Here is a 102,333-nt window from a genome sequence, read left to right as displayed (position 1 = left end):
GAGAATATCCTTCCGATAAATCTTGTCGTAGAGTGCATGAAACCTTCGCTTAGGATTTTCCTTGGCGGCAAGATATAGCTTGTCTTGAAGTTCTTGAGCTTTTACTTTGGTGTCGTTAGCAGGTTTCTCCTTACGAAAAAAAACTCGTGCGAGAGAGGATATCCCTAGTTCCAGAAACAACTTTCCCAGCATGCCGATCCCCTTACGCCGGAGAGTTCTTCTGCGCTGCACTTCCAAGAGCTTCACGCATTCCATGCTCTTCGCCCAAAAACACGAGGCTCGACACTCTCTTGTCCTTTTCAGGTCTTCACTTCATGTTACGGCCTGCTGTTTTGCTCGCTCCCCTTGCAGGGATACTTTGTCACAGGGCTTCAGCCTTAGGATCTCTCCACCGGTCGCCTGTCTGCTACGAGGCGACTTGGCTCTTACCCCGGTTGAACTTTCATCAATTAGTTGTGCCTAGCTTGGCTAGGCGCGCTATAGAAAAAAAGCCAAGCGCCTGTCGGCACTTGACCTGTATAATCCTGTATAACATTTACTTGGCAATCTCATCCGTAGCTTTAATATTGCGCAGAATGCTTACTTCAACGCGGCGATTCTTGGCTCTGCCGTCTGTCGTATCATTCGGTGCAATCGGGCGATATTCTCCAAAACCGACTGACGAATAGGATGAAGGATCAATTTTTCCGTTGTTCAAAAGTATTTTCATGAAATTGACGGCACGCTTGGCGCTCAAATCCCAGTTCGTTTCAAAGTCGGCGCGATGAATGGGAATGTTATCCGTATGCCCGCCTACTTCAACTTGATAGCCGGGATAGCTGGCCAACAGGTTGGACATCGTAAGCGCCAGATTCTGTGAATCCTGTTTGATCGTTGCTGATCCGGAGTCAAACAAGGCACGGTCACTGATTGTAATCGTCAATTTTTCATTATCCAGCTTGGTCGTCAACTGCTCGCTCATGCTGTTGTCTTTGATGAAAGCATCCATGCTTTTCTTCAACTCTTCGAGATCTTTCTCTTCTTTTTGCAGCTTAGCAGCTAGTTGGCTCTCTTCTTTACTTTGTTCTTTGGTCGGCGGATTCTGGTTTTTATTATTATTTTTCGTTGAATTCGCCGCATCATCAATCGGGATTAAATTCGACATCGCGAAGGGGGCTTCGCCACCCGAGAAGGCATTGTTCAAAGATCTCATAATTGAATCGTATTTCTTCGAATCCAACTGGCTGGATGCAAATAGAATGATAAAAAGGGCTAGAAGCAAAGTAAGCAAATCCGCATAGGGAATGAGCCAGGATTCATCAACGTGTTCTTCATGGTCCTCATGCTTCTTTTTTTTACTCACTGTGGAGCAGCCTCCCTTGGTGATGCTTCTTCATAAGCCGCTCGATCGCTGTTGGCTACGAAGATCATCATTTTTTGCTTCACAGAATTGGCAGAAACGCCGGATTGAATGGATAGCAAGCCTTCAACTACCATCAACTTGATCTCAACTTCTTTTTTGGACTTCTGTTTCAACTTATTAGCGAACGGATGGAACACAACGTAACCAAGGAAAATCCCGAACATCGTAGCAACGAAGGCTGCTGAAATCAGATGTCCCAGCTTTTCTACTTCACTCAGGTTGCCTAGTGCGGCAATTAGTCCTACTACGGCGCCTAGCACTCCCAATGTTGGTGCATATGTACCTGCTTGCGTAAAAATGCCCGCATATTTTTTATGTCTTGTTTCCATTTCAGCGATATCTTCAAGCAATACGTCACGCACGAAATCAGCGTCATTCCCATCAATGATCAAGCGCATACCGCTTTTCATAAAAGGATCGGAAAGCTCTTCCGCTTGTTTTTCCAAAGAAAGCAATCCTTCACGGCGGGTAATAGATACCCATTCGATGAAGGTTTCGATCAATTCTTTTTTAGGCATTAACTTTTGTTCGGTAAAAATAATTTTCATTAATGTCGGTATCTTCTTCATTTCTTCCAGTGAGAAAGCGATAAAAAGCGCTGAGGCTGTACCGCCGAAAATGATTAAGGCCGCTGCCGGATTCAGCAAAGCTGCTAAACTCGCGCCTTTCAACACCATCCCTACACCGATGGATATAAATGCTAAAACAATGCCAATAACTGATGATTTCTCCATGTGCAAGACACCTCTCCTATGGTCATTTTCATGTTAATTGTTATCTTGAGTTGTTTCATTTCCCAAAGCACGCATCAAGTTTACTAATGTTTCCTGTTCTTCCCCCAACCTAGCAAAAAAGATATTCTCGGCTTCCATGACAATCTCCAGTGCTTGGGCAGTTATCCGTTCCCCTTCCAGCGTTAAGGAGATCGCTTTCGCCCTTGTGTCTGTCGGGTGTTCCTTGCGGATAATAAACCCTTTCTTTTCCAAGTGACGGAGCACTTGCGACGCCATCATCGGATCAACATGCGCATAACTCGCAATTTGTACCTGTGTGATGTCCTCGAGCTGTGACTGTGTGTTTAATCCTTGCGTAGCTGCCAGCAAAATAAATTGAACATGCGTTAGATCCAAGTCATGCAGGGCATGGCGAAGATTTTTTTGCCATTGATTCGTGACCTGCCAGAGATGAAATCCTGGGCTGTCATAAGGCTTTCCATGTTCCGATGTCATTGACCCTCCATGATTTCGACAGAAAGTTGTATATGTACATATAATAAGTTTATTTACTATAAATTACAATCACTTTTTGTCGAATATATAGGACAATAGTCATGAACATTTGTTGAATAAACAAACCTTCTGACGAATGCTGGCATCCTGCTCTTACCTATTTTATACTTAGAGAGGGCAAATTCCTGCTTAATGCGATCTCTAGCTTAAAGTAAGCGATTTCAATTGTGAATGGTGTATGATCTCTTCACCTTTTTGGCAAAGATGAGGATATAAAGGAGTGGATGAAGTGGAGAAACGGCTTTTCGGTTCAACTGGGCAGCAATTTCCAATCCTGAGCTTTGGCGCTCAGCGCATTGTAGATGAACACAACTGCACGGAAGAGGAAGCGATTCATATTGTGAATCGGGCGATTGACGAGGGCATTACCTATTTCGATACAGCACCAAGCTATTCGGACGGGCAATCGGAAGAGCGCTTAGGCAAAGCCTTGGCGCTCCAGAATCGCAGGGATGAAGTCTGGATTGCAACCAAGACACACGATCGCACGCGTGACGGCTCACTGAAGCTGCTGGAAGCAAGTTTGAAGCGCCTGCAGACGGATCATGTGGATGAATGGCGATTACATAACATTATGACAATGGATGAGCTCGACAAGTGCTTCGCCAAAGGCGGCGCGCTGGAGGCGCTCCTCGAAGCGAAGGAACAAGGCTTGATCAAGCATATCTCGATCAGCGGACACACGAATCCACTAGTCCAACTGGAAGCGATCGAACGCTATGCCTTCGACAGCGCTCTGGTTGCCCTATCGGCAGCGGACCATCTCGTGTACAGCTTTGCTCAAGAATTTCTGCCCAAGGCGATTGAGAAGGGTGTGGCCATCATCGGGATGAAAGTCATGGCCCTTGGCAAGCTTGCACCTTGGTATGAGAAGGCGCTGCAATATACGTTCTCGCTCCCTATTTCGACAGCGATTGTCGGGATGGAGTCGATGGCGCAGCTCGAACAAAACCTGGCCATCGCCAAAAGCTTTACACCGATGACCGAACTCGAGCAGCTTGCTTTTCTCAAAGAAATCATGCATTTGGCTACCCCCGATGTCCTGCGTTGGAAATCCACCGATTGGGTTTCCGGCGAGTGGTACGTTCGTTAATACAAACAGGAACAGAGGCTGCTCTCAAGGTATTCAACCTTTCGAGTCAGCCTCTGTTTATTATGAGATACAGCTATTCTTCGAAAATATGAGTAAGCAGCGCCCCAAGTTCTTGCAGCGCCTGCTCCTCTTGCTCGCCGTCCACTTCCAACGTTACTTCATCATTGTGCTGAATGCCCAGTGTAAGCATGCTTAGCGAGCTTTTACCGTTAACCTTCTTCCCGCCTTTGCTTACACTTACTTTGCAGGGAAAGGTGCCGACTTTCTGAACGAACACTTTGGTAGGACGGGCATGAAAACCCGATGGATTTAGAATCGTAAACATTTGCGATCTCATTGCAAGTCACTCCTTGTCTTCTGCTTGACGAATTGTTGGATTTGCTCTTGGCTGCTCATGGCTAGAATCTGCTGCGTATAACCTGCCCACTCTGTTCTCGACACCTCTTTAATCAATGCTCTTGCGGGCAAAATCGAGCTGGCACTCATGCTGAATTCATGAAGGCCCATACCGAGTAGAATTGGAATTGCTGTTACGTCGCCTGCCATCTCCCCGCACATGCCAACCCATTTCCCTTCCCGCTCCGCTGCCCGGATGACCATATGGATCAAACGCAAAACAGCTGGATGGCAAGGCTGATACAAATAGGAGACCGTTTCATTCATGCGATCTGCCGCCATTGTATATTGAATCAAATCATTCGTTCCGATACTGAAGAAGTCGACCTCTTGGGCGAGGAAATCCGCTCCCAGGGCAGCAGCCGGAACTTCGATCATAATGCCTACCTCGATGTTCTCCGATACAGGGACTCCTTCTTGTACCAGCTTCCCTTTTTCCTCTTTGAGCAATTGCTTCGCTTCCCTCAGCTCTTCCATAACAGCAATCATGGGGAACATAATTTTCAATTGCCCATAGGCGCTTGCCCGCAGTAAAGCTCGTAGCTGAGTCCGGAATATCTCCTGTTTGCTTAAACATAGGCGGATCGCACGCAGCCCCAAGAATGGATTGCTCTCTTCCGGAAGCTTCATATAAGGCAATTCTTTATCGCCACCGATATCCAGCGTACGAATGACGACAGGCTTAGGATTCATTCGCTCTAAGACATGCTTATATACTTGAAATTGTTCCTCTTCACTAGGCATCGCGCTGCGTCCCATATACAGGAATTCCGTGCGGAACAGCCCGATCCCTTCCGCTCCGTTCGCGAGCACCTTCTGCAGATCTTCCACACTGCCGATATTGGCAGCAAGCTCAACATGCTGCCCGTCAGCTGAAATCGTTGGCTGATCCAGCAGCTTGCGAAGTTCCTCTCTGCGTTGATCATAGGCAAGCTTGCGTGACTGGTACTCCGCTACTTCTTCTTCGGTCGGGGCGATAAGAACCGTCCCCAGCGACGCATCCATGACAACCATCGTCCCTGTCTGGATTTCTCCAGCCGCCGCGCCGGCCCCAACGATAGCCGGCACTTCAAGCGAGCGAGCCATAATCGCAGAATGCGAAGTACGGCTGCCGATTTCCGTTACAAAGCCGAGCACATAATCCAGATTTAACTGCGCTGTATCCGAAGGGGTTAAGTCTTCCGCGATTAGAATACAAGGTTCATTAATGGCCGCAATCGCTGCGTAGGAGACGCCACGAAGCCTGCTCATGATGCGGCCGGTAACGTCCTTCACATCCGCCGCACGTTCCCTAAGCAGCTCGTTATCCATCGCGCTGAGCACTTCAATGAAGCAGTTCGCTATTTCATGCAGCTTGAATTCGGCGTTCATGCCTTCCTCTTCAATGCCATCGATCACCGCATCTACGTAATCAGGATCTTCCAGCAGCATGAGATGGGCTTCGAAAATCTCCGCCTTGGCAGCTCCCATGCGCTGCTCCGTTAATAATCTGATCTCTTCAAGCTCCTGCCTGGCTTCATCAACAGCCTTGCGAAATCGGTTTACTTCTATTTGAGTATCCGCTGCTTTGTCGGCAACTGGCACGTAATCAGCATTGTTCAGTCGGAAAGCTTTGGCTATGGCAATTCCGGGGGAAGCAGCTATACCAGTCAAGCGTTTGGTCATCATTTTAGCCATCTTGGGAACTCCCCTTTCTTAGGAAACTTCTACCTGTTGAAATTGTTCATACTGCGTCTTAATCATAGCATGGATCGGGTGATCTTCAGGGATCGTTGTATATTCGGTTATCGCTTGCGTGATTCCGCTTGCCGCCAAATCCGCTTGAATCTGAATAGCCTCAGGATCTTCCTTATCCTTAAAAGAGAAGGCTGCCGCCATCGCCATAGCCAAATAAGCCGGCTTCATCCCAAGATCATAAGCCTGTAAAGCAGGCCGAACGAGTCGATCATTGACGGATAACTTGCGAATTGGCGATCTGCCAACTCTGGCAACTTCATCGATCAAATATGGGTTTAAGAATCTGTTCAAAATTTTATCGATATAACTATCATGTTGAGCCTGATCAAAACCATGCTTCTTAATCAGCAAGGAACCTGTCTCCTCCATCACATGGCGCACCAAGGCGGCAATTTGCGGGTTTGCCATTGCTGCTTGAATGGTATCGAAGCCATGCAGATAGCCAAGATAAGCCGCGCTGCAGTGCCCTGTATTCACAGTAAACAGCTTGCGCTCGATGTAGGGCTCGAGTTGTTTCACATAATGAACGCCCTCAATTCGGTGAAAACCCTCCAGCATTTGAGACTCATCAATCACCCACTCATAGAATGGCTCCACCGTCACTTGCAGAGGATCTTCATGATGCTGCAAAGGAACGATCCGATCGACCGCTGCATCGGGGAACGCGATGATGGCATCTGCCTTTTCGCGCATATCCGCGCTCAAATGACTGTACACATGTCCCTTGAGCTGCGTGCTTCCGCCAATCGCATTCTCGCAGGCGATAATATGAAGCGGCGCGGCGCCGCGATTCAAGCGCAGCTCAATCCCTTTGGCGATGCCAGCCGCAATGTGTTTGAGGATATTCACACCAACGGCCGTTGTGACGAGATCAGCCTGTGCAACCGCCTCTGCGACATCGTCTGCCTGTTTCCCATTGATCGCGGACACATTAGAAACGTGGAACGCCTCCTGCGCCTCATTGGCTAAGCGAACCGTGTACGATTTTCTTTCCTTGAGCTGCTCCACCAAGCTGTCGTTCACATCAGAGAACAAGACCTCATAGCCTGCCTGCGACAAAAGGAGACCGATGAATCCGCGTCCGATATTCCCTGCTCCGAAATGAACGGCCTTCATGATTCCATCCCGCTTTCAAAAATGCTGACCATCTCTTCCGGCGTCGTCGCTTTCATAATCATCTCGACATTCTCATCCTCGGAACAAATCATCGCCACATTCGTCAAAATGTCCAAATGTTCATTCCCTGCGGCTGCAATCCCGATCACCAAAGTGGCTAATTCCCCTTCTCCAAAATCAACGCCATCAGGGATTTGTACGATCGACAGCCCTGTCGAAATGATCAGTGATTTGGAATCCTGCGTGCCATGCGGAATGGCAAGGCCATTGCCCATATAGGTGGAGAGGGTTTGCTCTCTTTCCAACATTTTGTCGATATAAGCGGTTGATGCATGACCCGCGTCTACTAACAGTTGACCAGCCATCCGAATCGCCTCGAATTTATCCTTGGGCTTCGCATTCAGCCTAATTTTGTTCGTTGATAAGATACTCATGATTGATCTCTCCATATATCCGATTTATTTTTTATTTTCTAAGAAAGCAGCTAGTTCTTGGGATATAAATTGCTTAATTTCAGTTTGGTTTCCCGATTTAAGCAGTTCAATCATCTCCGGAATTAATAGCAAAGAGCTTATTTCGCTTAGAACTTCCAGACTTTCTTTGGAAAGCTTCTGGGGACCAAGCATCAACAGCAATTGCTTGACTTCGGACGGTATCCCACTTTCCAGAGGCAAATCTTCTTTTAATCGAAATAGTGTAAATGAAGGCCTCAAAACTTGTTCGCTTCGAATGTGAAAAAGGGCAAGCCCCGTATCCGGAATGACTTGACTGCTCAGTCGCTCCCTTTCCAACAAAAGATTGACAATAGGCCCTACTTCCTCAATAACGCCTGCTCGGCTGCTGTAGCCGCAGATAACCTCTAATGCTTGCTGCAGACTATGAAAGCTTTGCTCAATGGCATGCACCTTGAATTGATCAATGATGCTGACGATTTCATTTATATAAAGCTGGATGCGATGCAATCGACCTGTTGAATCTTCCTCTTGATGCGTTTCTATGCGTTCTTCCGGCTGTTTTTGCAAGGTGACATTTTGGATGAAAAGCCTCAGACGTTCTGCTTCTTCCTTCGTAAGCAGCGGACTTAACTTCATGTATTGATTAGGCTCCAAGGGCAAATCAACGGTAGAAATAATCAGATCGTAGTCCTTCTCAGGAATACGCGCTGCCTCAAACCACGAGGCATGCCCAATAATATTGATTTGCGGAAGCTCCTTCGTTAGACGCACAGCAAGCATTTTGGAAGTACCGATACCGCTCGTGCAGACTAATATAGCTCTTACATTTCTCTTAAACTGCTTCTGTCTTTCCATCGAGGCTCCGAAATGCATAACCAGGAACCCAATCTCTTCATCAGGGATCGCCATTTCTTCGATCGTCTGATTGACGGCATGTCGTATCGCATCGAATAAGGACTCATAATCTTTCTTGATTTGCGCCAGCAATGGATTGCGAATGTTCGCTCCTGCCTGAAGCCGCTTGATCGCAGATTCCAGATGTGGCAGAAGGCCATCGCGCAAGGAGCGATCCTCACTGAACGGAATATCCAGACTTTTTTCCATGCAGCGTATCAACTTCCAGACCATCTCCATATAACTCAGTTCATCAATAGGAAGCAGATGATTGGGATGGTTCAAAGACTTTGGCTCCAGTAATTCAGCAATATAGGCGATTTCGGCGGATGATAGTTCCACGGAAAGGACTTTCGTTAAATGCTCAACCGTATGCGTTAGCAGCTTGCTTGCCACAGGTGGACTTGTTTCCAATTGACCTTCCATCGAGCGGCCCTGCTGAATTCTAGCTATGGTGATGGATATATGAATAAGCAGATTCGTATAGCTCTCTTCCGAAAGCTCGCTCAAGCCTTCATCTTCAGCTAGCCACAAGGCAGCTTCAACATGCGTGAAGTTCTCTTTGCCGATAAGCTCGAGCAATTTCTGGACAACCGGAGATTGAGATTGGGGCGTTTCATTCTTGCCAAACAGATCCGATTCATCCAACCCGTTCTTGGCCAATCTGGCAATCATCCTGCGCTTATTGGCTTCTGTGCCGACTAAGCCGACCCCATAGCCTCTTTTGCGCACTAGCGTGAGGTTAGATCGCTTCACCCATCCTTCCAGCTCATCCAGATCATGAGTAATCGTAGGAACCGTTACGCCCAAATCGTGCGATAGCGCGAATAGCTTCACAGGTTCCTCTTCTTCCAGCAAAGTACATAGGATCATCATCCTGCGATCCTCGGCGGAGTACTCCACAGCCATCCTGCCATAGAGCATCTGTCTGAATGCTTCCAGCTGTTCAGGCTCAGCTTGAAGCTGAATGCCCTTGCCTGATTTCTTCTGCAACCCGATGCCATAATCAGCCAAAATCGTCTCGAGTTCAGACAACTCTCGATGAACGGTACGTGTGCTTACATTGATTTCGGCAGCGATTTCTCCTGCTGTAATGTCATCCGCCCGATACATTAACAGCTCTAGGATTTGGCGATGCCTGTTAGACAGGCCCATGTCGATTCTCCTCACGAACAAAATGGAGATAACGCCGGCATTCAGCCAGCGTTAAGTTATTCCGTTTAACTCAATCGCTCCACAAGCTCATCGTAAGCCGGACTTTTCATGAAATTCTCAATAGAAATATGTTCGGCTTGCGGAGCTTTGTTCCGCGCTCGATCCGTTAATGATTTATGCGTAATAACGATATCTGCGTCCATTGGAATCTCACTAATTGCTGTATTAATGACTGTGATGTCAATAGCTGCCTCTTTCATTTTCTTTCTCAAAATCGAGGCGCCCATGGCACTTGAGCCCATGCCAGCATCGCATGAGAAAACAATTTTCTGCACGTTGGTTGTTGGTTTTGCGACCGGAGCAGCTACTTGTTCCGCTGCCGCAGCAGCCGGAGCTTGTTTCATTTCTTTCATTCGTGCAGTAGCTTGATCCAGATCTTCGCTCTCGCTTTGCTTGCTTGTTTTGAGCAGCAGAGAACCTACGGCAAAGGAGACAATCGTTGATGTAATCACACCTGAGAAAATCGGCAGCATGTTACCCTTGGGCGCCATAGCGATATAAGCGAAAATGCTTCCCGGTGAAGGAGGAGCAACCAGCCCTGCGCCGAACAAGGAGAACGTGAACGTCCCTGTCACCCCACCGGCTATAACAGCCAAGATCAGTCGTGGATTCATCAAAATGTAAGGGAAATAAATTTCATGAATACCGCCAAAGAAGTGAATGATGGCAGAACCCGGTGCCGAAAGCTTCGCCGCGCCGCGGCCAACAAACCAATACGCAAGCAGAATGCCAAGACCTGGGCCTGGATTAGACTCCAGCATGAACAAGATGGACTTGCCTGTTTTGGACGCTTGATCCAGAGCGATCGGACTTAACACGCCATGATTAATGGCATTGTTCAGGAACAGCACTTTCCCTGGTTCGATCAGTACGTTAGCCAGAGGCAGCAGGCCGGCATTGACGAGCGCTTGCACGCCTGACGCGAGAGCCTTGCTCACCACTTGAACCGCAGGACCAACTACCGTGTAGGCTAGAACGGCTAAAATAGCTCCGATGATGCCTGACGAGAAGTTGTTCACGAGCATTTCGAAGCCGGATTTAATTTTGCCTTCAATCGACCTATCGAACTGCTTCAGCACCCATGCGGCGAATGGCCCAACAATCATGGCTCCCATGAACATCGGGATATCCGTACCGATCACGACACCCATCGTCGTGACAGCGCCGATGACGCCACCGCGCGTACCGTGTATCATCGTTCCTCCCGTATAGCCAATCAGCAGGGGAAGAAGATAAGTTATCGTTGGGCCGACTAGTTTAGCCAAATACTCATTTGGAATCCAGCCTGTCGGAATAAATAAAGCCGTAATGAGTCCCCAAGCAATAAATGCGCCAATGTTCGGCATCACCATACCACTCAAAAAACGACCGAAATTTTGTACCTTCACCCGGAATCCTCCGGAATTTGCTTGCTTCTGCACAGCAATTGTACTCACTAGGATAACCTCCCTTTGTTTGTTTCATGTTCTTATCGTAAAGCAAAAGCGCTTTCATGTTCAATCAAATCAAAATCCCTTTTCGTCATGAATGATGTTGACATGATTTTAAGCAATTCGATCCTATGGTAATTCCATTGGAGTAAATCCAATCCCATCTGTGCGAGTCATGGAAAGTCGCAGCTAATTGAGAAATGCGAAATCGGTCGAATTGCCACAAATCAGGTATCGTCGTCCCATAACAAAAAAAAGAACCGTAAGAGAAATCATTCTCTTACAGCTCTTGGATTATTCAATAATTAGGGCATACACAATACCAGGGCCATGCACGCCGATCGTCAAATCATTCTCGATATCAGCCGACCGGCTCGGTCCCGAGATGAAGTGAATGCCCGCCGGCCTGTCTTTACGCGCAAGGCCGTCAAACGGGCGAAGCACTTCGCCGAGCTTCGTTCGAATGCGATCCACAGGAATGATCGCAATGAAGGTCGTCGGCAGCAAGCTGACGCTTCGGCCTCGCGTGGCATCGGAGGTGACTACGAGCGACCCTGTGTAGGCCACAGCGTGCTCGACAGCCACGATGCCGATGTCTGCGCCAGCTGCCTTCGCGACCAGCTCATCCTTGGCTGCGGCATCGATACCGCCGGCATTCCAGACGGTGATGTCCGTCTCTGTTTCCGCGGCAAGTCCAGCGCGCAGCTCTGCCAGTTCCGTCTGATCTTGGATGATCAGATGCTTCGCCTGCGTCTTGCCGATGAAATCGGCAATGAACGCTTGCGCCTCTGCCATCCCTTGGAGGCGCTGCGTATGGCCGCCCGCCTTCTGCCAGTTCGACATGAACAGCTGAATCCGCTGCTCCAGCGGAAGATCCACCTGCTCCCAGAATGCAGGAGCCCCTTTCATGCTGTGCGTGGGAGCGCTCTGCATAGGCTTGGATCTCCCCAGCCTTGTAGCAATATTGGCAAAGAAGGCCTCTTGATCCTTAAGGGCTTCCTGATGAAGATTTTGGAGAAAAGCTGGATCTGATTTAGCCATGATGATGTCCTCCTCCGCCTTCTTTGCGATCTGCGACCAGCTTCTCCATACGGGATTTCATCGCGGCATCCAGTTCAGGGAAAGTTCCCTCGAGCCCTTGCTCGATGTCCTTCCACGATTCACGGAACGTTTTCTTCGCTAAGCTTGGCGCAAAACGATGTGAGTTCCATCCCTTGAGCGGTCCTACTTTCGCTTTAATATGACCGTCGCGAACGAGCAGCTTCTGCCCAATGCGGCCAACTTTGATCAAAGCCTTCACACGCTTGGCATCGGACATCAAGAAATTAAACCCTTTCATGCCCAGCTTCTCGCCTAAATCCGTCGAACCTCGTTCGACCTTGCGTTGACGCAAATAGACAAGCATATCATGCAGCGGAATTTTCACCGGACAAGCCTCATAGCAAGCCCCGCACAAACTCGATGCGCTGGCTATATCGTCCCACTGGTCCACATTTTTGTTCAAAGCTGGCGTCAACACAGCGCCTATCGGCCCACTATATACGCCGCCATAAGCGTGGCCGCCAATGTGACGATACACCGGGCATGCGTTCAGACACGCACCGCAGCGAATACAGTTCAGAAGTTCCTGGAACTGCGGATCTCCGAGCTGCAAGGAACGACCATTATCCAAGATAATGATATGCATTTCCTCCGCGCCATCGCCATCCAGCTCCCGCTGCGGTCCGGAGATCACGGACATGTAGACGGTCAGCTTCTGACCTGTAGCAGAACGAGGGAGCAGAGTTGCCATCACTTCGAGATCGTCTAGGGTTGGAATAATGCGTTCCATCCCCATGAACGTAATTTGTGTCTTGGGAATCGTGCTGACCATCCGGGCGTTTCCTTCATTTTCAAATAGAACAATGGAACCTGTCTCCGCAATGGCAAAATTGCAGCCCGTCATGCCAATATCGGCTTCCAGGAATTTCTCGCGTAATTTCCTGCGCACATACCCAGCTAGAATACCGGTATCCGGTTCAAGCTTCTCACCAGCATCTTCGGAAAGCAAATCGGCAATCTGATACCGATTCTTATGAATCGCCGGAATAATGATGTGCGAAGGCGTTTCTCCAGCAAGCTGAATAATATATTCGCCCAGATCCGTTTCGATCGCTTCAACCCCGATGGATTCCAGCGCATGGTTGATATGCAGTTCCTCCGAAACCATGGACTTGGACTTCACGACGCTCTTAGCTTTCTTATGCTCCGCAATTTGCATCGTTAAGCGAACTGCATCCGCTGCATCTGCCGCAAAGTGGACATGCACGCCTTGCGCTCTGGCATTTTCCACAAATTTGCCCAAATAGTAGTCTAAGTGTGCGATGGTATGAAGACGAATTTCGCGTCCTCGTTCACGCCACTCTTCCCAGTTTCCAATCTCTTCTGCCGCAGCAAGCTTGCCGTTCTTCAAGCGTTCCGTCGTGAACTTAACCGCATTTCGTAGAAAATCATTGTTCAAGGCTACCTTCGATCTTTCCTTGACGGTACCGCTTGCTTTATGCTCGCTCATGGGCCAACTTCACTCCCTCAGCCAATAATTCCGCCAGATGCATGACCTTCACAGGTGTCCCGCGGTAGGATAAATTACCGGCAATATTCATCAAGCAGCCCATGTCGAGTCCGACTAGCACTTCGGCATCGGTTTCAAGCACATGGTCGGATTTCTCAGCGACCATCGCCCCGGAAATATCGCACATTTTTATCGCAAAAGTACCCCCGAATCCGCAGCAATCCTCGGCATGAGGGAGTGGAACTAGTTCCATTCCACGGATGTTTTGCATCAACTGCATCGGTTCCGCTTTGACCCCGAGCAGTCTGCTGCCATGGCAGGAAGGATGATACGTCACTTTGTGCGGGAACACAGCGCCCAAATCCGTAACACCCATGACTTGCACAAGAAACTGTGTAAACTCATACGTTTTCTCTACAAGTCGGTTAGCTTTTGCTAGATGGATAGGATCATTTTCAAAAAGCTTAGGATAATAATGATGGATCATACTTGTACAGGAACCCGAAGGAGATATGACAAAATCACTATCATCAAACGCTTCAAGCAGCGTCAAAGCCGCCCCCCTGGCCTCATCCCAGTATCCGCTATTGAAGGCTGGTTGACCGCAGCAAGTTTGCTTGGCAGGGAAGTCCAGCTTAACGCCATATTTGGCTAGTAACTGAACGATAGACTCGCCAACCTTTGGATACACAAGATCGCTCAAGCACGTTATGAACATAGATACTTTCATGATTGCAGCTAACTCCCTTCCTTAATTGTCCCCACCAAAGATGTGTTTGGCTATACAAAAAACCATCCTCAGTACGCAAGAAACATACTGGAGATGGAAGGAACAATAATTTTAACCTTTATCTAATTGAAGCACGTTCACACCAATCTCGCGGATCCGATTCACGTCTTCCATATTGGTTTGTCCATCTGTGATGACATGCTTGATCTCAGGCCAACCTGCAACCTGGGTCAAAGATTGCATCCCGAATTTACTATGATCCGCCAGCAGATAGGTTTCGTCAGCTATGCTGATCATTTTGCGCTTGATAAGCGCCTGCAATTCATTGGATTCACTGATCCCGCGCTGGATGTGCACCCCTTTGCAGGACAGAAAACATTTATGAACATGGTACATATCCAGTGATCTTTCCGCTAGTGGTCCTACGTAAGACAACGATTTGGGCGAGAGGAGTCCGCCTGTGGAAATGACCTGAATCTTCTCCTTGGCGCTTACTTCCAAAGCCACTTTCATCGAATTCGTAATGATTGTCAGCGGCATATCCGGAATCAATCTAGCCATGTACCAAGCCGTTGTACTAGCATCCAGAATGATGCGGTCATGCTCGCGAATATAAGATACCGCTTCCCTCGCAATGCTGATCTTGAAGTCGGCATAAGCCGTTTCCCTCTCCATAAAAGGGACCTCGGTCTGCGCTTCCTTCACACTGACAGCACCGCCGTGGCTGCGCATTAGCTTGCCTTCGCTTTCAAGCCGATCCAGATCACGTCGTATCGTTTCTTCCGTTACTTGGCAGAGTTCGCTGAGCTCCGTAACACGAATACTGCCTCTTTCATTCACTGCCTGAACGATTCTCTGCCATCTTTCCGCTACCAGCATCGTTTTCCCTCATTTCACCGTCGATCGGGACGCCACCTGTTCAAATCTTGCATACGCTTCCTGCCAACCCGCGCTACCCTGTGGGGTATACGTTTTGACCGGGAACGAATTCCGAATCAGCTTCCTGGCTTCGCGCAAATCCGCGATATACCCTAGTGCTATCCATTGTACTACAAGGTTTCCCAAGGCACTACCCTCAACAGGACCAGCCCAAACCTCACGCTGAATCGCACTCGCTGTGAATTGACAGAGCAGTTCATTCTGGATGCCGCCGCCTACAATGTGCAGTCCTTGATACGATTTGCCTGTAAGCTGCTCTGTACGTTCAAAAATATAGCGGTATTTCATCGCCAGACTTTCCAGAATACAGCGAACAATTTCACCCTCTGTTTCGGGGAAAATCTGATTCGTATCGCGGCAATATTGTTGAATTTGCTTGGGCATGTGCGCAGGATTCAAGAACATATCATCGTCCGGATCAATGAAGAATTGGAAAGGCTTCACAGGCTCAGCCAACTTGACCAGCTCAGCAAAACTGATATTTTTGCCCTCTTTGTCCCACGTTCGCTTGCATTCTTGAATCAACCACAGTCCCATGATGTTCTTGAGCAATCGATTCGTGCCATACACGCCGCCTTCATTCGTGAAATTCCAAGCTTGCGCTTGTTCACTAAGAACTGGAGCGTCAGTTTCTGTTCCCAAGAGGGACCACGTGCCGCAGCTAAGGAAAGCAAAATCTTCATCCAACGCTGGAACAGCAACAACGGCGGAAGCGGTATCATGCTCACCAACAGCGATAACAGGAATTGAAGCCACATCAAGCTCTTCGCAAATGTCTGGAGTCAAAGCACCAACTCGCGTTCCTGAAGCAACAGGCTGCAGCAAAATTTCACCTGGCAAGCCTAATTGCTCCAAAAGTTCTGTGTCCCATGCTTTAGTCGTTGCATTCAACAGCTGAGTTGTCGACGCATTAGTAAATTCGCTATGTTTCTCACCGGTCAGGAAATATCGGAGCAGGTCGGGTATCATCAAAAAGGTTTCAGCCCGCTTCAGAAGCTCAGGATTTCTTTGTTGGATAGCGACTAATTGAAAGATAGAATTGAATTGCAGAAATTGCAGACCGGTTGTGGCATACAATTTCTCACGACCAATCGAAGTGATTACCTTGTCCATGACGTTATCTGTCTGATGGTCCCGGTAGTGGTACGGATTGCCGAGAAGCTCGCCACTCGCTGCAAGCAGCCCGAAATCAACCGCCCAAGAATCAATCGCCAAACTCTCAATATCCGTATATCCCAGATGCTTCGTTTGTAAAATACCTTGTTTCAATTCATGAAACAATCTCAGAATATCCCAATGAAGGCGGTCGCCCACCTTCACTGGATCATTGGAGAAGCGATGAACTTCCTCGATCGTAATCCAGCCCGCTTCAGAATCAAGGCGTCCGACGATCGCTCTGCCGCTGCTTGCTCCCAAATCAAAAGCCAGAACGCTCGAAAAGTTACTCACCAGCTGGCACCGCCCTTGCCTCTTGCGTTAATGCTCTCATCGTAGCCGCTTTCCAAATAAGCTTTCATCGGATCAACCGGCACGCCGATTTCTTCACGAACCGCATGCAGCAGTGGGGTTACGTCGAATTCGAATGCTTTGCGAACCGCATCTTCAGCGCCAAGAACGTCTTGACGCTCTTGAGCGTCTCTCACTTCATCCAGGTTGATCAGCAATGCTTTGGCATATTGCGTTTGAACGTTAAGAACGGAACGCAGCATCGCTGGAATTTTACGCTCGATGTTGTGGCTTTGGTCGATCATATAGGCAATATTGTCAGATGCCTGACGAATTTGCGGGTTTTTATCGTTCGCTGCATCGATGATTTGGTAGAAAATCAAGAACAATTCATACGGATTTACAGAACCAACGATCAAATCATCGTCTCCATATTTACGGGAGTTGAAGTGGAAGCCACCGAGTTTATTTTCGTCCAACAAGTACGTCACGATGTGCTCGATGTTCGTTCCTTGCGGGTGATGTCCAGTATCTACAAGCACTTCAGCTTGCGGACCCAATTTGTTCGCCAAATTGAACGCCATTCCCCAGTCAGCCAAATCTGTATGGTAGAAAGCAGGCTCATAAAATTTATATTCGATCAGCATTCTCATGCTTGGCGTCATTGCCTCGTACATTTCCTTAAGCGCTTCGTACATCCAAGTTTTGCGCGCGCGAATGTCCACTTGACCTGGATAGTTCGAGCCATCTGCGAACCAGAGGCTGAATACATCAGAGCCAACGGTTTTCGCGATGTCTACACATTCCAGCAAATGATCCGTCGCTTTGCGGCGAATCGCTGCGTTCGAGTTCGTCACACTGCCGAAGATGTAATCATCTTCTTGGAACAGGTTCGGGTTCACCGCACCGATGGATACGCCCAGATCAGTCGCGTGCTGCTTGAGCTTCGCATAGTCATCCACCTTGTCCCAAGGGATGTGGATCGCAACCGACGGGCAAGCCCCCGTCAATTTGTGAACTTGCGCAGCATCCTCGAATTTCTCGAAAGGAGTGCGTGGCACGCCGTTTTGCTTGTACACCTTGAAGCGTGTGCCTGAATCGCCGTAACCCCATGAAGGAGTTTCGACTTTCAGTGCTTTGATTTTAGCTTTAACGGCAGCCAAATCAATACCTCTATTTGCTTGCTGCTCCTCAAACCATGCATATGCTTTATCGCTCATTGGATTCGTATCCTCCTATTAGGTAAATTAACGTGTGAAGGCTGCTGGAACGCCGCCGTCAACTGTGATCATGCAGCCAGTCGTTTTCTCTGCTTTGGAAGAGGAGAAATACACGATGGCTTCTGCAACGTCTTTTGGGAAAATATTAACAAGCAGCGTCGTTCTTTTGCGGTAGTGCTCTTCCAACTGATCCGGTTCAATCCCGTAAGCTGCTGCACGCTCGTTGCGCCAGCCGGAATTCCAGATCGCTGATCCTTGGAGAATCGCATCCGGCAATACGGAGTTGACGCGAATACCGAATTCGCCGCCTTCAGCTGCAATACAGCGCGCCAAGTGAATCTCAGCTGCTTTAGCCGTCGAATAAGCAGAAGCATTTTTACCGGCAAATACGGAGTTCTTGGAACCGACGAATACCATGCTGCCGCCAATGCTTTGTTTTTTCATAATTTTAAATGCTTCTCTAGCTACGAGGAAGTACCCCGTGGAAAGCACGTTCATATTCAAGTTCCACTCTTTAAGCGATGTTTCATCAAAAGGACTCGAAGTCGCGAGACCCGCATTATTCACGATAATGTCGATTCCGCCATAGCTCAAGATCACTTCGCGGTAAGCTGCTTCTACTTCTTCTTCTTTCGTTACGTCCATTTTAACGGCAATGGCTCTGTTTGCGCCATATTGTTCGTTCAGTTCAGCTGCAAGTTTCTGTGCGCCTTCTAGGTTAAGGTCGGCCAGGACAACATGCGCGCCGTCTCTGAGGAATTGACGAGCTGTTACGCTTCCGATTCCGCCTGCTCCGCCTGTGATGAAAGCAACTTTGCGGGAGAATTCCGCTTCCGCAGGAGCGAGTGTCAATTTGTAAAGTTCAAGAGGCCAGTACTCCACATTGTAAGACTCATTTTCGCTTAGAGAAACGAAAGTTCCGAGCGCTGTAGCGCCTCTCATAACGGAAATCGCACGGTGGTAAAGCGCGCCGCTTACTTGCGCCATCGCCCAGCTCTTGCCTGTGTTGATCATTCCGATACCCGGAATCAAAATAACGCGCGGAGCCGTTTCGAAAATCACGTCGCCTTCATTTTTGTTGCGATCGAAGTAAGCTTGGTATTCTTCTTTATATGCTGCAATCCCTGCATTCAAAGCTTCAATCAAGGAAGCTGCATCGCGGGAATTTGGATTCCAATCAATGTATAATGGCTTCATTTTGGTATGAACCAAGTGATCCGGGCAAGCCGCGCCAACTTGGGAAAGAACGCCTGCATCTTTGCTGTTTACGAATTTCAAAACATCATCTGCACTGTCCGTTGTCAGAATCATTTTCTTTTCTTTGCTTACTGCGCCGCGAACGATTGGCAGCACCTGCGCCAAAATATCGTTTCGATCGGATTCGGGAAGAGACTCGTATTTGGAGCCGCCATACAAGTTGTCTTCATTAATGCGCGCTTCGATGAAGCTTTCTGCTTCTTGAATGATAGCCAGCGTCTTGAGGTAGCTCTCTTCAGACGTTTCGCCCCAAGTTACAAGTCCATGTTTCTCCATCAAAACAAGTTCAGCTTTCGGATTGCTTCTAACGCCTTCGGCGATCATTTTGGAAAGTGTAAAACCAGGACGTACATAAGGAACCCATACGAAACGGTCGCCGTAAATTTCTTTGGCAAGCTCACGGCCATTGTGGGCGCAGCAAAGACCGATAATCGCATCCGGATGCGTGTGATCCACGTGTTTGAATGGCAGAAAGGCATGTAAAAGCGTCTCAATAGAAGCACGCGGGTGTTTGCTGTCGATCATACAGTTCACAAGGTAAGCAACCATTTCGGCATCTGGCATTTCGTCTTTTTCGAACAAAGGACGGATGTCTTCCATACGAAGACCTGTGAAATTCTTTGCTTTCATTGTCGCAAGGTCGGAACCGCTTCCTTTTACCCACATCACTTCTACATCGCGACCACGGAAATCCTTCTCAATCGTTTTGTAGGAAGTGTTGCCGCCGCCCCAGTTAGCTACTGCGCGGTCTGTTCCCAATAAATTGGAACGGTACACCAGTTCCTCTACCCCTTTTGATACAGCATTCGCTTTTGACGCTTCCCACAAATTCGCAACCATAAGTATCCTCCTAATGTTTACTTCCCATGAGTATGTGTTTGTTTTTGATGGATTCATCATATCATATCTTTGTTTATTTTTGAATATTTATTTTAGTCTTTGTTATTGTTTGATTTTGTAAAGAAAAACGGATTTTCTTCAATAAAAATGAACCACAGTCAAAATTGGCCATGATCAGCTCGGTTCTCATCCTCTAACAGCTTTCTTAAGGAAATAAGAGTCTTTGGAGGCTTCTATCCTAGAAAAAAGGGGGAGATTTCTGTTTAATAGAAGTCTTTGGGGACTTCTATCGGGCACATAAAGAGGGATACACCTACTTTTTCATTAAATAAGAGTCTTTGGAGGCTTCTATCTGTGTAAAAAGTGGCATTTGAAGTAAAATAGAAGTCCCAAAAGACTTCTATTCGGTGCAAAACCGTCACCGCCCCTTCATATTCACAACAAAAAAACGACAAGGACTGAATAAACAGTACTTGCCGTTGTGAAAATGCTATCCTACATTCCTGATGGATGGTTTGCCAAATTCGCAGCCGCATGCGACTTCCCCTCCCAATTGACCAAAAAGATACCCAGACAGATAAAAGCCCCGCCCACCGAAACATACCAAGCGATTTGCTCGCCAAGCAGCAGCCAACTGGAAAGGACGCCAAACAACGGAACAAGAAATAAAAAGGCGCTCGTTTTAGCCGGATCCCCGTTCCTAAGCAAGTAAAACCACAGGGAAAATTGCACGATGGACCCCATAATGACCAGCCATAGCACGACTAACACAGAGGTACCCGTAAACGTAAAGTAGGCATGTTCTGTAAAAGCGCTTAATAGAAGTAAAACCATTCCCCCAGCCAGCATTTGATAAGCTGCCAGGACCGTCATGTCAAACTCAGCGCCCCATCGTTTGATAAGAAGAGTAGCTGCAGCGAAACAAACCGCTCCTGCGAAGCCGATGAATGTGCCGATTTGGAATTTCATGTGCAGCCCAAAGGTCATCGCGACACCAACAAAACCAACCGCTACGCCTAGCCATTGACGGCCGCGGTACTTGGCTCCGGTCAAGAAAGTTCCGAGAACAATGACGATCAGCGGGTTCGTACAAGTAATAATCGAAGATTCACTTGAGGTGATCCAATGCATGCTGTAGTAGGCACACCCCATGACACCAGCAGATTGAAAGAGGCCAATTACGGCTGATTTCAGCCACTGTCTGCCGCCTCGCGGGCGCGGTTTTTTGGCAACCAACAGAGCCAACAAGCCTCCTGCGAGCACGAAGCGGATTCCCATCAGAAAGAACGGCGTCGCGTACAACATGCCGATTTTCCCTACCGGAAATGCAACTCCCATTACAAAGGTGGTAACCAGGATAAGGCAGATATATTTGAATTTATTCATCGAGAAAACCCTCCATTTACTAGCGGTACGCTAATTGTAAGGGAGGGCTTCTATTATGTATAATGATTGTTAATGATATTACATATCACAATGAATGATAGCAAGGAATATGCCTACAAGGGGGTTGCGAGATGGAAAGCTCAGATTTGCGTGTTTTTCAAATGGTCGCCCGTGAAGGCTCCGTCACCAAGGCCGCTCAACGGCTCGGTTATGTGCAATCCAACATTACAGCTCGAATCAGACAGCTTGAATCGGAACTGCAAACCGTGCTTTTTTACCGACATAACCGCGGCATGTCATTAACTTCAAGTGGCAAAACATTGCTTACCTATGCGGACAAAATCGTCGGCTTACTGGATGAAGCGTTCATCGCGCTTTCATCTTCTGGAGAACCTAGCGGCCCGCTCCTGATTGGATCTACACAGACAGCCGCAGCCGTTCGACTGCCTAAACTGCTCGCTTGCTACTACGAGCAGCATTCGAATGTTCAGCTCTCTCTAACAACAGGCCACTCGCAATTTTTAATTGAAAAAGTACTCCATTACGAGTTGGATGGCGCATTCATTGGCTGCTCTTGCACGCATCCCGAGCTGGTATCCATTCCTGCCTTCGAAGAGGAATTAGTCATTGCAGCCGGCCCTAATGTGGCCGATCTTGCAGAAGCTTTGGCGAAGCCCATCCTTGTTTTCAGCTCAGGCTGTTCCTATCGGGATGTGCTGGAAGAGTGGCTTCAATCCATCGGCAAGATGCAACCCACCATGATGGAGTTCGGGATGCTAGAAGCCATTATTGGCGGCATATCTGCGGGACTCGGCATCTCCCTAATGCCCAAAGCTGTCGTTAGTAAGCATGAGGCCGATGGTTCAATCCGTACTTTTGAAATGCCCCATCGCTATCGTCATATCCATACGGAATTCATCACCCGCAAAGATGCCTTCGTGAGCAGCTCGCTCAGCACCTTCATGGCCATGCTGCCTGAATCAAGCGGAGCCATCAACTAGCTGGCTACCGCTCAGCCAACTCCCCATCATCACCCGCTGTACGCCGCTTGATTGCTCATACACAAGATTCCCATTGCTCCATGTGGCTGCGACTTTGCAGGAAAAGGTCTTCCCTACATATGGGCTTTGCTTATGCCGATCAAGCAGCTGCTCCTCCGTCAATTCATAAGCCTTATTCAGTTGAATCATGACGAGATCGGCATCAGCCCCGATACGGATTTCGCCTTTGCGCGGATGCAGCCCAAAGCGTTTGGCCGGTGCGTAGGACAACATCGCGGTCAGTTGTGTTAGCGGGATTTTGCGCTTAAGATGACCTTCATCCAGCATCAGTTCCAGTGAGCTTTGCGCCCCAGCTATGCCTCCCCATGCTTCAAAATAATTGTCTGACAATTTCAAATCTCCCGGACAGGGGGAATGATCCGACGATATCATATCAATATAGCCTAGCCGAAGCACATGCCAGAGCATATCCCGCTCTTCCTTGCTCCGCAGCGGAGGCGCGCATTTGGCTTTGGGACCAATCCGTTCCAAATCATCCTCAGTTAACGTCAAATAGTGCGGACACGTTTCCACAGTTACATTAACGCCTCTTTCCTTGGCTTTTGCAATGACCATGACCGCTGCCGGACTGCTAATATGAACGAAATGCAAAGGGCACCCCGTCTGCTCGGCATAAAACAAAGCGCGATTCACAACCTCTAACTCCGCCAGGATCGGTCTTGAAGAGGAGTTATCCTTAGCAGAAACAGCTCCTTCTACTTGGCGAATTCTTCCTAATTGCGAGACGAGCGATTCGCTTTCGGCATGGATAGCAAGCACACGATTCAGGCGGGCAATCCGCTTCATCCCTTCCCACAAGGTGAGATCATCCACCTCACGGAAAGCGTCTTCCCCTGGGTCGCCAGGTGATGACATGAACGCTTTGAACCCGACAACCCCTGCTTCATTCAGGGCTTCCAGATCATCCAAATGGCCTGGAACGAGGCCGCCCCATAGCGCATAGTCCACGTGAGACTGCACCTCCGCCGTTGCCAGCTTTTGCTGCATGGCTGCAAGCGTAACGGTTGGTGGAACGCCATTTAGAGGCATATCCAAATAGGTTGTACAACCTCCCGCCGCCAAAGCTGCCGAACCGGAAGCGAAGCCTTCCCAATCCCCGAGTCCAGGTTCATTCAAATGGACGTGAACATCAATCATACCTGCCATGATCGTCATGCCTCTTGCATCTACAATCGTCTCGGCATCCTCTCCAATTTGTTCACCCAATGCTACGATCTTGCCGCTCTTAACACCTATATCCAGCACACGAACTTCATCTCTGAGAACGATGGAGCCGCCGCGAATGATCAAGTCCAAGTGGTTAGCCATTCCGTTCCCCCCTGTTGTCTTCCATTATATAAAGGCAATTCTTCCACATTCAAGTGAAGCTCCTGCGCCAGATTTCCGATTGCTTCATCGCAATTTGTATGAATTTACTCCGTCGATTTCTTCGGGCCGCTCAAAATCGCTTTACTCGCGTTCGTGCTCCATCGCCTGTTATTCGTATCCTGATCGTAATCTCCATGCGTCATTAGCGTCAATATTTCTGACATACACAGCGCATTATTTGTTTATCGAACCAAATTTTCACGATTAATTTGGATCAAGGAACAAAAAAATCTACACAATATTGAAATTTCTTATTTAAACGTCATTTTATATGACATTAATATTGGCGTACATACTTCTTGCACAGTCTTATGGAATTTTCCGAATTGTATGGAACGGAGAAATGCCCAGATGGCGTGTCCTGCCCCGCAGGAATAAAGAAAACGGGCTTTGCTGCCCGTGGAGATCAACCTTTTCAAAGTGACAAACTCTATTAAGGGAACTGTCGGTTCCTATGTGTCATCGTATAGCTCAAAGGGAACTAGGATCCGCTATAATGCTGAATCCCGCCAAATTCCACTCCAAAAGGAACTACAATCCGCTATTTCACCATTCCCCGGTCGGAATGAGCATGTTCCGCTTAAATAGCATACCTCAGTTCCCTTTCATGCTGCTTTTACTCCAGTTCCCACCAATTAGCGGATCGTAGTTCCTTTTCATACTACGTTCCGTGTCATTACATAGCCCAAAGGGAACTGCGATACGCTGATATGAACAAATAGCAGGGATGTTAGGGCAATAGCGGAACTATAGAATCTTATCCCTAATAAACCTGCGACGTATTTTAATGGAATAAATCCATTCATACATAATAGGGACAACGACAAGCGTGAGCAGTGTTGAAGTACTTAATCCCCCAATAACAACGACGGCCAAACCTTTCGAGACGATCGTCCCCTTGGATAGACTTAGAGCTAATGGCATCAAAGCCATAACGGTCGCCCCTGCGGTCATAATGATCGGCCTCAAGCGTGTCATCCCCGCTTCAATCAACGATTGACGTAATGGATGCCCCTGAAGAACCAGTTGCTGGACCCTGTCGATGAGAACTATGGCATTGGTGACGACGATACCGATTAGCATAAGAAATCCGATCAAGGAAGTGACGTTGAGTGATTCCCCGGTAACGAAGAGGCCCAATAACCCCCCGATTGCAGCAAGCGGCAAGCAGAACAGAATTGCGAATGGTGCACTCGCATTCCCAAATGCGAGCACCATGACCAGATACACGATAAAAATCGACGCTATCATGGCCATGAACATTTCCATGAAACTTTTATTAATATCACCCGATACCCCCTTCACTTCGCGGCTTACGCCCAAAGGGAGCTCAATCTTGGCTAACTCCGCCGATATTTTCTTACTAATTCCGCCTTTATCGGCACTGTCGATTTGAGCCGTCACTGTAAGTACCTGCGACTGCATCTCGCGACTAATGGAAACCGGAGCGTCAACTTGCTTAATTTTGGCGATCTCATTAATCTGAACACGCTTGCCATTGGCTGACTTAAGCATATAGCTGCCTAGCTTATCCATCGAATCTTTGTATTTGTTATCAAGCATCACCTTGGTCGCATAAGTGATGTGATTAAATGTGAGATCACCTAGCTTTTCTTCTTTGATCCAACTGTTCACGTTCTCCAGAACTTGGGCCGCTGTGAAGCCGTACAACATTGCCTTACTTTCATCAACGGTAATTTCGACTTCTGTCTTCGTTTCACTTAGGCTGTTTTTAATCTCAGTAAGCTCGGGGAACTCTCTCAGTTTATTTTCAATCTGCCGAGCAGCCTGCTGCAAATACAGCTGATCATCTCCTGTTAATAAATAAGAGAAGTCTACGCCGCTTCCCGTGCCAGGTCCAAAACTGAATACTTTACCGTTCACTTTGGCATCTTCGGGAAGCCGTTCAGCAATTTTTTCCTTATATTGTTTAAAAGCCATTTTAGCATCTTCATACACACTCGATTCTGTGTAAATATCTGCCCAATCAGCCCCCATGATCGATTCGTTGTAGCTAAAGATGGATTGGCCTGAGGCATTCTTGGCATCTTTCAACAACGTTTCGATGTCTTTGGACTGGGCATTCATCATTTCGAGCGATGTGCCGCGAGGCATCTGAATCGTAAAAACCATTTGCCTCTCCGACGCGTTCGCGGGCATAAACGACGTTGCCAGATGCGGCACCGTAACTACAATGGAAAGCACAAATAACAACGCTGCGAACAACAACGTCTTTATGCGGTTAGTTAAAGACCACTCTAACATTTTTTGATAGCGAAGCATGAACAAAGTCGCTTGCTTCTCATTCTGATGCGGAATGCTATTTCCTTTAAGCACCATCAGCTTCGCCAGCATCGGAATGACGGTTAGGGCAACGAGCAAGGAAGACAGAAGCGCACAAATCAAAGTCAGTGCAAACGGACGGAATACTTCGCCGACAATGCCACTTACGAATCCAATCGGTGCGAAAACACCAACCGTTGTAAGGGTTGAGGAAGTAATCGCCGAGGCTACTTGCTGCGTAGCCAGCTTGATAACCGATTCACTGCGTTCCTGCGCTTTCTCCATCTGGCTGTAAATATTTTCAATAACGACAATGCTGTCATCGACAACCCGTCCAATGGCAATCGCCATCCCTCCGAGCGTCATAATGTTCAATGAAATACCGAGCGGGTTCATAAATAGCAGCGTAATCAGAATTGAAAGCGGGATTGAGACCAGTACAATGAAGGTCATTCTCACATTCCGCAAAAAGATCAAGATCATCAGCGAAGCGAGCAGCGCCCCTAGCCCGCCTTCTTGTACCATCCCGTGAATAGATTCCTTCACAGACGTCGCTCCATTCAGTACAAGATGAAACTTCACTCCGTTCAATGTTTTTTGCCAGGAAGCTATTTGTTTATCCACTTCTCCAGCGAATTCTACGGTATTCGCATCCTTCGTCTTGTATAGCAGCACAGTGATTGCCGGTTTGTCATCCAGTCTGGCTGTATTGGCGGACTCGCTGATCGCTTCAACTTTGGCGATTTGCTTAAGCAGAAGCATCTCACCTTCTGGTGTTCCTATTTTCATATGATCCAGACTATAAATAGAATCCAGCTGTCCTTTTACCCTAAGCATCTGATGATTGCCGTTAAAATCAACCGTACCCGCCGGACTGGAGACGAGAGCTCCTTGAATAAAGCGGGATACCTCCGGCGGCGTAAGGCCGTATCGGTTCATTGCAGCACCGTCCAGCTTAATTGTAAGCACCGCTTCCCGATTGCCAAATGAATCTACATGGTCAATACCTTTAATACCCTCTAGTCCAGGTAAAATCATATCCTTAAAAGCCTGATCCAGCTCCGTTTGATTCGTTCCTTCTTCTGCATAAAGCGCCAAATGATAGATAGGTTCAGAAGCGAACCCTGCCGTTAATACCCTAGGCTTCTCAGAGCCCTGCGGAAGCCGCACATTTGCAATCAAGCTTTCCACATCTTTTTTAACATTCTCAGGTTTCTTGCCTTGTTCTAGTCGGATAACAATTTGCGAGTAGTTATCCTGCGAACTGGAGCTTATATTCAAAAGCCCTTGCATTCCTGCCACTGCTTTCTCCAACGGTTTGGTAACCAACTCCATGACATCTTTTGGCGGAGCTGTATAATCAGTCGAAATAATAACAATCGGATAGGCAATATCCGGCATACTCTCTACCTTCAAGTTCGCAGCAGCGTAGCATCCCCCAGCAATCAACAGCCAAATCACGATACATACAGCCGCGACATTCTTCATCGAAAACTCCGTTAACTTCGTCAATTTTTCTACTCCTCCCCTCACTGAACGCCTAAAAAATCGCATGACAAGAAAGCCGATTCTACCTTAGGGGCAATAATCGGCTGTGTGTGCATATGCGGGTTGCTAACCTTTTTTTACTACAGGTACCGTGTCCTCCTTACCATTCCATTTGATTTGAAGTTTAAAGCTATCTTCCTCAACATAAGGCGTTTCTTTGATAGACTTTCCGGTTATCTTCAAATTTTTCGAGTTCGATTCGCTATTGCCGCTTTGATTAAAATTTCCACTATCCATAAAAGAGTAACTGACATTTTTAACAGACTGACTATCTTTTCCAATATACGTGATCGCATATTCTTTGGCATTAGCGGATGGATTTACCGTACATTCCACCCGCCAATCTTCCGTTTTTCCGGTAAATTCAATAGGCTTTGAGCACCCTATCATTCCTAGTAAGCTTACAAGCATCAGGCATACCATCCATCGTCTCATGGCAGAGCCCCTTTCATCGCCATTTTCCTAATTCTATTAAATAAGCTTTAATTTTACGAAAAAATGAATCTGTCCGCCGCTTTGCTCGGCCCAAATGGCGCCTTCGTGCGACTCCACAATACTTTTGGCGATGGCGAGCCCCAGGCCCGACCCTCCCGTATTGGAAGAACGCGAAGCGTCGACCCGATAGAACCGATCAAATAATTGATGCAAGGCGTCATCGCTAAGCAATTCCGCTTGATTGCTAACTTGCAGGGTGACATACCGATAATCATGGCGCAGGCTGACAGTAATGGCTCCCGGCTTCAAGCTGTACTTCAGTGAATTTCCCAGCAGATTCTCGAAGACACGAATCATTTTATCCACGTCGATGCGAACCAATAGCTTCTCCTTCGGGATCGTGCGAATGATCGTAAGCTGCTGTTCCTCAGCCGGTGTGACAAACTCCTCCAGCAATTGGTCTAACAGCTCGTTGATCGCAATACCTTCTCGGTAAAGAGGCTCATCGCGATTGGATAACTTCGTGTACTCGAACAAGTCATCAATGAGCAGCTTCAGCTTTTCGGACTTATGATAAGCAATACTAATATAACCGGACGCCTGCTCAGGTGTCTCGTAACCCTTATCATGCAGCAGCCGCAAGTAACCCATGATAAGCGTCAGCGGTGTGCGTAAATCATGAGAAACATTAGTAATCAGCTCGCGCTTCAAGCGCTCGTTCCTTCTTTCCTCCTCAATCCTTTTCTGCAAATCTTCTACCATGAAGTTCAGATCCCGGGCCAGAGAACCAAGCTCATCTTGACTGCGTTCAATGACACGATAATCCAAATTCCCCGTTGCAATGATGCGCAGACCACCAGCCAGTTCCTCAATGTGGCGCATTTTCTTCTGTGTCATGAAGTAGAACAAAAGGATAAAAACAGCAACAGCGCTAAGCAAGGACAGCGGGCTCTCACCCTTCTGATACGTAATGTGCGGTTCTGGGATACCGGAGACAATCAGGTATGATTTTTGGCCCAGATAGTTGACTGGGTAAAAACTGGAAAACTCTTTTCGGCCATAATCCTGGTCCGTTCGGGCATTCATCGCGTTGCCTATCACATTGTGAATTTCGACATTCGTTTCCGCAGCGTTTTGGCTTCGAAAGACGACTCTACCTTCCAGATCCGTTACTAGAACCTTGAACTTCTGATCATTCATGCGGTTTACATGATTTTCAAAAAACTCCGGCCTCCCGCCCGAACTTCCGCCACCGGACAAATCTCGTTGGTTTTGGAGGGAGGTTAGTTCATTAACCAGGCTGCGGGCTTCGCTATCTATTCGTTCAATCCCGTACTTATAGTCAATAACAGCCGCCCGCCGCATTTCTCCGAATAGATTAGAACAAATGCCATAAGTCATTGATCCTGCCAACAAACAGATAATGAAGGTTAGCATCAGCTGCATCCGTATGCTTCGCTCAACTTGCCCCATCGTAATCTTATACAGCGTCTGAATCAAAATAATCAGCTTACGAAGCAGGTTAAAAGGAAAAAAGGTAAATGGAAATCGGTTCAGTCTCGAGTAAGGATTGATATCATATCGTTTATTCAACTTTGTAGCCAACCCCCCAAACTGTTTTTATAAATCTCGGGCTTCTTGGATTTGGTTCAATTTTTTCACGAATTTTGCGGATATGCACCATGACCGTATTGTCGGAGTCATAATAGGCTTCCTTCCAAATGGTTTCGTACATTTTTTCCGAACTCCACACCATCCCTCGGTTACGGACAAGCAGCTCAAGAATAGCGAATTCCCTTGGGGTTAGCTTAATTTCTTTGCCTTCCAGCTTGACTTCATGTGTCTGTGTATTAATCGTCAGATCATCCACTTCGAGCTCGTGGTCCTTGTTCACATGCGGCACATTAAGCCTAGTGTAACGGCGCAGCTGCGATTTAATTCGAGCGATTAGCTCCAACGGATTAAATGGTTTGCTCATGTAGTCGTCAGCGCCTGAGCTTAAGCCCCAGATTTTATCCATATCCTGACTCTTGGCAGAGAGCATAATGATCGGCATATTTTTTTGCTCGCGGATTTTAAAGCAAGCCTCGATCCCATCCATTTTCGGCATCATGATGTCGAGAACGATCAGATCTACCTCTTCCTTCTGAAGAACCTGCAGGGCTTCCATGCCATCGGACGCTCGAAGCAACTGATAACCTTCATTTTTCAAATAAATGGCCAGCATATCGATGATTTCTTTCTCGTCGTCAACAAGGAGTATTGTCGTTTGTGCCATGCCGGGTACCCTCCTTTACATGTGTAAGTATGAAATAGTTTTAAGCCTATGTACGGTGCTTTGCGGATATCCATTAACGTATCAAGTTGATCTGATAAATACAATCAAAATGTTGATAGCTATCATGAGACTTAGTATAGACGCTGAATCTTAACAGATTGTGGGGACAATTCTTAAGATTATCTTAACGCACCAGTCATGAAAAAAAGCCAAGTCCGCATCGGACCTGGCTTTCCCTATTTAGATTTCTTCGAAATCTTTATTATCCTTATACGTATCTAGATCTCCCCATTGATCTCCGCTCAAGTCTTCTTCGCCGTGCTGCTCCCCTTGTTCATCTTCCGCTATATTTTGCAAATCATAGGCATTGATAGTCAAGATCGGATAAGCGTGATTGGCCGCCAATTGCGCAGCTTGCTGTTTCATAAATCTTGGGGAACCTTCTGTATCTTCATCATAGACAAGCAAGATGCCATCCGAGTTGCGCAGCAGAAACTTATCGCGTTCCTTAAACTGCCAAGGACCTTCATATTTGGTCTTCGTTATGCTATTCACATAATTAGCACGCTCAATCACACTCGTATAGCAATTCTTCTTATCGTCGCTCCATTTCTCTTCCTGCTCCAGAAAAGGCGTAATAATCGCTAATTTCAGCTCCGGGCATGTACCCGCTCTAAGTTCAAGCACAGCCTCGGCAGCCCATAACTCAACACCCCAACCCCCACTGACGACGACCCATTCCAAACCATCCTCGACAAGAGCAATGAGCTTCTTCTGGATCGCTTTTTTTATAATCGGAATTCCCGGATGCTTTAATGAAAAAATACCCAATTCAGATGCTTTGTACCCTGTAATCAAAATTCGTTTCAAAAAATGACCACCGCCTTGTCGACACTTCTTACAGATTAACATAGTTAGCTCCCTATAGAAAGGAAGGAAACAAGCTGAAAACTGCTTGATTAGCTCATTCGGTGTAATGTTAATGTTCGATAACATGACATATTTCATTCTAATTGATCAAAATAACCAAAATAATGATTGAATTTATTTATATTTTAGGATAATCTGAATTCAACAATAATTATATGTCAGATAATATAACACATTAGAAGGGGTGGAGAGTAAATGAATATCGCATTGGTCGCGCATGACATTCACAAAAACTTAATCGTAGACTTCGTTATTGCTTACAAACATATCTTCCAAAAGCATACGCTTTTTGCAACAGGAACGACAGGGAAAAGAATAAGTGAGGCTGCCAAACTAGAGGTGACCCGTTTGCGTTCAGGTCCGCTTGGTGGAGATCAACAAATCGGGGCTATGATTGCGATGGATGATATTGATTTATTGATCTTTTTTCGCGATCCGCTGTCTGCGCTTGGACACGAACCGGATATTTCCGCCTTGCTTCGCCTATGTGATGTTCAGCGGATTCCTCTGGCTACGAATGTTGCGACGGCAGAAATGCTGATCCGCGCAATGGAGAACGGATTCCTTTCCTGGCGTGAAGAAATCCGCAAATACGACACCTTGAAACTAAACGGAACTGACAACAGCATTTAACTTCGTAACTGTACAAGTGCCTCAACCAGCCAAGGATAAGCCCGGCTCCCATCCACTTCATGAACCCCATCATAGAGATGAACGTGTAATCGGTCTTCCGCACCACTTTGTTTATACAATTTTCTTACATACGCAACAGCAACTTCTACCGTTTCTACAGGAAAAATAGGATCCTGTTTGCCGGATGCGATAAACAAGGGACGGGGAGCTATCAAACCAATTAATTCAGGCAGCTCCGCGTATGTCAGCACGCCCGGCAAATAGTTGTCGATGCAATGGCGAATAGGCATGATGCTGCCTTTGAATGTATTGGCAAAAGCGCACAGAACCGTCGCTTTCACCCGCTCATCGAGAGCTGCTGTATAAGCGGCGATAAGCCCGCCTCCCGAGAAACCGAAACAACCAACGTTGCCGCTGTCCACATCTTCCCGAGACAACACGTAGTCGAGCGCTCGCCTCGCTTCCTGAACGCGCAATGCCGCTAACGATATCCCGTATAAGAGCAAATGTGATGCTAGGGTTTGGCAGGAGGAGTTCCCTACTTTTCCATCTTTCAGATCCTCAGCAAGCCTTCGATCCCCGAAGCCGATAATCTCAGGAGCAATCACGATGAAGCCGCGCCTAACTAGTTCCAGCGCATAATTGCCATGAATGTCCGGCTCACCTGAATGCTCAGTGCCATCCGCATTCAATCCTACGATCTGCCTGCTCCCGAACCCATGACCATGCAAGGCCAGCACAGCAGCTCTCTTTCCCTTCAAACCTAGTGGAATCAATACATAAGCAGGCACTCGAAAGCCCATGTATGTTCCAAATTCAATTCGCTCACGAATATGATCACTGAGCTCTATACGTTCAAGAAGGACAGGATGTAGATTATCCTGCCCTTCTCGAAGCGTCAGCGAGCCAGTCAATTGCTCCTTTAACCGCAGCTTATACGAAGCAGCCGTTTCATGTTCTTGCTTTTGAAGCCGCTTGCCAGCATAAGTGTTATAAAGGTTCTCCATGATTGCATCCGGATTCCACATGCCGCTCGCCTCCAACCTTTATTAGAAAGTGACCAATTTATCTACCGCAACAGGCTGTCCCGTACGTAATGAAATGTTCCCTGCTATGCCGGTCAGAATGGACAACGCTCCATCCACATGGGAGGCTGCTCTGGCAAAGCGGTCGTCGGACGCCTTATCAAAGATATCACGCAGCAAAATCGGATCACCGCCGCCATGTCCCCCAGCAAGCTCTTCAATTTCCACTTCATATGGAGCCGCGAACATCGGGAAAACCTTGATTGATTTGGCTTTCAATGCGCCTTCGTCCGCTTTGTCCCCACCGGAATTGACATACGATTTCTCAACTACCCGCAATTCAATACGGCCCTTGCTGCCATTAATCATGACATTGAAGCCTTCCCATGGCATGTAGGCATTCAGTGAATAAGTGAGAATGGCTTTGTTTTTGTAGCGAACCATAACTCCCATCGTGTCTTCAATGCTAATCCCGTCGCCGAAAACGCTTTGATCGCGCTGGTAGCCATCTTCATGTTCCGCATCCAAATACATTCCTTTTAGATGCTTATTCGTATCCAAAAGCAGCGCAAACGGATCATCCTTGGCATTCTCATTCCCCGTAGCTCGTTGATAGAACTTCGTTTCACCGCGTTTTTCTGCATTTTCTCGGCCATAGAACATGAGGCCGCCCATCGCAAATACCGTGTCAGGACGCGTGCCGAGCCAGAAGTTAACGAGATCGAAATGATGCGTTGACTTGTGCACCAGCAACCCGCCGCCATTGCGCTTATCGCGGTGCCATCTGCGGAAATAATCAGCGCCATGCTCGGTGTTCAGCAGCCACTCGAAATGTACCGAATGAACATCCCCAATGGATCCATCCATAATCAGCTCACGAACTTTCGTATTGTGCGGAGCATAACGGTAATTGAACGTCACGCGAAGCTGGCGTCCGGTACGTTTAATGGCATCGAGAATTTCCTGACATTTCTCTTCATCCACCGTCATCGGTTTTTCTGAGATTACATCACAACCAAGCTCCATCGCTTTGATAATGTAAGTATGATGTGTCCGGTCCACCGATGTCACAATGACATAATCAGGTTTTTCGTTGCGAATCATTTCCTCGAATTGATCTGCTTTATAGGTTGGCACCGCATTGTACTCATATTTATCAACCAATAGTTGGTTGGTATAATTCATTCTCGTTTGATTAATATCACAAATCGCAACCAATTCGGACGTTTCTTGAAAATCCTTCACAATCGCTCCATAGAAAAATTCTGCTCTACCACCTGTGCCGACTACTGCGTAACGTTTTTTCATTGCGTTTGTACCCCTCTCGAATGTGGATATGTCCTACTTCAAGATTAATACAATATTTGCTGTGTTTCTATTCAAATATTACCTTTATAGTTTCATTCCTTGCATATCTTGCTATAATAAAAAGATCCTATTTGATGAAGACAAGAGGTGGTTAACCTTGCAACAATTCGCGATTGAACGACTGCGCAGAGATCATGCTTTCTCTATGAACGTGAATCATTTCCATGATACCTATGAAATTTATTATTTACTCAGCGGGAAACGCCATTATTTTATACAAGATCGCTCTTATTATATTCAAGAGGGCGGCCTCGTCTGCATCGATAAAAATGTGCTCCACAAAACTCGAAATGTTGATGAGGCGCCGCACGAACGTATTCTGCTTAGCTTTGATGATCGCTTCATTCGATCCATTGGGGAAGATGCCGCTGAACAACTGCTCGTGCTCTTTCAGCAAAACCATCATGTCTTCTCCCTTACGGGCATGAATCGCACCGCTATAGAGAATTTGCTCTTTCATATTTTGCGAGAGCAGCAGCAGGAACAAAGCGGTTGGCAGCTTAACAGCAAAGCCTTATTTACGCAATTGCTGATTATCTGCTCGCGGCTCACAGACAAACCAAATCTTGCGGACGAACAGCCCCAACCGCACAATCCCAAAATGTACGAAATTGTCTCCTACATCAATGAGCAGTTTCGCAATCGGCTGACGCTCGCCTCGATTTCCGAAACCTTTTATATCAGCCCAAGCTACTTCTGCCGCTCGTTCAAGGAAACAACGGGCTTCTCGTTCGTTGAATACTTGAACAACGTGCGCATCCGCGAAGCCCAGCGTCTGCTGCGTGAGACCAAGCACAAAGTCATCCACATCGCCGAGCAATCCGGCTTCGACAGCGTCGCCCACTTCGGCCGCGTGTTCAAGCAAGTCACCTCGCAGACGCCGCTGGAGTGTCGGAAGCTGATGAGGCACGTGTTTTGAGGTGATGGGGAGGAGGGGAAAGCGGCGAATACAGAAAGCTGATGCGTCATGTGACGACGGAAGACTACGCGATGGAATGCTGCCGCCCTTCCGCCACCCCTTCTCCCAATTAGCGGATCGTAGTTCCTTTTCATACTACGTTCTGTGCCATCGCCCAGCCCAAAAGGAACTATGATCCGCTATAATGCTGAAAACCGCCTAATCCTACTCCAATAGGAACTACGATCCGCTATATCACCATTTCCCCGTCGGAATCAGCATATTCCGCTCATTAGCGTACCTCAGTTCCCTTTCAGGCTACTTTTACCCCGGTTCCAGCCAATTAGCGGATCGTAGTTCCTTTTCATTTAAAACTCACCACTCACAACTCCTCATCCCCCCTCCATTCTGCCTAGATGTTCAACAAATTAGTCACTTTTAGACATCCTCCCCCTCTTCTACTTCTACTTCTACTTCTACTTCTACTCTTACTCTTACTCCACCTCCCCCTTTCAGCCCACCAAAAAAGCTCCACCCTACGCCCTTTTCACACTACGTTCTGTGCCATCACCCAGCCCAAAGGGAACTAGGATCCTCTATTATGCTGAAAACCGCCTAATTCCGCTACAAAAGGAACTACGATCCGCTATTTCACCATTTCCCCGTCGGAATCAGCATTTTCCGCTCATTAGCGTACCTCAGTTCCCTTTCATGCTACTTTTACCCCAGTTCCAGCCAATTAGCGGATCGTAGTTCCTTTTCATTTACAACTCACCACTCACAACTCCTCATCCCCCTCCATTCTGCCTAGATGTTCAACAAATTAGTCACTTTTAGACATCCTCCCCCTCTTCTACTTCTACTTCTACTTCTACTTCTACTTCTACTTCTACTTCTACTTCTACTTCTACTTCTACTCTTACTCTTACTCCACCTCCCCCTTTCAGCCCACCAAAAAAGCTCCACCCTACGCCCTTTTCACACTACGTTCTGTGCCATCACCCAGCCCAAAGGGAACTAGGATCCTCTATTATGCTGAAAACCGCCTAATCCTACTCCAATAGGAACTACGATCCGCTATATCACCATTTCCCCGTCTGAATCAGCATTTTCCGCTTATTAGCGTACCTCAGTTCCCTTTCAGGCTACTTTTACCCCAGTTCCAGCCAATTAGCGGATCGTAGTTCCTTTTCATTTACAACTCACCACTCACAAATCCTCATCCCCCTCCATTCTGCCTAGATGTTCAACAAATTGGTCACTTTTAGACATCCTCCTCCTCTTCTACTCCTACTCCTACTCTCACTCATGCTCCATTTTCCCCGCCATTGCCAACACCCCGCTTTAAGCGTAAAAAAACCTCAACGCCGCTTAATGGACATTGAGATTGCTGTAAGGCCGCTTTGAGTTTTTTTCCCTTGTATCTCGAATTCAACCGCCCCTGTAACAGGACAGAAGCAAGCTATCTCTGACATAAACATGGATTATCTCAGTCCTCGCGAATATCCGCATTCATCGCAATAAACAAGCTGGGCTTCACTCCGACATCCGCTTTGAAAGATCATCTGAATAAATAAACGCTACAAAAACCGACTTGTTCAGCGATAGCCGTCTGAGTTTGATCCCCAATCAGCATGCTGATTGGGGCCTGCTCGGTGCGGTATGTGCCATCAGGCTGGGTCCTTCCGTCCTGCTACTCAAATAGCGTTGTCAGCTCTGCTGCCGACTTCCGCTGCTTAGCTTTCCTTACCTTTACCGGATCGAAATAACCTAAATGCAAGGTGCCAACGACCTTCTCACCGGGTTTGACGCCTGCTGCCTCCCGAAACTCAGGACTCCAGTTGTATTCGTTTGTTTTCCAGACAACGCCGATTCCGCGTTCCCAAGCGAGCAGCTGCAAATTCTGAATCAGTGCACTGGCCGCCGAAAAAGCTTCCTCCCACTCCTTCGGTCGGGGCTCCTCCTCAATGAGCACGAGAAGGGTGACCGGAACTTGCTTGCAGTAGGCGTCTTCTACTTGAGGGCCAAGCTTTTCCAGTTTATCCTTCGGATAGGTCAGAAGGACAGCATCCGAGAATTGTTTCCTGCCTGCACCAAGATACATAATAAACCGCCACGGCTCATTGCGTGAATGGAACGGCGCCCATACCGCATCATCCAGCAGTGCTAACATGACTTCCTTCGGTATAACTTCGCCGGTGAATTGATTAATGGTCCTGCGTTCACGAATAGTTGCTGCGATACCTTCATTTACTTGCGTCATATCGTTTCGCTTCCCTTCAGCTTGTTACTTGACCAAAGCTTTGACAACATCATCGACCTTCATGTTATAAGCAACAGGGCCGAAGGTCATCCAGTGATCAAGATCGACCTCATGGACTTGGCCTTTCTTCACAGCAGGAAGACTCTTCCAGATGCTGCTTTCCATCAGCTCCTTGGCCTTGCCGCGCCCAGCCTCATCAATCGTGATGAACAAATGGTCCGCGTCCAGCTCCGGCAAAACCTCCATTGATATCGGCGATACGCCACCCGTTGCTCCCCATGAGGTTTTTTTGACGAAATCAGGTACTTCCAGACCAAGATCCTTATAAAGTACTGAACCTGAGTATCCTTGCGGTCCACCGTAGAGTCTGATTTCTTTGTTGTTGCGCACTCGCAGAAGCGCAACCTTCTCCCGGCCAATCGAAGCAGCAAGTTTGCTTTTCGCTGCTGCCACTTTGGCCTCATAATCCTTGAGGACCTTGTCGGCTTCCTTCTTCTTGCCTACCAAATCGCCAACGGTACGCAACGTTTCCCGCCAGTTGTTAGGCGCATCTTCACCGAATACATAGGCAGGTGCTATTTTTGAAAATTGATCATAGCGGCCTTCTTCCGCATAATTCTTAAAAGCTAACAGCAATAAATCAGGCTGCGTCTGAAGCACGGCTTCGAAGTTGATTGCACTCGTATCCACTTTGGGCAAATCGCCAATATGAGGCTTCAAATATTGCAGAGAAAAGCTGCCTATCACCGTCTGCGCAACGGGCTTGATGCCTAGAGCAACAAGAAAATCCTCCATATACAGCCCGATAATCCGCTTCGGCTGCTCTTTAATCTCGATTTCCCCCATCACATGCTTAAACTTGCCAGCGGTGAATGCAGGCTGAGCTGCAGCCACTGATGCAAGACCATCTGCCTTATGTTCTTTTCCCTGCGAACCCCCGCTCCCATTGCCACAAGCTGTTAAAACAACCACGAAAACGGCTATCATGCCTAGCAGCCATTGTTTTTCCACACGCTGTCCCCACTTCATGCAAGTCAAACCTTCTCTCAAATGATATTGATTCTCAATTTCAATTGAAATTTTATCATATGCACCTAGGGAATACCATACGGAATTGTTCGATTTTTTTTATGTAATTGTACGATTATGACGTAAGCAACGCGTTCATCACATCCGCTATTTTACGCTCATTAGCCAAAGCGCCAAACGTCATCCACACATCCGTACTGACTTCATAAATGCGTCCATGCTTTACTGCTGCAAGTTCTTTCCATACCTCACTGGATAAAAGAAGCTCTTCCTCTTTCTCAACGCCGTCGTCTATGACAAGAAATAGATGGTCCGCATCCAGATCGCGAAGCCGCTCCAGCGCAATTGCGCGCACGCCTCCGGTATGTCCCCACGACCACTGACGCACTAAGCTTGGCAAAGTCAGCCCCAAATCGTGATACAACACGGTGCCGCTATACCCATGCGGTCCTCCATAGAGACGCAGCTCTCCGCTTGCATGCAGCCGCAATAACGCCACTGTTTGATTGCCAATGGCCTGCTTCAGCACCTCACGGCAATACGCCGCGTTCTCCTCATAATGACGAAGGAACTCTTCTGCTCGAGGTTTGCGACCCACCAGTTCAGCTACTGTGCGGAACGTCTCACGCCAATCCTCAGCCGCATGCTCGAACACATAGGTCGGAGCAATTTGAGCAAACTGTTCATACGATCCTTTCGTTGCAAAATCCGGAAATGCAAGCAAAATCAATTCTGGTTTAGATCGCCATACCGCATCGAAATCAATCTCCATCACATCAAGCTTCTGCACCTCATTCAAATGAAGCTCCAAGTACTTTTGGTAATACGGACCACAGGCATATTGAAGCAGCGGCTTCACGCCAAGTGCCGCCAAGTAATCCTCGATGAACAAACCGATAACCTGCTCAGGCACAACTTCTTCCCCCACACTCCCGCGATAATAAGCTGTGTACGAACGTGAGCTTATCATCTTCTTGGCGCGGTTGCGGTGTGCATACTCAGAAGGCGGGTAGCCCGTGATCTGCTTGAAGCGATTGCTGAAATAGTACTCGCTGCTGTAACCGACTTGCTTCGCAATATCATGCAGGCGTTCATCCGATGACAGGAGCATCTCTTTCGCCCGGCTCACACGAACCTCGGTCAAATAATCAAGCGGCGTCTTGCCAACCTCCTTGCGAAAGGCCGTCGAATAGTGAGCCGGACTCATCCCAGCCAGAGCGGCCAGCTTCTCTCGCGTGACATCTTCATAATAAGCATGCTCCATGTAAGCAACGGTGCGGCCAATTCCCGCTCTCGAATCCGTCTTGACAGGCCTTTGCACCTTTTGTTCCCAAATGCGATGGATCAAATTCTGAAAAAGCATCTGCCGTTTATGGCGGGACAATTCGCCCACCTCACTATCAAGCTCTGCCAGTTGGCTAACCATGCGTGCAATATCGGGAAATTGTGACAGCTGTACCTCTCCGGCAAACGGGCATCCCCGTTCCTGCTGAAGGGACGCTGGAATGTCCGTATCTAGGCGAAAAAGATGAAACGTTAAGAAATAACCTTTTAACACATCCTGCTGATCGCTCTTAATCATGAATTTCTTGCCAGGCTCCACAGCTACGCATGTACTTTTGCTAATCGTCTGCTGATCGTCTTCACTGCTCAGACGTCCGCTCCCTTCCAGCGCAATGAGAAGTGTATGCTCCTCCCTACCTGTGACGACTCGTTTCCATTCAAGGGCAGATTCTATATATTGCATATGTTTAAAAGCAAACAAGAGAGATCCTCTGTCTGCCAGCTCTTTGGTCGAAAATTGCGGCTCGCTCATTGTTTTCCCTCGATTCAATAATTGATAATAATTCTCACTTATAAGTATAGAGGCTGACAGGTTGCCGCACAACGGTCAAAATGAAGAAAAGAACCTAGCCCTTGGGCGTAGGTTCTGCATTTCAGACATTTTTCACTCGAACAAATATTTTTCTGCGCTACACCCTTTGCAACCGAATGAGAGCACTGTCATAATCACCCGTTAATTTGGGATTCAAGCCCACATGCATCAAGTTTTTACCTTTGAATGGGACCGGTTCCTGCTCCAAGCCATGCACCAAATAATCGGCATTCGGCTCCAAGCCCTGTAGGCTTATGCTCGGCGAGGAATTGCCAAACTGCTGCGCATGCAGAAATAGAAACACAACCGCTTCGTCCCCGTCCTTGCTTACATATTGAACGGCAGCCACATCCGAATCTCTCAGCGATCGCAAGCGATACTGATGACCCGCCATTATGATGTGTCTAATCTCTTTATACTGGGCAATATAAGCGGCAGCTTCTTGCATTTCCTCCTCCGACCACAGTTTCAAGTTGGCCCCGATGCCGAGCCCTCCCATCATGGCGCTGTGGAAGCGAAAGGCCAGTGAAAGGCTCCTTCCGTTCAAGCTATGCGGCGACTCGGTAACCCAGCACATCATCACTTGCGGACTATACACGTAAGCAAAGCCCTCCTGAATACGCAGGCGATCAAAGGCATCCGTGTTGTCGCTTGGCCATACCTGATCGGCATAGCGAAGAATGCCCAAGTCGATTCTGGAGCCCCCGCCCGCGCAGGATTCGAATTCGACATGGGGGAATTTCGTCCTCAGCTCAGCCCAGATTTCGTACAAGCTCTGCACATGCTGCACCCATACGGCATGATAAGGATTCTGGATATCGTCGGCTGTCCCTGCTTCTGTCAAGGTGCGATTCATATCCCATTTGATAAAAGTGATGCTGTAGCTGCTCAATAACTCCGTCATGAAGTCGAGAATATACTGTTTTACTTCCGGCTTGCCCAAATTAAGCAGCAATTGATTCCTCTGCAAGGTGCCCTCCCGTGTCGGGTATTGATACACCCAATCCGGATGCTTCCTGTATAGATCGCTATCAGGATTGACAGATTCAGGCTCAACCCAGATGCCGAAGTCCATGCCAAGGCTGGTGACTTCATCAATCAGCTCCTCAAGCCCATTCGGGAATTTCTCGGCATTCACATGCCAGTCCCCCAGACCTGCCTGGTCGCTGTTTCTGCTGCCGAACCAGCCGTCATCCACAACGAAAAGCTCTACGCCAAGCTTCGCAGCCGATCGCGCCAGCTCCATTTGCCCTTGAGCTTCGACTTGGAAGTACGTCGCTTCCCACGAATTATACAGCACCCTGCGATGAGCCTGCGATGGAAAAACGAAAGCCCGCTGATAACTGTGAAGCTGCCTGCTCATGTCACCGAAGCCCCGCGAAGTATAGCCGCCGATGAAAGACGGGGACGTTATGCGCTCCCCACCTTGCAGCAGAATCGGACAGTCAAAATCGTTCATGCCGCCAACAACGCGCACATGGTTGAAATTCGTTTTCTCCGCAACGATTTTCCAGTTCCCGCTCCAGCCCAGAACGCCAAACCACACCTTGCCGGAAATTTCGTCCGCCTTCCCGTTATCCACAGCAAACCATGGATTCGCATGGGCCCCCGTGAAGCCTCTTCTGGATTCCAAGGTTTTCTTGCCCTCCGACAGCATGGTGTCTCTAAGCTGAAACTCTCCGGACCATCTTCCCGACACATGCGTCAGACGATAGCTTGGAAGAATGGGCAAAGACCAGGCTGCGGACATCATTTGCTCGATGACGACCTCCGTGTCGCTCTGATTGACAACCTCGGCAGTCCGTTCAATCAAATCATGCTCGTCAATGACTTTGTAAGTTAGATTGACGATCAGATCATAATGAACGTCTTTGAGAATGACTCGGAGTGTGTCCTGCTCAATTGCAAACCCCTTGTAGGCCAGTTTCAAATCTCTGACGCCATCTTGGAACCTAACCTTCAAGCACGGCTCCACATAGCTGCTTCCGCCATGACCGCCGTATTCTTCCTTTTCCCTATCCACTTCAGCATCAAAGGAACTGTGATGACGGCTTTGCAGAAGATGCGCGCATTCGCGCGCATCAATGGCATCTCCCCAATAAATCTGCTGCAGGACCCCTTTGTCATTCAAGCCAAACACATAGGAGGTCGTGCGCGTTTCAATTTCGAATAATCGCAAATCTTCGTGATAAATTATCGGCAAGGCCAACACCCTCATCTGTTTATTTCATTCACTTATAGACGGTAAATTGCAAATCGCGATTTCCGCTGTTTTCCGTTGTCCACGTAGCTCCGCCATCGATGGAAAGCCTCTCCATCCCATTCGCATATGGGTTGCTATCGCTATAGGCCATCCCAAAATAGTTGTTGGCGGCGGATTCAACCGTGGAAGGCGAGCGCAAAATAATGCCGTAATTGCCATTCGCGGTCAATCCGGTCAGCCTCGTATAAATCGGAATTAAGCTGACTGTTGTTGGGAAATTAACCGCCAAAATCGTCGTTGTGAACAATCGGCTCGTCGGATTCAAGCTTGCATCCAGAGCTACGATGTCGATCGTGAGCGGACCTTTGGGCGATCCGTTCTTATAGCTGTAAATATCAATTCTTGGCACGTTCGTTGTGCTTGGCTTGAATACTTGCATACGCTGAATTTGGCCCCGCAGGTCGTGGTACGGGCTGAAAGATGCGCCGCTATCATCTTGATCCACAACAGCGCCTGAGTTCCCGCTGACTTGAAACGCCTCGAATTCAAATATCGACGGTTCAGCCGATGCATATTGAATATTCATCCGTAGTTTGGTCGTCGTTACAGCCGCAAAATTAATTTCCTTCTCAAAGCCAAGCTTGTTCCCATTCACAAGGTTGACATAGCTGCTTCCATTCCACGCTTGCAATTGGTACTGGGTTGCTCGCTGGCCATATTCCTTAAGCGTTACACGGTTCACCGTTGTGCTTGCTCCGAAATTAATTTCCAGCCATTGGTTGCTCACTTGGCCGGAAGCGCTGTTCCAGCGGGTCGCCATGCTGCCGTCATTCGCTTTGGAGGCTTCATACCCCGCTGACCACAGGGAGGAAGCCGTCGCTGTTTTGCCCAACGATATATTCACAGGCGCAGAGGGCAGTGACGGGTTCGCTGCAGAGATGGCAATCATCGTTGCATCCGCATCGGCGAAGCTTTGCGTGTAGCTGCCTGTAAACGTCCCCAAGCTAATCCCTTTATACAAGTCGCTGACATAATAAGGCGTAGTGGCGCTCAAGCCCAGATCAGCAAAAGTCACTGTCACCGAAGCGGCTGTGTTCGCCCAATTGGAGAGACCGACGATCCGATCTCCATTCGTATCCGTTAGATACAGCTGGGAAGGAGAATGTTCGCCGCCAGCATAGAAATTGGTCATGCTGACCGGTTTCGCCGCTTTCCCTAATTGGGAAATTTGCAGCAATTTGCTATTCCGCAAAATGTCCATCTTATCATCCGGCACTGCAGACAGCTGCTCGCTGACCAGCCAGTGGCCGCCTGCTAATGCCACGGCATTCGTTAACAGCCGGGCTTGATTTTTATCATAACGATTGCTGCCATTGCCGGATAGATTATCGACCATTTCCATATCGCCATCGTTATACTGCCAGATCGTCCCGTTGGAAAACCAAGAGGCAGCGGCATTGAAGGCTTGCCGTTCATACCCTGTATACGTCATACCCCCGCCAGTCACGCCAAGCTCTGTATCGCAGCCTAATCGGCGCCCATGAGCGAATGCCGCTGGCAGAAGCGGTGAAATCGATTCATCGATAAAAATGGGACGACCGGCGGCCAACACTTTATCCTTCAAGATTCCCATTCCTAAGCGATAGGCTTGCATGCCATTTTTGGTGCTGTCATAATGATTGCCTTCGTACAAGCCGAAATCAAGGAAATCAGCCTTGATATAATCGAATCCCCAATCGATATAGCGCTGAATCGAATCCCGCAAATATTGCTGCGTGCCTGGATGCGTGGTATCCAGCGCATAAGTACCGATGTAGGTCGTTTTAAGCGCGCCTGACGTATCCCTGAGAACAGCCTGCCTGAACGTATAGCTGGTATTCGGAATCGTTGTGTCCAAGAAACTGGACTCTACGCTAAATGGGTTGATGTAAGTGCCCGCCTTCAATCCTTTGCTGTGCACATAATTGGTGAACGATTTCATCGGATTCTCACCAGCGACCTTCACAGGCCATTTGGCGGCATTCGGCGTCCAATCGCCATCACCGATTTCCCAGCCTGCATCCAGATTGACATATTGATAGCCTTTGCTTTGCATATTATTCGCTACATAATCAACCAGAGGATACATATTCTCTGCGGTCAAATCATCAAATCGCAGGGAATACCAGCTGTTATAGCCTACCGGAACTCCGCCGCTCCAAGTTAAATGAGGTTCACCTACATTGTACTTGGCTCCAAATTCCTCAAGCCCTGTACGGTAATCCGCATAATAGCCAAGAAAAAACTTATCGCTGGATACGCTCGTTCCACTTTGCTTGCCGCCATTGTTATAGACCGAGAAGCCCGTTAAATTCCCGTTCGCTGACGAAGCAGGAGCAAGATACTGCGCGCTGACCCAATTCTTCACCGTTGCCGCGCCGGCAACCAAACCATTTTTGGTCGTGTCATCGAACACCGACGTTACCCAATAGCTTGTGCCGGTAAAGCTGCCAAAAGCATTCACAGGCGCAACGCCAAAATCGTTATTGTTCGTGAACGGCGTCGTGAATACTTTCTTATTCGATCCGGCTGCAATCGCAAGATTCTGAGAAGCGATCGGCTCCAAGAAATCGAGCGTCTGGCTCGTCCCCTTCTGCACCTGCATATCTGTTAGAAAGTAAGGGATATCGGCATACAGATAGATGTTTAAAACAATCGTCGAGCCCGAGCTCAAACTGCTCGTAAGCGTCAGCTTATAGCCTCCGGTGCCATATCCATCGCTGCCAATCGATGTCCAGCTTGCTGTGCGTGCAGCCGCATCGTAGGAATTAATTCTCGTTGCGCTTCCCGACACCGCATAATCGGAATAAAAATTCGCTAGAATCGTTACCCCTGCCGAACTGAGATTACCCCGCCCTGTACTCAAATCATACGTAATCGTCAAAGCTCCGTTCGTTGCGGTCACGACTTGACCTGTCTGGGTGATGGATACACTGGCTGCATAGCTTGCAGGCACCAAACCACCTAATAACATGAACACAATCAACATCAAGCCAACATACTTCTTCATCCAAATCCTCCTCCAAGTTTTCTTCGGAAAGCTCGTAGACTCGACTTACCCTTTGATCGCTCCTGCGGTAATTCCTTTGACAATAAACTTTTGCATAAAGAGGAAAAAAACAACGATTGGGATCATGCCCATCACGGCATACGCAAACGCAAGATTCAAATCGCTGCTGTATTGCCCGAAGAAATAATACTGCTGCAAGGGAATGGTGCGGAACTTATCCTTTTGCAAGAAAAGCAGAGGAAGCAGAAAGTCATTCCAGATATATAAAACATTCAAAACGATCACCGTCGAAGTCACTGGTTTCAACAGCGGGAAAATAATCCGAAAGAATGTGCCCGGCACCGAGCAGCCGTCAATCTTTGCCGCCTCTTCAAATTCTCGAGAGATTGCCTTAATAAATCCGTTATAGAAAAACACGCCCGTTTGTACGCCCGCGCCGCCATAAATCAAGATAATCCCCCAATGGGTATTAATCATATGGAACAGCTTGCCCAGCTTATACAGCGGCAGCGCTGTAATCTGAAAAGGAACCATGATCCCTGCCAAAAAAAGCAGAAAAATCAGCTGGTACGCCCACCCTTTGCGTCTTGCAATCGAGTATCCAGCCAGCGCTGACACCGCTACAATCAACAGCACGGAACCAATCGTAATGATTAGGCTATTCATGATCGCTCTCGGATAGTGCGAAGTATTCCACGCATGAATATAGTTATCCACATGTAATGCTGATGGAATCCCATAAAACGAGAGGAACGTTTCCTGGCTCGTCTTCAACGACATGAGAATAGCGACGTAGAACGGGAAGAGAAAGAGCAGTGACAGCAGCAGAATAAAGATAAATACGATCACATGCGTCTGTTTCACTAAATTTCCACTTCCTTTTTCCTGAAAATCTGCAATTGAACCAAGGTGACCACCACTAAAATGAGGAAAAATATCATCGATAAAGCCGTCGCATACCCACCCTTAAGCGAGGTGAATGAGGCGCGGTAAATAAAGGTGGATAAGACATCTGTCGAAAATGCAGGGCCGCCATTGGTCGTCACATAGACCAGATCAAATACTTTCAAGGCGCCTGTCAGAACCAGCACCATATTGATGGTGACGGAAGGAGCGATCAGCGGTAGCGTCACATGACGGAACGTATGCAGCACACCGGCGCCGTCCATTTTGGCGCTTTCCACCAATTCAGCCGGGATATTCTGCAAGCCGGCGATGAAGATGATCATCGGAGTGCCGATGCCCTGCCACACCGCAATAACAATAATTCCCCACAAAGCATAGCTGGGGTTGCCCAGTGGACTTGTGACATTGTCATTACCGAACAAATGAAATAAATTAGGTAAACCTTTGCTATAGTTATAGCTCCAAATAAAGCCGGAAAGCACGATGGATATCACGCTAGGCAAAAAGAAAATCGTTCGAAAGATGTTTCTGAATTTCAGAAACTGATCCAGAACAAGAGCAAGCAGCAGAGCTATAACATTGACCAGAAGAGTCAAAATAATGGCATATTTAAAGGTGTTGATCAGCGCTCTCCAGAAGTCGCTATCCGTGACGGCATGCACATAGTTATCCCAACCGATATAACGGAACTTATCCGACAAGCCGTCCCAGTTCGTGAACGAATATTTAAACCCCATAGCTAGCGGAACGACCACAGCGAATAGGAAGAGGAGCAGTCCGGGAAGCACAAACAAGATGTACCAAGATTCAAGCTGCCAAGTGCGTTTCAAAGATTTCATACATTCCGTCCTTTCTTGACAAGGAAAATAGCAGAAAAACCGCAGCATAAGGAGAGTCTGCACGACGAATCAACCTAATGAACGTCGAACAGACCCTTATTCCATTATTTTCTATATTCCATCAACTTACTTATGATTCTTCTCAACCCATGCATCCATATCTTTGACAATTTCGTCAGGCGTCATTTTATTAAAAATAAACTTCTGCAAGTTTTGTGAAAATTGCGTGGACCAATCAATACTTGTATTGGCCACATAAATTTGCGAATTGTAGATTTTGCCGGCGTCAATATAAGGTTTAAGATCGTTGATCGCAGGAGCAATATTCGTGTTTGTGCCTTTGACATAGCTGAGCAGCTTCGTATTAGTTACCCACGCGTCTCCCCCCTCTTTGCTTCCCATATAAGCTAGGAATTTCAGAGCGGCTTCTTTGTGCGTGGATTTGCTGCCAATAGCCAAGGACGCATCCGGGTTAAACTCCAATTTGTTTTTGGCTTCATCATTGCTGAACGGATAAGGGAAGTAACCCAGATTATTGTTGTACAGATCCGGGTTTTTCTTCTCCAGATCCGCCAGCGGCCAAGTACCCATATACATCATAGCGGCATCGCCTTTGGCGAACAGATCGACGGCCCCGTTGTAATCCACACCCAATTGATCTTTATTGCCGTAATCGTACAATTGCTTCACGTGCTCAATCGTCGTTTTCACAGCCGGGTTATCGGCAAATTTGGCTGTACCTTTTTCAATTTTGCTGAAGAAATCCGGTTGATTGGCAATAAGTCCCGTGTTGCTAGGGAAATCGCGCTCTTCCCACATCTTCATCGTCCAGGCATCTTTCCAGCCAAGCGCAAAAGCCGTTTTGCCCGAATCTTTGATTTTCTTCGCTGCCGCCATCAACGCATCGTACGTTTTCGGAATTTCCAAATTCAAATCTTTGAAAATCTTCTTATTGTAGAAAACCGCAATCGGACTGGAGTTTACCGGCATCAGATAGTTCTTCCCATCCGTCGCTTGCTCCTTAATCACATTCGGCTCAAAATTTTTCATAAAAGGCTGATCAGAAATATCCATTAAATAGCCGCCGTCCGCGAACAATTTCGTTTGGCTTCCCGCATTCAGCGTGAAAATATCAATCACATCACCGCTCGCCATTTTGGTTTTGAGCAGGGTGTAGTAATCATCATACTTGACGGGCTGAACCTCTACCTTAATCGTCGGATTCTGCTTCTCGAATTGATCGACAATTTTCTGAATGCCATCCGTCACATCACTCTTGAAATGCATAAATGTAATCGTGACCGGCTCCGCCGCTTTGGCAGGCGCTTTGGTGCTTGCAGCCCCCGCACTTGGCGCAGGATCAGAAGTTGTAGTGCTGCCGCTGCCGCACGCCTCTAATATAGTCGTCAGCAGAAGCAGAGTTAACGTCAGGCTTAACCTTTTGTTCATGCAATTTCCCCTTTTCTTCCTCTAGATGCAGAAGAGCTTGTTGTTCTCCTGTGTCTACATTGTAGCTTCCTCCGCCTTGCGCGGTAATCCAATATCTTGTCATGTCGATGTTCACTTTTTTGTACTTCCTCAGCTCGTTCCGCACGATTCCCGATAGTCAGACGGCGTCTGGCCTGTGAACTTTTTGAATACATGGCTGAAATACCGTTGATTTTCATAGCCGACCAATTCGGAAATGTCATTCACTTTGCGGTCAGAGGCGCGGAGCAGCTCACAAGCTTTTTCCATCCGAAGCCGCGTCAAATATTCAATGAAATTCTCGTTCGTCACCGCTTTAAACAGCTTGCTCAAATAGCTGGGGTCCATATGAAACCTCGTCGCCACATCCACTAAGCTAAGCTCTTCGAAATAATGCTTTTGCAGAAAATCCGTGATTTCCTTGACGGGAGAGCCGGCGTCTTGAGCGCCGCAATGTTGAAACGTTTCTGCAAGCTGATCCGTCATCTTAGTAACGTAGTAAGTTAAGCCCTGAAGCTCCATCATTTGGTGCAGCGCCTGATAATCAAATGGCGGCTGATTAGGAACAGCTAATTCCTTCATACCGCTGGCGATCGTTTCCGACAACCGCGTATACGCGTAATGAACCTCTTGAATGCGAATATGCTTGCTGGCAGCAATCTTTTGTACAAAAAGCTCCAGCAGGCTGCGCATTTCCTTGTCATTTTTGCTCACGATAGCCTGCTTGAGGTTCTTCATGTCGAAGTTGCTCAAAATCACGCTTTCCGCGCCTGACATTTTGGAATTGTCGATAGAAGCGGATAAGCCTGAACCATGGAAAGGATTGTTCCAAACCTCGGCAAGAGCTTCATCGTAGGCTTTGGGCAGGGCATCTATACCGCTAACCTCCGAGCTGACGCCAATCACCGTATCTATTTTCAACATCTCGCAAGCCGCTTGCTGAAATTCGCTGACAATCTTGCGCATATAGGCCGTTCCATCATCGCCTATTGGCATGATTACGCATAATTTCATCCTGTCATCTGCCGTAAAAACGAGCGGTGCTTCGCTTTGAATCATTTCAGCGAGCATATTTTCCAAACTAAACATCAGTAAATCGGCGTTGCCATGAAATTTGCTTTCCGCAACCTCCCGAAACTGACGAAAGGCCAGAATGACGACGCGATAGGCCTCGAAAGCTTGCGCTATTTTCAATTCATGCGTTTGCCGCCACATATCCGACTGATTGACAATGCGCTCATTGGCGACATGCTGAAGGAACACCTCTCTTTGCAGCTTCCAAACCGCCATCGCATGATGCCGCTGCTGAAGCAGATCCCCATCTTTGTGAAGCGCCTCGATCGCCTTATCGATCGCACTGCGCAAATCCGTGATCGATACCGGCTTCAGCACATAGTCGCATACCTGATAGGTTAAAGCTGCTTTCAAATATTCGAATTCCGAATACCCGCTGCTGACAATCACCTTGATCTCCTTATGAATCGTAAAAAGCTGCTCCAGAAACGCTTTGCCGTCCATCACAGGCATATTCATATCCGTCACCACGATATGCGGCTTGCTGATCTGAATAAGCTGCAAGGCTTCTTCTCCGTGCTTCGCTTCTGCAACGACTTCCACAACAGCGGAAAACTCATCAATTAATTTACGAAGCGAGCGTCTTCCCCACGGCTCGTCATCCACAACCATCACTCTATACATGGCTTGTTCCTCGCTTTTCATACGGAATCGTTATAAACACCGTTGTTCCTTGACCCCGTGCACTCTCGATCTCAATGCCGAACGCAGAGCCATACACCATCTTCAAGCGCTCATTCACATTTTTCATCCCCATGGAAATACCCGAATACTCAAGCGGCGATCTGATCTTCAGCATATGCTGCAAGGCCATCAGCTCCTGAGGCTCGATGCCGGGTCCATCGTCCTGGACAGCAATCAAGATGCTGCCATCCTGCTTTCTGGCTGACAAACGAATATGCAGCTGCGTCGTCAACGTTTTGCCCAGGGCATGAACGATCGCATTCTCCACAATCGGTTGAAGGACAAAACGTATCGTTTGACAGCCCATCAACTCCTCCGCTACGTCAATTTCCGCTTGCAGGAGCTCCTCGAAACGAATTTTTTGGATAAATAAATAATTATTCACATGAAGCAGCTCCAAACTTAGCGTTGACTCCTTATTCCCTTCATAGAAGCTGTATCTAAACATATCTCCCAAAGCGCTGCACATTTCATGAATCTCATAATCGCCGTTAAGAACAGCCTTGCCGCCAATCGTTTGCAGCGTATTGTACAGAAAATGAGGATTAATCTGTGTCTGCAAAGCAATAATTTGCGCTTCCTTATTACGCAGCTTCATCTCATATTCCGATTCGATCAAATCCCTAATTTTACGCGTCATGAAATTAAAATTCCTAGACAGCTCCGAGATATCGTCATGCCAATCGTTCACTTTGAGCGAAACCGAGAAATCCCCATTCCGCACAACCTTCATCATATGGCCTAATCGGTGGATCGGCTTCGTAATAAATTGCTGCGACATTAAAGAGAATAAATAGATAAACGAGATGACCACAAATAAAGCCAGCAGCGTGATGTCCAAAATGTATTTGCGATTTTTGTCCAATTCCGTATTGGGATACACAATATTAAGCTGAACGTTCCCATGATCCAAATAGGAAGTATCAATCAAGAGATCGTGCTTATCATTGAAATTCAATTCATGTTTGACTTTGCTTACAGGAAATTCAGGTACATAGTACTTTTTGATCTGCTCCTCATAGATGCTGCTCGTTTGATAAAAGGTCTCTGCCTGCGAGTTCTGCAAAACAATAACATTCGGAGAGCGGTTATACGACTCCAGCCTTTTCTTAAGATCCCTGCTTTGCACAAAAAAGAGCACAGTTCCGATCTTATTGCGATAAAAAGGATCATAAATCGTGACCCCATAAACAAAAAAGGACCGGTCCAACTTAGCATCTTGGTACGTCGTCATAAACGTATGTTGAAAGGGCAAGTCCAACAGTTCATCGGAATGCGGAACGCCATTCCCCAACTGAATGGCATCGTACGTATCGGCCTTCGACCAGCTCTCTTCGAGCTTGTTTTTCTTGCCGTAGATCATGATCTTGATCACATCTTCATTCTGGCTTTGCAGCAAACGGTAATAATTACTCAGCGAATCTCTCACATTAATGATGTCCGCATTGTTGTAATCGCTGCCATTCTCCATTAAGTTCATAATGCTTTTGAACCCATATACTTGCAGCGCAGAGTAGGAGAAGCTGTTGAAGTACTTATTCAAATACTCGGACAAATAACCGGCATTCTGATCCGCGTTGCGAACCATCGTTTTCTCCAATAGCTGGGTACTCGTTTTATAAAAGATCAGGGCTAATAATAGCAATGGAATCAGCGAAATCACAACGTTAATCCAGACAATTTTCGTTTTGATGCTTCGATTCAAAAATAGTTTAATCATCCTGCCGCCCCCTATCATCCATTTAATCCTATTCATTGTACCTTTGAGAATGGGCCTGACAATCCAATATTTTGTGGAATTGATGTGCATTATTTTGTTTAATTCATCTTACCATGTTAGCTTGCCCCTCCAACAAAAAAACTCCCCATACGGGGAGGGCAAACCTCCACCCACCACTAAGTTCCTTTCACACTACGTTCTGTGCCATCGCCCAGCCCAAAGAGAACTACGATCCGCTATTATGCTGAAAACCGCCTAATCCTACTCCAAAAGGAACTACGATCCGCTATATCACCATTTCCCCGTCAAAATCAGCATTTTCCGCTCATTAGCGTACCTCAGTTCCCTTTCATACTACTTTTACCCCGGTTCCAGCCAATTAGCGGATCATAGTTCCTTTTCATTTACAACTCGCCACTCACAACTCCTTATCCCCCTCCATTCTGCCTAGATGTTCAACAAATTGGTCACTTTTAGACCTCCTCCTACACTTCTACTTTTACTCTTACTCCAGCACCGCCCCCATGCTGCCCGCCAAAAAAACAAAAAACCTCCACCCTACGCCAAAGCCACTGAAATCAACGATTTCAGCAGCCTCAGCGCAAGCGCGGAGGTTAGCTTATTTTAGAAGCCGAAATATTGCTTCGCGTTATCATATGAAATCCCTTGAACCAACTGTTTCAGCAACTGCTCGTCGTTCGGGAATTCGCCCGCTTCGACCCACTCGCCAAACATGTTGCAGAGGATTCTGCGGAAGTAATCATGTCTCGTGTAGGATAAGAAGCTGCGGGAGTCTGTCAGCATCCCTACGAAGCGGCCAAGCAAACCGAAGTTCCCCAGCGATTTCATCTGTTGCACCATGCCGTCTCTCGTATCGTTGAACCACCAAGCCGCGCCGAGCTGGATTTTGCCTGGGATGCCATCGCCCTGGAAGCTGCCCATCAACGATGCGAGGATTTCATTATCCCGCGCGTTCAGAGAATAAAGAATCGTTCTCGGCAGCGAATCCGCAACCGCCAGAGATGACAGCAAACCTGTAAGAGCGCTGGCAACCGAGCTATCATTAATGGAGTCAAAGCCCGTATCCGGTCCTAATGTAGCGAAAGCTTGTCCATTATTGTTCCGGGAAGCATTGATATGATACTGCATCGCCCAATCCAGCTTTTTGTAGATGCCGCCCAGGAACAGCAAGGTGAACGCTTTATATTTCTTCTCGTCTTCCAAGCTGACAGCCTTACCCGCCAATCCGGCTTTGAAGATTTCATCTACTTCTTCTTTGGTCGCAGCCGCAAAAGGCACATAATCCAAGGCATGATCAGATACTTTGCAGCCAACAGAAGCAAAAAATTCGGCTCTGCTTGCAAGTCCCGCCAACAGATTATCATAGGAGCTGATCGTGATGCCTGCGGATTTCTCCAATTGGCTGATCCATGGCAAGAAAGTCGCACGGTTGATTTCCAGCGCTTTATCAGGACGGAAGGACGGCAATACTTGTGTGTTGAAATCTTTGATTTCTTTGATTTTGATATGATATTCCAAGGAATCCACTGGATCATCTGTCGTACAAATGACCGTAACTTTGGAATTCGTAATTAAATCGCGAGCGCGTGAGTTCCCCTCAGCCAGCTTCGCGTTGACTTTTTCCCAAATCACAGGCGCGTTCTGCTCGTTAATGAAGTCATTAACGCCAAAATACGTTTGAAGCTCCATATGGGACCAATGGTACAACGGATTGCCAATCGCCATCGGAAGCGTCGCGGCCCACGCAGCAAAACGATCATAATCGCTCGCTTCTCCCGTAATTTTATTCTCTTCGACGCCATTGGCACGCATCATTCTCCACTTGTAATGGTCGCCATACAGCCAAGCTTCGGTGATGGTATTGAATTGTTTATTTTCATAAATTTCCTTAGGACTTAGATGACAGTGATAATCGATGATTGGCAAATCTTTGGCAAATTCATGGAATAATTTAACCGCTGTCTCATTCGTAAGCAAAAAATTCTCATCCAAAAATGTTTTCATGAAACTGATTTCCACCCTTCTCAAGCTGAATGATCTGCCTTTTATTCTAGCGAAAGGTGAACCCGAAGTCTTGTGATTTTTTGCTTTTATTTATACAAATATGTGCATATATTGACCTTCGAATGCTAAGGGACAGATTGATCCACGTCCGTCCCTGCGTTAATTTCTTCGGGCAACGTATCCGAAGCACTCGGGACATGCCTTGGTTTGTAGTTAATCATTTCGGAGGACGAAATGCTCACATATACGCGACCAGGCATGGCATGAGCCCTAATCAGGATCGGTTGATTATACGTATTTTTGAAGCTGAAATCCGGCCCCCCCCAATTGACGGTAGCATCCCTACCCGAAGGGACATAAGGTACTGACCTGCTATGAGAGAATCGTTCCAGAATCTTAAGGCCGGCTCGATCCGCCGCGTTGAATAAAGTCGAAGAAATTTGGCAAATCCCTCCGCCAATCCCCTCGGAGAATTCACCTCTCACAATAATTTTGGCTGACATATAGCCTTTGGTTCGCGTCCTAACGCCTACAACGCGATTAAACGAGAAGGTCTCATTCGGTTGAACAACATAATTATTAATCGCTTGAGCAGCCAGCTTAATATTCGTATACCGATGCTTATTATTTGAGTTAAAGTATGTGACATAATAACCGATTGGACGCACACGAATGCTCGCCAATAGTTCACTGTCCACTTTGGGATACACCGGCATTTGAGGCACCTCAAAGCTCAGCGAATTCGAATCATAAAAATGTTGATAAAATTGTTTCACAAACGCACTTTGATTCAGTTGAACGCCAGGAATCTCTTTGACTATAGCGCCACTGTCATTAATGGTGGCATTCATTGGTTTCCGATAGATCCTCTTCCCCACCTCGTCGGTTAGCTGATGCAATCGTTCATTATCAACTAAGGGGATATCCAAATACTCCAGGGAGTAGGCTTTTTTATCCACATTGGCTGTGATTTGCCCCTTATCATCCGTAAGCGTCAAACGCTCAGGCACGATTACCTGCTGTGAGAAAAGCAGCAATCCCGCCATCCATCCCATCATCATATTGTTATTCACCCCTCCCCTATTGTAAACAATTGACATCATTCCATACGCATGCACGAAAAAAGAACCGTTCCAAACCAGTCTCCCGGCCTTGGAACGATTCTCCATAATACATGTTAATGCTTAATGAGGATATACATTCTCAAATTCTTCACCGCACGGCCCGCCGCTGGGGTTAACCTCTAAGGAAACCGGATCACCGTTTTGTCGATACAAAGGTCGGTAATGGTTGCTGATGTGTGTGGCTGAAGCGTTAGCATAATGGCAAATAAACGCCCGACGAAAGCGATCTTTCGTCTTGTTGCGATAAGAACCATGAATCAGATTGCCATTGAAAAAGAGAACATCGCCGCGCTCCATGATGACTGGCATGGCCTTTTCGTCTTTGGGCGGCTTCACATAATGTGTAGTAAATGATTCTTTGGCATCTGCAATGTCAGGACACGAAATATCATAAGTGTTCGTTTTGGGTACCACGAGCAGGCCGCCATTCTCCTCATCAGCCGCATCAATCGCCGTCCAGGCCGCAATACAATTGCCAGGCTCCACTTGCAAATAAAAGTTGTCCTGATGCAGCGCTTGCCCGCGAGATCCTGGCGGTTTGTAATAAAACATGCTTTGCGCAGCCAACGCTTCTTCCTCATACAAATCTGCTAACACTTCGAGTACGGGCTGATGCAGCATATATCTCATGGCTGTCTCATTAAACCGGTGCGGGTGCATCACACGCGGGTATCGTTTCAACGGATCCATGACTTCAGCCTGCCGCTCAGGTTCAAAATAGCCCGGAACCGTTTGATCACTAATCGCCTCAAAGGTTGCATCAATTTCCGCGAGATTCTGCTCTGAAAACAGTCCCTTCACGATCACATACCCCTCTGTTTCAAAATGCTGCTTCTGTTCCTTCGTCAATTTAAGCAAGGATGGCTTCATCCTGCTCCCCTCCCCTATCATCATGTTTGTTCCCTGACTTCAGCATAACGGAAAGCAAGCAGGCATAGAAGTAATAATAGTGCTATATACTCATACAATCCTGCTATTTATTGATATACTGAAGATGTCCCAAAGCTTCTAGCGAAAGGAAACGACGGAAATGAAGTTAGACGTACAAGAGCTCTTGGCAGGCCATTATAATGAACCGGAATCCTATGTCGTCAAGCGTCCTCATGGGCGACAGGACTGGCTATTGATGTTTACGCTGGACGGGAAAGGCTATGTCAACTATAACGAGGAGAAGCGCGATTGCCGAACAGGCGATATCGTATTATTGGCACCGGGAGCCGCTCATCATTATGGCACACTGAAGAACCATACGTGGCAATTTGTATGGGCGCATTTCCCTGCCTTTTTTTCGGAAATAAACCTGCTTCCACAGGAAGAAGTCGTTTATCTGACCATTGAGAATGAATCTACGCGCGAACGGATATTCCAGGCATTCAGCCGGATTCTGGCGGATTCCCGTGAACGCGGCGAGTACTGGTTCGAGCTGTGCTGCGGCTCACTGCGAGAAATCTTGTTGATCATGGCGCAGAAAACCAAGCGCAACATGGACCCTCGCATTGAAGAAGTGCTCCGACTGCTCTCACAGCTCATGCGTGAACCGATTCGGATCGAGGAGCTAGCCCAAACCGTGGGACTCTCCCCCTCAAGATTATCGCATCTGTTCAAAGAAAGCACAGGCCTGTCCATTATCGATACCCTGAATCGCATGCGGATTCAACAAGCTGTATTAATGCTGGAGCATACGGGCCGAAGCGCTTCGGAAGTTTGTTACGATGTAGGGTTTCAAAACTATAACCACTTCACCAATCAATTCCGCAAATGGCATGGGATGACCCCCTCTACGTTCATCAAAAACCAACGGTAAAATTTATTTGACAGTCGGCTCATCTCAGGATAAACTGCTAGCAAGATTTAAAATAAAGGAGGATTCATCATGACCTTTGCACGCAATCTTGATAAATACGCAGAGCTTATCGTCCGTGTTTCTCTGAACATTCAGTCCGGTCAATCACTCTGGATTAACGCCCCAATTCTGCAGCCTGAGCTGGTACGCCTGATCTCCTCCAAAGCTTATAAAGCCGGGGCCAAGCATGTACATATTGAATGGCAGGATGAAATCTGCACACAGATCAGATATCTCAACGCTCCTGACGACGCTTTCAACGAATATCCCACGTGGAGAGCGGATGCGCTCAGCGAATTGGCCGATAACAACGGCGCTTATTTATGGATTGATGCGGATGATCCAGAATTGCTCAAGGATGTTGATCCTGCCCGCATTTCCGCTAACTCCAAAGCCGCAGGTCCGAAATTAGTGAAGTGGAGAGAACATATGTCATCCTACAAAATGACATGGTCGATCGTAGCCGCTCCTTCCGAAGCTTGGGCCAAAAAAGTGTTCCCGCAGCTGGATGAACAAGCAGCGATCAACGCCTTATGGGACGCTATCTTCAAAGCTACCCGTGTTGATCAAGAGGATCCTGTGCAAATTTGGCAGGAACATAACGCTACACTTCGCAACAAAAGGGAACAGCTGAACGAAAAGAAATTCCACAAAATTCATTACCGCGCACCTGGAACTGCCCTTACCGTGCAACTCCCTGAGCATCACGTTTGGCGTGGCGGATCAGCAACGAATGGCCGCGGGGGCTTCGAGTTTAACCCGAATATCCCAACAGAAGAAGTCTTCCTCTCACCGCTGCGTCAAGGGACCCAAGGAACCGTTCGCAGTACGAAGCCTTTGAGCTATCAAGGCAATCTTATCAACAACTTCTCGCTTACCTTCGAGAACGGGCGTGTCGTCCACTACACGGCTGAAGAAGGCTACGAGTCTTTGCAAGCCATGATCGAGATGGACGAAGGAGCGCATTATTTGGGTGAAATCGCACTCGTACCGCATCTATCTCCGATTTCCAATTCAAACCTCATCTTCTTTAATACGTTGTATGATGAGAATGCTTCCAACCATTTGGCTTTGGGCAGAGCTTTCCCAACCTGTATCGAGGGTGGAGCTGAGATGTCGAAGGAGCAGCAAGCGCAAGCCGGTCTTAACGATAGCTTGATTCACGTTGACTTTATGATCGGTTCTGCCGAAATGGATATTGATGGCGAGCACGCGGATGGCCGCATTGAGCCTATCTTCCGCCAAGGCAACTGGGCATTTTAATCGTCGTTAATCGTCTAACGAACTCAACACCCTTTATTCGGCCAATAAAGTGATCGATAGCGCTAACTCAGTTCATTAAATTTCGAAAGCAGCCATTTTCTCGTCTATAAGCATCCTACAGTTCCTTAGCTGCCGGCAATATCAGGAATGACATCCGGACATCCAACATTTCCTGCTCCTTGCTGCAGCACAAACAAGAAGAGGCTGCCCCTAGCGCCAGTGAGATAACTGACTTTAGGGTAGCCTCTATGGGTGTTACTTGGCGAATAGCTTTTCCGCAGCGTCAAGCGCCATTTTGTTGCCGATAGCTGAGTAATCTAGCCAAGGTTGGTCGGCGATCGGGTAAATATGCCCGGCTTTGACAGCTTTTAGCCCTTTCCAAATGGGATTGGCAGACAATTGTTCAAAAACCTTTTTAGCCGCATCCTCATTATTCACAATGACAAATATGGCGTCAGCATCATAGTCAGGCAGAACTTCTTGGGAGATCGTTTCATAAGCTTTCTCGATCTTCTCCACGCCGCTTGCCGGCTTCAAACCCAGATCCGTGAACAGGAGCGGTCCTAATGGACGTTTCATGCCCATCACACGCAATTCTTTGGCCGTCACACGGATTGCCATAGCCTTGCCGTCCCCGATTTTATCCTTGATGAGCCCTTTCACTTTCGTCGCTTGCGCTTCGTAATCCTTGATGTACGTTTCCGCTTGCGGTTCACGGTTAACGAGCTTGCCGATTTTTTTCAAATGGTCACGCCATGTGCCGTCATCGAGATTAAACACTTCAGATTTGGCGATTTTCTCGTATTTGGCTATATCTTTGCCAGCGTACTGTTGATCCAAATAAATGACTTCTGGTTTCAAAGCCAGCAAGGCTTCCATATCGGGTTCCGTCACAACACCCAGCTTTTTCGTATTTTGCAGGCGATCAGCGACATGCGGCAGGAAAGCTTTGAGGTCTCCTCCCATAACAGAACCTACTGGTGTAATCCCCAGTGCAAGCAGATCATTCGTCAAATGAATAGACAACGAGGCAATGCGCGGTTCCTTCTCAACCGGTTTTACTGTGGTCGCCGCAGTTGCTGTTGCTGTTGGTGTCTTCGTTGCTGCGCCTTGAGGGGCAGCGGATTGGCCGCAAGCCGCTAATAGGAATAGCGAACTGACCATACTCATGAGTGCAATATTTTTCTTTTTCATCATTAAACTCCTTCGAGATCCTTATTTCGTTCTTATTAATAAATACAAAAAATACGGCGCCCCGACGGCTGCTACAACGACACCGGCCGGGATCGCATTAGGCTGAAAGATCGAACGCCCGATGGTGTCGGCCGCAACTAGAATCACTAGCCCGATCAACCCTGCTATCGGCAGCAGATATTGATGCATGGGACCGACGAGTCGCCGTGCCAGATGCGGCGCGACTAGCCCCAGGAAACCAATGCCTCCGGCCATCGCGACGCTGGCGCTGGACAGCGCAACAGCGCTCATCAACAGCAGCATGCGTTCGCGGTTCACTGAAATGCCCATACCCGCGGTTGTCTCATCCCCCAACGAGAAGGCATTCATGACTTTCCACTTGGAGAACGTGTACGGAATGAAGACAAGGATCCACGGCAATAGGGCATAGACATGGATCCAATCTCTTCCCCACACATTGCCCAGCAGCCATCTGGATGTAAAACGGTATGTCGCTTCATCCAGCCGCAGCGACAAGAATAACGTAACCGCGCTGAACCCTGCCGCAATCGCGATACCAACCAGAATCAGGCGAATAGGTACGATACCTTTGTGACGGTCATAGGCCAAGATGACAATGAGAACAGCCGTCACAATGCCACCGGCAAAAGCAAAAACTGGAATGAGCAAAGATGGCATGCCTTTCACGGCATGAAAAAAGCTAACAAACACAATCAAACCAAATGCTGCTCCCGCATGAAGCCCCAGAATACCGGGATCCGCAAGCCCATTGCGGGTGATCCCTTGAAGAATCGCTCCGGAGACGCCTAAACCGATGCCTGCAAGCATCGTAATCAATATGCGGGGCAGTCGGTATTCGAACAATACCAGTTGACTATCCGGACTCCCCTGACCTACAAAAGTCTGCCAAACCTCAAATGGTGAAAGCCGAATCGAGCCTGTGTTCAAGCTAATCAGAATGACCAGCAAACTAATGAGCAGGAGACTAATCCCGACCGTTAGGCTTAGATTCCTGCGGCGAATGCGCCTAAGTGAGCTCATCACAAGGCCCTCCTTTCTTTCCTGGCCAGATACAGGAAGAAGGGGACACCGACCATCGCTACCATCAAGCTGATCGCCAGTTCCTTCGGCGGATGAACCATGCGAGCACCCAAATCAGCGAGCACAAGCAAGATGGCTCCGAGTAATCCCGATAATGGGATAATGAAGCGATAATCTACCCCCACGATCTTTCTTACGATATGGGGAATAACGAGTCCAACGAATCCGATGGAACCTGCGGCGGAAACGCCTACCCCGGCAAGAATCACAGCCAGCGCTATTCCTATCAGGCGTGTGCGTTTTGTTTGAACACCCAAACTGACAGAAACATCTTCGCCCAAAGCAATCAAGGAAACAGAGCGGCTGATCATCATCGCACCTAGGATGGCGAGTGCAATCACAGGCACCAGCAGCTTCAATTGGGGCCATTTCACACCAGAAACCCCGCCTGCATACCAAAATGCAAGATCCTGATTAAGATCGTAATAAATCGCAATGCCAGAGCTCAGCGAATGCAGCATGGCAGCTACTACGGCTCCCGCCAACGTTAAACGCAGCGGGGTTAAGCCGCCTGGAGTTGAAGCGCCAAGCAAGAAAATAAAAGCAGTACTCGCCACAGCGCCAATAAAAGAAACGAACATAAGCGCTGAATAGGGCAGATTCGGGAAAAAGGCGAAGCTCAGGGCAACCATCATTGCAGCCCCTGCGTTGACTCCCAGAATGCCGGAATCCGCTAATGGATTTCGTGTAATGCCTTGCATGAGAGCACCTGCAACGGCAAAGCCAGCTCCGATCACAGCTGCGCCTATCACTCTCGGCAGCCTCAACTCATGGATAATCTGATGTGAAGTTAGCGTTGGGTCATACTGGAAAACGGCTGACCATACGGTCCCCAGCGTTAAATCCTTAGCTCCGAACGAAATAGCAGTAAACATAATAAACAGCAGTACAGCAATCGTTGCGAGACCTATCCCTCCATGCGTAATACCGTTCATCCTCGGACGACTCGAATCCATGAGTAAAATCCTTACCTCTCATTAATACTGATAATCATTATCAATAAAATAATTATAGAAATGTATCTTACTTTCGTCCATGTCATTTTCAAAGATTAAATCCTTGGATAATTTTAAGATTTCCTTCAGAGTTGCAAACGGCTTTGGGTCAGCGGAGTACTGATCAGCATCTGAGTCGCCTTCTCAAGAAGCTGCTCAATCGCTTGCGGTGCATATACCATCCATTCATCCCACTGCAAAAGGAAGTAGCGTCCCTGCCTGATCCCAGGCAGTCGCAGCCATGCTGGATCTGTCACTAACTGGTGGCGCAGCTTGGAAGCAGCTTGCTCCGATGAGGTTAAGATAATCATGTAATCGGACTCATATTGGTTTAATTCTTCCGGCGTCATGGATATCCAGTTAAAGTTAGTCCCTGCACGATGCAGGCTCATCGCTTGACTAAGACGGCTTGGGGGCATGAATTGCAGAGCGCGATAAAAAATATGCCCCACATTCCGTGCACCATACAGCCTCAGCCCCTTGCTTGTCATCCGGCAAATCGTTAAGGTCGGATTCCCGAAAGTTTTGTGAACCCGTTTCCTTGCCAGCTCCGCTATATATTCATGGCGTTGAATCCATTCCTTGGCTGCCTGTCTTCGCCCAACCAACTGTCCAATTTCCTCTAAGTGATCAAATACATCCAGGGTAGCCCATGGAATGGAAATGATAGGAGCTATATCACTGATATGCTCTCTGGCTTTCAGGACGACATTATCTTTGCAAATCACCAAGCTTGGCTTGGCTTCCAAAAAGGCCTGCCTGCCTATTTCCCAAGCCTCAACAGCATGCAATGGCAAATTTAATGATTTTGCCTCCACAGGTAAATACGCTGCACGGTGATATTGCGCTGCCGAAGGAACAATGCCTAACGTAGTCAGATGATCGGTATACGGATAAGATAACGACACAATGCTCTCAAGCTGCTCGCTCGTATACTGCTTGGGTGCACAGCCGCTATTTTCTTTGAAGCGGCGGCTGAAATAGAACTCGTCGCGGTACCCGACCAGTCCAGCCAAATCCTTAATCTTAGGCGCAGACACGAGTAAGGTTTCCTTCGCCTTATTCATCCGGATTTGCGTAAGAAATTCGATCGGCGTTTTATTCATCTTTTGTTTGAAACGCTGCGAATAATATGCCGGATGCATGCCGGCAAGTTCAGCAAGCGTATCCAAATTCAAATCTGTTGCATAAGCATCCTGCATGTATTGAATGGTCAACTGGATCGAGGCATCGGCATCCTTAGGCGTAGTTGCTACTGGCGGTTGTTCCTTGAGAATCAGCTCCAACAATTCATAAACATACTGCTGACGCAAATGCTCTCTCACACTGGATACGCCATAAGCGGATGCAAGCAATTGTATTTTTCGCTGAAATAGCAGTAGATCCGCTTGCAGCAAGCCCTGCACCGGGAAATCAAGCACGCGGTCAAAAACCTTGCGCAAATCCGTTTTCTCCCCCATGCGAAATAATTCGAATTCAAGCTGATAGATCAAGCTATGTTCATTGCCCGACAAATTCATCGTCTGCGCGCTCATTCCAGGCAGCAGCAAACAGAGCGTTTTACCATAAATCGGGATTTCTTCCTGATTCATAAGCAGCTGACCTCTTGTTTTTACGAAAAAAAGCAATGTATGTTTATCAGCCTTTACTACTTCAAATTTCCAATTAGCTGTATAAGTAATCACTTCAAGTTTACTCAGCTCCAGCAAGGTACCAGTTAGATACGCTTCTTGATTTAAACCGCTATGCAAGTCAAATCCCACCTTTACCGAACAATTGATAATCATTCTCATAATAGTATAACATATCGGCACGAGGTTGGCTTTCTCAAAAACAAATTGAATTCCGATAACCAATGGAAGTAGCCTTTCATATAATGAAACATATACGGAAACACGAAATAAATGGTAATCTAATAGCGATAAGACAGCATGATTTTTTGTTTACTGGGAATCTTAGTCAAGAGGAGTTGATCGTATGAGTACCGTACCGACAATTAGTGCGATTAGCGTGCCATTTGATCTAGGGGCAGGCCGACGCGGAGCCAGTAAAGGACCCAAAACCATCCTGCAAGCGGGATTGTTGCGCGGTTTGCAGCAGATGGGCATCACCGCCGAGCATACGGGTGAAATTAGGCTGCCTGATGACCAAGCTGCTCCCTTAGCCGCTGAAGTGAATCATACTAATCTCAAGTATTTGGCAGAAGTGGTTGAAGTAAACACAAGGTTGGCGAAGGAAGTTTCCAGAGTCGTTCAGCAGGGGCATTTTCCACTTATTCTAGGTGGCGATCATAGTATAGCTATTGGAACGATAGCTGGATTATCCGAGCATTACACGAATCTGGGTGTCATCTGGATTGATGCTCACTCTGATCTGAATACAGCGGAAACGAGCCCTTCGGGCAATATCCACGGGATGTCGTTAGCCGTTAGTCTAGGCATGGGACATCCGTTATTAACAGAGATCCAGCATAAGCAACCGAAAATAAAACCAGAAAATATCGTCCTCATCGGATCACGCTCGTTGGATGAAGGCGAGAAGAAACTCATTCGTTCCCTAGGAATCAAATGCTTCACCATGTATGATATTGATCGCAAAGGCATGGCACATGTGATGCAGGAAGCCATTGATTATATAAGCGCTAAAACAGACGGTGTACATCTTAGCTACGATGTAGATTCTCTTGATCCATTAGAAGCTCCGGGTACCGGAACAACGGTCAAAGGCGGCCTTCATTTCCGCGAAGCTCATCTAGCAGTAGAGATGCTTGCTGAAGCAGGCATTGTAACTTCCGCTGAATTCGTAGAAGTAAATCCGCTGCTGGATGATAATAATAAAACGTCCCATTTGGCTGTAGGCTTAATTAGTTCCTTGTTAGGCAAGCAAATTCTATGAGGTTCTGGTCCCCCGCACAACGGGGGATTTTTTTGGCTTGCCCGATATGGAAAATACAGGTAAACTATAGAAGGAATTACACTAACAAATAGGAATAACACACTTGGAGTCTACGATGAAAACACTGAATAACAGGTACCTATTTATATTTTTAGGTTTATTTTCGCTCATTACAGTAGGCGTCTACGAATTTTTCAAAGATTTAACGTACTATGATTTTCTGATCTGGAATCTATTCCTTGCCTGGATTCCTTATCTGCTTGCTCTGGCAGCCTCCTATATTCACAAGCACAAATCTACGATTATACAAGTAAGCCTCTTGATGATTTTCGCGCTTGGATGGTTGTTATTTCTCCCTAACTCACCCTATGTATTGACAGATTTTATCCACTTAACGATTATGAAGCATACGTATGCACAGAATGGCACCCTCACTTATCGCTATTGGTATGATTTCTATACCATCTTTTTATTTGCCTGGAATAGCCTCTTGCTGGGCTGCAGTTCCATGTACATCATGCATCTTATCGCGAGAAGAATGTTTAATGCCTTCCTGTCATGGATCGGGATCGGAGTGACTTCACTCCTGTGCGGGTATGGCATTCTACTAGGCAGAGAATATCGTTTGAACAGCTGGGATGCCTTGTTGGACAATAACATTTGGGGTGTTTTGCGAATGACCTTGAGCGGAGAATCGTTCCTCTTCTGTTTCGTGGTAGGCCTTTCCGTTATGCTGGTTTACGCCACCTTCTACTTCATGATCAATGGCTTGGGGACAAATGCAAAATCGGATCAGCGCATTTAACTCTTATTTCATCTTGTGGAGGTTGGTTGAATACAGTAAAAAAAAGCGGCTTTGCCGCCCTAGAATTAGCGGATCCTAGTCCTCTCCCTCTGCTCCTAGCGTTTTTCTTGCATATACTCGCTCATTCGTAAGATTACATCATTCTTGAAGCAGGGTTCTCTAGAAGATAAGGAAGCTGTTTCTCTAAAATCATTAAGAGGGCATGCGGGAATAGAGTATATGCAAGTTTGACTCCACGGTCTCTTTGGCGGTTTACCCTTTGGGCTTTGCAATGACAGAAAGCATCGTGTGAAAAGGAACTATGATCCGCTAAATGGCGGTAACTGGGGTAAAAGTAGCATGAAAAGGAACTGAGATCCGCTATTTAAGCGGAACCTGCTGATTCCAACCGAGAAAGGGTGCAATAGCGGATCGTAGTTCCCTCTGGCGTGGAATATGGCGGTTTTCGGAATTATAGCGCACTGTAGTTCCCTCTGGATCCCTATCCTGACACATTTTCCTACAATCGCGGCTTGACGTTCCCTTATCTCCGCGCGATTGCAAAGCTAGAGGATCTCATTCTGCCAAATAGCTTGTTTATACCTCAGATTGGTGTCAATCTACAACATTTAAATTCTGGGCCAGCTTCACTCACCCCAACCCAAAAACATGTCGCTTAGACCTTCGTCGATGGTCAAGATAACATGACGATGGTTGACTTGACATACGTCCTCAGACAAGACACGGCTCCACTCTTCCGTTTCTCCGCATGAACACGTCGTGCAGAAACACCCCTTGCACCAAAAAGGCACCACCTTAAGATCGTGACACCCTTCACATGCGAGCAGCTCAAACCCTTTTTTCGGGTCTCCACAATCTCGAAATTTTCGGATTTCTTTCAGCACTACGGGACGTATCTTTTTGCCATGCTTGCTTTTATTGGCTTCATAGTAGCGATTGTCATCAAAGAAAAATTTGGTGTAGGATGTCCTGTTTCATACTCTACATGTACCAAAAAACTAAAAAGGGAGAATCCCTTAAATCCACCAAAAAAACTTTCTAAATAAGGAGTAAGCTTCGCTCACCCCAAAACATATAAATTCTTATATATGAAAAAAAGAGCTGCTCACAAGGTTATTAACCTTGTGAACAGCTCTTTTAGTTCTATGCGCTTAGTCCGTAAGCTGCAATAGTCTCTCGCCGGCTATGCCGGGCGTCGTCATTTGAATCGGATTGAGGATCTCTTCGATCTCCTCTTGGGTGAGAAGCCCCCGCTCCAGAATCAGCTCTTTGAGCGTCATTCCGGTACGCACGGCTTCTTTCACTAATTGCGCGGCGACTTCGTAGCCCAGATGCGGGTTCAGAGCCGTTACAATACCGAAGCTCTGTTCCACATAGTTCGCGCAGCGTTCACGATCGGCTTCCAAGCCTTCGATGGCGAAGCGTTCGAACACATCGGCCGCGTTGCGCAGTATTTTAAGAGATTGCAGCAGATTAAAGGCCAGTACAGGACCCATGACGTTGAGCTCGAACTGCCCGGCTTCACAGGCCAAACAAATCGTATGATCGTTTCCAATGACCTGGAACGCCACCTGATTCACAACCTCTGGCATAACTGGATTCACTTTCCCCGGCATAATCGAAGATCCTGGCTGTCTTGGCGGCAGCTTCAACTCCCCTAGTCCGGCCCGTGGCCCGGAAGCCATTAAGCGAATATCGTTGCATATTTTGGAAAGATTAACGGCACATACCTTCAAAGACGCAGAAAGCTCTGTATAGGCATCCATATTTTGCGTGCCATCCACCAAATGCTCAGATAATACAATCGGGATGCCCACTTCGCCTTTCAAATGAAACATAACCCGTTCGACATATTCCGGTTTGGCGTTAAGCCCCGTGCCCACGGCCGTCGCTCCCATATTGACAGTTAGCAGCCCTTGGGATGCCTGACGGATCCGGTTAATATCACGCTGCAGCACACGGGCATAGGCGCCGAATTCTTGACCTAATCGAATCGGAACCGCATCTTGCAAGTGGGTTCGTCCCATTTTTATCACATCATCGAACTCAACTTCCTTCCGGGCAAAAGCGCCCTGCAAAGAAGTTAAGGCTTCTGTTAATTGTTCAGATAATCGGAAAGCGGCAATTTTGATCGCAGTAGGAATGACATCATTCGTTGATTGGGACATATTCACATGGTTGTTCGGATTGCATTGAAAATAGTTCCCTTTCGCCTCGCCCATAAGCTCCAACGCCCGATTGGAGAGCACTTCATTCATGTTCATGTTGATCGAAGTACCGGCTCCGCCTTGGATAGAGTCTACAATAAACTCTTCCATCAACTGGCCCTGCCGCACTTCTTCAGCGGCTTTCACCAACTGCTCTCCAATTTTCTTAGGAAGCATATGGGTGTCCATATTCGCAAGCGCAGCTGCCCTCTTCACTTCGGCAAGTGCCGTAATCAACTCAGCATGAATTTTGACGCCCGTAATTGGAAAATTTTCTACAGCTCTCATCGTTTGAATCCCATAATACGCTTGAGCTGGAACTTGTTTCTCACCTAAAAAGTCTTTCTCAACACGATAGGTCATCGAACACACCGTTCCTTTTAATTAAAGTATGATGCACATGTGGACACTTCAAATCTAACATGTTCTGTTATATTTATCAATCACCGGTCAATTAAAATTTGACGAATACCTAGTGAGAGCGCAGCGAAAGCTATGACCATGGTTATTTTTAGCTTAATTGCCGCGGATATACGTTTGGTCCATGATTTTATCTCTGATTTCCGGAATACACTATAGCAAAGCCCCAAGTCCATTGACTTTAGGAGGAACCTTTTATGGATACGCATAGCTCTAGGATCATTGAACAAACAGAAAAATACGGTGCGCACAATTACCACCCGCTGCCGATTGTCATTGCCAAAGCTCAAGGCGTGTGGGTTGAAGATCCGGAAAACAATCGGTATATGGATATGCTAAGTGCTTACTCCGCCTTGAATCAAGGACATCGACATCCCCATATTCTCCAAGCGCTGCATGAACAAGCCGAGAAGGTCACCTTGACCTCGCGCGCCTTCCACAGTGAAACACTTGGCGCCTTCTATGAAAAATTGGCTTTATATACGGATAAACCGATGATTTTACCGATGAACACCGGGGCAGAAGCGGTCGAAACCGCCATTAAAGCGGTGCGTCGTTGGGGATACGATGTGAAGGGCATCGCGGACGACCAAGCCGAAATTATCGTCTGCGACGGTAATTTCCACGGACGCACCGTCACGATCACATCGTTCTCCTCCTCGCCGGAGTACCAGCGCGGATTCGGGCCTTTCACGCCTGGCTTCCGCATCATCCCCTATGGGGATGCCGAGGCGCTCCGTGAAGCCATCGGGCCGAACACAGCGGGTTTTCTCGTTGAGCCGATCCAGGGCGAGGCTGGCATTGTTATCCCGCAGGCAGGCTACCTGCGGGCTTGTTATGAGCTATGCAAGGCGAATAATGTCTTGTTCGTAGCGGACGAAATCCAAACTGGATTCGGCCGCACGGGCCGCCGCTTTGCCTGTGACTGGGAGGGGGTCACCCCCCACCTGTATGTCATGGGCAAAGCGCTCGGCGGCGGTGTATTCCCGATCTCCGCCGTAGCGGGGGATCGGGAGGTTCTTGAACTGTTCGAGCCTGGCTCCCATGGCTCGACGTTCGGGGGCAATCCGCTCGGCTGCGCAGTCGCGGTCGCGGCCCTTGAAGTTATAGAAGACGAACGGCTCGCAGAGCGTTCGGATGAACTGGGCACGTATTTCCTCCAGCGGCTGCAGAAAATTCAGTCCCCCGTCATCGCGGAAGTGCGGGGCCGCGGCCTGTTCATTGGGATTGACCTTACGGTTCCCGCGCGTCCCTACTGCGAGAAGCTACTAGCCAAAGGACTGCTCTGCAAGGAAACGCATGCGCATATTATTCGTTTGGCTCCTCCGCTGACGATCACTAGGGATGAGCTGGATTGGGCTTGGCAGCAAGTTTCCGATGTGCTGCTTTCCTCCTAGGCAGGGGTTGGATGTGGTTCTGTGTTATGTTTCACTGGAGAAAATCCAGTCAAATGAGTCCCTATGGATGTAAACTATTCCTTAAACCAGCCAACCAAAACTCTCACTTGCCATACTAAGCTACTCTAAGACATAAGAGTCTCTGGAAGCTCCTATTTGCAGAAAAATCGGGGTTTCGCGCGAAATAAGAGTCCCTGGGGACTCTTATCCATGGAAATTCGCCTCTAATTACAGCTACTCCAACATATAAGAGTCTCTGGAAGCTCCTATTCGCGGAAAAGTGAGGGTTTGGCGTGAAATAAGAGTCCCTGGGGACTCTTATCTGAGGCCGATTCCTTCAAATTACAGCTACTCTAAGACTAAAGAGCCCTGCAAGCAAGAGCCCTGCAAGCTTCTATTCGCGGAAAAGCGGGAGGGTCGCGGGGGCACGGGGGTACTGGAGTCACTGGGGGCACAGGGGCACCCGGAGTCACTGAGGGCACAGGGGCAGGTCACAGAGTTTAACGCAAATAAGAGTCCCCCAGGGAACTCTTATCCATAGCCTAAATCCAATTTGGGACGATTAAAATTACAAGCCGCTCTAAGCTCGCACGAAAACCAGCGTCCCAAAACACTGCGGAACATGGAAATTGACCGCATGGGTTGGCGACCACGCCCAATAGTGGCGATTTCCTTCTTTATCGTCGTCAATGCGGTATAGATTCCAGCGCCATTCCGCGCTTGGGCGCGGAGAGGTATGTTCCAAATCTGCAAAAGGAATCATCAGATCATATACTTGCCAACCATCCGCTCGCTGCGTTACGTCCGTTCGCCAGCCTGGCGCATCCCATGAAATATCGACCTCTTTGCCACCTTCCAGATCGTTGTGAATGATCGCGTCAAAGACGACGTTCCGAGGACTTACCTCGAACTCATAATAAACCTTGCCAGTACCCACGGTGTCGATAAATACTTCAACCACATCTTCCAAATAAATCGGATCGTCCCGCTGCTCCATGGTCGCCACAATGTGATCATCCTCACATTCGAAACGAATATGGATAGCCTCCTCGCTCCAGCAAGCACGAAAAAATGTTTCCAATCGCGGTGTCGCACCAGTTACAACTTCACATAGCAGATTGGCAGGCATCTGAGCCCAGTCGATTTGCCCCGCATTAAGCGCTTCTACATAATTGCATTCATATCTCATGTTCGCCCTCCTACGCCCCTTGTCTGATATTCTCATTTCAGATGCTTTTCCAGCTTCTAACTTTTGTAAACGATGTTGATATCGTATTCCTGATGTAAAAAGCTTGAAATTTGATCTCTTGATTCCGACTTTACATCTTTTAACCAGGAGGTGTCTAGTCTTTCTATCACTTCTATACGCAAATCCTCATATTTGCTTTTCGCTTTTTCAATCTGATTCATCCGGTTCCTTGTGAAAAGAAATAGCGATATGCTGATCAGGAGTGAGCCAGAGAGAAGCGGATTCGATATGACCAAATCAAGGATGGCCAGCGCATTGCCGCCAGAGGTCACTAACACTTTTCGATAAAACGTATAAATAAAAAAGAAAACGAAAGCAGCTGTCACGATGGCAAACACAGGCTGAATCGCTTTGAGTTTGTCCCATTTCTGCTTCCGAGCCTTGAGTTCTTCCAACAGCTTGTTCGTATCGTCGCTAAGATTAAGTTCTGGCCATTTTTGCATAGACACTTCCCCCTCTCTACCAACATATGCTAGTCTAACCGAATTCTTTCCAATAAAAAAAGACCAAAGGCATCTCTCTTCAAGCTAGGCTGAAGATGCTTTGGTCATTCACAGTTATATCAATCAACTTAAAACCGCTTTTTTCCTACTAGAAACTTTTTGTTCCCTTTTTTAGCCGCCACAGGCACATGCTTATAGCTGCGCACCATCGGATTTTTACATAACGGACAAGTTGGTAAAGCTTCCGTAACGAATTCTTTACGAACCCATGCTTTACAATCTGTCTCCTTACATTTCCAAATCTCAATTTGTTCGACTTCTGGCTTTTGTTCTTCCGTCACGGTACTCGTTGATGTAGACATTTCAGTTAAGTTCTCCCTGTTTCATAGATTAGACTACTTATTATTATACAGATCGATTCGAATATCAAGTCTTTCCCGTGTTCAAATTTATTTACCAGTGGTAGAATGGATAATGCGGTTACAAATTAGACACAGAATCCAAAGGCAGGAACAACAAGATGACTCATTTACTGCAAGAATGGAAAAATCAATTTCACGGATACAGTCGAAATATTATGCTTTTCTTTTGGTTTAATTTTGCTTGGAACTTAGGCTTAGGCATGTTTGGTCTTGTCTATAATCTGTATGTGAGAAGCTTGGGGTATGAGCAAACAATGGTCGGAAGTATCGTGGGGATGACTGCGCTTGCCTCTGCTATCATATTAATTCCAGCTGGAATCATGAACGATCGGTTAGGGCCGAAACGCGTTATTACATTTGGACTTATGTTCACGATTGCCGCTTTGACAGCACGTTCCTTGATTGAAGGTCAGCAGGGCATGCTCGTCAGCGCCTTCTTAGGCGGTATGGCACTCGCGGTCGTTTCGGCGACAATTTTGCCATTCATGGCCAATAACTCAACGCCCCAGCAGCGCGTACACTTATTTAGCTTCAATATGGCTTTGGTTATGTTTGCCAATGTCATCGGTATTGCGCTTGGCGGTGTGCTTTGCGACTTTTTCCAATTCCTGATCGGGTTGGATGAAATTCATAGTCTTCGCTTTACTTTATTAATCGGTGTCGGCATGGCCGCACTGGGCGTCATTCCGATGGCTCTGTTCGAAAAAAGCGAACAGGAAATTCAACCGCGCCGGGAAAAGCTCGCAATCAAGCTGCTGTGGCGTAATCATAAGACTTCGATTCAGGTGATCGGTATTTTCTGCTTGCTGGGACTCCTGTCATCAACAGCAGGAGGGATGGTTGTCCCCTACCTTAATGTCTATTTCGAGGATCGATTCGAAGCTTCCAAGTCCGCGATCGGGATTGTTGTCGCTTTGGGTCAGGGTGCTACGGCAATCGCCTTTCTTATCGGGCCTATGATTGTAAAGCGTTATGGGGAAGTCAAGTCGGTTGTTTACTTACAGCTAAGCTCGATTCCATTCCTGCTGTTGACGGCTTTCTCCGCTAACTTTTATTTATCTTCGGGTGGCTATTTGTTCAGACAAGCCTTGATGAATGCGGCCAATCCTTTTTACAATTCGATCAAAATGAGTTATGTTCACCGCTCGCTTCGCGGGTTGGCTTCCAGTTCGGGCGAAGCGGTTTTTAATCTGGGATGGTTTCTCGCATCTCCTGTTAGTACGGGCCTCGTGTTGCATTACGGTTCTTACTATGGTTACGCTTATGCCTTCTGTATCACTGCCGTCGTCTACTCTCTAATTTCGTACTTATTTTATTTCTTTTTCGGAAAAGATCGCTTTAAACCCGTGGAGGAATCCGGTTAAAATTGCTTCTTTCTATCGTTGACTTGAGCGATAGAAAGGAAATACAATGAATTGAGAGCGCATTCATTTGGATATCTCATGCTCCTACTCGCTTGATGAATGTGAGGAGGTTACTTTCCATGCGGACTAAAATCATCTTCAACAGACAAAGCATCGTCTTAACTTGGATGATTTCTTATATTGTCATTCTCCTTTTGCCCGTTGCCATTGGCTTGCTTCTGTATGTTGAATCCAATCGTACGCTGAAGGAAGAAATCCAGCAAGCGAATGATTCCTTGTTGAAGCAAGTTCGCGAAATTATGGACAACCAATTCAAAACGATGGAGCAATTAAACTTTGAACTTACCTGGAATGTGAATATGCAGGAGCTGCTCTATTCCAATAAATATGATGCTTTCCCCAAAGAATACCGATACGATGTTTACCAAATCGCCCGCAGCTTCACGCTCTATCAAACCTCCTATCCACTTATCGACTCCTTCTATGTTTATTTAAATAAAGATCAATCTGTTATTCTCCCAGGCACAGTGCGAACAATTGACTTTGCCTACGAAACTCTGCACAAAAGTGATGCATTTCCTTTCACTTCGTGGCAAGAGACTCTGAATCGCGATAATTTCAAAGGATTCATCCCGATGTATCGTATCAGCAGTGACAACAAACTGCTCAAGACTGTCGCGTATATCAGCAGCTATCCGATGGAGCATGGCAAACCGCAAGCTACTAATGTGATTATGGTGGATCAGTCCCGCATTCTGGGAGCGATTCAGAATATGGAGATCTTCAATAAAGGCCATGTGCTTATTTTGAATGAGGAGAATCAGATACTTGCTTCCAACTCAACCAATACGCTCCCTGCAGACTTTCCATACACGCAACTAGCCAACTCAACGCAGTTCTATTACAAAAGCTCGGAAGGGCAGAATTATGAAGTATTCACAATACATTCTCCACGTTCCAAATTAACTTATGTCTCTATCATGCCTAGCACGATCTATTGGCAAAAAGCGGCTCATATTCGCAATCTAACGTATTTGAGCATGGCTATCAGCTTGCTTGGCGGGGGTATTCTGACTTATGTCTTTCTGCGCAGGAACTACCATCCAGTCCGCCGCCTTGTTCATGCTTTCACGCTCAAACAGAACCAATCTTCGCAGCAGCGGTTCAATGAGTTTCATTTCATTCAGGAAGCTGTAGACAGAACCTTAATTGAAGTCGCTGATTTCAAAAATAAAATGGACCAGCAGCGTCACATTGTGCGATCCCATTTTATCGAGAAGCTCTTGAAAGGCAAGCTTAACAGTCAAATCCCGATTGATGAAGCGTTAACTACCTTTGATATGTTGCTGGATCGTCCGGATTATGCCGTCATGCTGTTCGTTGTCGATCAGAGTGAAACGTTCACAGGTCGCGTCAGCCATATGCCTGAAGACGAGAAATGGAAGCTGCTGCGATTTATTATCAAAAATGTCATCGAGGAGCTATTAGCTAAACAGCACCGCGGCTATGTGGCGGAAATTGATGACACGTTAGCCTGTTTAGTCAATTTAACAGCAGGCGAGGGCGCCAGTTCCCGAGAGGAACTGCTTCGCATCGCGGAAGAAACACAGACGTTCCTTTCCGCCACATATGATATTCATTTGACCATCGCTATCAGCAGCATCCATGAACATATCGGGAGAGTGCCACAAGCTTTCTTGGAAGCACTTGACTCTATGGCCTACAAGCTGGTTATGGGCGGCAGCGAAATTCTTTCCTATGACGTTTTGCAAGAGAATGTGGCTTGTGATGCCAACACGGGTTATGACTACCCTGCGCAGATAGAGCAGCAATTCCTTTATACCGTTAAGCTCGGAGAATTGGAGGAAGCACAGCGTATTTTGACCGAGATTATGGACAAAAATTTCGTAAATCGCGATATCTCCGCCTCCTTAACCAAATGCCTCATGCTGAATGTGGTCACAACGATGATGAAGAGCATCAGCGAAACCGGGGATATTCAGGAGAGCTTGTTCATCCGCAACCCCCAATTGCTGGATCGTCTTCTCTGCAGTAAAACGGTGCAAAACATGCATCAGCAATTGAATGAAATGTTAACCCAAGTCTGTGCTTACACAGCCGCCAAACGTCAGCATACCATCTCGCTTACACGTCAAAAAGCGCTGCAGCAGCTGGTTGAGGAAGTGACTGCTTACATTGAGCACAATTATACGGATGCCAACTTAAATGTGACGATGATCGGCAGCCATTTTGACCGTAAAGCAACCTATTTATCCAAGCTCTTCAAAGATTATGTCGGAGAAGGGTTGCTCGATCGCATCAATAAAGTCCGAATTGACAAGTCCAAGCAGCTTCTAAGACAACACGAGCAGTCTGTCGGCGATGCCGCGTATGGCGTTGGATTCAACGATATTAATGCGTTTATCCGCGTCTTCAAGAAAGTGGAAGGCATCACGCCTGGGAAATATAAAGAGTTGATCGATAGGTAGGATAGGGAGAAAAAGTGGTCCGAAGCGCTCGGAATAAGGTATGTTTTGGAATGAACGCGGAGTTACTCCAGCTGCCTCGCGCAGACGGAACTACAGGGCGCTATTGTAGCCAAAAGTGGCATTATCGGGGGCTAAAGGGAACTACAGTACGCTATTTTGCTTTTTCGTGGGCAATCCAGCGTTTTTCGTGGAAATAAGACCCTGTAGTTCCGCTATGACCCTCGCTTCCCTGCTTTTTGCCTAAATAGCGCCCTATAGTTCCCTCCCTCTGTTCCTAGCTAACAAGAGGCTGATCTCTCAGGGTCGCGAAGCCAGGCGACACCGAGATTGCAGGTACCGTCGAAAGTGGAGAACAACTGGTGGCCACGATCCCTTAGCTTCACTTCCACGCTATTGAAACAGAACCTTCCTCTACACTCCTCACTTCTATCCTTACTTCGCGGTCAAGTTCATTTCTTGGCTACCTAAGTAGTAACCGTTTAGCTTGCTTATTCACCTCCGAGCGTGTGATTTTAGAGAACCTAACCCGCGGTTGGGTTCTTCATTCTAGTCTTCATTCTAGTCTTCATTCTGGTCTTCATTCCGTTCTTCATTCTGGTCTTCATTCTGCTTTTCATCCTGTAATGACCCTAATTGTCTATTTTGGAGATGGAATTGGATATTTTGTAGAACATAGCGGCGGAAATCACGACGCCATTGGATATTTTGCAGATAGTGAAAATGTAAGCGGTACCATATAGTTGAGGTAAGACATCAAGTCCCCCACCTCATAACAGGTTCCCGCGTTTCTGACGTTTCGCAAACCGATTTACCTAACCGGATAATCTTAGGAGGTCAAAAGATGAAAAAGAACAGAAAGAAAATGTTCACGATGCTCGTCGCTACATCTTTAATGGGAAGCTTAACGGTCGCTTGCACGTCGAATACTCCATCAGCCGTGGGCACGGCCAGCCCAAAAGCAACCTCAGGAGGCACAACCGCTCCTAGCGCCGCCGTCACTTATCCCATTAAATCGGACAAAACATTATCCTACTGGGGAGAGCTCCCAGGCAACGTGGTCGGCGTTAAATCCGCTCATGCCGATATCCCATTTTTCCAAGATTGGCAGAAGAAAACGGGCGTCAATTTGAAATTCATCGCGCCTCCAACGAACCAAGGCGCTCAGTCCCTTAACGTGATGCTCGCTTCCGGCGATCTGCCGGATATGATTGAATTCGATTGGCAAGGCGCTTTCCCAGGTGGACCTGAGAAAGCGATAAAAGACGGATATATTCTTAAACTGAATGATACAATTGATAAATTTGCCCCGAATTTGAAGAAATATCTCAAAGAGCATCCCGAGATTGATAAACAAGCCAAAACCGATAATGGCAGTTACTATGTGTTCCCTTTTATTCGGGGGGACAATTATCTCCGTGTTTACCAAGGTCCGATTATTCGCAAAGACTGGTTGGATGATCTGGGTCTTCCAGTTCCTCAAACCATTGATGAATGGTATACAACACTCAAAGCGTTCAAGGAGAAAAAAGGCGCGACGGCTGGCTTCTCCGTTGTCAGTGTTCCACGACCGTTCAATGAACTGGGCAATGGAGCCTTCGCCAGCGCATTTGGCGTAACACGTGATTTCTTTATCGATAACGACACCATTAAATTCGGTCCCGCCGAGAAAGGCTACAAAGACTTCCTGGCTACGTTCCACAAATGGTATGAAGAAGGGCTGATCGATAAAAACTTCGCGACAGCTGACAGCAAAGCGCTGGATGCCAACATGGCCTCAGGCGCAACAGGGGTTACGGTTCAAAACGCAGGTGGCGGCATTGGAAAATGGCAGCCGCTCGTTGTTGCCAAGGACCCGAAGGCTGTACTCATCGGCGCTCCCTATCCGGTTTTAAAGAAAGGCGATACGGCGATGTATGGCCAGAAAGATCCAGCCTTTTCGCCAGGCGGCTCTGTAGCCATTACAGCTAATTCCAAAAACATCGAAACCGCGACCAAACTGCTCGACTATGGCTACTCCGATGAGGGGCATATGTATTTCAACTTTGGCACAGAAGGCACCTCTTACAAAATGGAAAATGGCTATCCCAAATATACCGATCTTCTCATGAAAAATCCGGATAAACTGGCGCCTGCACAAGCCTTGTCTCTCTATATCCGCGGTAATTACAATGGTCCTTTCGTACAGGATAAACGCTATATCGAACAATATTTGGCGCTCCAAACCCAGCGCGATGCGGTAACGACTTGGTCCAAAACCGATGTCGATAAGCACAAGCTGCCGCCAATCACAGCGACGCCGGAAGAAAGCACGGAACTAGCCAAGATCATGACGGATCTTAATACTTTAGTGGATGAAATGACACTCAAAATCATTTTAGGCACAGAGCCCGTAGACAGCTTCGATAAATATGTTGAAAAGTTCAAATCCGTGAAGCTTAGCCGCGCACTGGAAATTAAAAAAGCCTCCTTGGACCGTTTTAACAAAAGGTAAAGGCCCCACAAGGGAGAGCGTAAGCTCTCCCTCTTCCCAAAGAGCGGCGAAAGGAGAGATATTATGCGCAAAGGAACAGAGGCCACCTTCCAAGCACGCTTCAGGCGCGATTTTTTGCTGAATAAGTACTTATATCTCATGATGGTGCCTGTGCTAGCGTACTATTTGGTTTTTCATTATGCACCGATGTATGGCGCCTTAATCGCTTTTAAGGAATATTCGCCGATCAAAGGAATTTTGGGCAGTGAATGGGTTGGTTTCCAGCACTTTCAGGAGTTTTTTGGCAGCTACTATTTCTGGCGAATTCTCAAGAATACCGTCGTTATCTCCCTTTACTCGCTTATCTTTGAATTCCCTGCCCCGATTATTTTGGCGATTATGATCAATGAACTTGCCAATAAGAAGTTTCAACGTTTTGTGCAAACGGTTACTTACATGCCGTATTTCATTTCATTGATCGTTATCGCAGGTATGGTGAAGGATTTCACGAATAGCGGCGGGTTGATCAATACGCTGTTCACATACATTGGCTTCAACGACACAGCGATGCTGCAAAAGCCTGAGATGTTCAGATCCATCTATATTTTATCGGAGATTTGGCAGAAGATTGGGTGGGAATCCATTATTTATCTGGCCGCATTAATGAGCATTGATCAGGAGCAGTACGAAGCGGCCAAAATTGACGGCGCCAACCGTTGGAAACAAATTTGGCATGTGACGCTGCCTGGCATTCTGCCGACCATCGCCATCATGTTCATTCTGCGAATGGGGAATTTGCTCAACGTTGGCTTCGAGAAAATTATTTTGCTTTATAATCCCAGCACCTACGATACGGCGGATGTGATCTCCTCTTTCGTCTATCGCAAAGGTTTGCTGGAATTCGGGTGGAGTTACAGCTCCGCTGTCGGCCTCTTCAACTCCGTCATCAATTTGGCCTTGCTCATCACAGCAAATAAAATCAGCAAAAAGATCAGTGAAAACAGTCTCTGGTAAGAAAGGAGGTGCTGAAGTGAAAACAAGTGCATCAGACAAAACATTCGTCTTATTGATTCATATTTTGCTGCTCATGTTAGTTATCATTACGTTATATCCACTGCTTTATGTCACATTCGCTTCAATTAGCGACGGCAGCCTGCTGATTACGCACAAAGGATTCCTCTTTAAACCACTTGGCTTTAGTCTGGAAGCCTACAAAAGTGTGTTTCATAACCCAGCTATCCTCAAAGGTTACCGCAATACGCTGTTTATCCTTGTATTCGGCGTCATTACGAATTTGATTGTAACGGCTTTAGGTGCCTATGTGCTCTCACGTAAAAATGTGATGTGGAACCGTGTCTTCATTTTCATCGTGGTACTAACTATGTTTTTCAGCGGGGGACTGATTCCACTCTATCTCGTCGTCAAAGGCGTCGGTTTGCTTGACTCCCTGTGGGCTACCATTCTGCCTTTCACCATTAATACTTTCAATTTGATTATTATGCGAACTGCCTTCATGGCTGTTCCTGAAAGTCTAGAGGAATCTGCCAAAATAGATGGAGCCAACCATTTGGTCATCTTGTTTCGGATCATCATCCCGCTTTCCATGCCTGTCATTGCCGTAATGATTCTGTACTATGCCGTTGAGAAGTGGAATGGCTGGTTCTATGCCTCTATCTTCATACGCGATCGCGAGCTTTACCCGCTCCAACTGACCTTGCGCGAAATTCTGATTGCGAACAATACCGACGGAATGTCAGCAGGGGCGAATGCGGCCGATCAATTCCAGATTGGGGAAACGATTAAATATGCGACCATCATGGTAGCTTCCGTGCCGATCCTAATCTTATACCCATTCGTGCAAAAGTATTTCGTCAAAGGCGTTATGATTGGCGCCGTCAAGGGATAAATCAGGGTCATAAAGGAGCTAAGCACTTACAACCTGCTTAGCTCCTTTTTTTCTGTCACACGCATCTATGGTTCGCACCTGGGGAGCAGCCTCTTGCATTTAGTTCCGATTATTAATCACTTTGATAACTTCAACCGGAACCTTAGGCTTCCGGTCATAAGTCAACAGTCCGTTAATCTCTTGTTCCACATCTGTTAATTGCGTATAACAATAGCCCTGAACTACGCCGGAGTAGCCCCAGCCTTCCCACTCACTCTTCTTGTAGGCGATGCCTCCGAATTCGGTGACGAGAATCGGCTTGAATATTCGGCACGCCCCAACTCTCATTCAGCGGCACTCAAGCGATAATCGACGGATGATTGTAATCTCGCTCAATCGAAGCCAGCCATTCTTTCGTAAAGCGCCCTACATACTTCTCGGAATATTCATAAGCATTGGCTGCTTCACTCCAAACGACCAGACCTAACTGATCACACCAGTACAAATATCTGGGATCTTCCAGCTTTTGATGTTTGCGCGCGCCGTTAAAGCCCATTGCTTTCGTAAGCTCAACGTCTTGTCTGATCGCCTCATCACTCGGAGGCGTTGAATTCCCATCTGGGAAATAGCCTTGGTCGAGCACCATTTTCAAGAAATACGGGCGATTATTTAAACATAACTTCCCATCTTCAATAGAAACTTTGCGCATGCCATAATAGCTCGAAACCTCATCCACAACTTGTTCATTAATCAGCAGCGTAAATGCGACATCATATAAATTAGGATGCTCAGGTGTCCACCAAGCCCCCAGCCCATGTTAGATGGATTTCGCTGTCAATTCATGTTATTTAATTAACTTAAAAGTAAATGTAATGGTAAGTGTGACAGATGCACGCTCCTCCACTCCAGAGGGACCGTAGATCCAAACCCAAGCCCCCTAACGAACGCAATAACCTTTATTCGGCCAAAATCGCTCATTCTGAAATTCTAATGAATCCCTGGTGCCCTATTTCAAGCAAATGATCACCTTTCCGCCTAAAATTTGCTCGATAGCGTTAATCCAGTTCATTATATCGCCAAAGTAGCCATTTTCCGTTCTATAAGCATCCTACAGTTCATTAGATGCCCTATGAGACCGAAACCCCCTAAAGCGAAGTCTGCGGTGGACGTCAGTAAATAAGGGGAAAGCTTCGCTCACCCCAAACCCAAAAACGTAAGAAAAACGACTTCACCGCCCTGATAGATCAGTCTTTTCTTAGCGGCAAAACCTTGTAAGGGAACTAGAGGACGCTAATTAGGAAAATAGAAGGGGGGCGTGGGTCATAGTGGAACTACAGGGTCTTATTCCCACGAAAAGCGCTAAAATTTCCCGGAAACAGCAAAATAACGTAATGTAGTTCCCTCACCCTCGCGATAATGCCACTTTTTGCTGGAATAGCGCACTGTAGTTCCCTTATCTCCGCGCGAGTCAGTTGTGTTAACCCCTTGATTACTCCAAAAGATATAAACTTTTATCCAAAACAAAAACACCTCTTCACAGAGGTGTCCCAGTTCCCGCAGTTAATCGATATATCCGGCGAATCCATTTTTCATTAAGTAATCCATCTCGACTTCCAAAATCGTATCCACGGCTAATTCCGTCAACAACACATCAGGTCTGCTCAAAATATGATCAATCAGATCGTCAATGTCAATGTCAGCTTGTCCTTTGGACGATTGTTCGGCTTTGGTAATATAGGCTTTCTCATATTTCAAAACCAGTTGAATTTGCTTAGGATCCGCCTTCGTTTTCTCCGTAATGAATTGCAGCATGTCTTCTTCGTTTAATGGCTTATTCATGTGATTGGGTCAACTCCTGCATCTGATATCCTCCTATTGTAGCATACTTGTGCCACTTATAATTTCTCAAATCCCGCCACATCTGCTCAGACAAATGGTAACATAGGTGTAATGGAAAAACATCCCTTTCCACATCATGTGCATAAGGAGGCCTCTATGGAATTAGAAAACCGCGTTGCCGCATTGGAAAAGAAGATTCGAGATCTTGAACAACAGATGGAGCAGCTCCTCACACGTGATGCAGGTGCCCACAATCTAGACAGGTCTCAGGCAAGTCAAACGACAGCACCTCTTCCCGTCCCAGAACCAACAGCTACCGAGCAGCACCTTCCGCAGGCGCCTCATATAGCAGTTAAACAACCAACGCCGCCCAGAGATTGGGAGCATCTCATTGCTCGCGTCTGGTTGCCGCGGATCTTCATCGTCGTATTCCTGTTAGGCGTATTATGGGGATTTACGGCGGCCGTAAGTGCCGGAATCATTACCGAACCCTTACGCTGTCTACTCGGTGGCGTTGCAGCCGCCTTTATGTACTGGCAAGGAGAACGGCAAATTCGCCGTAAACGCCCAGCGCTTGGGCAAGTGCTTTTGGGTGGAGCCATGGGTGTTCTGATTTTATCCCTGTTCGCGGCCCATATGTTATTTTCGCTGCTGCCTTCAACACTGGCGTTTATACTTTATATAGCAACCGTTGCGCTCAGTGTCTACCTAGCCATTCGACACCGCTCTCAGGCATTAATGATCATCACCTTATTGGCTGGATATCTGGTTCCGTTTCTTGTTGATTCATCGCACCCGAATATATGGGTTTTCGCTGGTTACGAAGGATTATTCTCCATGTCCATGATGATTTTATCGCTGCGTTACTCCTTTCGTGGTGCTTACTACACGGCCTTTGGCGTCTTGCACCTCCCTTTACTGATCTCGATGCTTTTTGAAAATGTCACCAACGACCGTCCGGCGATCTTGACCATTGTTGTGCTACAGCATCTTCTCCTCTTCGCTATCGCCGTGATCAGGTCCACAGACAGTCGAATTGGGCAGCGAATACTTCTGTTTTTAAGCTTTGGACTGCTTACGGCCTGGGCCTATGCCCTGTATGGTCATGCCAACGATCAATGGCTGTATGAAGGAATGCTTATCTTGGCAACGCTGCTGTATAGCGGCACTTCTGTCTGGCTGTATCGGCAAAAGAGGGACTTCTCCGTACAGGTGTCCATCGCTACTCTAAGCCTATTTCTATGGCTCATTTATGTGCTTCAGGGTGATGAAGCTGGTTCCGCCATTCTTGTCGAAGGCGCCCTTGCGCTATGTCTGGGAGCCATTTTCAAAAGCAAGCTCCAACAAATCAGCGGTGCCTTCACTTATTTCATAGGCAGTCTGTTTGTATTCGCTCACCCGCTGCATGAGGTATTGTCCAAAGAATCCTTTGCCTGGCTGATTCTGGTTGCATCCCTTGCTGGCTTGTATGTCTTCTTCCGTTCCATGCTTCAAGATGGGGTTAACGGGTTGAAATCCCATCTACTGTTCATGTGGTTGGAGTTAATCCTGCTCCTCATCTATCTCTCTCAGCTCACGAATGCGCTAACGCGAGCACTGGATTATGATTATCAGCATCTGATCCTCTCTGCCGTCTGGGCGGTCTATGCCATCCTGCTCATCGCGCTCGGCTTCATGAGTCAAAAGCCAAAAGCCAAACTCGTAGGCATCATTTTCTTATTCATAACGCTGCTCAAAATCATTTTCATCGACTTGCCCGATGTATCAACAGCCATACGTGCTGTGCTATTTATTGGCCTTGGTGCTGTGGGCGTAGGGATTTCACGGTTGTTCTATAAGCGTAAGGAATAGGCGCGACGACTGCGCCAAATAGGCGCAACAAAGGCCCGCTTCAGAAGCTTAACAGCCTTCTGTGGCGGGCCTTGCTTTTAACCAAGATCAAACGTCATCAAATCTCTAGCCATGGTGATTCTGCCTTGGAAAATTTCATCCATCCCTACCGCATAAGCGGCTTCCGCCTCTTCGTTCGCGGCGGGAGCCGGGATGTGGTGCGTCAGTACCAGATGGGCAACGCCGGCTTTGCGGGCTATTTCGGCTACTTCCAACGTTGTCGAATGGTATTTGGCCGGATTGGACAAACCGATCGTTTGCTCAGGGAATTTGGCAATGAGCGCATCCAGCCACGATTTGTTGTACGATTCATGGATGAGCAGGTCGATTCCTCGGCTATGCTCTACCATACTGTCAACCGGAATCGTATCACCCGAAATGACAACCGCCTTGCCGTTGTACTCGATCTTATAGGCAATTGCCGGATAAACAGGGCGATGATCGACTTCGAAAGCCGTAATTTTCACACCATCCTGCTCATACACGACGCCTTCATTGCTTTCATGATACTGAATATCGGCCCCATCGCCTGCCGAGAAATTGTAATTCACACGAAGATTTACGTCGAAGTCGAATGACTCCCGCATTTTGCCAATAATCGCCTTGGTCGTCGTAGGTCCGTATACCTGCATGGGTCCTTTGCGCCCCTCAAAAACACGATCCGCGATCACATGGGTACGCCAACTCGTAATGAACACATCGAAGAACCCGGAATTATGGTCACTGTGATGATGGGTGAAGAATACATCGGATATACGCTGCGGCATGATCCCCGCCTTGATCAATTGATCCACGGTCGCTCCGCCGCAATCGAATAGAAAGGTCTTGTCTCCGGCTAGGATCGCAACGCCTGCTTTGGCCCTGCCATAAAAGGCTCTCGGTGTGCCCGTGCCGAGGATCACTGCTTTGATATGCTCATGAAAATCGGGCAATAGGTTATCTTGGGGTTGCATATACAAGGGAAAGCCTCCTTCGTTCCTGAACGATTATTTTTCTTTTTTCACTTCATCCAACAACGAGGTATCCAGAAATTTGCTGAAATCCAGTTCCTCGGCTTTTACTTTCAAATAACCGGCATCGAAGGAAATTTTGGCTTGTTCATTAATATCCTCGAGCGCAATGTCTTGCGTAAGCTTCAAATGATCGATTGCTGCTTTAATCAGCGCGGGCTCCATGCCTTTTCCTGTCAGCACTTTCAATTCGCTGCTGATTAGCTCGTAGGATTTATCTGGATTTTGCTGGATGAAATCGATGGCTTGTTTATTCGCTTTCACTGCTTTTTTGGCTAAATCGCGGTGCTCCTTCAGAAACTTGTCGCTGGCAACAAGAATCGTCAACGGATAATTCCCGTCCTTAGGCGGGATTTTGTTCCAATCTACGAGGATCGTTCCGGAACCTTCCTGAATCATTTGGGTTCCCCAAGGTTCTGCAATTAACGTTGCATCCACTTCTTTCTGACGAATCGCGACCAGCGTATCCGCCGGGGCCCGTGTCACAATCTGCACGCCGGACGTATCTGTCGTCACTTTCAAGCCTTGCTGCTGCAGCAGCACGCGAAGTGAGAGATCAGGTGTGCCGCCTTTGGCCGCAACTGCCACCGTTTTGCCAACGAGATCCTTCACCGATTGAATGCCGGCATCCTTGCGAGCCACCAAGACGGCGCCGCCATTGTTCACGCCTGAGATTACTCGGATATTTTTACTTTTCAAATACTGATTGATCACTGGTCCTGGGCCGACATAGCCCATGTCAATTTGATCCGTTGCTATCGCTGTGGCGAAATCAGCTCCATTGTCGAAGGACGTGACTTCGATCTTGGCAGTGGGCCCGAAAGCTTGCTGAAAATAATTATTTTGCAAGGCAACAAATCCTGGAGCGTGCGTAACATTTTTTAAAATACCGATTTTCACAGTCGTACTGGCAGCCGTAGTGGCAGCCGTAGTGGATACCGCCGCTGTTTCTTTAGTTTGTCCGCAAGCCGATACCACCAACGTGACCATCATAACCAAACTCAAGACCCAACCTACTCTTTTCATCCCAAATCCCCCTTAGATTATTTCTTTAACTGAAAGCGAAGAACAATTCTGTCCTCCAACTGTTTAAAACAAAAATGATCCGATATCGTACCAATCACCGCGATAATAATGACCACGCATAGAATCGTCGCCGTATCCCCAAGCCCGCGCCCATCCTGCAGCATTTGTCCTAATCCAACGCCTTTGGCAATCAATTCCCCTGCAACTAGAGCTCGCCAGGCAAAGGCCCAAGCAACCCTTATTCCTGTAATCCAATGCGGGAAAGCGGCTGGCAGCTGCACTTGAAAAAACAAGCGATAGCCGCTGCCTGTCCCCAGCATTTGCGCAGCACGCAAGTGAATCGGCGAAATGTTCATAATCCCTGTGCGGCTCGCCATCGACATCGTCCACGTTGCCCCAATTGTCGTAATGAAGATGACAGCCGTGTCACTCAGCCCGAACCAGATGATGGCGAAGGGCAGCCAGGCAATGCTCGGCACGGTTTGGAGAGCTACCACGAGAAAGCCAAAGGTTTCGTCCAAATAACGATAGCGTGCGAATCCATAACCGAGTACCGTGCCGATTCCGATCGAGATGGCAAATGAGATCAACAAGCGGCGCAGACTCGCGCCAATCGCACCAAGGAGATGACCCTGCGTAATCCCGTCATAGAAAGCTTGAAATGTTTGCAGCGGCGAAGGAAATTTCCACCCCCACTGAAAAACTCTAAATCCCAACTCCCATATGATCAGCAGAAGAATTAGAAACAGCGTTCTTCTTAAGGCTGTATTCATGACCTAACTCCTCTCTGACTACCTTCTCAAGCTCATCTGTCAGGGCTTCCATAATCTTGTTCTCCAGAGCATGGATGAGCGGATCATTCATTTGATGAGGCCTTGCCGCCTGAACGGCAAACTCCTTTTTCACCTTGCCTGGCTGTGTCGCCATGACAATAACTCGGTCCGACAACATGACGGCTTCGCGAATGTTATGGGTAATGAACAGTATGGTCTTCCCTGTCTGTAACCAGATGTCTTCCAAATCTTTCAGCAAAATAATGCGCGTCTGCTCATCCAATGCGGCAAAAGGCTCATCCATCAGCAAAATATCCGGATCCATAACAAGGGCTCTCGCGATGGCGACTCGCTGTTTCATCCCCCCAGACAGTTCATGAGGATACCGATCCACAAACTTGCTCAAATGAACCGCTTTGATCTGCTCACGCGCAAGATCATACCGCGCTTTCTTCGACATTCCCTTTTGCTTCAGACCAAAAGCCACATTATCCAGCACCGTCAGCCACGGGAACAAGCCGTGCTCTTGGAAGACAACGATGCGATCAGCGCCTGGCGCCGTAATCTTTTGCCCATTGACCGTAATCGTCCCGCTGCTCGCTCTTTCAAAGCCCGCAATCAGATTCAGCAGGGTTGACTTTCCACAACCTGACGGCCCTACGACGGAGACGAATTCTCCTTTCTGTATCGTGAGAGAAACTTCATCCAGAGCTGTATACGTGCTTCCCTTGCGCTGTGAAAAGATTTTGCTCACCTTATGAATGGCAATCATGATTTACCTCCTGTCCGTCGTCGTCTATACCTGCGTGAAAAATTGGTTCGGACGATAGATAACAATTTTCTTTTTGGAATAATCAATTAGTGCCTGATCTCGCCATTTATTAAGTGTTTCCGTGACCGTTTGCCTGCTGCAACCAATGACATAAGATATTTCCTCATGACTGAGCGGCACGTTAATCTCCAATTGTTCATTGGTTGGTTTGCCAAGCTGCATCAGGAACCAAGCCAATCGCCAAGCTACCGGACGACAAATCAGCGTCTCCACCATTTTCTGCGTCTGCAAAAGTCGCCTCGCGCCTAGCACCGCCAAGGAATAGGCAAATTCGGCATTCTCCTTGGCCAACTCCAGAAATTTACGGCTATCGAGCGTAATAATTTGACTGTCCACCAAGCATCTGGCATACCTTTTCCGGGGCATCTGGGTCAGGATTTCCGCATTACCGAAGATTTCACCCTCATAGCGAAGAAATAAGGTGATTCCCTGCCCCTCCTCGGAGGATTGGGATATTTTAATTAATCCGGCTTCCACATAATAGGCTCCGCTCGGCGCATCATTCTCTTGAAAAATATACTCATTCTTCTTATAGCTTTGAATCGTGCCATGTTGGCGAAAGGCTTCTACCATGCTTTCTTTGGTTGAATCTTGTTCTCTCTCCATCCGATGATTCCCCTTTTAACTTGTTCCTCATGAGCCCAACTTTAATGTTGAGTATTCCGATGAGTTATATATATATTATCACACGAAACTAGGTTAAAATGTCGGATACCCGACAAATCCGAAAAATAATTATCTGCTATCCGAATGTGAACGTTCTTTGAAAGCATTGATTTCATGGATGAAATACGTTATATTCTAAACTTGCGCGTTTATCATTTATCTAATTTTAGAAATCTTAACAAATAAATACATTCCAAATAATGAGGTGTCCCACGATGATAATGAACAAAACAGCAGCAGGCATCCTCCTGCTTACACTGATGGCAACTGGAGCAGCTTGCTCCTCCGAACCCAAAGCATCGACTTCAAGCCCAGCTCCGACCGCTGCAACAACCACTGCGCCGCAAGCAACCGCAGCTGCTCAAACTCAAGATGCGATCAACTTGAAAGGCTATATTGCCGCGAGAATCGCCCAAGAGAAAGCCGACTTCCTCTTCGCGGAAGCCAAGTCCAAAGATGGCAAACTAATCCTCAATCCTGTAGCAGCTGACAGCAAAGACAAAGCCGTCAAGTTCCTTACCAGCTACTACGATGCCACGATGGCCGATAAAGTAGCGACGCACTATTTGACAGATCAGAAAGCCGACAACGCCATTGTCACGAATACCCAGCCCTTCTTCCCAACCAACTTGCTGGCTACCAAAAAAGAAGACATCACCTATGATGCAGCCAATACGAAAGATCAAGTCAGCTTCACAACCAAAGATGGCGTCACCTTCACGACGAAAAAAGTGAACGATACATTTGTGCTCGCAGAGGCTGTGAAGAAATAAAAAAGAGACCCAGCCTGCGGCTTGGTTATCTACAAAAAAGAGACCCCGCTGCGGCTTGGTCGTCTCCAAAAAAGAGACCCCTCTGCGGCTTGGTTATCTCCAAAAAAGAGACCTCTCTGCGGCTTGGTTGGGTAATCCCCTAACGAACTCAATACCCTTTATTTGCTCAAAATCGCTCATTCTAAAAATCTAATGAATTCCAGACGCGCTATTCCAAGCAAACAAACACCTTTCCGCCTGAAATCTGCTCGATAGCGCCCATTCAGTTCATTAAATCTCCAAAGTAGCCATTTTTTCGTATATAAGCATCATACAGTTCATTAGATTGCCCTTTGAGGCCGAAAACCACTGTAGCGAAAAAGTCTACACGGTGGACGCTAAGCAAAAAAAGAGACCCACAGCAACGGGCTGCGGGTCTTAAAGTAATTCTATTTTAAAGGGGGTCGAGCTTTATTATAATCCTCTTTCATTAATGCCAGATGAAGAACATATTTCTTTTTGATTACAAATTAATTAATCTTATGACAGTTCTGCCCAGCCAGTCCACCACCGCAGGCAACCACAGACAAAAATCCCCATACAACCACCTGAACTCATGGATATGGATCACTTTAATCTTTCAAATTAATGTCTTCATAACCCCAACGTTCCAAAATCCATCTATTTGCTATAATATCCTCTTCCGTTAATCGGTCCAACTTCATTTTTGCAAGCAGTAAGAGCTCCGAGTGAGCTGAGTATTGAAAATCTTTATAGATCTCCTGGTTCTTTTTATGGAATACGTGGATTTGATCCGTAAGTTCGTCATATGGCAAAGTCCCTTGTTTCCATTCCACAAACGATTGATACAATGGCTCCAGCGCTTCTTCAGTTACAAATTGGTGGTAATCATCAAGAAGTTCACGTTCTTGCAGTCTTTTTTGTTTCAAACTTTGCTTGCTCTCCACCTAATTAACCTCCTTATTCTATATGCTCAACTATGTTCTCCAAGAACTCTTCCTCATTCCCAGTACTATCCACTCATTTAAAAAAAGTTAAGGTTAATTAATTTATTCGAGGTGATGATCTTAATTCCTCTCTAAACCGTGAGTCCAATAAATGGCGGCTAACACACCAGGAATCGCGGATTCCGCTCGTTTCCGGGGCGTTAAGCGTGTTTTTCATCGCTACGGAGGCCGTTTCGGCTGAGCGAGCCGCGTTAACGCTGTTTTTCGCGCTTAACGCGCCTAGAATCGCGAGTTCCGCTCTTTTCCGTGGCGTTAAGCGTGTTTTTCATCGCTACGGAGCCCGTTTCGGCTGAGCGAGCCAGGTTAACGCTGTTTTTCGCACTTAACGCGCCAAGAATCGCGAGTTCCGCTCATTTCCGGAACGTTAAGCGTGTTTTTCATCGCTACGGAGGCCGTTTCGGCTGAGCGAGCCGCGTTAACGCTGTTTTTCGTGCTTACCGCGCCAAGAATCGCGAGTTCCGCTCTTTTCCGGGGCGTTAAGCGTGTTTTTCATCGCTACGGAGGCCGTTTCGACTGAGCGAGCCGCGTTAACGCTGTTTTTCGCGCTTACCGCGCCAAGAATCGCGGGTTCCGCTCATTTCCGGAACGTTAAGCGTGTTTTCATCGCTACGGAGGCCGTTTCGGCCGAGCGAGCCGCGTTAACGCTGTTTTTCGCGCTTAACGCGCCCAAGATTCGCGGGTTCAGCTCTTTCCCGTCTTACCGCCCTTCTCTCCACAGCTCGAAAGCAGCGTGTACATTCCATACAAATAAGAGGCCATCTCCAGGGTTGAAAACCTGAAGACCAGCCTCATACTCATATTTTGTCACTGATAGCCTGTTAATTCGCCGTAATCCAAGTCACATTCTTGTCCGCCAAATGGGCCTCCCATTCTTTGGGTGCTGGAACGTCACTCACAATGATGTCCAGCACTTTGAGATCGGCAATCTTATAAAATTGTACAGAACCAAATTTGGATTGATCCGACAAGGCAATATTTTGCTTGGCATGCCTCATGAACTGCTGAGTCATCCGACCTTTACTTTCATCAAACCCCGTAATGCCTCGATCCAGCATCATGCCATCCACGGAAAGAAAGGCTTTATCGGCGTAGAAATGTTCAACCATCTGCTCGGCCAGTGAACCTGCTACACGGGAATGGACAGCATTTACTTTGCCGCCAAGGAAATAGATTTCTCCCGAAAACAGTTCTTTATTCTTATAATCGATAAGTAAATAGAGCACGGGAATCGATATGGTCAGAACGGTAAGGTTCTTTTTGTTCAACAAATAATCAATCATATGAAGGGTTGTTGTACCGTCGTCTATAAAGATAACATCATTGTCCTCGACGAGTGTCGCAGCCGCTCGGCCAATTTTGCGCTTCGCCTCGGCATGCAGCACTTCTCTCTTCAGATGGGAAGGCTCTTCCCGGGATAAATTAATTTTGACGGCGCCGCCGTAGACCCGCTTCAGTTTATTCTCCTCTTCGAGCTCCTCCAGATAACGCCGAATCGTTTCGGAAGACACATTCAATGTGTCGACCAAATCATTCGTCTTAACTTTGCCTTCCAAGTTCAGCTGGTTGAGAATGTAATCCTTGCGCTCTTCACCTATCAACGACATCTTGTGCTAGCCCCCTGTGTATATTTAGTTATTAACACTAATTATATGATCTTACTTAGGCATTTGCCAAGCAGCTGTGCGCTTTTTCACTTTATTCAAAATGAGTTCGTACACGAAACGCACAATAATGTTCGTAGCAACAATGAGCGTCGCCATCGCCGCAGCGGCGGCCACGTCCCCGGCGTCTTCCATATTCACTAATGCGACTGCGGCCAAATTCATATCAGCTGAACGCAAAAATACAACCGCTGAAACGGTAACCATCGAATTGACGAAGAAATACATAGCGATTTCCACGATCGCCGGCAACGACATGGGAACGGTAACTTTCAGAAATGTTTTGTAAAAAGGAACACGCATGGATTCCGAGACGAGTTCGAATTCTTTATCCAGCTTCTTGAGTGCGGTCGTAGCCGTAATGAAAGGAACGGAATAGAAGTGCGTGATATTGGCAAGCACTACAATCACCATGGTCCCATAAATCCAATTGAACGGATTACTAGGATTATTAAAGAAGAAAATATAAGCGAGTCCAATGACCATACCAGGGAGCGCAAGCGGAAGAATCGATAGAAAATAGCCGACTTGCCGCAGCCCGTTCATCGATCTTGACTTCTCAATCAGATAAGCGAACACGAACGTCATCATAGTGCCCACGATTGCCGTAATCAACGAGACTTGAAGGGAATTCCAAAATGGCTCTAAACCTGATCCCGCGACACTCGAGAAATCATAATGTTTGGTGCTGAACGTTAAATTATACGGCCAAACTTTAATCAGTGAGGCGAATACAATGGTAATCAAGGGTATCAAAATCGCCGATGAAATCATCCAGCACAGAACACGATACAGATTGTCCCTTACCCGTCCATCCGGCACACGATAAGGCATTGATTTGGATGATAGCATGTTACGCTGCTTCCTATCCACAATGCGGTCCACGACGAAGGCAATGACAGCAGGAATCGTTAGGAGAATGCCAACTGTTGCACCCATAGACAAGTTCTGCTGACCGATGACTTGTTTGTAAATATCTGTCGCCAGGACATTAAACTTGCCCCCGATCGCCTGAGGCGCCCCGAAATCTGTAAAACAAGCTGTAAAACAAACAAAAATCGCGCTGATTAATCCATATTTGACAGAAGGCAATGTCACCGTAAGGAATGTTTTGATTTTACTAGCGCCAAGCGTTTCTGCCGCTTCATACAACCGCTGATCAGCCATCGACAACGCTGTGATAAAGATAAGAAAAGCCTGGGGAAATACATATATGACCTCAGAGATGACAATCCCGATGGGTCCATAAATCTCGATGCGCAAACCTGGCAGGAGACCAAAGAATCCGTTCGTGATTACACCTTGATTTCCGAATAAATAGGTTAAAGCAATACCATGCATCATCGTTGGTTCAAAGAGCGGCAATAAAGCCACATAGTGAAAATAACTTTTGAAACGGATTGCTGTTCGGCTTATGCCATACGCATAGGCGAAAGCGAGAGTAACCGCGATAACAGTTGAAAGCACGGAAATCCAGATCGTATTCGTTAACGATTGAATGAGGGAAGGCGTTGAGAAGTAGTGTACAAAATTGGCGAATCCTATAAACTCTGCCTCTTTGTTGAGAAACGCTTTGCTGAACAAAAGAATCAATGGAATTAGTGTGCTCGTCGTTAAAATAAGAACAAGCAGCACAATCAAACCATTTTGCAATGTAATGAAAGATCCCAGGTTACGACGGTAAGGCGGATTCATGATGACTGTTCGCTTATCCATTAGGCACCTACCATCGCGTCCGATGAGAAGGAAATCATTTTCTCTTGCGGAAATTCAACCGATACCACCGTATGCTTCGCAAGCGCGAGATGTTGGGCAATATGTGCGGAGACATCAACGGTTAACAATACATCCTTATAAGCACTTCCGCTCCCAACCACAGGTTGAAGTTGCAATCGGTAGAACGCTCCCCTGAACTCAACATGCTTAACAACTGCGTGCATACCGCTTTGCGAGCCTGCTGCTGCTATCCTAATATGTTCTGGCCGAACAGCAAGATTCGTTTGCAGAGATGAGCCTGCTTGTTGCTCGTCTTTCAAGAAATTAATGGATCCAATAAAATCAGCAACAAACGGAGTATTAGGCTCATCATACACTTGCTCGGGCGTTCCGATTTGTACGACTTCGGCATTCTTCATCACGACAATTCGATCCGCCATCGTGAGCGCTTCCTCTTGATCATGCGTAACCATAACCGTTGTGATGCCCAGCTTCTCTTGCAATTCGCAGATTTGCTCCCTAAGCTTTACACGTACCTTAGCATCCAGAGCTGATAACGGCTCGTCCAAAAGAAGAAAATCCGGTGAAAGAACGATCGCGCGGGCCAAAGCAATTCGCTGCTGCTGCCCACCGGAAAGCTGTGCGGGATATCGATCATGGAGATGAAGCAGGTCGACTAAGGAGAGCCCTTCTTTGACCTTCTCGTCGATTTCCTTCTTCGACAATTTCTTGCCTTGAAGCCCATAAGCTACATTCTGATAGGCGGTCAAATTAGGAAATAAGGCATAGGATTGGAAAACCATCCCAAAGTTTCTTTTGGCTGGCGGCAGCTGGGTAATGTCTTTGCCTCCAACCGTAATACGCCCCTGAGTCGGCTTCTCCAATCCGGCAATAATGCGAAGCAGCGTGGTCTTCCCGCAGCCGCTCGGACCTAGCAGGCAAATGAATTCATTCTTCTGGATATCAATATTGATCTCTTTCAAAGCGCTGAAAGAGCCGAATGATTTGTTTACACCTTGAATGGACAGGTACGCTTGTGTCATCGTCAAGCAGCCTCCTTCTTCTGGATATGATAAGTATAAGCCTCGATTGTTATCGTTTTGTTAAGTTAAGCAAGAAAACGACTGGCTGCAAAGCTTGGTTCGCAGTCAGCCGTTTTATAGTTTTCGTGCTATTTCTTCGGTTCGCTTTTTGCGTTAAAGCGCTTGTCCCACTCGGCCAAAATACCATCGCGATTTTTCGCTGCATCATTTAAATCATTTTTGATTAATTGTTTGACTGGATCAACGGTATATCCATCCGGCACTTTGGCAGAATCTGTTTTAATCGCCAGAATGGCATAGTTCTTGTTGTATTCTTTCATGACATCATCCGTAATTGCCCAATCCAGGAAGTCTTTCGCGACTTGTTTAACAACTTTCTTCTTCATCAAGGCATTGGCTTCTACATCCCAACCGGAACCCTCTTTAGGGAATACGACTTCCACGGGGGAACCAGCTTTCTTCTCTTGAATGCCGCGGTATCCGAAGGAAATACCAATTGGATACTCGCCAGTACCTGCTAATTTAGCCGGTTTGGAACCGGAATGTACATACATCGCAATGTTGTCATGCAGTTTATTCATATAATCCCAAGCCGCATCTTTGCCTTTCAATTGAACGAGACCAGATACGGTTAGAAAGCCTGTACCAGATGAAGATGGATTCGGCATCGTAATCAGACCTTTGTATTCCGGCTTTGCCAGATCCTCATAAGATTGAGGAATCGCCAACTTGCGTTTCTCCATCTCTACTTTGTTGACAATAAAGGCCGTTTCCCAAGCATCGATACCAACCCAGTGGGTTACGGCATTCTTGTCTTTGAAATTCGGGAGAATACGATCCACACCTTTGGGCGCGTATGGCTCCAGCATCGTATTTTGATCAAGGACTAATAAGCTTGTTGCGGCCAATCCCCATACAACGTCTGCTTGTGTGTTATCTTTCTCGGCTAATAACTTAGCTGTAACGATCCCCGTTGAATCCCGAACAATATTTACTTTCACATCTGGATATTTGGCTTTAAAAGTCGTCAGGTACGTTTTGATTTGATCATCTTCCAGTGCTGTATAGACGGTTAAATCTTTGCTTTTCGTGTCTACCGTTGCTTCTACACTTGTACTTGCTACTGGCGCTGTGCTTGCTTTGGCACCTTCTGTACTTGTCGCTTTACCGCCACAAGCCGCTAGCGTGAATACAACCGTTAGCAGAGCTGCTGTACTTCCAATAGATCTTTTCATCGTTTCTCATCCCACTCCTTTAATGTGTATCAGTTGGTTCTTGCTTCCTGATAACTCGATTATAAGTTAGTTTTGTAAAATCAGTATTAAATGCACGTTAAGAAATTGTTTTTATATTTCTTTAGTTGGTTTTAAGTTGTTTTCCAAAATAACTGTTTTTCCATACCTGCTAACAAACGTTCAATATCCACAAGATGAACATCTCCGATGTTTCCAATTCGGAACGTAGCGGCAGCCGTTATTTTACCTGGATAGATGACAAAGCCCTCTTGTTTCATCCGCGAGTAAAACTCATCAAAAGAAAACACAGCTGAATCTGGATATAAGAAGGAAGTGATGATTGGCGACTGAAGATCGGTGGTCAGAAGCGTTTCGAATCCCATGCGCTGCATGCCTGCAACCAACGTCTCTTGATTGGTTTTATACCGCTCATATCTGCTGGCAACGCCGCCTTCTTCCTCTAATTCTTGCAAGGCTTGGTCAAAAGCACGAACGGTATGCGTCGGGGACGTAAAGCGCCATTTGCCATTCCCAAGTTCCATCGTTTCCCATTGATCGTAGAGATCCAGTGATAAGGAACGTGCAAGCCCTTTACACGTCAACAAAGCCGCTTTGCGCGCAAGAATGAAGCCAAAGCCAGGCACACCTTGAATACATTTATTAGCGCTGCTGATTAAATAATCAACATCAAGCTCTGCGATATCGATCGGAATTCCTCCAAAGGAGCTCATCGCATCTACAATAACCGTTTTGCCATAGGACTTGGCAATGCGTGCTACATCCGCAATCGGATTGATCATGCCTGTTGTCGTTTCAACATGCACCACAGCCACATGCGTGATGGAGGCATCGACCTTCAGAACTTCCTCGAGCTGCTTCGTACTCACAGGATTCGTTTCACCCGAATCTAGAACGATGGAGTAAATCCCCAGAATCCCTGCCATTTCTGCCATTCGCTTCCCATACGCACCATTGCTCAGAACAAGCAATTTACCGTCGCGGGGAATAACAGAACCAATGACGGACTCTACACAAAATGAGCCGCTGCCTTGCATAAGCACTGTTGTATAATCATCTGGCTTACTGGAAGCCATGGTCACAAGACGACTGCGGATAGACTGTACTAGTTGATTATAATCTTGATCCCATGTACACCAGTCGCGCAGCATGGCTGCCTTTACTTTTTTACTAGTCGAAAGGGGACCTGGGGTTAACAGCAAGTACGGATTATCGGGGAGTTGATTCAAATTAATCATCATGGACGGTCTCCTTTAAGTAGTCTCTCGTTAATAAGCGGAAGTAGAGTATCCAGTTCTCCAATGGTATCTATCACATAGTGAGCCCCATGCGCTCGGAATGTCTCAGCCACTGCAGCCATACGCATAAGCAGCTGTTGAGGATCACAAGCGGCAACTTCTTCCTCGCTCATGCCCAGTTCACTGCCCCCTTGGATAACACCTACCGTCCACGCCCTGGCGTTAACACCCTCCTGAATATCACTGACGGTGTCCCCAACTTTGATCATGTTATACGTAGGATACACATTCAACGCTGCTGCATTCTCATACATCATCCATGGATAAGGCCTGCCTGCCGGCACATCATTCGGTGTAACAACATGATCTGGCGCATACCCTCTCTTCTTAGCTTCGACGGTGACAATTGCCATCATCTCGGCCGTATAGCCTGTCGTTGAGCCTATTCGGATACCTGCTTGGCGCAATCGGTCTACAAGTGCGAGAGAGCCGGAAATTGGCTCCGCATATTCATGTACAACGGCTAACATCATCGGTTCGAAATCCGCATAAAGTTCATCTATATCCATTTCCTGTGGAAGCTGGCCATAACGCGCTAGCCACAACCCAGCTACGCGTTCCATACGTAAGATTTCACGAATATGATCCCGCTTGAGCAGCCCCATTGGCGCCCTTGCTTCTTCGATTGTAATCGCGATCTCTTTCCTCCGAAAAACTTCCATGAAAACATTTAAAGGCGCAAAGCAACCATAATCTACCATTGTTCCTGCCCAATCAAAAATAACTGCTTGAATCATCATGAATCCTCCTGTTTGACTGATTTGCCTATGCACGCTTAACTTGCTTACCACTAAATTTATCTTATAAAAGAAATGTAATCGCAGGATTAAAACCATGTAAATTTTGTGCGTTTATATTCTTTTAATTTGTTTTAATTGTTTTACAGGTGTTAATTTACATAATTTTTACTGCTTTTCTATTAAAACTTGTTGACTTCCTTTTGTTTTTCAAGCAAATTAGGAATACTACACATGAGAGGAACAACCTGTATGGAACCCATCAAAGCCATTATTTTCGATCTAGACAATACGTTACTCTGGGATGAGCAAAGCATTCAAGAAGCCTTTCAAGCTACCTGCCTGTTAGCCAACGAAAGGGTGGGCGTGGATGCCCTTACTCTTGAAAATGCCGTTCACGAAATTTCCGAGCAATTGTTCGCTCAAATGACCTGTTATGAATTTGCCAAAATGATTGAAGTCACACATTTGGAAGCACTGTGGGGACGCTTTGATGCCAGCCAGCATCCAACTTTCAGGGAACTGGAAGAGCTTGCTCCTCTCTACCAGAGAAATGTCTGGACACAAGGCTTGCTCCAACAAGGTATCGATGATCCAGCATTAGGACAAGAGCTTGCGGGGCGCTTCGCTCAAGAGCGCAGAGAGCGTCCACTGGTGTACGAGGCTACTTTCGAGGTGCTGGATGCTTTGCATCCAAACTACAAACTCCTGCTGCTTACCAATGGAGCGCCTGACTTACAGCAGGAGAAAGTAGATAGTATTCCTGGGCTAGCGGATTATTTCGATCATATCCTCATTTCAGGCACGTTTGGTCAAGGAAAACCTGCGCCTGCTATTTTCGAACATGCCCTGAAGCTGCTGAATGTCACTTCAGCAGAAGCGCTGATGGTCGGTGATAATTTGAACACAGATATTATTGGCGCTTTGCAGACAGGCGTGCGCAGCGTTTGGATCAATCATCATCAACGGATAGCGCCTGCTCACCAAAATCCGACTCATGAAATTGCTTCCTTGCGTGAATTGCTAGCCATCCTTCAGCCTTAGCAGATGAGGCTTAGTAAACAAAAAAAGAGCAGCCTTCCAAGTAGATAAATCTACATAGGAGACTGCTCTTTCCCTTTTATACAACTACATTCAATTCCTTGTCCGTAGCCAACCCATCATGCAAGGCTTGCTGGCGAAGGACCAAGTATAGTTCTGCTTTGGTCGCATTGTAGTATGGCATTACGAACAATACACCGATGCCCAAAGCCAGCATGCCGAGTAAGTACCAGCCAATGAACGAAACATCCAGAACGAACATCTTCCATTTGTGACCTTTCATCATCTGATTGCTTAACTGTACGGCTCTTTTCGTACCAATCTGAGGATTATCGCCAAGCAGATAGGGAACCATTTCGTACGCATACGTCTTTACAATTCCCGGAATGATGAGCAGCAAGTACCACAGAAAGGTAAGGAAGTTTTTCCACAGCATCGCTTTGACGACAGCCAGATAGTTCCCTTTGCTAAACGAATAAATAAGGTAATTCATATTGACATCGCTCTGCGCGGCCTGTTTAAAATACTGCTTTACCCCCACTTCGAATGGAGCCACTACAAAAATCTGAAAAGCTATACTCAATAATCCAATAATAAGTGCCAAAACGATAAAGCCAATAATCACCATTGCCAGTACGGAGCTCTCCGCGACATCGCTCCATGACTCAGTAATGCCCGGCACACTTAAAGATTTACCGCCACTTGAATTAAACGAGCAGCTGGAAACGCCACCACTAAGTACAGCTAGAACTAAGCTGACCAGAAATGCTTTCCAGTACGTTGTTCGAAGTACATCCTTTGCCCGCGTTTTTAGCTCTTTACGAGTCCAATACACCTAATATCCCCCTTAGCAATAACATAATCACTATCTATCGTACTGCACTAAGGAAAATATTAGAAGTCCTTATCTACTTTAAATAATTTTAAAATCAGGCTTCACTTTCGTGAAATTTGGATTCTCTCCGCTGACCATTAATCCCATTCCCCAATCAAAATGCGTATTTTCTGTCGGAAAATCACTTGCTTCCCGATATTGGAATAGAACGTTCCTTCTTGTTCTTGTACTTCGATTGACCTCAGAACCATGAATCGTCAAATAATTAAAAAATAACACGTCCCCTGCTTCAGCAACACACGGCGTCCCTTCTGTAATCGGATATTCCTTATGATTCAAAAAATAAGAACCGACGTGCGGCAGGGACCCTACCTGATGCGAACCCGAAATGACGCGTAAACATCCGTTCTCCTCATCTGCATGATCCAGATGCACACTTGCCGCGAGCATCGTATGCTTCTCATGCGGAAAGTAAGGATAATCTTGATGCATCGGGAACGCAGCGCCGTTTTCCGGTGGTTTTACCAACATCTTGGAATGGTGCAATTGGACATTAGGTCCGATAATCTGCGTCAGCACAGCGGTCATGTTCGGATGAATGACGGCTCGCATGAAGGACGCATCATGATAATGAACATCATGAAAACCTTTTAAGACAAGCTTCTTCAGCTCTTGAGGAGGCAGGAAGTCCCCTTGCCATGCTGAATTATAATCGGCTTTTGACTGCACAGCACGTAAAATGATTCCTTCTACGGCTTTTCTCATCTCTTCCACCTCTTGTTGATTAAATACACCTTTCACTAGCAAGTAGCCATTATCTTTATAAAATTGTACATCTTTCGGTGTGATCATAACCCTTTCCTCCCTCATCCTGATTGCTTATAACGCGCTTTCACATTTATAATTATAGGGAATTGGCAGTCTGCCGTCTTTCTCACCAAAGGACGAGTTTTTGTAAAATAAGGACATTATCAAAGAAGGAAGATAGCTATGTATCGTTGGAAAGAAACGGCTTCCATGTTGAATGAAACGGCTGCGCTCCTAACTGGCTCTGACGCTTGTTTCAACATTCAATATTGGGGTGTGGATGAGTGTTTGCTCGAAAATCAACCTCATAAACACTCCTTCTTTGAAGTTTGCTACATTCTCGGCGGGGAAGGTGAGTACACGGATGCGGACCAACATTTTGCCTTGCAAGCGGGTACTCTCTTTTGTTCAAGGCCAGGCATCCAACATCAAATTCGTACACAGCTAGGACTCTCCATTGTTTTTGTAGCATTTGAATTGGATGAATCACAAAGTAAAGAGGCCATGGGAGAGGCTTACCGCCATCTAACGGATCATGCCGAGGTCTGCATCCACGAGGGCAATGATCATCCTACAGCCCTGTTATGGAAGTCTCTTCTCCTGCGGAATGATAGGAACAGCCTGCCTTCTTCTGCTGTTAGTTCCACTGCCTATGCGCTGTTGATCTCTTTCCTAGGCTTATTTGGCAGGGAATATCGCACACCTTTCACTGCTCGCAAAAATACGAGTATGCTTTTACAACGAGCTAAATTATACATCCGCGACAATTTATCGCAGCCTCTGCATCTAGGTCATGTCGCCAATTATCTCAACGTGTCTGAGCGTCATCTCTCCCGCTTGTTTTCAGCAGGCATCCATGAAACCTATACCGATTTCATTCGCAGCGAACGGGTACGGCAAGCAGCCCACTTGCTGCTGACAAGTGAGCTTTCCATTAAAGAAATTGCCGAAAGGACCGGGTTTTCTTCTGTTCATTATTTTTCTCGGACTTTTATGGAAGAAAAAAAGCTGCCACCTGGCAAGTTCCGTCAACAGGAATGGCAAGGAAGATCATTATGACATAGTTAAACACATAGAAAAACAGAAAAACCCCTTTCCTATGAGAGAAATCTCATCAAAGAAAGGGGATTATTTATTTCCTAGGAAATAGTCTAAGCCCGTCTAAATTAGTCGAAATAGACCGCTTTACCTGTTTTAGCTGATTCATAGATCGCTTCCAAAATCTCTGAAACGACACAAGCTTGCTCCGGTGTAACTACCGGATCTGTATCATTCTCAATCGCGTCGATCCATAGTCGCATTTCCAAATCCGATGGCTGCTCAGCTTTGCCATCATAGAAAGCAACGCCTCCAGCTTGCAGTTCAACTTCTGTCGTGAACAAGCGGCTGTGTTTCTCGCCATTGATGTGCAAGCCATTCTTCATGTCAGCGCCGCCCTCTGTTCCGCTAAGCGTACATTTGGCCTCATCCACTTCTAGCGTGTTCAATGCCCAACTGGATTCAAGAATAATCGTTGCGCCATTCTTCATTGTGATCATACCGAAAGCAGAGTCTTCCACTGTGAACTTGGAGGGATCCCAAGGGCCCCATGCATTCGCTGCGTTTTCACGTTGCGATAATTTATGATAAGACGTACCCAGAACGACTTTAGGCTCGTAGTTATTCATCATCCACAAGGTAAGATCCAACGCATGCGTACCGATATCGATTAATGGGCCACCGCCTTGCTTCTCTTCATCAAGGAATACTCCCCAAGTTGGAACAGCGCGGCGACGAATCGCATGGGCTTTAGCGAAGTAAATCTCACCAAGTTCGCCATCAGCGCAAACTTGATACAAGTGCTGGCTATCCGTACGGAAACGGTTATTATAGCCTACCGTCAACTTTTTGCCTGTACGTTTAGCCGCTTCTACCATTCTGCGTGCATCAGCCGCTGTTTTGGCCATCGGTTTTTCGGACATAACATGCTTACCCGCTTCCAGTGCAGCAATCGTAATTTCTGCATGGGAATCATTAGGCGTACAGACATGAACGATATCAATCGAGCTATCTTTCAATACTTCACGATAATCTTCGTATACACGTGCTTCGCCTTTTCCGTACTTCTCAGCGGCTTCTTGCGCTTTCTCGGAAATGATATCGCAGAAAGCGACCATTTCTACATTGTTAAGCTTGCTTAAACTCGGCATGTGCTTGCCATTG

81 protein-coding genes and 3 pseudogenes (1 of these 84 cut by a window edge) are annotated in these 102,333 nt (G+C 47.0%); 18 read left to right on the top strand and 66 right to left on the bottom strand.

The features are described 5' to 3' along the window. The 4 genes and pseudogenes from IEY34_RS36495 to IEY34_RS03820 all read right to left on the bottom strand — a co-directional run. A pseudogene (locus IEY34_RS36495) lies at positions 1–192 on the bottom strand (hypothetical protein); the annotation flags it as partial. A gap of 343 nt (positions 193–535) precedes the next feature. After that, the gene (gene motB, locus IEY34_RS03830) at positions 536–1,342 is read right to left on the bottom strand and encodes a flagellar motor protein MotB (RefSeq protein WP_189007822.1); all 807 of its coding nucleotides are present in this window, start codon (positions 1,340–1,342) and stop codon (positions 536–538) included. Beyond that, a complete protein-coding gene (gene motA, locus IEY34_RS03825; RefSeq protein WP_189007820.1) occupies positions 1,339–2,136 on the bottom strand; it encodes a flagellar motor stator protein MotA in 798 nt (265 codons plus the stop codon). Before motA ends, motB begins: the two co-directional genes overlap by 4 nt. Before the next feature lie 33 nt (positions 2,137–2,169). Continuing rightward, complete coding sequence (locus IEY34_RS03820) at positions 2,170–2,631, bottom strand: MarR family winged helix-turn-helix transcriptional regulator (protein WP_189007818.1); 462 nt, start codon at positions 2,629–2,631, stop codon at positions 2,170–2,172. Positions 2,632–2,920: 289 nt separating this feature from the next. Between IEY34_RS03820 and IEY34_RS03815 the strand changes: the two genes are divergently transcribed. After that, entirely contained in the window at positions 2,921–3,784 is an 864-nt protein-coding gene (locus IEY34_RS03815; RefSeq protein WP_189007816.1) for an aldo/keto reductase, read from the top strand. 73 nt (positions 3,785–3,857) lie between these two features. Here IEY34_RS03815 and IEY34_RS03810 read toward each other — a convergent pair whose 3' ends face one another. The 14 genes from IEY34_RS03810 to IEY34_RS03745 form a co-directional block, all read right to left on the bottom strand. After that, on the bottom strand, positions 3,858–4,121 hold the full coding sequence (locus IEY34_RS03810; RefSeq protein ID WP_189007814.1) for an HPr family phosphocarrier protein: 264 nt from the start codon (positions 4,119–4,121) through the stop codon (positions 3,858–3,860). Further along, complete coding sequence (ptsP, locus tag IEY34_RS03805) at positions 4,118–5,845, bottom strand: phosphoenolpyruvate--protein phosphotransferase (RefSeq protein WP_189007989.1); 1,728 nt, start codon at positions 5,843–5,845, stop codon at positions 4,118–4,120. Before ptsP ends, IEY34_RS03810 begins: the two co-directional genes overlap by 4 nt. 30 nt (positions 5,846–5,875) lie before the next feature. Further along, the gene (locus tag IEY34_RS03800; protein ID WP_189007812.1) at positions 5,876–7,033 is read right to left on the bottom strand and encodes a mannitol-1-phosphate 5-dehydrogenase; all 1,158 of its coding nucleotides are present in this window, start codon (positions 7,031–7,033) and stop codon (positions 5,876–5,878) included. Continuing rightward, complete coding sequence (locus IEY34_RS03795; RefSeq protein ID WP_189007808.1) at positions 7,030–7,467, bottom strand: PTS mannitol transporter subunit IIA; 438 nt, start codon at positions 7,465–7,467, stop codon at positions 7,030–7,032. Before IEY34_RS03795 ends, IEY34_RS03800 begins: the two co-directional genes overlap by 4 nt. Before the next feature lie 24 nt (positions 7,468–7,491). After that, positions 7,492–9,537, bottom strand: coding sequence for a BglG family transcription antiterminator (locus IEY34_RS03790; protein WP_189007806.1), 2,046 nt, complete (start codon positions 9,535–9,537; stop codon positions 7,492–7,494). 65 nt (positions 9,538–9,602) lie between these two features. Further along, a complete protein-coding gene (locus IEY34_RS03785; RefSeq protein ID WP_189007803.1) occupies positions 9,603–11,033 on the bottom strand; it encodes a PTS mannitol transporter subunit IIBC in 1,431 nt (476 codons plus the stop codon). A gap of 288 nt (positions 11,034–11,321) precedes the next feature. After that, positions 11,322–12,068 carry a LutC/YkgG family protein gene (locus tag IEY34_RS03780; RefSeq protein WP_189007800.1) on the bottom strand — a complete coding sequence of 249 codons (747 nt, stop codon included), beginning with the start codon at positions 12,066–12,068 and terminating at the stop codon, positions 11,322–11,324. Then, a complete protein-coding gene (locus IEY34_RS03775; RefSeq protein ID WP_189007797.1) occupies positions 12,061–13,578 on the bottom strand; it encodes a LutB/LldF family L-lactate oxidation iron-sulfur protein in 1,518 nt (505 codons plus the stop codon). The genes IEY34_RS03780 and IEY34_RS03775 overlap by 8 nt, the downstream gene beginning before the upstream one ends. After that, positions 13,565–14,308, bottom strand: a complete 744-nt coding sequence (locus IEY34_RS03770) for a (Fe-S)-binding protein (protein ID WP_189007794.1) — start codon at positions 14,306–14,308, stop codon at positions 13,565–13,567. Before IEY34_RS03770 ends, IEY34_RS03775 begins: the two co-directional genes overlap by 14 nt. Before the next feature lie 111 nt (positions 14,309–14,419). Beyond that, positions 14,420–15,187, bottom strand: coding sequence for a DeoR/GlpR family DNA-binding transcription regulator (locus tag IEY34_RS03765; RefSeq protein ID WP_189007792.1), 768 nt, complete (start codon positions 15,185–15,187; stop codon positions 14,420–14,422). Positions 15,188–15,196: 9 nt separating this feature from the next. After that, positions 15,197–16,699 (bottom strand): rhamnulokinase, encoded by a 1,503-nt coding sequence (gene rhaB, locus IEY34_RS03760; protein WP_189007986.1) that lies wholly within the window; start codon positions 16,697–16,699, stop codon positions 15,197–15,199. Further along, positions 16,693–17,913 carry an L-rhamnose isomerase gene (gene rhaI / locus IEY34_RS03755; RefSeq protein ID WP_189007789.1) on the bottom strand — a complete coding sequence of 407 codons (1,221 nt, stop codon included), beginning with the start codon at positions 17,911–17,913 and terminating at the stop codon, positions 16,693–16,695. The genes rhaB and rhaI overlap by 7 nt, the downstream gene beginning before the upstream one ends. 27 nt (positions 17,914–17,940) lie before the next feature. After that, positions 17,941–20,010, bottom strand: coding sequence for a bifunctional aldolase/short-chain dehydrogenase (locus IEY34_RS03750; protein WP_189007786.1), 2,070 nt, complete (start codon positions 20,008–20,010; stop codon positions 17,941–17,943). 495 nt (positions 20,011–20,505) lie between these two features. Continuing rightward, positions 20,506–21,396 (bottom strand): DMT family transporter, encoded by an 891-nt coding sequence (locus tag IEY34_RS03745; RefSeq protein ID WP_189007783.1) that lies wholly within the window; start codon positions 21,394–21,396, stop codon positions 20,506–20,508. A 131-nt stretch (positions 21,397–21,527) separates the two neighbouring features. Here IEY34_RS03745 and IEY34_RS03740 point away from each other — a divergent pair, with 131 nt between their 5' ends. Next, positions 21,528–22,397, top strand: a complete 870-nt coding sequence (locus IEY34_RS03740; protein ID WP_189007780.1) for a LysR family transcriptional regulator — start codon at positions 21,528–21,530, stop codon at positions 22,395–22,397. On the opposite strand, the gene IEY34_RS03735 is transcribed toward IEY34_RS03740, so the two are convergent. The 6 genes from IEY34_RS03735 to IEY34_RS03710 form a co-directional block, all read right to left on the bottom strand. Beyond that, complete coding sequence (locus tag IEY34_RS03735; RefSeq protein WP_189007777.1) at positions 22,377–23,765, bottom strand: allantoinase; 1,389 nt, start codon at positions 23,763–23,765, stop codon at positions 22,377–22,379. The genes IEY34_RS03740 and IEY34_RS03735 overlap by 21 nt on opposite strands. Positions 23,766–24,572: 807 nt before the next feature. Further along, positions 24,573–27,620 carry an efflux RND transporter permease subunit gene (locus IEY34_RS03730; protein WP_189007774.1) on the bottom strand — a complete coding sequence of 1,016 codons (3,048 nt, stop codon included), beginning with the start codon at positions 27,618–27,620 and terminating at the stop codon, positions 24,573–24,575. A 102-nt stretch (positions 27,621–27,722) separates the two neighbouring features. Further along, entirely contained in the window at positions 27,723–28,091 is a 369-nt protein-coding gene (locus tag IEY34_RS03725) for a hypothetical protein (RefSeq protein ID WP_189007771.1), read from the bottom strand. Between the two features lie 36 nt (positions 28,092–28,127). Then, positions 28,128–29,684 carry a sensor histidine kinase gene (locus IEY34_RS03720; RefSeq protein WP_229757450.1) on the bottom strand — a complete coding sequence of 519 codons (1,557 nt, stop codon included), beginning with the start codon at positions 29,682–29,684 and terminating at the stop codon, positions 28,128–28,130. Then, positions 29,677–30,369 carry a response regulator transcription factor gene (locus IEY34_RS03715; RefSeq protein ID WP_189007768.1) on the bottom strand — a complete coding sequence of 231 codons (693 nt, stop codon included), beginning with the start codon at positions 30,367–30,369 and terminating at the stop codon, positions 29,677–29,679. The genes IEY34_RS03720 and IEY34_RS03715 overlap by 8 nt, the downstream gene beginning before the upstream one ends. A gap of 240 nt (positions 30,370–30,609) precedes the next feature. Next, positions 30,610–31,239: an SLOG family protein gene (locus IEY34_RS03710; RefSeq protein WP_229757449.1), complete on the bottom strand. Its 630-nt coding sequence runs from the start codon at positions 31,237–31,239 to the stop codon at positions 30,610–30,612. A gap of 255 nt (positions 31,240–31,494) precedes the next feature. On the opposite strand from IEY34_RS03710, the gene IEY34_RS03705 reads away from it, so the two are divergent. Continuing rightward, positions 31,495–31,932, top strand: a complete 438-nt coding sequence (locus IEY34_RS03705; protein WP_189007762.1) for a methylglyoxal synthase — start codon at positions 31,495–31,497, stop codon at positions 31,930–31,932. On the opposite strand, the gene IEY34_RS03700 is transcribed toward IEY34_RS03705, so the two are convergent. Both IEY34_RS03700 and IEY34_RS03695 read right to left on the bottom strand, forming a co-directional pair. After that, positions 31,929–32,960: a dienelactone hydrolase family protein gene (locus tag IEY34_RS03700; protein WP_189007760.1), complete on the bottom strand. Its 1,032-nt coding sequence runs from the start codon at positions 32,958–32,960 to the stop codon at positions 31,929–31,931. The genes IEY34_RS03705 and IEY34_RS03700 overlap by 4 nt on opposite strands. Positions 32,961–32,981: 21 nt before the next feature. After that, a complete protein-coding gene (locus IEY34_RS03695; RefSeq protein ID WP_189007758.1) occupies positions 32,982–34,265 on the bottom strand; it encodes a Gfo/Idh/MocA family protein in 1,284 nt (427 codons plus the stop codon). Positions 34,266–34,422: 157 nt separating this feature from the next. Between IEY34_RS03695 and IEY34_RS03690 the strand changes: the two genes are divergently transcribed. Further along, positions 34,423–35,244, top strand: a complete 822-nt coding sequence (locus IEY34_RS03690; protein WP_189007756.1) for an AraC family transcriptional regulator — start codon at positions 34,423–34,425, stop codon at positions 35,242–35,244. Positions 35,245–36,916: 1,672 nt separating this feature from the next. On the opposite strand, the gene IEY34_RS03685 is transcribed toward IEY34_RS03690, so the two are convergent. The 14 genes from IEY34_RS03685 to IEY34_RS03620 form a co-directional block, all read right to left on the bottom strand. Next, positions 36,917–37,486, bottom strand: coding sequence for a nitroreductase family protein (locus IEY34_RS03685; protein WP_189007755.1), 570 nt, complete (start codon positions 37,484–37,486; stop codon positions 36,917–36,919). Positions 37,487–37,510: 24 nt separating this feature from the next. Continuing rightward, positions 37,511–38,515, bottom strand: coding sequence for an ABC transporter substrate-binding protein (locus IEY34_RS03680; protein WP_189007753.1), 1,005 nt, complete (start codon positions 38,513–38,515; stop codon positions 37,511–37,513). Between the two features lie 115 nt (positions 38,516–38,630). Next, positions 38,631–40,331: an AraC family transcriptional regulator gene (locus tag IEY34_RS03675; protein WP_189007751.1), complete on the bottom strand. Its 1,701-nt coding sequence runs from the start codon at positions 40,329–40,331 to the stop codon at positions 38,631–38,633. Positions 40,332–40,488: 157 nt separating this feature from the next. Then, entirely contained in the window at positions 40,489–42,603 is a 2,115-nt protein-coding gene (locus IEY34_RS03670; RefSeq protein WP_308422977.1) for an alpha-galactosidase, read from the bottom strand. Between the two features lie 19 nt (positions 42,604–42,622). Then, entirely contained in the window at positions 42,623–45,643 is a 3,021-nt protein-coding gene (locus IEY34_RS03665; protein WP_189007746.1) for a discoidin domain-containing protein, read from the bottom strand. A 45-nt stretch (positions 45,644–45,688) separates the two neighbouring features. Beyond that, positions 45,689–46,507, bottom strand: coding sequence for a carbohydrate ABC transporter permease (locus IEY34_RS03660; protein WP_229757448.1), 819 nt, complete (start codon positions 46,505–46,507; stop codon positions 45,689–45,691). Continuing rightward, positions 46,507–47,388, bottom strand: coding sequence for a carbohydrate ABC transporter permease (locus IEY34_RS03655; RefSeq protein ID WP_189007743.1), 882 nt, complete (start codon positions 47,386–47,388; stop codon positions 46,507–46,509). The genes IEY34_RS03660 and IEY34_RS03655 overlap by 1 nt, the downstream gene beginning before the upstream one ends. Before the next feature lie 126 nt (positions 47,389–47,514). Further along, the gene (locus IEY34_RS03650) at positions 47,515–48,837 is read right to left on the bottom strand and encodes an ABC transporter substrate-binding protein (protein ID WP_189007740.1); all 1,323 of its coding nucleotides are present in this window, start codon (positions 48,835–48,837) and stop codon (positions 47,515–47,517) included. Then, complete coding sequence (locus IEY34_RS03645; protein ID WP_189007735.1) at positions 48,749–48,952, bottom strand: hypothetical protein; 204 nt, start codon at positions 48,950–48,952, stop codon at positions 48,749–48,751. Before IEY34_RS03645 ends, IEY34_RS03650 begins: the two co-directional genes overlap by 89 nt. A 14-nt stretch (positions 48,953–48,966) precedes the next feature. Further along, positions 48,967–50,553 carry a response regulator transcription factor gene (locus IEY34_RS03640; RefSeq protein ID WP_189007732.1) on the bottom strand — a complete coding sequence of 529 codons (1,587 nt, stop codon included), beginning with the start codon at positions 50,551–50,553 and terminating at the stop codon, positions 48,967–48,969. Continuing rightward, positions 50,546–52,333 carry a sensor histidine kinase gene (locus IEY34_RS03635; protein WP_189007729.1) on the bottom strand — a complete coding sequence of 596 codons (1,788 nt, stop codon included), beginning with the start codon at positions 52,331–52,333 and terminating at the stop codon, positions 50,546–50,548. Before IEY34_RS03635 ends, IEY34_RS03640 begins: the two co-directional genes overlap by 8 nt. Before the next feature lie 624 nt (positions 52,334–52,957). Then, the gene (gene uxaC, locus IEY34_RS03630; RefSeq protein ID WP_189007726.1) at positions 52,958–54,358 is read right to left on the bottom strand and encodes a glucuronate isomerase; all 1,401 of its coding nucleotides are present in this window, start codon (positions 54,356–54,358) and stop codon (positions 52,958–52,960) included. A 125-nt stretch (positions 54,359–54,483) separates the two neighbouring features. Next, positions 54,484–55,419, bottom strand: a complete 936-nt coding sequence (locus IEY34_RS03625; RefSeq protein WP_189007723.1) for a VanW family protein — start codon at positions 55,417–55,419, stop codon at positions 54,484–54,486. Positions 55,420–55,542: 123 nt separating this feature from the next. Then, positions 55,543–56,352 (bottom strand): phytanoyl-CoA dioxygenase family protein, encoded by an 810-nt coding sequence (locus IEY34_RS03620; protein ID WP_189007720.1) that lies wholly within the window; start codon positions 56,350–56,352, stop codon positions 55,543–55,545. Positions 56,353–56,512: 160 nt separating this feature from the next. Between IEY34_RS03620 and IEY34_RS03615 the strand changes: the two genes are divergently transcribed. Beyond that, positions 56,513–57,286 carry a helix-turn-helix domain-containing protein gene (locus IEY34_RS03615; protein WP_189007717.1) on the top strand — a complete coding sequence of 258 codons (774 nt, stop codon included), beginning with the start codon at positions 56,513–56,515 and terminating at the stop codon, positions 57,284–57,286. 69 nt (positions 57,287–57,355) lie between these two features. Beyond that, the gene (locus tag IEY34_RS03610) at positions 57,356–58,588 is read left to right on the top strand and encodes an aminopeptidase (RefSeq protein ID WP_189007714.1); all 1,233 of its coding nucleotides are present in this window, start codon (positions 57,356–57,358) and stop codon (positions 58,586–58,588) included. A gap of 255 nt (positions 58,589–58,843) precedes the next feature. On the opposite strand, the gene IEY34_RS03605 is transcribed toward IEY34_RS03610, so the two are convergent. The 4 genes from IEY34_RS03605 to IEY34_RS03590 form a co-directional block, all read right to left on the bottom strand. Further along, complete coding sequence (locus tag IEY34_RS03605) at positions 58,844–59,782, bottom strand: iron-hydroxamate ABC transporter substrate-binding protein (RefSeq protein WP_189007711.1); 939 nt, start codon at positions 59,780–59,782, stop codon at positions 58,844–58,846. Between the two features lie 21 nt (positions 59,783–59,803). After that, entirely contained in the window at positions 59,804–60,823 is a 1,020-nt protein-coding gene (locus tag IEY34_RS03600; protein WP_189007708.1) for a FecCD family ABC transporter permease, read from the bottom strand. Beyond that, positions 60,823–61,758, bottom strand: a complete 936-nt coding sequence (locus tag IEY34_RS03595; protein WP_373291145.1) for a FecCD family ABC transporter permease — start codon at positions 61,756–61,758, stop codon at positions 60,823–60,825. Before IEY34_RS03595 ends, IEY34_RS03600 begins: the two co-directional genes overlap by 1 nt. 206 nt (positions 61,759–61,964) lie before the next feature. Next, a complete protein-coding gene (locus IEY34_RS03590) occupies positions 61,965–63,629 on the bottom strand; it encodes an AraC family transcriptional regulator (RefSeq protein WP_189007702.1) in 1,665 nt (554 codons plus the stop codon). Between the two features lie 226 nt (positions 63,630–63,855). On the opposite strand from IEY34_RS03590, the gene rocF reads away from it, so the two are divergent. Both rocF and IEY34_RS03580 read left to right on the top strand, forming a co-directional pair. Further along, positions 63,856–64,773: an arginase gene (gene rocF, locus IEY34_RS03585; RefSeq protein ID WP_189007698.1), complete on the top strand. Its 918-nt coding sequence runs from the start codon at positions 63,856–63,858 to the stop codon at positions 64,771–64,773. A 115-nt stretch (positions 64,774–64,888) separates the two neighbouring features. Beyond that, complete coding sequence (locus IEY34_RS03580) at positions 64,889–65,578, top strand: DUF1361 domain-containing protein (protein WP_189007695.1); 690 nt, start codon at positions 64,889–64,891, stop codon at positions 65,576–65,578. Positions 65,579–66,219: 641 nt separating this feature from the next. On the opposite strand, the pseudogene IEY34_RS03575 reads toward IEY34_RS03580, so the two are convergent. Together IEY34_RS03575 and aspA are read right to left on the bottom strand one after the other, a co-directional pair. Next, positions 66,220–66,504, bottom strand: a pseudogene (locus IEY34_RS03575) (transposase zinc-binding domain-containing protein); the annotation flags it as partial. Positions 66,505–66,729: 225 nt separating this feature from the next. Further along, entirely contained in the window at positions 66,730–68,148 is a 1,419-nt protein-coding gene (aspA, locus tag IEY34_RS03570) for an aspartate ammonia-lyase (RefSeq protein WP_189007692.1), read from the bottom strand. 254 nt (positions 68,149–68,402) lie between these two features. On the opposite strand from aspA, the gene IEY34_RS03565 reads away from it, so the two are divergent. Then, a complete protein-coding gene (locus IEY34_RS03565; RefSeq protein ID WP_189007689.1) occupies positions 68,403–69,602 on the top strand; it encodes an ornithine--oxo-acid transaminase in 1,200 nt (399 codons plus the stop codon). A 580-nt stretch (positions 69,603–70,182) separates the two neighbouring features. On the opposite strand, the gene IEY34_RS03560 is transcribed toward IEY34_RS03565, so the two are convergent. From IEY34_RS03560 to IEY34_RS03550, 3 genes are all read right to left on the bottom strand, one after another. Further along, positions 70,183–70,791: a carbohydrate-binding family 9-like protein gene (locus IEY34_RS03560; RefSeq protein WP_189007686.1), complete on the bottom strand. Its 609-nt coding sequence runs from the start codon at positions 70,789–70,791 to the stop codon at positions 70,183–70,185. A 56-nt stretch (positions 70,792–70,847) separates the two neighbouring features. Next, on the bottom strand, positions 70,848–71,294 hold the full coding sequence (locus IEY34_RS03555) for a DUF2663 family protein (protein WP_189007683.1): 447 nt from the start codon (positions 71,292–71,294) through the stop codon (positions 70,848–70,850). Positions 71,295–71,422: 128 nt separating this feature from the next. Next, positions 71,423–71,656, bottom strand: coding sequence for a cold-inducible protein YdjO-related protein (locus IEY34_RS03550; RefSeq protein ID WP_189007680.1), 234 nt, complete (start codon positions 71,654–71,656; stop codon positions 71,423–71,425). Positions 71,657–71,814: 158 nt separating this feature from the next. Here IEY34_RS03550 and IEY34_RS03545 point away from each other — a divergent pair, with 158 nt between their 5' ends. The 5 genes from IEY34_RS03545 to IEY34_RS03525 all read left to right on the top strand — a co-directional run bounded on the left by IEY34_RS03545 (position 71,815) and on the right by IEY34_RS03525 (position 79,945). Beyond that, the gene (locus IEY34_RS03545) at positions 71,815–73,080 is read left to right on the top strand and encodes an MFS transporter (protein ID WP_189007677.1); all 1,266 of its coding nucleotides are present in this window, start codon (positions 71,815–71,817) and stop codon (positions 73,078–73,080) included. 119 nt (positions 73,081–73,199) lie between these two features. Next, complete coding sequence (locus IEY34_RS03540) at positions 73,200–75,569, top strand: helix-turn-helix domain-containing protein (RefSeq protein ID WP_189007674.1); 2,370 nt, start codon at positions 73,200–73,202, stop codon at positions 75,567–75,569. 841 nt (positions 75,570–76,410) lie between these two features. Next, entirely contained in the window at positions 76,411–78,060 is a 1,650-nt protein-coding gene (locus IEY34_RS03535) for an extracellular solute-binding protein (RefSeq protein ID WP_189007671.1), read from the top strand. 63 nt (positions 78,061–78,123) lie between these two features. Beyond that, on the top strand, positions 78,124–79,053 hold the full coding sequence (locus IEY34_RS03530; RefSeq protein ID WP_189007668.1) for an ABC transporter permease: 930 nt from the start codon (positions 78,124–78,126) through the stop codon (positions 79,051–79,053). Positions 79,054–79,126: 73 nt separating this feature from the next. Then, positions 79,127–79,945 carry a carbohydrate ABC transporter permease gene (locus IEY34_RS03525; RefSeq protein WP_189007975.1) on the top strand — a complete coding sequence of 273 codons (819 nt, stop codon included), beginning with the start codon at positions 79,127–79,129 and terminating at the stop codon, positions 79,943–79,945. A gap of 99 nt (positions 79,946–80,044) precedes the next feature. On the opposite strand, the pseudogene IEY34_RS03520 reads toward IEY34_RS03525, so the two are convergent. Together IEY34_RS03520 and IEY34_RS03515 are read right to left on the bottom strand one after the other, a co-directional pair. Then, a pseudogene (locus IEY34_RS03520) lies at positions 80,045–80,741 on the bottom strand (glycoside hydrolase family 2 TIM barrel-domain containing protein); the annotation flags it as partial. Positions 80,742–81,484: 743 nt separating this feature from the next. Further along, the gene (locus tag IEY34_RS03515) at positions 81,485–81,763 is read right to left on the bottom strand and encodes a hypothetical protein (RefSeq protein ID WP_189007665.1); all 279 of its coding nucleotides are present in this window, start codon (positions 81,761–81,763) and stop codon (positions 81,485–81,487) included. Positions 81,764–81,919: 156 nt separating this feature from the next. On the opposite strand from IEY34_RS03515, the gene IEY34_RS03510 reads away from it, so the two are divergent. After that, on the top strand, positions 81,920–83,614 hold the full coding sequence (locus IEY34_RS03510) for a DUF2339 domain-containing protein (RefSeq protein ID WP_189007662.1): 1,695 nt from the start codon (positions 81,920–81,922) through the stop codon (positions 83,612–83,614). Positions 83,615–83,691: 77 nt separating this feature from the next. Here IEY34_RS03510 and IEY34_RS03505 read toward each other — a convergent pair whose 3' ends face one another. The 5 genes from IEY34_RS03505 to IEY34_RS03485 are packed head-to-tail and all read right to left on the bottom strand — an operon-like array spanning position 83,692 to position 87,900. Next, positions 83,692–84,606, bottom strand: a complete 915-nt coding sequence (locus tag IEY34_RS03505; RefSeq protein ID WP_189007971.1) for an MBL fold metallo-hydrolase — start codon at positions 84,604–84,606, stop codon at positions 83,692–83,694. A gap of 33 nt (positions 84,607–84,639) precedes the next feature. Then, positions 84,640–85,689 carry an ABC transporter substrate-binding protein gene (locus IEY34_RS03500; protein ID WP_189007659.1) on the bottom strand — a complete coding sequence of 350 codons (1,050 nt, stop codon included), beginning with the start codon at positions 85,687–85,689 and terminating at the stop codon, positions 84,640–84,642. 17 nt (positions 85,690–85,706) lie between these two features. Continuing rightward, positions 85,707–86,462: an ABC transporter permease gene (locus IEY34_RS03495; RefSeq protein WP_229757446.1), complete on the bottom strand. Its 756-nt coding sequence runs from the start codon at positions 86,460–86,462 to the stop codon at positions 85,707–85,709. Next, positions 86,395–87,234, bottom strand: coding sequence for an ABC transporter ATP-binding protein (locus IEY34_RS03490; protein ID WP_189007656.1), 840 nt, complete (start codon positions 87,232–87,234; stop codon positions 86,395–86,397). The genes IEY34_RS03495 and IEY34_RS03490 overlap by 68 nt, the downstream gene beginning before the upstream one ends. 24 nt (positions 87,235–87,258) lie before the next feature. After that, entirely contained in the window at positions 87,259–87,900 is a 642-nt protein-coding gene (locus IEY34_RS03485) for a Crp/Fnr family transcriptional regulator (protein WP_189007653.1), read from the bottom strand. Positions 87,901–88,175: 275 nt separating this feature from the next. Here IEY34_RS03485 and IEY34_RS03480 point away from each other — a divergent pair, with 275 nt between their 5' ends. Next, the gene (locus IEY34_RS03480) at positions 88,176–88,733 is read left to right on the top strand and encodes a hypothetical protein (protein ID WP_189007650.1); all 558 of its coding nucleotides are present in this window, start codon (positions 88,176–88,178) and stop codon (positions 88,731–88,733) included. 611 nt (positions 88,734–89,344) lie between these two features. On the opposite strand, the gene IEY34_RS03475 is transcribed toward IEY34_RS03480, so the two are convergent. The 7 genes from IEY34_RS03475 to phnX all read right to left on the bottom strand — a co-directional run bounded on the left by IEY34_RS03475 (position 89,345) and on the right by phnX (position 97,448). Next, positions 89,345–89,680, bottom strand: coding sequence for a hypothetical protein (locus tag IEY34_RS03475; RefSeq protein WP_189007648.1), 336 nt, complete (start codon positions 89,678–89,680; stop codon positions 89,345–89,347). A gap of 878 nt (positions 89,681–90,558) precedes the next feature. Further along, positions 90,559–91,344, bottom strand: a complete 786-nt coding sequence (locus tag IEY34_RS03470) for a DeoR/GlpR family DNA-binding transcription regulator (RefSeq protein ID WP_189007646.1) — start codon at positions 91,342–91,344, stop codon at positions 90,559–90,561. 51 nt (positions 91,345–91,395) lie between these two features. Continuing rightward, positions 91,396–93,117: a putative 2-aminoethylphosphonate ABC transporter permease subunit gene (locus IEY34_RS03465; RefSeq protein ID WP_189007644.1), complete on the bottom strand. Its 1,722-nt coding sequence runs from the start codon at positions 93,115–93,117 to the stop codon at positions 91,396–91,398. Next, positions 93,117–94,160: a putative 2-aminoethylphosphonate ABC transporter ATP-binding protein gene (locus IEY34_RS03460; RefSeq protein WP_189007642.1), complete on the bottom strand. Its 1,044-nt coding sequence runs from the start codon at positions 94,158–94,160 to the stop codon at positions 93,117–93,119. Before IEY34_RS03460 ends, IEY34_RS03465 begins: the two co-directional genes overlap by 1 nt. A gap of 128 nt (positions 94,161–94,288) precedes the next feature. Then, positions 94,289–95,395, bottom strand: a complete 1,107-nt coding sequence (locus IEY34_RS03455; RefSeq protein WP_189007640.1) for a putative 2-aminoethylphosphonate ABC transporter substrate-binding protein — start codon at positions 95,393–95,395, stop codon at positions 94,289–94,291. A 131-nt stretch (positions 95,396–95,526) separates the two neighbouring features. Further along, complete coding sequence (gene phnW / locus IEY34_RS03450; RefSeq protein WP_229757457.1) at positions 95,527–96,651, bottom strand: 2-aminoethylphosphonate--pyruvate transaminase; 1,125 nt, start codon at positions 96,649–96,651, stop codon at positions 95,527–95,529. Beyond that, positions 96,651–97,448, bottom strand: a complete 798-nt coding sequence (gene phnX / locus IEY34_RS03445) for a phosphonoacetaldehyde hydrolase (RefSeq protein ID WP_308422976.1) — start codon at positions 97,446–97,448, stop codon at positions 96,651–96,653. Before phnX ends, phnW begins: the two co-directional genes overlap by 1 nt. 252 nt (positions 97,449–97,700) lie before the next feature. On the opposite strand from phnX, the gene IEY34_RS03440 reads away from it, so the two are divergent. Further along, a complete protein-coding gene (locus tag IEY34_RS03440; protein ID WP_189007633.1) occupies positions 97,701–98,492 on the top strand; it encodes an HAD family hydrolase in 792 nt (263 codons plus the stop codon). A 76-nt stretch (positions 98,493–98,568) separates the two neighbouring features. On the opposite strand, the gene IEY34_RS03435 is transcribed toward IEY34_RS03440, so the two are convergent. Beyond that, positions 98,569–99,324, bottom strand: coding sequence for a DUF975 family protein (locus tag IEY34_RS03435; RefSeq protein ID WP_189007630.1), 756 nt, complete (start codon positions 99,322–99,324; stop codon positions 98,569–98,571). Between the two features lie 78 nt (positions 99,325–99,402). Further along, complete coding sequence (locus tag IEY34_RS03430; protein ID WP_189007627.1) at positions 99,403–100,176, bottom strand: phytanoyl-CoA dioxygenase family protein; 774 nt, start codon at positions 100,174–100,176, stop codon at positions 99,403–99,405. 138 nt (positions 100,177–100,314) lie between these two features. On the opposite strand from IEY34_RS03430, the gene IEY34_RS03425 reads away from it, so the two are divergent. Continuing rightward, positions 100,315–101,190 carry an AraC family transcriptional regulator gene (locus tag IEY34_RS03425; RefSeq protein ID WP_189007624.1) on the top strand — a complete coding sequence of 292 codons (876 nt, stop codon included), beginning with the start codon at positions 100,315–100,317 and terminating at the stop codon, positions 101,188–101,190. 107 nt (positions 101,191–101,297) lie between these two features. Here IEY34_RS03425 and IEY34_RS03420 read toward each other — a convergent pair whose 3' ends face one another. Beyond that, on the bottom strand, positions 101,298–102,333 hold the 3' portion of the coding sequence (locus tag IEY34_RS03420; RefSeq protein ID WP_189007622.1) for a Gfo/Idh/MocA family protein. 47 nt of this gene lie beyond the right edge of the window; only the last 1,036 of its 1,083 coding nucleotides appear in the window; the start codon falls outside the window, past its right edge — the gene reads right to left on this strand; the stop codon is at positions 101,298–101,300.

This window comes from Paenibacillus marchantiophytorum (genome assembly GCF_014640555.1).
GTDB classification, from domain to species: domain Bacteria; phylum Bacillota; class Bacilli; order Paenibacillales; family NBRC-103111; genus Paenibacillus_E; species Paenibacillus_E marchantiophytorum.
The sequence above is the reverse complement of the archived record's forward strand: the minus strand, read 5'-3'. Positions and strand labels throughout refer to the sequence as shown.

Coding starts and splice junctions, on each gene's coding strand:
- motA (WP_189007820.1), bottom strand. CDS start 2,136: ATGGAGAAATCATCAGTTATTGGCATTGTTTTAGCATTTATATCCATC.
- IEY34_RS03820 (WP_189007818.1), bottom strand. CDS start 2,631: ATGACATCGGAACATGGAAAGCCTTATGACAGCCCAGGATTTCATCTC.
- IEY34_RS03810 (WP_189007814.1), bottom strand. CDS start 4,121: ATGAGATCGCAAATGTTTACGATTCTAAATCCATCGGGTTTTCATGCC.
- ptsP (WP_189007989.1), bottom strand. CDS start 5,845: ATGACCAAACGCTTGACTGGTATAGCTGCTTCCCCCGGAATTGCCATA.
- IEY34_RS03800 (WP_189007812.1), bottom strand. CDS start 7,033: ATGAAGGCCGTTCATTTCGGAGCAGGGAATATCGGACGCGGATTCATC.
- IEY34_RS03795 (WP_189007808.1), bottom strand. CDS start 7,467: ATGAGTATCTTATCAACGAACAAAATTAGGCTGAATGCGAAGCCCAAG.
- IEY34_RS03790 (WP_189007806.1), bottom strand. CDS start 9,537: ATGGGCCTGTCTAACAGGCATCGCCAAATCCTAGAGCTGTTAATGTAT.
- IEY34_RS03780 (WP_189007800.1), bottom strand. CDS start 12,068: ATGGCTAAATCAGATCCAGCTTTTCTCCAAAATCTTCATCAGGAAGCC.
- IEY34_RS03775 (WP_189007797.1), bottom strand. CDS start 13,578: ATGAGCGAGCATAAAGCAAGCGGTACCGTCAAGGAAAGATCGAAGGTA.
- IEY34_RS03770 (WP_189007794.1), bottom strand. CDS start 14,308: ATGAAAGTATCTATGTTCATAACGTGCTTGAGCGATCTTGTGTATCCA.
- IEY34_RS03765 (WP_189007792.1), bottom strand. CDS start 15,187: ATGCTGGTAGCGGAAAGATGGCAGAGAATCGTTCAGGCAGTGAATGAA.
- rhaI (WP_189007789.1), bottom strand. CDS start 17,913: ATGAGCGATAAAGCATATGCATGGTTTGAGGAGCAGCAAGCAAATAGA.
- IEY34_RS03750 (WP_189007786.1), bottom strand. CDS start 20,010: ATGGTTGCGAATTTGTGGGAAGCGTCAAAAGCGAATGCTGTATCAAAA.
- IEY34_RS03745 (WP_189007783.1), bottom strand. CDS start 21,396: ATGAATAAATTCAAATATATCTGCCTTATCCTGGTTACCACCTTTGTA.
- IEY34_RS03740 (WP_189007780.1), top strand. CDS start 21,528: ATGGAAAGCTCAGATTTGCGTGTTTTTCAAATGGTCGCCCGTGAAGGC.
- IEY34_RS03735 (WP_189007777.1), bottom strand. CDS start 23,765: ATGGCTAACCACTTGGACTTGATCATTCGCGGCGGCTCCATCGTTCTC.
- IEY34_RS03725 (WP_189007771.1), bottom strand. CDS start 28,091: ATGAGACGATGGATGGTATGCCTGATGCTTGTAAGCTTACTAGGAATG.
- IEY34_RS03715 (WP_189007768.1), bottom strand. CDS start 30,369: ATGGCACAAACGACAATACTCCTTGTTGACGACGAGAAAGAAATCATC.
- IEY34_RS03705 (WP_189007762.1), top strand. CDS start 31,495: ATGAATATCGCATTGGTCGCGCATGACATTCACAAAAACTTAATCGTA.
- IEY34_RS03700 (WP_189007760.1), bottom strand. CDS start 32,960: ATGTGGAATCCGGATGCAATCATGGAGAACCTTTATAACACTTATGCT.
- IEY34_RS03695 (WP_189007758.1), bottom strand. CDS start 34,265: ATGAAAAAACGTTACGCAGTAGTCGGCACAGGTGGTAGAGCAGAATTT.
- IEY34_RS03685 (WP_189007755.1), bottom strand. CDS start 37,486: ATGACGCAAGTAAATGAAGGTATCGCAGCAACTATTCGTGAACGCAGG.
- IEY34_RS03680 (WP_189007753.1), bottom strand. CDS start 38,515: ATGAAGTGGGGACAGCGTGTGGAAAAACAATGGCTGCTAGGCATGATA.
- IEY34_RS03675 (WP_189007751.1), bottom strand. CDS start 40,331: ATGAGCGAGCCGCAATTTTCGACCAAAGAGCTGGCAGACAGAGGATCT.
- IEY34_RS03665 (WP_189007746.1), bottom strand. CDS start 45,643: ATGAAGAAGTATGTTGGCTTGATGTTGATTGTGTTCATGTTATTAGGT.
- IEY34_RS03655 (WP_189007743.1), bottom strand. CDS start 47,388: ATGAAATCTTTGAAACGCACTTGGCAGCTTGAATCTTGGTACATCTTG.
- IEY34_RS03650 (WP_189007740.1), bottom strand. CDS start 48,837: ATGAACAAAAGGTTAAGCCTGACGTTAACTCTGCTTCTGCTGACGACT.
- IEY34_RS03640 (WP_189007732.1), bottom strand. CDS start 50,553: ATGTATAGAGTGATGGTTGTGGATGACGAGCCGTGGGGAAGACGCTCG.
- IEY34_RS03635 (WP_189007729.1), bottom strand. CDS start 52,333: ATGATTAAACTATTTTTGAATCGAAGCATCAAAACGAAAATTGTCTGG.
- uxaC (WP_189007726.1), bottom strand. CDS start 54,358: ATGAAAACATTTTTGGATGAGAATTTTTTGCTTACGAATGAGACAGCG.
- IEY34_RS03625 (WP_189007723.1), bottom strand. CDS start 55,419: ATGATGATGGGATGGATGGCGGGATTGCTGCTTTTCTCACAGCAGGTA.
- IEY34_RS03620 (WP_189007720.1), bottom strand. CDS start 56,352: ATGAAGCCATCCTTGCTTAAATTGACGAAGGAACAGAAGCAGCATTTT.
- IEY34_RS03615 (WP_189007717.1), top strand. CDS start 56,513: ATGAAGTTAGACGTACAAGAGCTCTTGGCAGGCCATTATAATGAACCG.
- IEY34_RS03610 (WP_189007714.1), top strand. CDS start 57,356: ATGACCTTTGCACGCAATCTTGATAAATACGCAGAGCTTATCGTCCGT.
- IEY34_RS03605 (WP_189007711.1), bottom strand. CDS start 59,782: ATGAAAAAGAAAAATATTGCACTCATGAGTATGGTCAGTTCGCTATTC.
- IEY34_RS03600 (WP_189007708.1), bottom strand. CDS start 60,823: ATGAGCTCACTTAGGCGCATTCGCCGCAGGAATCTAAGCCTAACGGTC.
- IEY34_RS03595 (WP_373291145.1), bottom strand. CDS start 61,758: ATGTTTACTGCTATTTCGTTCGGAGCTAAGGATTTAACGCTGGGGACC.
- rocF (WP_189007698.1), top strand. CDS start 63,856: ATGAGTACCGTACCGACAATTAGTGCGATTAGCGTGCCATTTGATCTA.
- IEY34_RS03580 (WP_189007695.1), top strand. CDS start 64,889: ATGAAAACACTGAATAACAGGTACCTATTTATATTTTTAGGTTTATTT.
- aspA (WP_189007692.1), bottom strand. CDS start 68,148: ATGACCTATCGTGTTGAGAAAGACTTTTTAGGTGAGAAACAAGTTCCA.
- IEY34_RS03565 (WP_189007689.1), top strand. CDS start 68,403: ATGGATACGCATAGCTCTAGGATCATTGAACAAACAGAAAAATACGGT.
- IEY34_RS03560 (WP_189007686.1), bottom strand. CDS start 70,791: ATGAGATATGAATGCAATTATGTAGAAGCGCTTAATGCGGGGCAAATC.
- IEY34_RS03555 (WP_189007683.1), bottom strand. CDS start 71,294: ATGCAAAAATGGCCAGAACTTAATCTTAGCGACGATACGAACAAGCTG.
- IEY34_RS03550 (WP_189007680.1), bottom strand. CDS start 71,656: ATGTCTACATCAACGAGTACCGTGACGGAAGAACAAAAGCCAGAAGTC.
- IEY34_RS03545 (WP_189007677.1), top strand. CDS start 71,815: ATGACTCATTTACTGCAAGAATGGAAAAATCAATTTCACGGATACAGT.
- IEY34_RS03540 (WP_189007674.1), top strand. CDS start 73,200: ATGCGGACTAAAATCATCTTCAACAGACAAAGCATCGTCTTAACTTGG.
- IEY34_RS03535 (WP_189007671.1), top strand. CDS start 76,411: ATGAAAAAGAACAGAAAGAAAATGTTCACGATGCTCGTCGCTACATCT.
- IEY34_RS03530 (WP_189007668.1), top strand. CDS start 78,124: ATGCGCAAAGGAACAGAGGCCACCTTCCAAGCACGCTTCAGGCGCGAT.
- IEY34_RS03525 (WP_189007975.1), top strand. CDS start 79,127: ATGTTAGTTATCATTACGTTATATCCACTGCTTTATGTCACATTCGCT.
- IEY34_RS03515 (WP_189007665.1), bottom strand. CDS start 81,763: ATGAATAAGCCATTAAACGAAGAAGACATGCTGCAATTCATTACGGAG.
- IEY34_RS03510 (WP_189007662.1), top strand. CDS start 81,920: ATGGAATTAGAAAACCGCGTTGCCGCATTGGAAAAGAAGATTCGAGAT.
- IEY34_RS03505 (WP_189007971.1), bottom strand. CDS start 84,606: ATGCAACCCCAAGATAACCTATTGCCCGATTTTCATGAGCATATCAAA.
- IEY34_RS03500 (WP_189007659.1), bottom strand. CDS start 85,689: ATGAAAAGAGTAGGTTGGGTCTTGAGTTTGGTTATGATGGTCACGTTG.
- IEY34_RS03495 (WP_229757446.1), bottom strand. CDS start 86,462: ATGAATACAGCCTTAAGAAGAACGCTGTTTCTAATTCTTCTGCTGATC.
- IEY34_RS03490 (WP_189007656.1), bottom strand. CDS start 87,234: ATGATTGCCATTCATAAGGTGAGCAAAATCTTTTCACAGCGCAAGGGA.
- IEY34_RS03485 (WP_189007653.1), bottom strand. CDS start 87,900: ATGGAGAGAGAACAAGATTCAACCAAAGAAAGCATGGTAGAAGCCTTT.
- IEY34_RS03480 (WP_189007650.1), top strand. CDS start 88,176: ATGATAATGAACAAAACAGCAGCAGGCATCCTCCTGCTTACACTGATG.
- IEY34_RS03470 (WP_189007646.1), bottom strand. CDS start 91,344: ATGTCGTTGATAGGTGAAGAGCGCAAGGATTACATTCTCAACCAGCTG.
- IEY34_RS03465 (WP_189007644.1), bottom strand. CDS start 93,117: ATGGATAAGCGAACAGTCATCATGAATCCGCCTTACCGTCGTAACCTG.
- IEY34_RS03460 (WP_189007642.1), bottom strand. CDS start 94,160: ATGACACAAGCGTACCTGTCCATTCAAGGTGTAAACAAATCATTCGGC.
- IEY34_RS03455 (WP_189007640.1), bottom strand. CDS start 95,395: ATGAAAAGATCTATTGGAAGTACAGCAGCTCTGCTAACGGTTGTATTC.
- phnW (WP_229757457.1), bottom strand. CDS start 96,651: ATGATTAATTTGAATCAACTCCCCGATAATCCGTACTTGCTGTTAACC.
- phnX (WP_308422976.1), bottom strand. CDS start 97,448: ATGATTCAAGCAGTTATTTTTGATTGGGCAGGAACAATGGTAGATTAT.
- IEY34_RS03440 (WP_189007633.1), top strand. CDS start 97,701: ATGGAACCCATCAAAGCCATTATTTTCGATCTAGACAATACGTTACTC.
- IEY34_RS03430 (WP_189007627.1), bottom strand. CDS start 100,176: ATGATCACACCGAAAGATGTACAATTTTATAAAGATAATGGCTACTTG.
- IEY34_RS03425 (WP_189007624.1), top strand. CDS start 100,315: ATGTATCGTTGGAAAGAAACGGCTTCCATGTTGAATGAAACGGCTGCG.